The sequence below is a fragment of the Pseudomonas sp. MF5691 genome (assembly GCF_016405645.1).
GTDB classification, from domain to species: domain Bacteria; phylum Pseudomonadota; class Gammaproteobacteria; order Pseudomonadales; family Pseudomonadaceae; genus Aquipseudomonas; species Aquipseudomonas shahriarae.
On record NZ_JAEKDC010000003.1, the window covers coordinates 56,932 to 172,274 of the forward strand.

The 115,343-nt window shown below is 61.9% G+C and carries 99 protein-coding genes, 2 tRNA genes and 1 pseudogene (2 of these 102 only partly in view); 57 read left to right on the forward strand and 45 right to left on the reverse strand.

Translation table 11 applies throughout. The features are described 5' to 3' along the window. Positions 1–268, reverse strand: the 5' portion of a protein-coding gene (locus JFT44_RS05635) for a LysR substrate-binding domain-containing protein (protein WP_198830429.1). It extends 686 nt beyond the left edge of the window; the window shows 268 of its 954 coding nt (coding positions 1–268); its start codon is at positions 266–268; the stop codon falls past the left edge of the window. Beyond that, positions 268–1,116 carry an EamA family transporter gene (locus tag JFT44_RS05640; protein ID WP_198830430.1) on the reverse strand — a complete coding sequence of 283 codons (849 nt, stop codon included), beginning with the start codon at positions 1,114–1,116 and terminating at the stop codon, positions 268–270. Before JFT44_RS05640 ends, JFT44_RS05635 begins: the two co-directional genes overlap by 1 nt. 216 nt (positions 1,117–1,332) lie before the next feature. Between JFT44_RS05640 and JFT44_RS05645 the strand changes: the two genes are divergently transcribed. Continuing rightward, positions 1,333–2,676 (forward strand): MATE family efflux transporter, encoded by a 1,344-nt coding sequence (locus JFT44_RS05645; RefSeq protein ID WP_120731453.1) that lies wholly within the window; start codon positions 1,333–1,335, stop codon positions 2,674–2,676. A gap of 118 nt (positions 2,677–2,794) precedes the next feature. Next, positions 2,795–4,288, forward strand: coding sequence for a M91 family zinc metallopeptidase (locus tag JFT44_RS05650; RefSeq protein ID WP_198817306.1), 1,494 nt, complete (start codon positions 2,795–2,797; stop codon positions 4,286–4,288). A gap of 4 nt (positions 4,289–4,292) precedes the next feature. Here the strand turns inward: JFT44_RS05650 and speA are convergent, their stop codons facing one another. The 4 genes from speA to JFT44_RS05670 form a co-directional block, all read right to left on the reverse strand. After that, positions 4,293–6,206, reverse strand: coding sequence for an arginine decarboxylase (speA, locus tag JFT44_RS05655; RefSeq protein WP_029297633.1), 1,914 nt, complete (start codon positions 6,204–6,206; stop codon positions 4,293–4,295). Positions 6,207–6,402: 196 nt separating this feature from the next. Next, positions 6,403–6,774, reverse strand: coding sequence for a translation initiation factor Sui1 (locus JFT44_RS05660; RefSeq protein WP_057958215.1), 372 nt, complete (start codon positions 6,772–6,774; stop codon positions 6,403–6,405). 182 nt (positions 6,775–6,956) lie between these two features. Beyond that, entirely contained in the window at positions 6,957–7,493 is a 537-nt protein-coding gene (locus JFT44_RS05665; RefSeq protein ID WP_057437578.1) for an NUDIX hydrolase, read from the reverse strand. Between the two features lie 3 nt (positions 7,494–7,496). Continuing rightward, a complete protein-coding gene (locus tag JFT44_RS05670; protein ID WP_057958214.1) occupies positions 7,497–8,564 on the reverse strand; it encodes a DUF2333 family protein in 1,068 nt (355 codons plus the stop codon). Between the two features lie 274 nt (positions 8,565–8,838). On the opposite strand from JFT44_RS05670, the gene JFT44_RS05675 reads away from it, so the two are divergent. From JFT44_RS05675 to JFT44_RS05735, 13 genes and pseudogenes are all read left to right on the forward strand, one after another. Then, positions 8,839–10,509 (forward strand): PleD family two-component system response regulator, encoded by a 1,671-nt coding sequence (locus JFT44_RS05675; RefSeq protein ID WP_115127297.1) that lies wholly within the window; start codon positions 8,839–8,841, stop codon positions 10,507–10,509. A 1,506-nt stretch (positions 10,510–12,015) separates the two neighbouring features. Continuing rightward, positions 12,016–12,525 (forward strand): annotated as a pseudogene (locus tag JFT44_RS29040) (methyl-accepting chemotaxis protein); the annotation flags it as partial. 300 nt (positions 12,526–12,825) lie between these two features. Then, positions 12,826–13,281: a type II 3-dehydroquinate dehydratase gene (gene aroQ, locus JFT44_RS05685; protein ID WP_057437567.1), complete on the forward strand. Its 456-nt coding sequence runs from the start codon at positions 12,826–12,828 to the stop codon at positions 13,279–13,281. Positions 13,282–13,305: 24 nt separating this feature from the next. After that, positions 13,306–13,770 (forward strand): acetyl-CoA carboxylase biotin carboxyl carrier protein, encoded by a 465-nt coding sequence (gene accB, locus JFT44_RS05690; RefSeq protein WP_057437565.1) that lies wholly within the window; start codon positions 13,306–13,308, stop codon positions 13,768–13,770. Positions 13,771–13,787: 17 nt separating this feature from the next. Beyond that, entirely contained in the window at positions 13,788–15,149 is a 1,362-nt protein-coding gene (gene accC / locus JFT44_RS05695) for an acetyl-CoA carboxylase biotin carboxylase subunit (protein ID WP_003188188.1), read from the forward strand. A 273-nt stretch (positions 15,150–15,422) separates the two neighbouring features. Further along, positions 15,423–16,301, forward strand: coding sequence for a 50S ribosomal protein L11 methyltransferase (gene prmA, locus JFT44_RS05700; RefSeq protein ID WP_057958210.1), 879 nt, complete (start codon positions 15,423–15,425; stop codon positions 16,299–16,301). 30 nt (positions 16,302–16,331) lie between these two features. After that, a complete protein-coding gene (locus tag JFT44_RS05705) occupies positions 16,332–17,540 on the forward strand; it encodes a DUF3426 domain-containing protein (protein ID WP_057437561.1) in 1,209 nt (402 codons plus the stop codon). 186 nt (positions 17,541–17,726) lie between these two features. Further along, positions 17,727–18,740 (forward strand): tRNA dihydrouridine synthase DusB, encoded by a 1,014-nt coding sequence (gene dusB, locus JFT44_RS05710; RefSeq protein WP_198830431.1) that lies wholly within the window; start codon positions 17,727–17,729, stop codon positions 18,738–18,740. After that, on the forward strand, positions 18,737–19,057 hold the full coding sequence (fis, locus tag JFT44_RS05715) for a DNA-binding transcriptional regulator Fis (protein ID WP_003186237.1): 321 nt from the start codon (positions 18,737–18,739) through the stop codon (positions 19,055–19,057). Before dusB ends, fis begins: the two co-directional genes overlap by 4 nt. An 81-nt stretch (positions 19,058–19,138) precedes the next feature. Continuing rightward, the gene (purH, locus tag JFT44_RS05720; RefSeq protein ID WP_057958208.1) at positions 19,139–20,746 is read left to right on the forward strand and encodes a bifunctional phosphoribosylaminoimidazolecarboxamide formyltransferase/IMP cyclohydrolase; all 1,608 of its coding nucleotides are present in this window, start codon (positions 19,139–19,141) and stop codon (positions 20,744–20,746) included. Positions 20,747–20,850: 104 nt separating this feature from the next. Continuing rightward, positions 20,851–22,143 (forward strand): phosphoribosylamine--glycine ligase, encoded by a 1,293-nt coding sequence (purD, locus tag JFT44_RS05725; RefSeq protein ID WP_057437548.1) that lies wholly within the window; start codon positions 20,851–20,853, stop codon positions 22,141–22,143. A gap of 102 nt (positions 22,144–22,245) precedes the next feature. Further along, positions 22,246–25,023, forward strand: coding sequence for a hybrid sensor histidine kinase/response regulator (locus JFT44_RS05730; RefSeq protein WP_198830432.1), 2,778 nt, complete (start codon positions 22,246–22,248; stop codon positions 25,021–25,023). A 231-nt stretch (positions 25,024–25,254) separates the two neighbouring features. Next, positions 25,255–25,851, forward strand: a complete 597-nt coding sequence (locus tag JFT44_RS05735; protein WP_198830433.1) for a MarC family protein — start codon at positions 25,255–25,257, stop codon at positions 25,849–25,851. Positions 25,852–25,859: 8 nt separating this feature from the next. On the opposite strand, the gene JFT44_RS05740 is transcribed toward JFT44_RS05735, so the two are convergent. From JFT44_RS05740 to cobG, 5 genes are all read right to left on the reverse strand, one after another. Then, positions 25,860–26,642: a hypothetical protein gene (locus tag JFT44_RS05740; RefSeq protein ID WP_120731444.1), complete on the reverse strand. Its 783-nt coding sequence runs from the start codon at positions 26,640–26,642 to the stop codon at positions 25,860–25,862. Positions 26,643–26,940: 298 nt separating this feature from the next. Then, positions 26,941–28,578, reverse strand: a complete 1,638-nt coding sequence (gene cobJ, locus JFT44_RS05745; RefSeq protein ID WP_198830434.1) for a precorrin-3B C(17)-methyltransferase — start codon at positions 28,576–28,578, stop codon at positions 26,941–26,943. Next, on the reverse strand, positions 28,578–29,312 hold the full coding sequence (locus tag JFT44_RS05750) for a precorrin-2 C(20)-methyltransferase (protein WP_370694595.1): 735 nt from the start codon (positions 29,310–29,312) through the stop codon (positions 28,578–28,580). Before JFT44_RS05750 ends, cobJ begins: the two co-directional genes overlap by 1 nt. Continuing rightward, positions 29,309–29,935, reverse strand: a complete 627-nt coding sequence (locus JFT44_RS05755; protein ID WP_057437540.1) for a precorrin-8X methylmutase — start codon at positions 29,933–29,935, stop codon at positions 29,309–29,311. Before JFT44_RS05755 ends, JFT44_RS05750 begins: the two co-directional genes overlap by 4 nt. Beyond that, positions 29,928–31,226 carry a precorrin-3B synthase gene (gene cobG / locus JFT44_RS05760; protein WP_198830478.1) on the reverse strand — a complete coding sequence of 433 codons (1,299 nt, stop codon included), beginning with the start codon at positions 31,224–31,226 and terminating at the stop codon, positions 29,928–29,930. The genes JFT44_RS05755 and cobG overlap by 8 nt, the downstream gene beginning before the upstream one ends. A 111-nt stretch (positions 31,227–31,337) precedes the next feature. On the opposite strand from cobG, the gene cbiE reads away from it, so the two are divergent. The 13 genes from cbiE to JFT44_RS05825 all read left to right on the forward strand — a co-directional run bounded on the left by cbiE (position 31,338) and on the right by JFT44_RS05825 (position 44,136). Continuing rightward, positions 31,338–32,543: a precorrin-6y C5,15-methyltransferase (decarboxylating) subunit CbiE gene (gene cbiE / locus JFT44_RS05765; RefSeq protein WP_198830435.1), complete on the forward strand. Its 1,206-nt coding sequence runs from the start codon at positions 31,338–31,340 to the stop codon at positions 32,541–32,543. Further along, positions 32,540–33,265, forward strand: coding sequence for a cobalt-precorrin-6A reductase (locus tag JFT44_RS05770; protein WP_198830436.1), 726 nt, complete (start codon positions 32,540–32,542; stop codon positions 33,263–33,265). The genes cbiE and JFT44_RS05770 overlap by 4 nt, the downstream gene beginning before the upstream one ends. Positions 33,266–33,321: 56 nt before the next feature. Next, positions 33,322–33,654: a type II toxin-antitoxin system RelE/ParE family toxin gene (locus tag JFT44_RS05775; protein WP_057958201.1), complete on the forward strand. Its 333-nt coding sequence runs from the start codon at positions 33,322–33,324 to the stop codon at positions 33,652–33,654. 5 nt (positions 33,655–33,659) lie between these two features. Continuing rightward, entirely contained in the window at positions 33,660–33,983 is a 324-nt protein-coding gene (locus tag JFT44_RS05780) for a DNA-binding protein (protein WP_057958200.1), read from the forward strand. Positions 33,984–34,085: 102 nt separating this feature from the next. After that, positions 34,086–34,481, forward strand: a complete 396-nt coding sequence (locus JFT44_RS05785; RefSeq protein WP_057437532.1) for a DUF2946 domain-containing protein — start codon at positions 34,086–34,088, stop codon at positions 34,479–34,481. 45 nt (positions 34,482–34,526) lie between these two features. After that, on the forward strand, positions 34,527–35,009 hold the full coding sequence (locus JFT44_RS05790; RefSeq protein WP_057958199.1) for a copper chaperone PCu(A)C: 483 nt from the start codon (positions 34,527–34,529) through the stop codon (positions 35,007–35,009). A gap of 19 nt (positions 35,010–35,028) precedes the next feature. Next, complete coding sequence (locus JFT44_RS05795) at positions 35,029–35,451, forward strand: DUF2946 domain-containing protein (RefSeq protein ID WP_128593122.1); 423 nt, start codon at positions 35,029–35,031, stop codon at positions 35,449–35,451. A 93-nt stretch (positions 35,452–35,544) separates the two neighbouring features. Next, positions 35,545–37,620, forward strand: a complete 2,076-nt coding sequence (locus JFT44_RS05800) for a TonB-dependent copper receptor (RefSeq protein ID WP_198830437.1) — start codon at positions 35,545–35,547, stop codon at positions 37,618–37,620. Between the two features lie 94 nt (positions 37,621–37,714). After that, complete coding sequence (locus tag JFT44_RS05805) at positions 37,715–39,097, forward strand: PepSY domain-containing protein (RefSeq protein ID WP_198830438.1); 1,383 nt, start codon at positions 37,715–37,717, stop codon at positions 39,095–39,097. 153 nt (positions 39,098–39,250) lie between these two features. Further along, positions 39,251–41,359: a TonB-dependent siderophore receptor gene (locus JFT44_RS05810; protein WP_057958195.1), complete on the forward strand. Its 2,109-nt coding sequence runs from the start codon at positions 39,251–39,253 to the stop codon at positions 41,357–41,359. A 37-nt stretch (positions 41,360–41,396) separates the two neighbouring features. Next, a complete protein-coding gene (locus JFT44_RS05815; RefSeq protein ID WP_057437525.1) occupies positions 41,397–42,185 on the forward strand; it encodes an ABC transporter ATP-binding protein in 789 nt (262 codons plus the stop codon). Further along, entirely contained in the window at positions 42,182–43,129 is a 948-nt protein-coding gene (locus JFT44_RS05820) for an ABC transporter substrate-binding protein (RefSeq protein ID WP_170044487.1), read from the forward strand. Before JFT44_RS05815 ends, JFT44_RS05820 begins: the two co-directional genes overlap by 4 nt. Beyond that, complete coding sequence (locus tag JFT44_RS05825; protein WP_169959872.1) at positions 43,126–44,136, forward strand: iron ABC transporter permease; 1,011 nt, start codon at positions 43,126–43,128, stop codon at positions 44,134–44,136. The genes JFT44_RS05820 and JFT44_RS05825 overlap by 4 nt, the downstream gene beginning before the upstream one ends. Positions 44,137–44,188: 52 nt before the next feature. Here JFT44_RS05825 and JFT44_RS05830 read toward each other — a convergent pair whose 3' ends face one another. After that, positions 44,189–50,116: a DUF4329 domain-containing protein gene (locus JFT44_RS05830; RefSeq protein ID WP_198830439.1), complete on the reverse strand. Its 5,928-nt coding sequence runs from the start codon at positions 50,114–50,116 to the stop codon at positions 44,189–44,191. Positions 50,117–50,417: 301 nt separating this feature from the next. Here JFT44_RS05830 and urtA point away from each other — a divergent pair, with 301 nt between their 5' ends. The 12 genes from urtA to JFT44_RS05890 all read left to right on the forward strand — a co-directional run bounded on the left by urtA (position 50,418) and on the right by JFT44_RS05890 (position 61,663). After that, entirely contained in the window at positions 50,418–51,683 is a 1,266-nt protein-coding gene (urtA, locus tag JFT44_RS05835; RefSeq protein WP_057437515.1) for an urea ABC transporter substrate-binding protein, read from the forward strand. Positions 51,684–51,767: 84 nt separating this feature from the next. Then, complete coding sequence (gene urtB / locus JFT44_RS05840; protein WP_057958191.1) at positions 51,768–53,270, forward strand: urea ABC transporter permease subunit UrtB; 1,503 nt, start codon at positions 51,768–51,770, stop codon at positions 53,268–53,270. Continuing rightward, the gene (gene urtC / locus JFT44_RS05845; RefSeq protein ID WP_057437513.1) at positions 53,270–54,349 is read left to right on the forward strand and encodes an urea ABC transporter permease subunit UrtC; all 1,080 of its coding nucleotides are present in this window, start codon (positions 53,270–53,272) and stop codon (positions 54,347–54,349) included. The genes urtB and urtC overlap by 1 nt, the downstream gene beginning before the upstream one ends. Further along, entirely contained in the window at positions 54,346–55,206 is an 861-nt protein-coding gene (gene urtD, locus JFT44_RS05850; protein WP_057437511.1) for an urea ABC transporter ATP-binding protein UrtD, read from the forward strand. Before urtC ends, urtD begins: the two co-directional genes overlap by 4 nt. 47 nt (positions 55,207–55,253) lie before the next feature. Further along, positions 55,254–55,952, forward strand: a complete 699-nt coding sequence (urtE, locus tag JFT44_RS05855) for an urea ABC transporter ATP-binding subunit UrtE (RefSeq protein ID WP_198830440.1) — start codon at positions 55,254–55,256, stop codon at positions 55,950–55,952. Positions 55,953–55,983: 31 nt separating this feature from the next. Further along, positions 55,984–56,823: an urease accessory protein UreD gene (locus JFT44_RS05860; RefSeq protein WP_057444483.1), complete on the forward strand. Its 840-nt coding sequence runs from the start codon at positions 55,984–55,986 to the stop codon at positions 56,821–56,823. Positions 56,824–56,909: 86 nt separating this feature from the next. Beyond that, complete coding sequence (locus tag JFT44_RS05865; RefSeq protein ID WP_032862374.1) at positions 56,910–57,212, forward strand: urease subunit gamma; 303 nt, start codon at positions 56,910–56,912, stop codon at positions 57,210–57,212. Between the two features lie 9 nt (positions 57,213–57,221). After that, complete coding sequence (locus JFT44_RS05870; RefSeq protein ID WP_057437506.1) at positions 57,222–57,752, forward strand: GNAT family N-acetyltransferase; 531 nt, start codon at positions 57,222–57,224, stop codon at positions 57,750–57,752. A gap of 5 nt (positions 57,753–57,757) precedes the next feature. After that, on the forward strand, positions 57,758–58,291 hold the full coding sequence (locus tag JFT44_RS05875) for a GNAT family N-acetyltransferase (RefSeq protein WP_057437504.1): 534 nt from the start codon (positions 57,758–57,760) through the stop codon (positions 58,289–58,291). Then, positions 58,288–58,596 carry an urease subunit beta gene (locus tag JFT44_RS05880; protein WP_057958190.1) on the forward strand — a complete coding sequence of 103 codons (309 nt, stop codon included), beginning with the start codon at positions 58,288–58,290 and terminating at the stop codon, positions 58,594–58,596. Before JFT44_RS05875 ends, JFT44_RS05880 begins: the two co-directional genes overlap by 4 nt. A 141-nt stretch (positions 58,597–58,737) precedes the next feature. Continuing rightward, a complete protein-coding gene (gene ureC / locus JFT44_RS05885; protein WP_115127279.1) occupies positions 58,738–60,438 on the forward strand; it encodes an urease subunit alpha in 1,701 nt (566 codons plus the stop codon). 100 nt (positions 60,439–60,538) lie between these two features. Continuing rightward, positions 60,539–61,663 carry a sensor histidine kinase KdpD gene (locus JFT44_RS05890; protein WP_198791919.1) on the forward strand — a complete coding sequence of 375 codons (1,125 nt, stop codon included), beginning with the start codon at positions 60,539–60,541 and terminating at the stop codon, positions 61,661–61,663. Positions 61,664–62,440: 777 nt separating this feature from the next. Here the strand turns inward: JFT44_RS05890 and JFT44_RS05895 are convergent. Beyond that, the gene (locus JFT44_RS05895) at positions 62,441–63,385 is read right to left on the reverse strand and encodes a DnaJ C-terminal domain-containing protein (protein ID WP_057437496.1); all 945 of its coding nucleotides are present in this window, start codon (positions 63,383–63,385) and stop codon (positions 62,441–62,443) included. A 272-nt stretch (positions 63,386–63,657) separates the two neighbouring features. Here JFT44_RS05895 and JFT44_RS05900 point away from each other — a divergent pair, with 272 nt between their 5' ends. Further along, positions 63,658–64,926, forward strand: a complete 1,269-nt coding sequence (locus JFT44_RS05900) for an Hsp70 family protein (protein ID WP_128593130.1) — start codon at positions 63,658–63,660, stop codon at positions 64,924–64,926. 37 nt (positions 64,927–64,963) lie between these two features. Here JFT44_RS05900 and JFT44_RS05905 read toward each other — a convergent pair whose 3' ends face one another. From JFT44_RS05905 to JFT44_RS05920, 4 genes are all read right to left on the reverse strand, one after another. Then, complete coding sequence (locus JFT44_RS05905) at positions 64,964–65,305, reverse strand: co-chaperone YbbN (protein ID WP_186625841.1); 342 nt, start codon at positions 65,303–65,305, stop codon at positions 64,964–64,966. Positions 65,306–65,428: 123 nt separating this feature from the next. Further along, positions 65,429–66,442 carry an AI-2E family transporter gene (locus JFT44_RS05910; protein WP_186625842.1) on the reverse strand — a complete coding sequence of 338 codons (1,014 nt, stop codon included), beginning with the start codon at positions 66,440–66,442 and terminating at the stop codon, positions 65,429–65,431. A 197-nt stretch (positions 66,443–66,639) separates the two neighbouring features. Further along, complete coding sequence (locus tag JFT44_RS05915; RefSeq protein ID WP_057437488.1) at positions 66,640–66,939, reverse strand: PsiF family protein; 300 nt, start codon at positions 66,937–66,939, stop codon at positions 66,640–66,642. A 71-nt stretch (positions 66,940–67,010) separates the two neighbouring features. After that, a complete protein-coding gene (locus tag JFT44_RS05920; protein ID WP_057437714.1) occupies positions 67,011–67,799 on the reverse strand; it encodes a helix-turn-helix transcriptional regulator in 789 nt (262 codons plus the stop codon). A gap of 97 nt (positions 67,800–67,896) precedes the next feature. Between JFT44_RS05920 and JFT44_RS05925 the strand changes: the two genes are divergently transcribed. Beyond that, positions 67,897–68,769: a DMT family transporter gene (locus tag JFT44_RS05925; protein WP_057437486.1), complete on the forward strand. Its 873-nt coding sequence runs from the start codon at positions 67,897–67,899 to the stop codon at positions 68,767–68,769. Here the strand turns inward: JFT44_RS05925 and JFT44_RS05930 are convergent. After that, the gene (locus JFT44_RS05930; RefSeq protein ID WP_198830441.1) at positions 68,766–69,656 is read right to left on the reverse strand and encodes a triacylglycerol lipase; all 891 of its coding nucleotides are present in this window, start codon (positions 69,654–69,656) and stop codon (positions 68,766–68,768) included. The two genes, JFT44_RS05925 and JFT44_RS05930, sit on opposite strands and share 4 nt — an antisense overlap. A 175-nt stretch (positions 69,657–69,831) precedes the next feature. On the opposite strand from JFT44_RS05930, the gene JFT44_RS05935 reads away from it, so the two are divergent. Next, on the forward strand, positions 69,832–70,362 hold the full coding sequence (locus tag JFT44_RS05935) for a bacterioferritin (RefSeq protein WP_057958177.1): 531 nt from the start codon (positions 69,832–69,834) through the stop codon (positions 70,360–70,362). A gap of 133 nt (positions 70,363–70,495) precedes the next feature. On the opposite strand, the gene JFT44_RS05940 is transcribed toward JFT44_RS05935, so the two are convergent. Then, on the reverse strand, positions 70,496–72,565 hold the full coding sequence (locus JFT44_RS05940) for an AsmA family protein (protein WP_198830442.1): 2,070 nt from the start codon (positions 72,563–72,565) through the stop codon (positions 70,496–70,498). Positions 72,566–72,932: 367 nt separating this feature from the next. Here JFT44_RS05940 and JFT44_RS05945 point away from each other — a divergent pair, with 367 nt between their 5' ends. Together JFT44_RS05945 and JFT44_RS05950 are read left to right on the forward strand one after the other, a co-directional pair. Continuing rightward, on the forward strand, positions 72,933–73,352 hold the full coding sequence (locus JFT44_RS05945; protein ID WP_057437478.1) for a hypothetical protein: 420 nt from the start codon (positions 72,933–72,935) through the stop codon (positions 73,350–73,352). 152 nt (positions 73,353–73,504) lie between these two features. After that, the gene (locus JFT44_RS05950; RefSeq protein WP_057958175.1) at positions 73,505–74,137 is read left to right on the forward strand and encodes a TetR family transcriptional regulator; all 633 of its coding nucleotides are present in this window, start codon (positions 73,505–73,507) and stop codon (positions 74,135–74,137) included. Positions 74,138–74,142: 5 nt separating this feature from the next. On the opposite strand, the gene JFT44_RS05955 is transcribed toward JFT44_RS05950, so the two are convergent. After that, positions 74,143–74,661, reverse strand: a complete 519-nt coding sequence (locus JFT44_RS05955; protein ID WP_128593132.1) for a C40 family peptidase — start codon at positions 74,659–74,661, stop codon at positions 74,143–74,145. Positions 74,662–75,003: 342 nt separating this feature from the next. On the opposite strand from JFT44_RS05955, the gene ureE reads away from it, so the two are divergent. The 5 genes from ureE to JFT44_RS05980 all read left to right on the forward strand — a co-directional run bounded on the left by ureE (position 75,004) and on the right by JFT44_RS05980 (position 78,689). After that, positions 75,004–75,504 carry an urease accessory protein UreE gene (gene ureE / locus JFT44_RS05960; RefSeq protein ID WP_057437471.1) on the forward strand — a complete coding sequence of 167 codons (501 nt, stop codon included), beginning with the start codon at positions 75,004–75,006 and terminating at the stop codon, positions 75,502–75,504. Then, positions 75,501–76,175: an urease accessory protein UreF gene (locus tag JFT44_RS05965; protein WP_186625847.1), complete on the forward strand. Its 675-nt coding sequence runs from the start codon at positions 75,501–75,503 to the stop codon at positions 76,173–76,175. Before ureE ends, JFT44_RS05965 begins: the two co-directional genes overlap by 4 nt. Before the next feature lie 9 nt (positions 76,176–76,184). Further along, positions 76,185–76,799, forward strand: coding sequence for an urease accessory protein UreG (gene ureG, locus JFT44_RS05970; protein ID WP_003217431.1), 615 nt, complete (start codon positions 76,185–76,187; stop codon positions 76,797–76,799). 21 nt (positions 76,800–76,820) lie between these two features. Beyond that, the gene (locus JFT44_RS05975; RefSeq protein WP_057437463.1) at positions 76,821–77,393 is read left to right on the forward strand and encodes a HupE/UreJ family protein; all 573 of its coding nucleotides are present in this window, start codon (positions 76,821–76,823) and stop codon (positions 77,391–77,393) included. A gap of 174 nt (positions 77,394–77,567) precedes the next feature. Continuing rightward, positions 77,568–78,689 carry an AGE family epimerase/isomerase gene (locus JFT44_RS05980; protein WP_115127270.1) on the forward strand — a complete coding sequence of 374 codons (1,122 nt, stop codon included), beginning with the start codon at positions 77,568–77,570 and terminating at the stop codon, positions 78,687–78,689. A gap of 120 nt (positions 78,690–78,809) precedes the next feature. On the opposite strand, the gene JFT44_RS05985 is transcribed toward JFT44_RS05980, so the two are convergent. The 9 genes from JFT44_RS05985 to JFT44_RS06025 all read right to left on the reverse strand — a co-directional run bounded on the left by JFT44_RS05985 (position 78,810) and on the right by JFT44_RS06025 (position 89,923). Beyond that, the gene (locus JFT44_RS05985) at positions 78,810–79,715 is read right to left on the reverse strand and encodes a cation diffusion facilitator family transporter (protein ID WP_057437459.1); all 906 of its coding nucleotides are present in this window, start codon (positions 79,713–79,715) and stop codon (positions 78,810–78,812) included. A 196-nt stretch (positions 79,716–79,911) separates the two neighbouring features. Further along, complete coding sequence (locus tag JFT44_RS05990; protein ID WP_198830443.1) at positions 79,912–80,676, reverse strand: SDR family oxidoreductase; 765 nt, start codon at positions 80,674–80,676, stop codon at positions 79,912–79,914. An 800-nt stretch (positions 80,677–81,476) separates the two neighbouring features. Beyond that, positions 81,477–82,193: an ABC transporter ATP-binding protein gene (locus JFT44_RS05995; protein WP_057437450.1), complete on the reverse strand. Its 717-nt coding sequence runs from the start codon at positions 82,191–82,193 to the stop codon at positions 81,477–81,479. Next, positions 82,190–83,065: an ABC transporter ATP-binding protein gene (locus tag JFT44_RS06000; RefSeq protein WP_057958172.1), complete on the reverse strand. Its 876-nt coding sequence runs from the start codon at positions 83,063–83,065 to the stop codon at positions 82,190–82,192. The genes JFT44_RS05995 and JFT44_RS06000 overlap by 4 nt, the downstream gene beginning before the upstream one ends. Beyond that, entirely contained in the window at positions 83,062–84,339 is a 1,278-nt protein-coding gene (gene livM / locus JFT44_RS06005) for a high-affinity branched-chain amino acid ABC transporter permease LivM (RefSeq protein WP_057958171.1), read from the reverse strand. Before livM ends, JFT44_RS06000 begins: the two co-directional genes overlap by 4 nt. A gap of 2 nt (positions 84,340–84,341) precedes the next feature. Beyond that, a complete protein-coding gene (locus tag JFT44_RS06010; protein WP_057437447.1) occupies positions 84,342–85,256 on the reverse strand; it encodes a branched-chain amino acid ABC transporter permease in 915 nt (304 codons plus the stop codon). Positions 85,257–85,478: 222 nt separating this feature from the next. Beyond that, complete coding sequence (locus tag JFT44_RS06015) at positions 85,479–86,615, reverse strand: branched-chain amino acid ABC transporter substrate-binding protein (RefSeq protein WP_057437446.1); 1,137 nt, start codon at positions 86,613–86,615, stop codon at positions 85,479–85,481. Positions 86,616–87,004: 389 nt separating this feature from the next. Then, entirely contained in the window at positions 87,005–88,288 is a 1,284-nt protein-coding gene (locus tag JFT44_RS06020; protein ID WP_057958170.1) for an FAD-binding oxidoreductase, read from the reverse strand. Positions 88,289–88,432: 144 nt separating this feature from the next. After that, complete coding sequence (locus JFT44_RS06025; protein ID WP_057958169.1) at positions 88,433–89,923, reverse strand: aldehyde dehydrogenase family protein; 1,491 nt, start codon at positions 89,921–89,923, stop codon at positions 88,433–88,435. A gap of 154 nt (positions 89,924–90,077) precedes the next feature. Between JFT44_RS06025 and JFT44_RS06030 the strand changes: the two genes are divergently transcribed. From JFT44_RS06030 to nadE, 3 genes are all read left to right on the forward strand, one after another. Then, a complete protein-coding gene (locus tag JFT44_RS06030) occupies positions 90,078–90,968 on the forward strand; it encodes a LysR family transcriptional regulator (protein WP_057437442.1) in 891 nt (296 codons plus the stop codon). 169 nt (positions 90,969–91,137) lie between these two features. Then, the gene (pncB, locus tag JFT44_RS06035; protein WP_057958168.1) at positions 91,138–92,352 is read left to right on the forward strand and encodes a nicotinate phosphoribosyltransferase; all 1,215 of its coding nucleotides are present in this window, start codon (positions 91,138–91,140) and stop codon (positions 92,350–92,352) included. 3 nt (positions 92,353–92,355) lie between these two features. Next, positions 92,356–93,183, forward strand: coding sequence for an ammonia-dependent NAD(+) synthetase (gene nadE / locus JFT44_RS06040; RefSeq protein ID WP_057437440.1), 828 nt, complete (start codon positions 92,356–92,358; stop codon positions 93,181–93,183). A gap of 133 nt (positions 93,184–93,316) precedes the next feature. On the opposite strand, the gene azu is transcribed toward nadE, so the two are convergent. Beyond that, positions 93,317–93,763, reverse strand: coding sequence for an azurin (azu, locus tag JFT44_RS06045; RefSeq protein WP_057437438.1), 447 nt, complete (start codon positions 93,761–93,763; stop codon positions 93,317–93,319). Positions 93,764–94,145: 382 nt separating this feature from the next. Between azu and JFT44_RS06050 the strand changes: the two genes are divergently transcribed. Continuing rightward, positions 94,146–94,334 (forward strand): hypothetical protein, encoded by a 189-nt coding sequence (locus tag JFT44_RS06050; protein ID WP_057437435.1) that lies wholly within the window; start codon positions 94,146–94,148, stop codon positions 94,332–94,334. 193 nt (positions 94,335–94,527) lie between these two features. Here JFT44_RS06050 and JFT44_RS06055 read toward each other — a convergent pair whose 3' ends face one another. From JFT44_RS06055 to rnr, 15 genes are all read right to left on the reverse strand, one after another. Then, positions 94,528–95,418, reverse strand: a complete 891-nt coding sequence (locus tag JFT44_RS06055; RefSeq protein WP_057958166.1) for a transglutaminase family protein — start codon at positions 95,416–95,418, stop codon at positions 94,528–94,530. Further along, positions 95,418–97,904: a circularly permuted type 2 ATP-grasp protein gene (locus JFT44_RS06060; protein WP_057437433.1), complete on the reverse strand. Its 2,487-nt coding sequence runs from the start codon at positions 97,902–97,904 to the stop codon at positions 95,418–95,420. Before JFT44_RS06060 ends, JFT44_RS06055 begins: the two co-directional genes overlap by 1 nt. A 194-nt stretch (positions 97,905–98,098) precedes the next feature. Then, entirely contained in the window at positions 98,099–101,383 is a 3,285-nt protein-coding gene (locus JFT44_RS06065) for a DUF2126 domain-containing protein (RefSeq protein WP_120731413.1), read from the reverse strand. Between the two features lie 237 nt (positions 101,384–101,620). Then, positions 101,621–102,079, reverse strand: coding sequence for a hypothetical protein (locus JFT44_RS06070; protein WP_198830444.1), 459 nt, complete (start codon positions 102,077–102,079; stop codon positions 101,621–101,623). Next, positions 102,076–102,996, reverse strand: a complete 921-nt coding sequence (locus JFT44_RS06075; RefSeq protein ID WP_120731411.1) for an NAD synthetase — start codon at positions 102,994–102,996, stop codon at positions 102,076–102,078. Before JFT44_RS06075 ends, JFT44_RS06070 begins: the two co-directional genes overlap by 4 nt. A gap of 136 nt (positions 102,997–103,132) precedes the next feature. Continuing rightward, entirely contained in the window at positions 103,133–103,576 is a 444-nt protein-coding gene (locus JFT44_RS06080; protein WP_120731403.1) for a hypothetical protein, read from the reverse strand. Continuing rightward, positions 103,576–104,493, reverse strand: a complete 918-nt coding sequence (locus JFT44_RS06085) for a hypothetical protein (protein WP_057958159.1) — start codon at positions 104,491–104,493, stop codon at positions 103,576–103,578. Before JFT44_RS06085 ends, JFT44_RS06080 begins: the two co-directional genes overlap by 1 nt. Before the next feature lie 220 nt (positions 104,494–104,713). Then, complete coding sequence (locus JFT44_RS06090) at positions 104,714–107,017, reverse strand: YgiQ family radical SAM protein (RefSeq protein ID WP_057958158.1); 2,304 nt, start codon at positions 107,015–107,017, stop codon at positions 104,714–104,716. Positions 107,018–107,207: 190 nt separating this feature from the next. Next, positions 107,208–108,605, reverse strand: a complete 1,398-nt coding sequence (gene dnaB / locus JFT44_RS06095; RefSeq protein WP_017138451.1) for a replicative DNA helicase — start codon at positions 108,603–108,605, stop codon at positions 107,208–107,210. Positions 108,606–108,715: 110 nt separating this feature from the next. Further along, on the reverse strand, positions 108,716–109,162 hold the full coding sequence (gene rplI, locus JFT44_RS06100; RefSeq protein WP_003171376.1) for a 50S ribosomal protein L9: 447 nt from the start codon (positions 109,160–109,162) through the stop codon (positions 108,716–108,718). An 18-nt stretch (positions 109,163–109,180) separates the two neighbouring features. Next, on the reverse strand, positions 109,181–110,074 hold the full coding sequence (locus JFT44_RS06105; RefSeq protein WP_057437422.1) for a hypothetical protein: 894 nt from the start codon (positions 110,072–110,074) through the stop codon (positions 109,181–109,183). Positions 110,075–110,110: 36 nt separating this feature from the next. Continuing rightward, positions 110,111–110,341, reverse strand: coding sequence for a 30S ribosomal protein S18 (rpsR, locus tag JFT44_RS06110; RefSeq protein ID WP_003171373.1), 231 nt, complete (start codon positions 110,339–110,341; stop codon positions 110,111–110,113). A gap of 29 nt (positions 110,342–110,370) precedes the next feature. After that, a complete protein-coding gene (gene rpsF / locus JFT44_RS06115) occupies positions 110,371–110,793 on the reverse strand; it encodes a 30S ribosomal protein S6 (RefSeq protein ID WP_003217491.1) in 423 nt (140 codons plus the stop codon). Positions 110,794–111,099: 306 nt separating this feature from the next. Continuing rightward, positions 111,100–111,855, reverse strand: a complete 756-nt coding sequence (rlmB, locus tag JFT44_RS06120; RefSeq protein ID WP_057444490.1) for a 23S rRNA (guanosine(2251)-2'-O)-methyltransferase RlmB — start codon at positions 111,853–111,855, stop codon at positions 111,100–111,102. Beyond that, positions 111,852–114,485 (reverse strand): ribonuclease R, encoded by a 2,634-nt coding sequence (gene rnr, locus JFT44_RS06125; protein WP_057958157.1) that lies wholly within the window; start codon positions 114,483–114,485, stop codon positions 111,852–111,854. The genes rlmB and rnr overlap by 4 nt, the downstream gene beginning before the upstream one ends. Positions 114,486–114,709: 224 nt before the next feature. Here rnr and JFT44_RS06130 point away from each other — a divergent pair. From JFT44_RS06130 to JFT44_RS06140, 3 genes are all read left to right on the forward strand, one after another. Next, a tRNA-Leu gene (locus tag JFT44_RS06130) sits at positions 114,710–114,796 on the forward strand. A 179-nt stretch (positions 114,797–114,975) separates the two neighbouring features. Continuing rightward, positions 114,976–115,062, forward strand: a tRNA-Leu gene (locus tag JFT44_RS06135). A gap of 144 nt (positions 115,063–115,206) precedes the next feature. Continuing rightward, positions 115,207–115,343 carry the 5' end (the start) of an extracellular solute-binding protein gene (locus JFT44_RS06140; protein WP_057958156.1) on the forward strand. It continues 889 nt past the right edge of the window, so 137 of the gene's 1,026 nt are visible here — the first part of the coding sequence; it begins with the start codon at positions 115,207–115,209; its stop codon lies off the right edge, out of view.

The window sequence follows — 115,343 nt, forward strand, 5'->3', positions numbered from 1 at the left end:
GCGGGTTGAGAACCTGCAACGCCGCCTCCAGCCCTTTGAAAAACCCATCAGTGACCGGCAACAAGGCGTGCCCTGCCGACGTCAGCTTGACGCCACGTGAGTGCCGCTCAAACAACTGCACGCCCCACCACTCTTCCAGGCCCGCAATTTGATGGCTGATGGCACTGGCGGTGAGGTTAAGCTCAGATGCCGCACGCGCGAAACTGCCCGTTTGCGCGGCGCTGACAAAAGCCTGAAGCATCGCAGTGGGTGGAGGACGCTGAGCCATCAAGTGCTCACTTTGATCAGGATGATCCCGCAAACAATGACGCACGCCGAGAGCATCCGTCGCCAGCCGAACCGTTCATGAAAGAACAGCGCGGCAATAATGGCGCCGATAATAACACTGGTTTCCCGCAGCGCTGAGACCTTGGCCACCGCGTCCAGCGACAGCGCGAACAACACCAGGCCGTAGGATGCCAGGTAAAAAACACCCCCCAAGGCCCCCACTCGCCAATGACTGCCAATGGCCTGGACAAGTGCCGCACGCTCCTTGCAAAACGCCAGCAGCGGGATAGGAATGCTCTGGAACACCGTCAGGTAAATAATGTATTGCAGCACCGTTTCACTGGCTCTCACGCCCTTGGCGTCCACCACTGTGTAGGACGCAATAAACACTCCAGCGCCCACCGCCATCAGGATCGGCTTGAGCATGTGCGCGGTCATCCTGCGTACAAATGTCAGGCTGATGATCCCCAGGCAAATCAACAACACCCCGGCCATCGCATGGAACGACAGTTGCTCATGCAGCAGAAAGTAGGAAAACAACGCCACCAGCACTGGCGGCACACCGCGCATCACCGGGTAGACCTGACCGAAGTCGCCCGTCTCATAGGCCTTGATCAGAAACAGGCGATAGACCGTATTCAATATCACCGAGAGCAGTACATAACCCCAGACTTGCAGGCTCGGCACATTGACCAGCGGCAGCGCCGCCAGGCAGATCACCAGCGCCGTGCCATCGACGATGGCCAGGGTCATGAAGCGGCTGCTGCCGGCTCGGACAACAGCGTTCCAGGTGGCGTGCATGAAGGCGGAGATCAGGACCAGGGTGATCGCGATATCGGAGTTATCCATGGGGTTTGGCTGTTCTGAGGAGAAGGCGGGTATTTAACTCAGCCTCGCGTGCTGGCCAGAAGCGAAAGCTCATCAGCGCAGCCATGAGCCTTCATCATGCCGACATTGCCACCCACAACGCTGGGACCTGCTGTGGGAGCTGGCTTGCCTGCTCCCACATTGGGTCTGCGATGCTGCCCAGGCAGCGTTACAATGCCGCTCCCCCAAGGAGCCCGCATGTCCACCTTACTCACCGACTGGCGTCATCGCCCCACTCACCGCCGTGTCTGGGCCCTGGCCGCGCCGATGATTCTGTCGAATATTTCGGTACCGCTGGTGGCGCTGGTGGACAGCATGGTCATCGGCCACCTGCCCCACGCCCACCAATTGGGCGCCGTGGCCGTAGGGGCCAGCCTGTATACCTTCCTGGCCTGGGCCATGGGCTTTCTGCGCATGGGCACCACCGGGTTTGCCGCCCAGGCCGCCGGGCGCAATGATGGCGCGGCGCTGCGGCAAATCCTGCTGCAAGGTCTGCTGCTGGCACTGGGGTTGGCGATGGTGCTGGGCACGGTGGGCATTCCCCTGAGCCACCTGGCGCTGGAGTGGATGCAGCCCTCCGCCGAGTTGAATCAACTGACCCGCGAGTTCTTCCACACCCGCCTGTTCGGCCTGCCCGCCGCCCTGGCTACCTATGCCTTGGTGGGCTGGTTCCTGGGCACGCAAAACGCCCGGGCGCCGCTGGCGATTCTGTTGACCACTAACCTGGTGAATATCGCCCTGAACCTGTGGTTTGTGCTGGGCCTGGACTGGGGCGTGGTCGGCTCGGCGCGGGCCTCGGTGATTGCCGAATGGACCGGCGCCCTGCTCGGCCTGGCCCTCACGCAAAAAGCCCTGCGCGCCTACCCTGGGCATATCGCCTGGGCGGCGCTCAAGGTCTGGCAAAGCTGGCGCGCGCTGCTGGCGGTCAACCGCGACATCTTTATCCGCAGCCTGGCGCTGCAGTCGGTGTTTTTCATGATCACGGTGCAAGGTGCGCGGCTGGGCGATGCCACCGTCGCGGCCAATGCCCTGCTGCTCAACGGGCTGTTGCTGACCGCCCATGCCCTGGATGGTTTGGCCCACGCGGTAGAAGCGCTGTGCGGCCACGCCATCGGCGCCCATGACCGCCAGGCCCTGCGCCGCTCACTGGTGGTCGCTTGCGGTTGGTCACTGATCGCCAGTCTCGGCTTCGCCCTGCTGTTTACCTTCGGCGGCCACCTGTTTATCGCCATGCAGACCGATATCCCCAGCGTGCGCGCAACCGCCGATCTCTACCTGCCGTACCTTGCGGTACTGCCGTTGATTGCGGTGTGGAGTTACTTGTTGGACGGTTTGTTTATCGGCGCGACCCGTGCGCGGGAGATGCGCAATGGCATGCTGCTGACGGTGCTGATTATGCTGCCGCTTGCCTGGGCGCTGCAGGGTTTGGGTAACCACGGGCTGTGGATAACGTTCCTGCTGTTTATGGCGGTGCGCAGTCTGACGTTGTGGGCGATTGCGTGGCGACTGAACAAACAGGACCGCTGGCTCGGCCAACCCTGAGAACGCGGGCTATCTGTTGATTGTTACAAAACAGCTTGGCTGTTTTTCGGGGAGCAGACCACAGAGCATTTACACCTTCGAGGTCAAACATCACCTCTCATCCAAGGTAGGTCTGTGAATGAATATACTCCCGACACCAGCAACCGCAGCCCCCCTTTCACCACGCGTCACTCCACCGGCGGAACCGGCCGGCACCCCTCATATCAGCGTTTTAGCGGATGATGGAAACACCAAGATCCAGCAGATTTCAACCTATAAAACAGACCCTCAAGGCAAGCGTGTGCCCGATGTCAGCAGAGTGCTGATTACCACCTCCGACCGGGCTGACAACGTCAGTATTACCGTTGGCGCAAACCACCAGCTCAACGCGCGTATCAATGGCAAAGACTACAAACTCCCACTGACAGCAAACAACAACGCGCACTCACTGAGGATCAACACTGCTGGAGGCAATGACCGCATTACCGTCGACAAGTACGTCAACATCGAAATGCACATAAACAGCGGCGACGGTGATGACGATATTGTTTCAAATGGGCGAGTGGGGACCGTGATCGGTGGAAAAGGAAACGATCACATACGCCTGGGCACCGGCGATATGGCGGTAACTGGCGGTGATGGCGACGACACAATTACTGCCGGCACGGGCAACGCTGCGATATCGGGAGGAAAAGGAAACGATCACCTGTATGCAGGCTTTGGTCCTGCCAACAGAGTGTTATTCCTCAACGGCGACAGGGGAGATGACCATCTTTACGCTGGGCCTGGCAAGGTTGTACTAAACGGGGGAAGGGGCAATGACACACTGAGTGGTTATTACCGGACTACTTTTTATAGCGGCGAGGGCGCCGACACCATTAACTCTTATGATAAAAACGATAAGATCTATGCCAAGTCTACCGACACAATTAACAACCAAGGCAACTCTAAAATCATCCCTGTTACATATTCCGAGAGCGGTAGAAAAGGCTTGGTAATAAAAGGTACAGAACAATTCATAGAACAGACGGAAGATGTTATAGACCGACTAAGAGCCTCACCAGCGGGTCAAAAAGCACTCGAAGCCATGGATCAATTTGTTGAAGACGGGCATAGGCCTATCGTCCTTACCGAATCGCACACCCCCGGCTTTAGCGCCTACGGATTCAGGAATGAGTACACCTCAAACGCTGAGCTCAGGAAAGACCCTTTCCGCCCTGAGTTTGGTTATATAAAAGACAACAAACCGGGTTCAGTTTCGACCCAGCCCGAAATCGTTTTCGAACCCGCTGACTTTGACCAGACCTTTTCCATCTCCCCGGAGATTACGCTCCATCATGAACTCGCTCACGCGTTCAATGGAGCCACAGGGACGGGCATACCTGGCAAACAAATCCTGAAGGACGCTAATGGAGCCCCCCTCCTCAGAGGCGGAGTGCCGAGAACCGTAAACAACGAGGAATACCAAGTGGTTGGAATTCCCACGGATGCCACGCCTTTCGACTTTGACAATAACCCCAACACTCCAGCGACCAACGTCAACCCTTATCCCTTCACGGAAAACGCCCTCCGTGAGGAAATGGGCGTTCCGCTGCGCGACCGTTATGACGTGGATGAGGCGCCGCGCATCTGATAAGTCAGGAAGACAGGTACGAGGAGCGGGTCAGGCCCAGGCGCAAAGCATCCAGGAACTGCGTACGCTCCGCCGCCGTGATCTTCGCGCTGGCGCACTTGTCACGGTAGTGGGTCATCAACTCCTCCGGCGACAAGTGCACGTAGCGCAGCATGTCTTCGATGGTGTCGTGGGTCTCGATCCCGGCGCTGTAGACGGTGCCGTCGTCGCGCTGGTAGATGTTCACCGAGTCGGTGTCACCGAACAGGTTGTGCATGTCCCCGAGGATTTCCTGGTAGGCGCCCACCAGGAAGATGCCCAGCAGGTAATCTTCGCCTTCGTTCAAACCGTGCACCGGCAAGCTGGTCTCGATGCTCTGCTCGTCGACGTATTGCTTGATCTTGCCGTCGGAGTCACAGGTCAGGTCTTGCAGTACTGCACGGCGCAGCGGCTCTTCGTCGAGGCGATGCAGCGGCAGAATCGGCAGTACCTGGCCGATGGCCCAGGTGTCCGGCAGGCTCTGGAATACCGAGAAGTTGCAGATGTACTTGTCGGCCAGCTTGTCATTGAGTTCGTCCAGCACCTGGCGGTGCGAGCGCTGGCGGGCCTTGAGCGAGTTGTGCAGGCGGCGGCACACGGCGAAGTAGCACTGTTCGGCCAGGGCTTTTTCCGCGAGGGTCAGTTTGCCGTCGGCGTACTGGGCGGCCACGTCGCTCATGTAGTGGGTGGCGCGCCAGTAGGTTTCGGTGACCATTTCAATGTCGGTCGGGCCCAGCAGGTCAACCAGCCATTGCACGGTTTCCGGCAGGCTTTCCTTGTTCTCGATCACCGGCACGTCGTCGTTGTGTTTCTCGACGTCGGTGACTTGCACCACCAGCATGGCGTGGTGAGCGGTCAGGGAGCGGCCGCTTTCGGAGAAGATGTTGGGGTGCGGCAGGTTCTGCGCGTCGCAGAACTCCTTGAGCATGCCCACCACTACGCCGGCGTAGTCGTCCATGTCGTAGTTGATCGAACTGGCGTTGCGCGAGTGGGTACCGTCGTAGTCCACGCCCAGGCCGCCGCCGACGTCGATGTGGTCCACCGGCAGGCCAAGGTTGCGCAGTTCACCGTAGTAACGGATGGCTTCCTTGAACCCGTGCTGGTAGTCCGCCAGGTTGGCGATCTGCGAGCCCATATGGAAGTGCAACAGGCGGATGCCCTGGTCCAGGCCGGCGGCGCGGAAGCGCTCGACCACCGACAGCAACTGCGCCGCCGACAGGCCGAACTTGGACTTCTCACCACCGGTGTCTGCCCACTTGCTCGACGCCAGGGACGACAGGCGCACCCGCAGGCCGACCTGTGGCTTGACCTTGAGGTTGGCGGCTTCTTCGATCACCAGGCCCACTTCGGACTCTTTCTCGATCACGATAAACACGTTGTGGCCCAGCTTCTGGCCCATCAGCGCCAGGCGGATGAACTCACGGTCCTTGTAACCGTTGCAGACGATGGTGCCGCCTTTCGGTGCCAGGGCCAGCACCGCCAGAAGCTCAGGCTTGGAGCCGGCTTCCAGGCCGATGGACACGTCCTGGGTGGCGATGATGTTCTCGATCACCGCTTCCTGCTGGTTGACCTTGATCGGGTACAGCGCGGTGTATTTGCTCTGGTATTCCAGGCGCTCGATATTCGCGTCGAAGGCGCCGGTCAGCTGGCGCACGCGGTCTTGCAGGATATCCGGGAAGCGCACCAGCAACGGCAGGGACAGGCCGCTTTTGCGCAGCTCGTCCACTTGCTCGTACAAGTCGATGGGCGAGCTGTTCGGGCCGTTCGGACGGACTTCAACGCGACCGGCATCATTGATCGCGAAATATCCGGCCCCCCAATGGCGAATCCCGTAAACACTGCGGCTGTCCGCAACTGTCCATTGGCTGCCATCGTCTTTGCGTGTGCGTCGTACGGACATCGAAGTCCCCTATATAAAGTCGAAGAGCGCCACCCAAGTCAGAGGCTGGCGCAGTCTAAAGAGTGAAAATGACGATTTGCCTGTGAGAGAGGTAGACCCCGCTCGCAGGACAGAGTTTAGACACCGGTCAGGAACAGGCTCTGTGAAACCATGGAGACGACGAGCGCGCTCGTCGGTGCGGGTTTCACAGAGGCTGCTAGCCGCCGGATTTCTTCGCCTTGTAACCGAGCTTGATCAACTCGGCCAACAGCAACTCGACGTGATCGCCCTGGATTTCGATGATCCCGTCTTTCAGGGCGCCACCGGTGCCACAGCGCTTTTTCAGCACGGTGGCCAACTCCTTGAGTGGCTCGGCCGCCAGAGGCACGCCGGTGATGGTGGTCACCGTCTTGCCGCCACGGCCCTTGCTCTCGCGGCGTACGCGGGCAATACCGTCACCATCGGGAATCAGGGTCTGTTTGCAGGTACAGGCGTCCACGGGCTGGCGACAGTCCGGGCAATGCCGACCTGCGTCGGTGGAAAACACCAGGCCACCAAGGGCGGCGAAGGATGCGGCTTTTTTGGCCACCGGCAATCCTCTTGGGAGGATGAAGACTGATCAGTGCCCGTCAACCGGCCACCAACCGCGAAGCCCCACTCAGGCAGGGGCAGCGCTACCGAACCGCCAAGGCAGTTCGGCTTGAAAAGTCGCGCAGTGTAACGGCAAAAAGCCTACTTGCTAAGAGCCAAATGGCGCCAATTTATGCAACTTTAGCGACGCGCCGCCAGATAGCGTTTTAAGGCGGCCAGGGAGTCGGGGCAATAGGACTTTTGCTCGATATCGGCCAGGACTGCCTCAATGGACATAAAACGCGCTTCCAGCACCTCTTCGGGCTGCAGCTGCAGCGGCCCATCCCAGACCGCAGAAAACGCCGAGCACCAGAGCCGGTTACCCGTATCCTCGAAAAAGAAGTGGTCGTGGGCGGTCAGTTCTACACCGCTGACGCCCAATTCTTCTGCCAGCTCACGGGCGGCCGACTGCTCGTAGGTCTCGCCAGCCCCGACCATGCCGCCCGCCGCCACGTCCCAATAACCGGGATAGATGGCTTTGCTCAGGGTGCGCCGGTGCACGCACAGTTCACCCTTTGAGTTAAACAGCATGATGTAGGTGCCGCGCCCGATCAGCCCGCGCTCGCGCAGGTCAGCACGCACCAGGGCGCCGAGCAGGTTGTCCTGCTCGTCGACCCAGGCGATGTGTTCGGCATCCGAGGCCGCGCGGTGCGCGACCTCCTTGGCGCTATCGACCATGACTCAACCCTGGTTCAGCAGTTGACGCAAGTCGATCACCGCCGCGTTGGCGCGGGAGATGTAGTTGGCCATCACCAGCGAGTGGTTGGCCAATACGCCATAGCCGCTGCCATTGAGGATCATCGGGCTCCACAGGGTTTCCTGGGACGCCTCCAGCTCACGAATGATCTGGCGCACGCTGACGGTGGCGTTTTTCTTGGCCAGCACGTCGGCAAAGTCGACTTCGATGGCGCGCAACAGGTGGGACAGGGCCCAGGCCTGGCCGCGGGCCTCGTAGAACACGTTGTCGATCTGCATCCATGGGGTTTCCACCACTTCTTCATCGAGCTGCGGCACTTCGCCCGGCGCCAGCGTTTCGGTTTTCAGCGCGGTATTGAGCTTGACCCGGCCGACACTGGCCGACAGGCGCTGCGACAACGAACCGAGGCGGGTAGCAACATCGCCCAGCCAGTTGTTCAGGTTGTCGGCACGCGCGTAGAACAACGCGCCTTTCTGGTTGGGGTCGGAGAGACGCGCCTGATAGCGGTTCAGGGAGTTGATGCCTTCCTGGTACTCCGATTCGCTGGAGGGCAGCACCCAGCTCTTGTTGTCGAAGTTAAAGCGCGGCTCGGCCTTGGCCAGGTCGGCGTCTTCGGCCGATTGCGATTGCGAGCGGGCGAAGTCCTTGCGCAGGGCACGGGTCAGGTCACGCACCTGCACCAGCACGCCATATTCCCAGCTGGGCATATTGTCCATCCACAACCCAGGCGGGAAGCGGTCATTGGAAATATAACCGCCAGGCTTGTTCAGCAGGGTACCCACCACGGTCTTGACGGTTTCGACAGTGGTAAAGCCGAGCACCATTTGTTTGCCGTCTTTTTCGGCGGCAATTTGCGCATTTTGCTGGACCGGGAACAACGCTGGCTCCTGGCTCCAATACCAGCCCAGGCCACCGGTGACCAACAGGTAAATCACCACCAGGGTCATCAGGGCACGGCTCATCAACAGATTACGAAAATAGCTGCGGGAGGCCGACTTGGGCGCAGGGCTTGGGCCTGGGGCGCTGCCTGCACGGTTTTTCCAGTCCAGCATGGCGGATATCCTTTCAGTCACTTGAGTTCAATAGCTACGACCACAACCCTACCCCATCGTGCCCGTCGGTGCGGGGCTTTTAATCAAGGTGGCGTAAAGCTGGCACTCAACTATAAAGGATGGGCGCCGATGCGCCTACGCGACCCAAGGGTCAGCAAATGAATCCACAGGACGCTGCAGTTAATTGACGTATGACACTCGTGCGAATGAAAAGAGGTGCTAGCATAGAGCCACCAGTCGACCTCAGCATGCACCCTTACCTAGTAGTCAGGATATGACCGAGCCAGAAGACCCCAGTCGTGAGCGTCTCAAGCACCACTTTGCCCAGCGGGTAATTCATCAGGCGCGTCAAATTCTTGAGATCTGGCAGCGTTTACAGCGCAGCGAATGGTCGAACGCCGAATTGAATGAACTCAGCGAGGCCAATCTGCGCCTGCTGCGTTTTGCCGAACGCTTCGAACAACCCGAGCATGGCCAACTGGCCCGGCACATCATCGAGTCGCTTAAAGCCGTGGACGAAAACCGCGGCCGCCTGAGCAGTCACCTGATCACCGACCTCAACCGTTTGATGCAGCGCCTGTCGCGGACCGGTCTGCGTCAGGGCGACCAGCTGGATCAGACCTTCCTGCCGCCGATGCGCAAGCCGATCTACGTGATGCTCGCCGATCACGACCGCGCCGAGCGCCTGGCCAAGCAGCTGGAATTCTTTGGTTTGAGTGCGCAGTCTCTGGACAGCGTGGCCGCCTTCCGTTCGTCCATGGCCGAACGCCTGCCGGCGGCGATTGTGATGGACGTGGACTTCTGTGGCGCCGGCCTGGGCCTGAAATTGGCCGCCGAAGCCCAGGAAGGCCTGGAGCAGAAACTGCCGCTGCTGTTCTTCAGCCTGCACGAAACCGACACCCCCACCCGCCTGGCCGCCGTGCGCGCCGGTGGCCAGGAGTTCCTTACCGGGACCCTGGAGGCGTCGAGCCTGCTGGAAAAAATCGAGGTGCTGACCTGCGTCGCCCAGTACGAACCCTATAAAGTGTTGATCATCGACGACTCCCGCGCCCAGGCGATGCACACCGAGCGCCTGCTCAACAGCGCCGGGATCGTCACCCGCACCCTGATCGAGCCGATCCAGGCCATGGCCGAGCTGGCGGACTTCCAGCCCGACCTGATCATCCTCGACATGTATATGCCAGCCTGTACCGGCACCGAGTTGGCCAAGGTGATCCGCCACAATGACCGCTATGTCAGCGTGCCGATCATTTATCTGTCGGCCGAAGATGACCTGGATAAACAGCTGGACGCCATGAGCGAAGGCGGCGACGACTTTCTCACCAAGCCGATCAAGCCGCGCCACCTGATCACCACCGTGCGCAACCGCGCCGCCCGCGCCCGCCACCTCAAGGCGCGGATGGTGCGCGACAGCCTGACCGGCCTGTACAACCACACCCATATCCTGCAACTGCTGGAAGACTGCAGCTTCCGCTCGCGCCGCGAGAACAAGCCGTTGAGCTTTGCCATGCTCGACATTGACCACTTCAAGCGGGTCAACGACAGCCACGGCCACCCCATGGGCGACCGCGTGATCAAGAGCCTGGCGCTGTTTCTCAAGCAGCGCCTGCGCAAGACCGACTACATCGGCCGTTACGGCGGCGAAGAATTCGCCATCGTGATGCCCGACACCGACCTGGACGCCGCTTGCAAAGTGCTCGATGAAATCCGGGGGCGCTTTGCCGAAATCCACTACCCGGCCCAGCCCCAGGACTTGTGGTGCACCTTCAGCGCCGGAGTGGTCGAGCTGTGCGACGGCTCCGACAGCCTGATGATGGCCGCCCAGGCCGACGAAGCGCTGTACCGGGCCAAGGACGCCGGGCGTAATCGCGTACACGCCGCAGGCACATCAAGGCAAAGTGCCACCTTTTCATCGGATTCCACTCAGTCCGTCATAACGCTGTAACGAAAACGCAATAACTTCAGGCACTTATTCTTCCGCCGTTGGTTGAAACCACGCATGCGCCTGAAGCTGCTGACAAATCTCAATACCCTTCTGCTGGTCGCCGTTTGCCTGGCCCTGGGCGCTACGCTCTGGTGGTCGCAACGGGCGCTTGAACGCCCTTATGTGCTGATGGAGCGCTATCTGGGCCTGTCCCAAGCCTTCCAGAACCAGACCGCGCGCAATATCGACGACTATTTGGCCAGCGGCGATGCCTTGCGCCTGAGCGCTGCCGGCCAGAGCCTGGAAAGCCTGGCGCTGAACCTGGACGAACTGCCGCCTGAGCTGAGCGAAAAATTGCGCCCCGGCTTGCTGGACCTTGAGGGTTTCAGCAAGACCGACCTGCTGGCCGCCGGCAAGCTGGCCGGCGACCCACAAGCCTTGCTGCTGCAAGCCGAGCGGGAGCTGGGGGCCAATCTGGAGCAACTGAGCCAGTACGCCATCGGCGTCAGCTCACCGGACGCGGCGCGTTATCTACCACCGCTGCTCGCCGCTGCGCAGCATCTGGGCCGGCTATCCCTGGCGCGAGACAAACTGGTGAGCAGTGGGCGCAGCGAACTGGCGGCCGATGTGGAGCGTGAACTGGCCAACATCCGCAGCCAGGCGGACTTGATTGAGCAGCTACCGCTGTTGGGCGTGACCGCCAGCAGCGCCTCCAACAGCGATGATTTCTCGGCGCTGATGGGCCTGGAAAGCAGCGAAACCACGGTCGCCGAAGACACCGGCGTGGGCCTCAAGCGCGAGCTCAACAGCCTGCTCATGCGCTACCCTTCCGAACTGGCGCGGACCCGCGAGCAAATCCAGAAACGTACCGAACTGGCCGCCGCCACCCACCTGAAAATCAACACCGTGCAGCACGCCATTGCTGCGCTGGAGCCCGAAGTGCGCGCCCAGCACGCTCGAATCCAGGGCGAAGTGCGGGTGATCCAGGGCGTAATGATTGGCCTGATCCTGATGATCGCCCTGCTCATCGACACCCTGCAACGGCGCCTGGCGCGGGTGCTGACCAGCCTGGCGCCGGCCCTGTCGACCTGGGCCGAGGGCGACTTCAGCCAGGAGATCGCCCTGGGTGCAACCAACCGTGAACTGCATGATATTGAAGCCTCGCTCAATCGCCTGCGGACTTACCTGGTGAACCTGGTGGGCACTATTCGCGCAAATGCCGAGCAAGTGGCCGGCAGCAGCCGCGCCCTGGCCGAACTGAGCGGCGGCCTGCATGACGGCGCCGAACGCCAGGCCGGGGACACTGCGCAAATCCGTGATTCATTGGGCGAGTTGGAGGCCACTATCCAGCAGGTCGCGGGTGACGCCAGCCAGGCCGCCGGGGCCAGCCGCAGCGCCGGCGAGGCCGTGGAGCATGGGCAACGGGTGATCGGCTTGAGCCTGACCGGCCTGCACGCGCTGGTGGGCGAAGTGCAGGGCAATGCGCAAATGATCGAGAAACTCGCCGAAGAGTCCGCGACCATTGGCAACGTGCTCACGGTGATCCGCTCGATTGCCGAGCAGACCAATCTGCTGGCGCTCAACGCCGCCATCGAAGCCGCCCGCGCCGGCGAGGCCGGGCGTGGGTTTGCCGTGGTCGCCGACGAAGTACGCTCCCTGGCCCAGCGCACGGCGGGCGCCACCGCCGAGATCCAGACCTTGATCGCCGGCCTGCAAACCGCAGCACGGCAATCGGTGGAAGGCATGCGCGCCCAGGTCGAACACGCCGAAGCCACCGCCCAGCAAGCCGAAGCGGCCGACGGCGCACTGGACGAAATCGTCGGCGCGATCCAGACCATTTCCGACACAGCCATCCGGATTGCCGATGTAACGGCCCAGCAGAGCGGCGCGGTCAGTGAGATCCGCGATAATAGCGAGCGCATCCACCAGTTGGGTGAGGACAACCTGCTGCGCATTGGCCAAGGCCGCCGCCAGGGCGAGCATCTGTTGGTGCTCGGCGGGCAGCTCAACACGGCCGTGCAGGCATTTCGCGTCTGATTCCATCCTCCAAATCAGACGGACATCAAAAATGTGGGAGCGGGCTTGCTCGCGAATGCGGTGTATCAGTCAACCTATCCATCACTGACCCACCGCATTCGCAAGCAAGCCCGCTCCCACATTTGATCTCCTGTGTACTCGCAACCGTGTTACCAATGACCGGATCCAAGGCCCTAGTCACAAATTTTGCGCAATCCTCGCTAATCGTGCTGGCTATTGCAGAGAACTGGACAGTCACAAAGGCTTTGCGGCATAGTCGCCGGGTTCTGACGTACCCACATCAATAACAAGGAACAGCCGATGGCGACCTTACTGGTTCTGCACGGACCCAACCTGAACCTGCTCGGCACCCGCGAACCGGGTGTGTACGGTGCAGTCACCCTCGAACAGATCAACCTCGATCTGGAGCGACGGGCCCGTGAAGCCGGCCACCATCTGCTCTACCTGCAAAGCAATGCCGAGTATGAATTGATTGATCGCATTCACGCCGCGCGCAGCGAAGGCGTGGACTTTATCCTGATCAATCCCGCCGCTTTTACGCACACAAGTGTTGCTTTACGTGACGCGCTGCTGGCGGTGAGCATCCCATTCATCGAAGTGCATTTATCGAACGTGCATAAACGCGAAGCTTTCCGCCATCACTCTTACTTCTCCGACGTAGCGGTAGGAGTGATCTGCGGCCTTGGCGCCAGCGGTTACCGACTGGCCCTGGAGGCCGCCCTGGAACACATTGAAGAACAGGCTAAACGCCCCTGACCGACCCTTGGGAGTTGATGATTCATGGATATCCGTAAAGTTAAGAAACTGATCGAACTGCTGGAAGAATCCGGTATCGACGAGCTGGAAATCAAGGAAGGCGAAGAATCCGTACGGATCAGCCGTCACAGCAAGACCCCGGCCCAACAGTTCTACGCACCCCAGATGCAAGCGCCGGCGCCTGCCGCTGCTGCTCCAGCCGCCGCACCTGCTGCTAGCGCTGCACCTGCCGCACCTGCTGCCCCTGCGCTGAACGGTTTCGTGGTCAAGTCGCCAATGGTCGGTACTTTCTACCGCACCCCGGCACCGACCTCGCCAGCCTTCGTTGAAGTGGGCAAGACCGTGAAAGTGGGCGACACCATCTGCATCGTGGAAGCGATGAAGATGATGAACCACATCACGGCCGAAAAAGCCGGCGTCATCGAATCCATCCTGGTAGAAAACGGTCAGCCGGTTGAGTACGACCAGCCGCTGTTCACCATCGTTTGAACCGCGGAGCGCCTTCGATGTTGAAACCTGCGAAGAAACTGCAAAAAGTCCTGATCGCCAACCGCGGCGAGATCGCGCTGCGGATCCTGCGCGCCTGTAAGGAAGAGGGCATCAAGACCGTCGCTGTTTACTCGACGGCCGATACCGAATTGATGCACGTGAAACTGGCGGACGAAAGCATCTGCATTGGCCCGCCACTGGCCACGAACTCGTACCTGAAGGTCTCGAACATCATCGCCGCGGCTGAAGTGACCGGCGCTGACGGCATCCACCCTGGCTACGGCTTCCTCGCGGAAAACGCCGATTTCGCCGAACAGGTGGAAAAATCCGGCTTCGCCTTCATCGGCCCGAAAGCCGAGACCATTCGCCTGATGGGCGACAAGGTGTCGGCCAAGGACGCGATGATCGCAGCCGGCGTGCCAACCGTTCCAGGCTCCGACGGCCCACTGCCGGAAGACGAGGAAACCGCCCTGCGCATTGGTCGCGAAGTCGGTTACCCGGTGATCATCAAGGCCGCCGGCGGCGGTGGTGGTCGCGGCATGCGCGTGGTGCACAAGGAAGAAGACCTGATCGAAGCGGCCAAGCAGACTCGCTCCGAAGCGGGTGCCTGGTTCGGCAACCCGATGGTCTACCTGGAAAAGTACCTGACCAACCCACGTCACGTGGAAGTCCAGGTACTGTCCGACGGCCAGGGCCACGCCATCCACCTGGGCGACCGCGATTGCTCGCTGCAACGCCGTCACCAGAAAGTCCTGGAAGAAGCTCCGGCACCGGGCCTGGATGAAAAAGCACGTCAGGAAGTCCTGGCACGCTGCGTCAAGGCTTGCATCGATATCAACTACCGTGGCGCCGGGACTTTCGAGTTCCTCTACGAGAACGGCCGCTTCTACTTCATCGAGATGAACACTCGTGTGCAGGTAGAGCACCCGGTTTCGGAAATGGTCACCGGTATCGACATCGTCAAGGAGATGCTGAGCATCGCCGCTGGCAACGTGCTGTCCTTTACCCAGGACGACGTGAAGATGCACGGTCACTCCCTGGAGTGCCGGATCAACGCCGAAGACCCGAAAACCTTTATCCCGAGTCCAGGCCTGGTCAAGCATTTCCATGCACCAGGCGGCAACGGCGTTCGCGTCGATTCGCACCTGTACAGCGGCTACAAGGTTCCGTCCAACTACGACTCGCTGATCGGCAAGCTGATCACCTGGGGCGCCACTCGCGACGAGGCCATGGCCCGTATGCGCAATGCCCTGGACGAAATCGTGGTCGACGGCATCAAGACCAACATCCCTCTACATCGGGATCTGGTTCGTGATGAAGGCTTCTGCGAAGGTGGTGTGAACATTCACTACCTGGAACACAAGCTGGCCAACCAGTAAGTTTGTGCTCCACCCACAAAACCGCCTTCGGGCGGTTTTGTCGTTTATGCGCACACAAGAACACCACAAAACCCTGTAGGAGCTGGCTTGCCTGCGATAGCGGTAGGCCAGGCACTGATGAGCAAGCTGACACCCCGCCACCGCAGGCAAGCCAGCTCCCACATTTGGCTCCCGTGCTGTCAGTGGTGTCGTCTTCTGGCCTGCTCTCGCGTAAACTTGCGCCCTTTCGCAGCCCCACCCCGCTGCACACTCATTTTTTCAAAGGTGCCCGCCATGCCTTGGCTGCAAGTCCGTCTCGCCATCAGCCCAGAACAAGCCGAAACCTATGAAGACGCGTTCCTCGAAGTCGGCGCCGTGTCGGTGACCTTCATGGACGCCGAAGACCAGCCGATTTTCGAGCCTGAGCTGAACACCACGCCGTTGTGGTCCCACACCCACTTGCTGGCCCTGTTCGAAGACGGCACCGACGCCAGCAGCGTGTTTGCCCATATGGAACTGCTGACCGGCGGCCCGCTGCCCGAGCACCATAGCGAAGTGATCGAAGACCAGGACTGGGAGCGCAGCTGGATGGATAACTTCCAGCCCATGCGTTTCGGCCAGCGCCTGTGGATCGTACCAAGCTGGCACGCGGCCCCGGAGCCTGAGGCGGTCAACCTGCTGCTGGACCCGGGCCTGGCGTTCGGCACCGGCACCCATCCGACCACCGCCCTGTGCCTGGAATGGCTCGACGGCCAGGACCTGCAAGGCTGCAACGTGCTGGACTTCGGTTGCGGCTCGGGCATCCTGGCCATCGCCGCGCTGTTGCTGGGCGCCAAGGAAGCCGTCGGTACCGATATCGACGTGCAGGCCCTGGAGGCCTCCCGCGATAACGCCGGGCGCAACAACATTCCTGAAGGCAAATTCCCACTGTACCTGCCGGAGCAATTGCCTCAGGTGCAGGCCGATGTATTGGTCGCCAATATCCTCGCCGGGCCGCTGGTTTCGCTGGCTCCGCAACTGTCGAGCCTGGTCAGGCCCGGTGGGCGCCTGGCGCTGTCGGGGATCCTCGCCGAGCAGGGCGAAGAAGTCGCCGCCGCCTACGCCCAGGACTTCGACCTGGACCCCATCGCCAACCGCGATGGCTGGGTACGCATCAGCGGTCGTCGGCGCTAGAATGAGCGCCTGCATGAATCGGATGGCCGCATGACCGACAGTTTCGTCACCCAGTGCCCGCATTGCCAAACCCGCTTCCGCGCCAGCCATGCTCAATTGAGCGTGGCCCGTGGTGTGGTTCGTTGCGGCTCGTGCCTGCAAGTGTTCAATGCCGCCCGGCAACTGCTGGAGCAACGCGCCCACGCGCCTGAAGCGCCGGCTGCCGAAGCCCCGCCACGCGCCATCAGCCAGAAGCAATGGACCGCCGAAGAGCTGGACCTGGACCACCTGAACCTCGACGAAGAATTGGCCAAGCTTGAGCGCCGGGAGATCCAACACACCCAGCCCCAGGGCAGCGACCGCCGCCAGGCCGGCGCGGACCGTCGGCAAAAAGACGAGTCGATGATCGCCAGCCGCGATACGGTCAAGGCTGAAGAAGAACAGTGGGCCGCCAGCCTGTTCAGCGACCCGCCGGACGAACGGGCTGCGACAATCGCCCACACCGAGGAAACCGTCGAACCAGCCCCGGCCCCCACGGGCAAGCCCCAGCGTACCGAGCCCTCGATGTCCTTCGACATTCACGAGGTGGACGATGAGCCTGTGCTGCGTGCCGACGACGCTCTCGAGTCGCCCGAACCAACGCTCAGCAGCGAGCCGGACGAACCCGAGCCTGAACCACGCCGCAAGCGCACACGCGCCACGGGCAACGTCCATGACGAGATGCTGCAGGACCTGGAAGACGACCCGCTGCACCTCTACGCCGGCAAGCGCCCCGCCGGCTGGGGCCGCCGCCTGCTCTGGCTGACCCTGGTGCTGCTGGCCGCCGCCGCCCTCGCCGGCCAGTACATTGCCTACCAGTTCGACGACCTGGCCCGCCAGGACAAGTACCGCCCATGGTTCCAGGAACTGTGCCCGAAACTGGGCTGTACCGTGCCGTCGCGGGTGGATATTGCCCATATCAAGAGCAGCAACCTGGTGGTGCGCAGCCATCCGGAGTTTGCCGGCGCGCTGGTGGTGGATGCCATCATCTATAACCGTGCGACGTTCTCCCAGCCGTTCCCGCTGCTGGAGCTGCGCTTTGCCGACCTAAATGGCCGGATGATCGCCAGCCGGCGCTTCAAACCCGCCGAATACCTCAGCGGCGAGTTGGCCGGCCAGACCGAGATGCCGTCCCAGACCCCGATCCATATCGCCCTGGACATTCTCGACCCAGGCAACAAGGCCGTGAACTACAGTTTGAGTTTCCACTCCCCCGAGTGATTGGTTGCGCGCGTCAAGGTTCGGACGGCAGGTTATTGACTTGCTCGTCCACGACCAAACCGCTGGCGATAAGAAAATAACTGCTCAGATTTTATCCAATTCAGCCTTTAACCAGTCATCGAGAGCGGGTATCATGCCAACCCTTTTTCGAACTCTAATGATCCGGCCCCACAACAGGGAAGTCCTATGTCGGCGGTACGCATCGGCCCATATACATTGCCAAACGCTTTGATTCTCGCCCCGATGGCGGGCGTCACTGACCAGCCCTTTCGTCAGTTGTGCAAACGTTTGGGGGCAGGGCTTGTAGTCTCGGAAATGGTCACCAGCGACATGAGCTTGTGGAACACCCGCAAATCGCGGATGCGCATGATCCACGAAGGTGATCCCGAGCCCCGCTCGGTGCAGATCGCCGGCGGTGATGCGCAAATGCTGGCGGATGCAGCCCGAGCCAACGTAGAGCTGGGTGCACAAATTATTGATATCAACATGGGTTGCCCGGCAAAAAAGGTCTGCAACAAGGCCGCCGGTTCCGCCCTGTTGAAGGATGAGCAGTTGGTGGCCGAGATCCTGCACGCCGTGGTGGGTGCAGTGGATGTGCCGGTTACCCTGAAGATTCGCACCGGCTGGGACCGGGACAACAAGAACGGCCTGACGGTGGCGAAGATCGCCGAACAGGCAGGCATTGCAGCATTGGCGGTGCATGGCCGCACCCGCGCTGACCTTTATACCGGCGAGGCCGAATACGACACCATTGCCGCGATCAAGCAGGCAGTGTCGATTCCGGTCTTTGCCAACGGCGACATCGACTCGGCCGAGAAAGCCCGGCGCGTATTGCACGCAACCGGTGCCGATGGCCTGTTGATCGGCCGGGCCGCCCAGGGGCGGCCATGGATTTTTCGTGAGATCGAGCATTTCCTGCGTACCGGCAAAATCATGCCGGCACCGGGGCTGATCGAGGTGGAACGTATTCTGCTAGAGCATCTGGCCGCCCTGCACGTCTTCTATGGGGACGTGATGGGCGCGCGCATTGCTCGCAAGCATGTGGGTTGGTACCTCGCAACCCTGCCCGGCGCCAAAGAGTTTCGCACCGGGTTCAATCGTTTGGATGAAACGCAAGCACAGGTCACCGCCGTTCGTGAGTTCTTTGCCGAACGAGACAAGAGCCTGAGAGCAGGGGACGGAGAAGGGGTGGCCGCATGACGATGATGACCGAGACTTTAGTGAGTGGAACAACACCCGTGAGCGACAACGTCAATTTGAAACAGCACCTCAACACGCCGAGCGAAGAAGGCCAGACCCTTCGCGGGAGCGTCGAGAAAGCGCTGCACAATTATTTCGCCCACCTTGAGGGCGCGGCCGTCACGGATGTGTACAACCTGGTGCTCTCCGAAGTCGAGGCGCCCTTGCTCGAAAGCGTGATGAACTACGTCAAGGGCAACCAGACCAAAGCCAGTGAGCTGCTGGGCCTGAACCGTGGGACCCTGCGCAAGAAGCTCAAACAGTACGATTTGCTGTAAGCATTCAATCAAACCAGAAAGGCGCCCGCGTAAAACCGGTCGCCTTTTTTGCTGACTCCTTTGCTTTTGATGGAAATTGAGATGACCGACCAGACTACCCGCCTGCCGATCCGCCGCGCCTTGATCAGTGTTTCCGACAAGACCGGGATCCTCGAATTTGCCCGGGAGCTGGAAGCCCTGGGTGTGGAAATCCTCTCCACGGGCGGGACCTTCAAACTGCTGCAGGACAACGGCGTGGCCGCAGTAGAAGTCGCGGACTACACCGGTTTCGCAGAAATGATGGACGGTCGGGTCAAGACCCTGCACCCGAAAATCCACGGCGGCATCCTCGGCCGTCGCGGTATCGACGATGCCATCATGAACGAGCACGGCATCAAGCCGATCGACCTGGTGGCCGTCAACCTCTACCCGTTTGAAGCCACCATCAACAAGCCAGGCTGCGACCTGCCGACCGCTATCGAGAACATTGATATCGGCGGCCCGACCATGGTGCGCTCGGCAGCCAAGAACCACAAAGACGTGGCCATTGTGGTCAACGCCAGCGACTACGCCCAAGTATTGGAAAGCCTGAAAGCTGGCGGCCTGACCTACGCCCAGCGTTTCGACCTGATGCTCAAGGCCTTCGAACACACGGCGGCCTATGACGGCATGATCGCCAACTACATGGGCACCGTGAACCAGGCCGCCGAGACCCTCAGCACTGAAGGCCGCAGCCAGTTCCCGCGTACCTTCAACAGCCAGTTCATCAAGGCCCAGGAAATGCGCTACGGCGAGAACCCGCACCAGAGCGCGGCGTTCTACGTGGAAGCCAAGCCTGCCGAAGTGGGGATCGCCACCGCGACCCAACTGCAGGGCAAAGAGCTGTCCTACAACAACGTGGCTGATACCGACGCCGCGCTGGAATGTGTGAAGAGCTTCGTCAAGCCAGCCTGCGTGATCGTCAAGCACGCCAACCCGTGCGGCGTGGCCGTGAGCCCGGACGCTGAAGGCGGGATCCGCCAGGCCTACGAACTGGCCTACGCCACCGACACCGAATCGGCATTCGGCGGCATCATCGCCTTCAACCGCGAACTGGACGCCGAGACCGCCAAAGCCATCGTCGAACGTCAGTTCGTCGAAGTGATCATTGCCCCATCCGTCAGCGAAGAGGCCCGCGCCATCGTCGCCGCCAAGGCCAATGTGCGCCTGCTGGCCTGTGGCGAGTGGTCGGCTGAGCGTGCCGCTGCCTGGGACTACAAGCGCGTCAATGGCGGCTTGCTGGTGCAGAGCCGCGACATCGGCATGATCGGCAGCCAAGACCTGAAAGTGGTGACCAAGCGCGCACCGACCGAGCAAGAGATCAACGACCTGATCTTCGCCTGGAAAGTAGCCAAGTACGTTAAGTCCAACGCCATCGTCTACGCCAAGAACCGCCAGACCATCGGTGTCGGCGCTGGCCAGATGAGCCGCGTGAACTCGGCGCGTATTGCAGCGATCAAGGCCGAACACGCCGGCTTGCAGGTGGTCGGTTCGGTGATGGCCTCGGACGCGTTCTTTCCGTTCCGTGATGGCCTGGACAACGCTGCAAAAGCGGGCGTGACTGCGGTGATCCAACCGGGTGGCTCGATGCGTGATGCTGAAGTGATTGCCGCCGCTGATGAAGCCGGCATTGCCATGGTCTTTACTGGCATGCGCCACTTCCGTCACTGATTGATCGCGCCCACGCTCCGCGTCCCTCGGACGCAGGGCGTCCGTAGAGGCATTCCCACGCAGAGCGTGGGAACGATCAACTAAAAGAATTTGAGGTTTTTGAAATGAATGTTTTGATCATTGGCAGCGGTGGCCGTGAACACGCCCTGGCCTGGAAAGTCGCCCAGGACCCTCGCGTCCAGAAAGTCTTCGTCGCGCCCGGCAACGCCGGTACCGCCATTGAAGCCAAGTGCGAAAACGTCGCCATCGACGTCTTGGCCCTGGAGCAACTGGCCGACTTCGCCGAAAAGAACGTGTCCCTGACCATCGTCGGCCCTGAAGTACCGCTGGTGGCCGGCGTCGTGGACCTGTTCCGCAGCCGTGGCCTGGACTGCTTCGGCCCTACCGCTGGCGCCGCCCAGTTGGAAGGTTCGAAAGCCTTCACCAAGGATTTCCTGGCTCGCCACAAGATCCCGACTGCCGACTACCAGAACTTCACCGAGATCGAGCCCGCCCTGGCTTACCTGCGTGAGAAAGGCGCCCCTATCGTGATCAAGGCCGATGGCCTGGCCGCCGGTAAAGGCGTGATCGTGGCGATGACCCTGCAGGAAGCCGAAGACGCGGTGCGCGACATGCTCGCCGGCAATGCCTTCGGTGACGCCGGTTCGCGGGTGGTGATCGAAGAATTCCTCGATGGCGAAGAAGCCAGCTTCATCGTGATGGTCGACGGCAAGAACGTCTTGCCGATGGCCACCAGCCAGGACCACAAGCGCGTCGGCGACGGCGACACCGGCCCGAACACCGGCGGCATGGGTGCCTACTCCCCTGCCCCGGTGGTCACCGCCGACGTGCACCAGCGCGTCATGGACCTGGTGATCTGGCCGACCGTGCGCGGCATGGCCGATGAAGGCAATGTCTACACCGGCTTCCTGTACGCCGGGTTGATGATCGACAAGGCCGGCAACCCGAAAGTCATCGAGTTCAACTGCCGCTTCGGCGATCCGGAAACCCAACCGGTGATGCTGCGTCTGCAGTCGAGCCTGGTGCTGCTGGTGGAAGCCGCCCTGGCGCAAGCGCTGGACAAGGTTGAAGCCCAGTGGGATCCACGCCCAAGCGTCGGCATCGTGCTGGCCGCCGGCGGCTACCCTGCCGACTACGCCAAGGGTGACCTGATCCAGGGCCTGGACGCCGCGGCGACGCTGGAAGGCAAGGTGTTCCATGCCGGGACCGCGCTCAAGGATGGCCAGGTGGTTACCGCCGGTGGCCGCGTGCTGTGCGCCACCGCCATGGGCGCCAGTGTCGATGCCGCCCAGCAGCAAGCCTACAAGCTGGCTGCAAAAATCGACTGGCAGGGCTGTTTCTACCGCAAGGACATCGGCTATCGCGCCATTGCCCGTGAGCGGGGCGAGAGTCAGTAAACAGCTATCCGTTCGGCTAGGCAGGGGCCTTTGGCCCTTGCCGTCCCATTACGGTCCCGCGCATAGTTAACCCCGTGCATTAACCTACGAAGGGATTTCGCCGTGCGCTGGCTCAGGATCGCCATAATCTTCACGGTCAGTCTGCTGACCCTGCTCTGTCTGTTGCCGGCCCAGGCCGTTGCGCAAGGCAGCGGCTGGGCCGTATTGCTTGATGAACAGGCCGACCTGCAATTGAGCGATATTCGCTCGCCACGCTATATCAACCAATTCAGCCCTATTGAACTGGAACGGATCACCGCCGCCGAACCCAACGGTGCGCTATGGGTACGTTTCAAGCTGCAACCCGGCAAGCACGAGCAAGTGCTGCGGGTCTTCGCGCCGGACCTGGCGCATCTCAATCTGTATGTGCTGGACGGCGACACGCTGATCGAGCAGATCAACACCGGCACCCGCCAACCCCAGGCCGAACGCCCACTGCCCAGCAGCGAATTCATGCTGCCCATGCCCCAGAGCCAGAGGCCCCTGGATGTGTATGTGCGCCTGGTCTCGGAGCATGAGCTGCGGCCCTACCTGACCCTGGAACCGGCCGTGCAGGCCGCCGCCAACCAGACCCAGACCCTGGTCTACGGCCTGTTGTTCGGCTGCCTGCTGATGCTGATCCTGCACAACCTCACCCGCTACGCCTACCATCGCTCGCGCAGCAGCCTGTGGCTGGCGGCCTGCGAAGTGCTGCTGATGCTCAGCCTGTTGCTGTTGCTCAACCTGCTGGGCCCGTGGCTGCCGAACTGGCAGGCGGTGCAAACCCCGGGCGCCTACATGGCGTTGCTGCTGACCGCGCCATGCGGCCTGATGTTCGCCTACCGTTTCTTCGCGCCATTGGGCCCGCACCCGCTGAACAAGTTGCTGATGGCGGACATCCTGTTGATCGTGCTGTGCGGCCTGTTGCTGCTGTTCGTCAACACCCTGCCGCTGAATATCATCACCTACGCCCTGGTGGCGCTGGCCGGCCTGAGCATGCTGTTTGTCTCGGCCTACCACTGGCAAAAAGGCTACCGGCCGGCACGCCTGTTCCTGCTCGCCATGGTGGTGTTCAACACCGGCACGCTGATTATCCTCCCGGCCCTGCTGGGCCTGACCCTGGTGGCGCCGCAAGGCCTGATCATCACCTTGCTGGCGGTGATCTGCGTCAGCGGCCTGTTGATGAGCCAGGCCCTGGGCGAGCGCCAGCGCAGCATCGTCGAGGATCGCTTCAGCCTCAGCCGCGACCTGGCTGCCAGCAATGCCGAAATTGCGGCCAAGGCCGAGTTCCTGGCGAAGATCAGCCACGAAATCCGCACCCCCATGAACGGCGTGCTGGGCATGACCGAGTTGCTGCTGGGCACGCCGCTGTCGGTCAAGCAGCGCGACTACGTGCAGACCATCCACAGCGCCGGCAATGAACTGCTGACCCTGATCAACGAGATTCTCGACATCTCCAAGCTCGAGTCCGGGCAGATCGAACTGGACGATGTGCAGTTCGACCTCAATGCCCTGATCGAAGACTGCCTGAGTATTTTCCGCGCCAAGGCCGAGCAGCAGAACGTCGAGCTGATCAGCTTTATCCAGCCCCAGGTGCCACGGGTCATCAGTGGCGACCCGACACGCCTGCGCCAGGCCCTGTTGAGCCTGCTGGAAAACGCCCTGCAAAAGACCGACGAAGGCGAAGTGCTGATCGTGGTCGCCCTGGATGAGCGCAGCAGCAAACCGCGCCTGCGCATCGCCGTGCAAGACAGCGGCGTGCCGATGGAGGCCGCCGAGCGCGATGCCCTGCTGCACAGCGAACTGCACAGCAAGAACTTCCTCTCGGCCACGCGCCTGAGCGGCCACCTCGGCCTGGTGATCGCCCGCCAGCTGATCCTGTTGATGAATGGCGAGTTCGGCATCAAGGCGGGCAGCCAGCAAGGCAGCACCCTATGGCTGACCTTGCCCCTGGACCCGGAGCGCCTGGAACACCCGACCTCGGACCTCGACGGCCCGCTGCAAGGTGCGCGGGTGTTGGTGGTGGACGACAACGACACCTGCCGCAAGGTGCTGGTGCAGCAATGCACCGCCTGGGGCCTGAATGTCAGCGCCGTACCGTCGGGCAAGGAGGCCCTGGCCCTGCTGCGTACCAAGGCGCACCTGCGCGACTATTTCGATGTGGTGCTGCTGGACCAGAACATGCCCGGCATGACCGGCATGCAACTGGCGGCGAAGATCAAGGAAGACCCGAGCCTGAACCACGACATCCTGCTGATCATGCTCACCGGCATCAGCAATGCGCCGAGCAAGATCATCGCGCGCAACTGCGGGATCAAGCGCATCCTGGCCAAACCAGTGGCGGGCTACACCCTCAAGACCACCCTGGCCGACGAGTTGACCCAGCGCAGCAAGGGTGTGGTCCAGCCGCGCCATGCCGCGCCGAACGTCCCCGTGACCATCACCGTGCCCAGCGATTTCCGCATCCTGGTGGCCGAAGACAACAGCATCTCCACCAAAGTGATTCGCGGCATGCTCGGCAAGCTCAACCTGCAACCCGACACGGCCAGCAATGGCGAGGAAGCCTTGCAGGCGATGAAGGCCCAGCGCTATGACCTGGTGTTGATGGACTGCGAAATGCCGGTGCTCGATGGCTTCTCCGCGACCCAGCAGTTGCGGGTCTGGGAAGTCAGCAACCAGCGCACCCGCACGCCGGTGGTGGCGCTGACCGCGCACATCCTCTCGGAACACAAGGAACGCGCACGCCAGGCCGGGATGGATGGGCATATGGCCAAGCCGGTAGAACTGTCGCAACTGCGCGAGCTGGTGGAGTACTGGGTGACACAGCGCGAGCAGCCGCAGGAGCAGGCGCACACGTCCTGAATCACCACACATCCCTGTGGGGGCCAGAGCTGGTTTGGGGGAACTGGCTTGTGTGGGAGCTGGCTTGCCTGCGATGCAGGCACCCTGGTTTTCCAGTTGCACCGAGGTGATGCTATCGCAGGCAAGCCAGCTCCCACACAAGCCCACTCCCACATTGGTTCGCAGTCGCGCCTTCTGGCCCACAAGCCTGATAAACTCCCCCTCGCCCTTCCTTCGCTGTGAGCTCCCACCATGCTCCACGTGTTGTTCAGCGTTTATTTGAAGATGCTGGTGCTGTATAGCCCCTTCTTCGTCCTGTCCTGCTTTATCAGCCTGACCCGGGGCTATTCCAGCAAGGAGCGGCGACGCCTGGCCTGGAAGGTCGCCCTGGCGACGCTGGTGTCGAGCGTGTTGCTCTACCTGTTTGGCCGGGTGATTTTCAGTGTATTTGGCATCACCGTGGACGCCTTCCGCATCGGCGCCGGCAGTGTGCTGTTTATCTCCGCCCTGGGCATGGCCCAGGGCAAGTCGGCAGTGCAGACCGACAATGTGCAGCAGGACGTGACTATCGTCCCCCTGACCATCCCCTTGACCGTCGGCCCCGGCACCATCGGCGCACTGCTGGTAATGGGTGTCAGCCAGCCCCATTGGGATGACAAGCTCATGGCCATTCTCAGCATCGCCCTGGCCAGCCAGACAGTGGGCGTGGTGCTGTATCTGTCCAACCGCATCGAACGCATCCTCGGCGACCAAGGGCTGCAGATTGTCAGCCGCCTGATGGGCTTGTTCGTCTGTGCGCTGGCGGCGCAGATCATCTTTACCGGCGTACGCGGTTACCTGGTGCCCTGAGGCCCCGGTCAGATCCGGTATTGGGCGATGGCCAGCAAGACCTTGTCGCCCGCACTCTCACGCAACTGCTGGAGGGTTGCGTCGTTGACCACGGCAGGGTTGAGCATCAGGCAGGTCTGGCCGCTGTAGGCTTCGACCGTGGAGCTGTCCCATTCAAAAAACGGCACCCCCACTTTCTTGCTGACGCCCTGGGCGCTGTAGGTCACCAGCACCATCAACACCTCACCGTCGACCTCGGAACAGGACGCCAGGCCAAAGTCGCCGCCCTCATGGTTGACGATGTTGCGCTTGAACAGATCAAAGGGTGCCGACAGCTGTTTCAAGGCGTCGAAAGCATCCGCCGCCAATTTGGGCAGCACCATCGCCAGGGAGCCTGACAGAAACGTCGAGGCCACCGTGGAGGTGATGATATTCAGCGCCGCCACCTGCACGCTCAGCCCCTTCACGGAGGTGGTGACGCGCTCGAAACTGCTGCGTATCGGCAGCCACCCCAGGTTGCCCATGACCTTGATGAACTCGTCGTACCAGGCCTGCGTGCCGCGCCCCACTTTCAGCACATCACTCACGTAGCTACTGGCCAACAGGTAACTCTTGCGGGTGTATTCCTTGTTGAGGCGGCTCATGCCCGCGACAAACGAAAACACACTGTTATTGATCACCGCGCCATTCAGGTCGCCGTCAGCCTGCACCGGCGCCGGCGAACCCGCCGGCCGGCTGCTCAGCGGCAGTCGGTACGCTGCGATCAGCTTGTTCTTTTTAGCCAGATTGATTCGTTTATGTTTGCGCTCCATAACTGTTTCTCCACAAAAACCCACATGGGCTTACAAGAAACACTAGTCGCGTGATTGAACTTTTTTCAGGGGGTACGGAGAGCGTCATTTCACCGTAGGAAAAATCAGAGTTTGTTGCACCCCGCGTAAATACTGGGGATGGGGTGACGCCTGATAATCGCAGGCTTACTTTCTGCAACTGAAAGAGAGGAACCGTTAATGGCATTGCGAAATGACGCGGCAGAACACGGAGGTTTCTGTCATCAATGATTAGCCTTTTCTGACAGATTAGCGGCCCCATTGCGGGGCCGCTGCCGTTTCAGGAGGCCGGTTTCTCGCCATACCAGCGTGGCGTATACACCCACTCACCACCGCCCACCCGAGGGAACGCGCAGGTGGTGGACGAACCGATCAGCACCATGGTGCGCATGTCCACCTGGTCCGGGGTCAGTTGGCCCAGGGTGGTGGTGCGCAGCGTTTGCCCGGGGCGCCCGATATCGCGCCCCAGCACGACAGGCGTGGCGGCGAGGCGGTGCTGGGCGACGATTTCCAGGGCACGCCCCAATTGCCAGGGGCGCGAACGGGAGATGGGGTTGTAGAACGCCAAAGCCAGGTCGGCCTGGCAGGCCAGGTCCAGGCGTTTCTCGATGATGGACCAAGGCTTGAGGTTGTCCGACAGCGACATCACGCAGAAGTCATGGCCCAACGGCGCACCCGCCTGGGCCGCGGTGGCGAGGGACGCCGAGACCCCCGGCAAAATCTCCAGCTCGACCCGCTGCCAGGCCGGGTCGCTGGATTCGTGCAACGCCTCCAGCACCGCCGCAGCCATGGCGAACACCCCTGGGTCGCCGGAAGACACCACCACCACCGAACGCCCCTGGGCCGCCAGCTCGAAAGCATGCCGTGCCCGTTGCATCTCTTCGCGGTTGTCGGTGCAGTGCTGCACCTGGTCGGCGCGAAACGGCCCGGCCATGCGCACATAGGTTTCGTAACCCAGCACATCGGTACAGCGCGCCAGTTCTGCCTTGACTGCCGGCACCATCAACTCGGCTGCGCCGGGGCCCAGGCCGATCACGGCGAGACGGCCACGGGGGCGGCCCAGTTGCGCCAGGTCCACGGGCCCGGCGGCCGAGTGGATGACGATATCGGGGCCTGCCGCCAGCGCCGTAAAGCGCAGCGGCACGCCCAGTTCCAGCGCCGCCTCATGCAGTTCGCCACTGGCCATGTCGGCGTCATCGGCCAGCAGGCACGCCAGGGACTGCACGGCGATGCCGTCCTGCTGCAACGCCTGGCGCACCCGCGCGGCCAAGCCGACGCCGGGGCGGCAGGTGGCCCAAGTATTTTTCGGATAGATCAGCAGCTCATTGGCCGCCGGCACGCGCTCGGCACTGCCGACATGAATGCTCAGGCGCGCCTGCTGGTCCTGCGGCAGGTTGGCCTGCTCCAGCCATGGTGCGGCGCCTTCAATGCGCACCTGTTCGCCGGCCAGCAGGTCCGAGACAAAACGCTTGCCCAGCTCAAGGTCCGCCAACTGATAACCCTGGGGCGGGTTGAGCAGGCAGGTGCCAAAGCGCAGTTCACCACTGGTGGTAATCGCAGCCGCCACCCCCAGGGCCGCCGCGATTTCCCGCGCCATGATATTCACCCCGCCCAGGCCGCCGAGCAACGGTACCACCGCGCTGCCGTCTTCAGCGACGGCCAGCACCGCCGGTTCTTCGCCTTTCTCCAGCAACAGCGCCGCCAAGGTGCGGATCACAATCCCGGCCGCGCACAGGGCAATGATCGGCGTGCCCTGTTGATACAACTGGCGCACGGTCGCGCCAAATTCGCTGTAGGTCTGGTCGGCGCCCTCCACCCGGCCGGCCAGGCAGTGGATCAAGGCGCCGGGGTACACCTGCTGGATGCTGCGCGCGGTGGCGAGGCTGCCCTGGCCGAGAATGACGATCGCCGGCATCATCACCCTTGCCACCTTTCGCCCGGCACGATGATCAACGAGAAATATGGCGAAGACATGGGCTCCACCTGATCCAGCGCGACGATTTTCTGGTTGGCCATGGTGGCGCGCTCCACATACAGCGCACGCCCGGCCAGCCCCAGCTCCTCCAGCACCTGGCGCACCTTGGTGAAGTTGCGTCCCAGCTTCATGATCACCGCCGCATCGGCATCCGCCAGGCGGCGCTTGAGTTCGTCGTGGGGCAGCACCCCGGACAATACCGACAGGCTCTGGTTGCGATACACCAACGGCGCACCCAGCACCGAGGCACCGCCGAGCATCGAGCACACGCCGGGGATGACTTGGGCGTCATAGCGCTCGGCGAGGCGGTCATGCAGGTACATGTAGGAGCCGTAGAAGAACGGGTCGCCTTCGCAGATCACCGCCACATCGCGCCCGGCATCCAGATGCGCGGCCACATCAACACTGGCCGCGTCGTAGAAATCGCTGATCACCTGTTCATAGGACAGCGGCGCCGGCAAGGCTTCGGTGGTCACCGGGTACACCAGCGGCATCAGCGTCTGCTGGGGCACCAGGTGTTCTTCGATAATGCCGAACGCATTGCCCTTTTTGCCCTTGGCGACGAAGTACGCCACCACCGGCGATTCGCGCAGCAGGCGCAGGGCCTTGAGGGTAATCAGTTCCGGGTCGCCGGGGCCGACGCCCAGGCCGATCAATCGTCCACGTGCTTGCATCATTCGACCTCCGTGGCCAGGGCGTTGACCGCTGCGGCGGCCATCGCACTGCCGCCCAGGCGGCCTTGCATGATCACAAACGGCACGCCACGGCTGTCTGCGGCGAGCATCGCCTTGGACTCGGCGGCGCCGACAAAACCCACCGGGAAACCGAGGATCAGCGCCGGCTTGGGGGCGCCGGCGTCGAGCATTTCCAACAGATAGAACAAAGCAGTCGGCGCGTTGCCGATCACCACCACACTGCCTGCCAGGTGCGGGCGCCACAGTTCCAGGGCGGCAGCAGAACGGGTGTTACCCAGCTCCCGCGCCAGCTCCGGCACGCTATCGTCACGCAAGGTGCAGATCACTGGGTTATTGGCAGGCAGGCGCGCACGGGTCACGCCTTCGGAGACCATCCGCGCATCGCACAGGATCGGCGCACCGGCGGCCAGGGCCTCACGGCCGGCTTTGCCCGCGCCTTCAGAAAACTGCAAACCGTCGATAGCCTCGACCATGCCGCAGGCGTGAATCACCCGCACGGCGAGTTTTTCCAGGTCGGCCGGGATGCGATCCAGCTTGGCCTCTGCGCGAATGATCGCAAAGGAGTTGCGATAGATCTCCTGACCGTCGCGGATGTAATCAATCATCGGTGTTGCTCCGTGGACGGGCACGCAACACGGCGCCCGCCGCTTCAATAGAAAGGTTGTGCGCGTGCAGGCGGCCGAAACCCGGCTGGCCTGCATCGCGAAAATAGAGGTCGTAGTGCCCGGTGCCCACTGCCAGCAGGGTGACCGGGGCAATGTGTGCCGCAGCGCAGGTGCGTGGGCAGCCAGACAGGTGCACATCAAGGCCATGGTCCTGGAGCAGCGTGGCCAGGTGCAGGGCGTCGGCCTTGGTGTCGGCCTGGGCCTTGGCGCAGCCGCTGGAACCGGTGCAGGCAATCAGCCGCGCCAGGGCCTGGTCGGCGGAACAGAGGAAGCCCAATTGCGCCAGGCCCGCCGTCACGCGCACGGCGGCGTCCGGGGCCAGGTTGGGCAGCAGCAGGCCTTGCCACGGGGTGAAGCGCAATGTGCCGTCGCCCTGTTCGAGGGCCAGTTGCGCGGCGCCACGCAGCATGCTCGAGTCCAGGCGTCCTAATGGCGTGACCGCCGCCACATAGACCTGCTGCGGTTGGCGCTGTGGATAAGTGCCCAGGCGCAAACTGCTCGGGTTGGCGCGGCGACGATAGCCATCGGCGGGCAGTAACGGCAGGCGCAAGCGCCCGACGAAGTTATCCACAGACGTGTGTGTCAGCAGGTCGCGCATGCGGTTCTGGTCGGGTCGGGCCAGTTCAAGAAACAGTTCCAACACCGCCACGACCAGCTCATGGCCTTGCTCCAGGGGTACGGCGCCCAGCGGCCTGTCATGCCCCGGGCAACCGGCCAGGCCGAATGCCAACAAGGTCTGGCCCTGCGCTGGGTAAGCCGATAACCACAGGTCGTGATGATGTTCGAGCATCGCCAGGGCTTCGCCGCCATCCAGTTGCACGGCGAACTTGGCCGACAACTCATGGAACCGTGGATGGGTTTGCAGGGTGGCGAGAATCTGCTCCGCCAGGGGCCGGGTGTCCAGCAGCATGTCGCGGTCGATGCCCGCGCCGGGGCTGAGCATCACATTGCGCACATCATCGCCCGCAGCGGTGGTCGGGCCCAGGCCTGCGGCCAGCAGGTGCGCGATCAAACCCTCGTGCTCCAGGCCAATGCCGCGGATCTGCAGGTTGGCGCGGTTGGTCGCCTCGATCACCCCGCCGGCGTAGGTCTGCGCGGCGTGTGCCACGGCCAGCGCCTGCGCGGCGGTGATGACCCCACCGGCCAGTTTGATCCGGCAAATCCCGCCATCCAATGCCTGGACAATACGCAGCAACCCCGGACAACCCGAGGGACGTTTGCTGGCGGACAGAGGAAGTGGCTTCACGGGGGCTACCGGTTCACGGGTAAAGGCGCGGTATTATGCCTGCTTTGTCCGGCAGCATGAAAAGCCTGCCCGTCGGATGTCGTTCAAGGAATCAATATGTCGCCCTGGCTGACAGTAGTAGGCATTGGTGAAGATGGCTTCAAGGGCCTGGGCAGGAATGCCCGGCATGCTCTGTTGCGCGCCTCTCGTATCATTGGCGGCCAGCGCCAGCTGGATTTGCTGCCGGTGTGCATCCGCGGCGAACGCGAGCTGTGGCCCCGCCCGTTTTCCCTGGAGCCGTTGCTGGCACGGCGCTTTGAACCGGTGTGCGTACTGGCCAGTGGCGACCCGATGTTCTACGGCGTCGGCGCCAGCCTGGCGCGGCAAGTGGCGGCGGATGAGCTGTTGATCCTGCCGGCGCCTTCGTCGGTGTCACTGGCGGCGGCGCGCCTGGGCTGGCCGTTGCAGGACGTGGTGACACTGTCGGTGGTCGCCCGCCCGGTGGCCGCGCTCAATGCTCATCTGGCCAGCGGCGTGCGCTTGCTGGTGTTGAGCAACGACGGCCAGAGCCCGACGGCCATCGCCGCGTTGCTGCGCGCCAGCGGGTTTGGCCCGAGCCGCCTGAGTGTGTTTGAACACCTCGGTGGCGCGGCCGAACGGCGTATCGATGGCCACGCCGAAAGCTGGCAAGACCCAGCCATTGCCGCGCTGAACCTGGTCGCCATCGACTGCCTCGCCGACGCCAATACCCCACGCCTGTCGCGCCTGGCCGGCCTGCCGGACTCAGCGTTCAAGCATGACGGCCAACTGACCAAGCGCGATGTGCGGGCGATGACCCTCGCGCGCCTCGCCCCCACCCCTGGCGAATTGCTGTGGGACGTCGGCGCCGGCAGCGGCTCCATCGGCATCGAGTGGATGCGCGCCCATCCCAGCTGCCGCGCCCTGGCGATTGAAGCCGACGCCGGCCGCCAGCAACTGATCGAACATAACCGCGATGCCCTCGGCGTGCCTGGCCTGCAATTGATTCGCGGCAGCGCGCCCCAGGCCCTGGCAGGGCTGGAAGCGCCTGATGCGATTTTCATCGGTGGCGGCGTGACCCGCGACGGCGTGCTCGACACCTGCTGGCAACACCTGCGCCCCGGTGGGCGGCTGGTGGCCAATGCCGTGACCCTGCAAAGCGAAATGACCCTGATGGCCTGGCGCGCGCAACACGGCGGCGAGTTGACCCGCATCCACGTGGCCCAGGCCCAGCCCCTGGGCGACTTCGATACCTGGCGCCAGGCGCTGCCCATCACCTTGCTTGAAGTGCTCAAGCCGCTATGAAGCGCATCCTGCTGCTGGGCGGCGTGACGGAAGCCCTGGCCATCGCCCGCACCCTGGGGCCCCAGCATATCTACAGCCTGGCCGGGATTGGCCGGGTGCCCACTGACCTGAGGTGCCAGGTGCGCGTCGGTGGTTACGGCGGTGCCGAGGGCTTGGCGCAGTTTATTCGCGAACAGGGCATCGACCTGCTGCTGGACGCCACCCATCCCTACGCCGCACAAATCAGCGCCAACGCCGCCCAGGCCGCGCGCTTGTGCACGATCCCCTGCTGGGCCCTGCGCCGTCCCGCCTGGCAGCCACAACCGGGTGATGACTGGCGTGAAGTCAGTGACTGGAGCGAACTGATCGAGGCATTGAAACCCTTCCAGCGCCCACTGTTCACCCTCGGCCGCGAACCACTGCAACACCTCGATGAAATCCCCGCCGGGCAGTTCTGGACCTTGCGCGTACTGGACGTCTACCCCGGCAACGAACGCTGCGAAGTGATCGGCGCCCGTGGGCCGTTTTTGATCGAGGATGAACGGGCGTTGTTCGAACGACGGCGGATTGATGTGCTGATCAGCAAGAACAGCGGCAGCAGCGCCACCGAACCCAAGCTGGAGGTGGCCCGCGAGCGCGGCATACCGGTGGTGGTTTTGCAGCGGCCGGTGTTGGCGGGGGTGGATCGGGAGTTTTTGACGCCCCAAGAAACACTCACAGCGTTGGCAAGTTTCACTCAATAAGTCAGGATCGCCCGCTTGCTTGACAAGTAACCTATTTGTTACCTTCGAGGCGGGCGATGATTGAGATCGAAGAATATAAACGCAGCGGCCAAACCAGCCCATTCAAACAATGGTTTCTATCCCTGAGTGTCCAGGCACGCCTTAAAGTATCAACATCATTGCTTCGGCTGGAAATGGGCAACACCAGCAATATCAAGTGGTTCGATGGAATGGGCGAGTATCGGATCGACTGGGGCCCGGGGTATCGAATTTATTTGGTACGGGAGGGCCTGCGACTCATCATCCTGTTCGGCGGCGGTGACAAATCCAGTCAGAAAAAAGATATCAAAACTGCAAAGTCGCTGATCCGCGATTATCAACGCGACAAAAAACTGGAACAAAAGAGGTAGCCAGCATGGCACTTACCCGTAGTTATAAACTTACGATTGCCGAAGCCGCCCAGCGCGACCCAGAGTTTGCCCAGGCACTTCTCGACGAGGCTGCTACGCTATTTCTCAACGGCGAACCAGAATTATCCCGCATCATTCTGCGCGACCTGGTCAACGCCACTGTCGGTTTTGAGAGTTTGGCGAAGGAGACGGCCAAACCGAGCAAAAGCTTGCATCGTATGCTTTCGGCTCATGGCAACCCAAGCATGGATAACCTGGCTGCAATCTTTGCGGTACTCCGAAAGGGACTTGGGGTCGATATGCAGGTTCATGGCGTTCCCGTCGCATAACCTGACATCACTGCGACACCAAACCACACCAGCAACTTTTACTTATGCCCCCCGATCAGGCTAAATACCCACTTGATCGCTTAACCCTACGGATTGTCCGCCATGGCCCGTCAACGCTTTGCATTTGCCTGGATCGCCTGCCTTGCAGTGCTGTTCAATGCGTTTGCCATGCCATTGGCCGGGGCAATGCAACAGGGTAAAAGCCCTGCCGAGCAATTGCTGTGGGGCAGTTTCTGTTCGTCCAATGGCAGCAAGCTGGTGGCGATGTCCCTGGGCACGCTGGATATACCGGCGCCGCAGCAGGACGAACATTCCAGCATGCAGCATTGCTGGTGCTGTTCGGGCTCGGCGCCGTTGGTGGCGCTGCCGGGGCATGTGCCGCAGTTGTATCTCACACGAATCGACCCGGCGCCTGGCCTGCCATCGCCTGCCCTGCAAGCCCCGACTCCGCGCCAGCAATGGCCGAGCCTCAGCCCCCGCGCCTCTCCTACCGTTTGATCACTTCGCAATTGAACTGCGTTTGAATCGTTCTGGAGAACTGCCATGCTCAAATCTTCCCTGCTTCTGGCGGCCTTGCTGCTGCCTGTGTTCAGTGCTGCCAATGCCGATGACTACAAGGCCGGCGACCTGCTGGTGAGCGACCCCTGGTCACAGGAATTGCCGCCCAATGCGCCGACGGTAGCCGCCTACTTTGTGATCCATAACCAGGGTGAAGCCCCGGACCGCTTGCTCAGTGTCGACACCCCAGTGGCGGCCAAGGCCGAGCTGCACGAGCATGTGATGCACGGCGACCTGATGAAGATGCAGCAGGTGCCCAGCGTGGCCGTGCCGTCCAAGGGCGAGCTGACCTTTGCGCCGATGGCCTATCACGTGATGCTCCTGGATCTTAAAGATCGCAGCCAGTTGCGCGACGGCCAGCACTTCCCGCTGACCTTGAACTTCGAAAAGGCCGGGCCGGTAAAAGTGCAAGTCTCGGTGCAAAAAGTACCGCCGATGGCCGAGCACGGGCACAAGCACGCCCATTAACCAGCCCAGGCCGCTCCCCATGGGTGCTCGCGCCAACAGGTCGACCACGCGCCGCCGCCAGCCTTTGAGGTTGGCGGGCGGCAGTTGGATCAGCCTGTTCGCCATGCTGATGATCTTTATCGGACCGCTGATTTCCCAAGCGATGCCGATGGATCATCACGCCGGCATGTCCATGCAGATGTCCATGGACGACACCTGCCATGCCGCGCCCCAGCACCCGGCCGAGCACACCAAGGCCCCCGCCGCCGACCACGTGATGTGGGAGAAATGCGGCTATTGCAGCCTGTTGTTCAGTTGCCCGGCCCTGCCTGGCAGCGTGTCATTCGTGGCCCTCGGCAGCCCGCCGCCGGCCACTGGCCTGATCCCCGCACCGCGCCTGGGCCATGCCCGGCAGAGCATTTTCCCCGGCGCCCGCAGCCGCGCCCCGCCCAGCCAGTCGTAGACCGCCAATAACACACAACTTCGCACGGCCGCCTTCACACAGACAGCCGCAGGCTGCTGGCCGTGTTGTTTACGACTGCTTGATGGAATTTTTATGTCCAGGTTTCCTGCTGACACCCGTATGGGACGTACCCCTGTGCTCGCCGTTTTGTGCGGCGCACTGTTGGCGCCACAGGCGTATGCCGACGAACACGCCGAGCACCACAATGAGCTGAGCCCGACAGTGATTACCGGCGTCGCCCCCAGCTCCCCCCTGACCATCGTCACCAACCCCAAGAACCCGCGCCAGCCAGTGCCGGCCAGTGATGGCGGTGACTACCTCAAGACCATCCCCGGCTTTGCCCTGGTGCGCAATGGCGGCACCAATGGCGACCCGGTGCTGCGCGGCATGTTCGGCTCGCGCCTGAATATCCTCACCAACGGCAGCATGATGCTCGGCGCCTGCCCTGGCCGCATGGACGCACCCACCTCCTATATCTCGCCGGAAACCTACGACAAGCTGACCGTGATCAAAGGCCCGCAAACCGTGCTCTGGGGCCCGGGCGCCTCGGCCGGTACGGTGCTGTTCGACCGTGAGCCGGAGCAGTTCGGCGAGTTGGGCACCCGAGTCAATGCGAGCATCCTCGCCGGCTCCAACGGTCGCTTCGACAAAGTCGTGGATGCCGCCGCCGGCGGTTCACTGGGCTACATTCGCGTGATCGGCAACCAGGCTCACTCCGACGATTACAAGGACGGCAACAACGACACCGTCGCCTCGCGCTACGACAAATGGAACGGCGACGTCGCCCTCGGCTGGACCCCGGACGCCGACACCCTGCTGGAGCTCACCGCCGGCCGTGGCGATGGCGAAGCGCGTTACGCCGGGCGCGGCATGGACGGCTCGCAGTTCCTGCGCGAAAGCCTCGGCCTGCGTTTCGAGAAATCCAACATCGGCGAGGTGCTGGACAAGGTCGAAGCGCAGGTCTACTACAACTACGCCGACCACGTGATGGACAACTACAGCCTGCGCACGCCGTCGGGCACCGGGATGATGGCCGGACCCATGGCTTCCAACGTCGACCGCCGTACCCTCGGCGCGCGGATCAAGGCCACCTGGCACTGGGCCGATGTGCAACTGATCAGCGGTATCGACGCACAGACCAACGAACATCGCCAGCGCAGCAGCGCCGGGGTCGACACCTACAAGAACCTGCCGCGCAACAAGGACGCCGACTTCCATAACTACGGGGTGTTTGGCGAGTTGACCTGGTACGCCGCCGACAATGACCGGCTGATCACTGGCGCCCGCCTGGATCGCGCCTCGGCCAAGGATTACCGCCAGCGCACCGGCAGCGGCATGATGAGCCGCGCCAACCCGACCGCCGGCGATACCCGCGCCGACACTCTGCCGTCCGGTTTCGTACGTTATGAACATGACTTGGCCGACAGCCCGACGACCCTCTACGCCGGCCTCGGCCACGCCGAACGCTTCCCGGACTACTGGGAGCTGTTCTCCCCCGGCAAAGGCCCAGCGGGTTCGCTGAATGCCTTTGATGCAGTCAAACCAGAGAAAACCACCCAACTGGACTTCGGCCTGCAATACAAAACCGCTGACTTGGAAGCCTGGGCCTCCGGGTATGTCGGCCAGGTGCGCGACTACATCCTGTTCAACTACACCCCGGGGATGATGGGCATGACCTCCCAGGCGCAGAACATCGACGCGCGGATCATGGGCGGTGAATTGGGCGCAGCCTACAAGCTGACGGCCAATTGGAAAGCCGATGCCACCCTGGCCTACGCCTGGGGCAAAAACAGCAGTGACGGCAAGGCCCTGCCACAAATGCCGCCATTGGACGCGCGCTTCGGCCTGACCTACAGCGAAGACGACTGGAGCGCCGGCGCCTTGTGGCGCGTGGTGGCGGCACAAAACCGCATCGACCAGAACAAGGGCAACGTGGTCGGCAAGGACTTCGCCAAGAGCGGTGGCTTTGGCGTGTTCTCCCTCAATGCGGCGTACCGCATCAACAAGAACTTCAAGGTCAGCACCGGCGTCGACAACCTGTTTGGCAAGGCCTATGCCGAACACTTGAACCTGGCCGGCAACGCTGGCTTCGGCTACCCGGCCAACGACCCGCAAGCCATCAATGAACCAGGGCGCACGCTCTGGACCAAGGTGGATATGAGCTTCTAACAGGTGGCTTTGTGTAGGAGCGAGCTTGCTCGCTCCTACACAGGCCCGTACCTCCAGACCTACCTATAAATAAAAAACCTTGCGGAGCACCCTGATGAACCCGCCAAAGATTTCCTTCTACAACCTGGCCTGGCGCTGGCATTTCTACGCCGGGCTGTTTGTCGCGCCCTTCATGGTGTTGCTGGCAGTGACCGGCATCATCTACCTGTTCAAACCCCAGCTGGACCCGTTGATGTATGGCGACCTGCTCAAGGTCGAGCCCGCCGCGCATGTCCTCAGCGCCGACGAGCAATTGCAGCGCGCCAAGGCCGCCTACCCCCAAGCCGCCCTCAGCAAATACCTGCCACCTGTGGACGCCAGCAGCAGCGCGCAATTTGTCCTGCACAACGCCGGCCACGAACTGACAGTGTTCGTCGACCCCTATCGCGGCAACGTGCTCGGGGAGCAGGACGCGACCTACAACCTGCAAGCCATCGTGCGTGCCCTGCATGGCGAGTTGATGATCGGCACCACTGGCGACCGCCTGATCGAACTCGCGGCGGGCTGGGGTGTGATGCTGGTGGTGTCCGGCCTGTACCTGTGGTGGCCGCGCGGCCGATCGGCCGCCGGGATCCTGTGGCCACGCCTGGGCAGTCGCGGGCGCCTGTTCTGGCGCGACCTGCACGCGGTCACCGGGTTTTGGGGCGCGGCGTTCCTGCTGCTGATGATCCTCAGCGGCCTGACCTGGACCGGCTTCTGGGGCAAGCAATACGCCGACCTTTGGAACCGCTTCCCGGCCGCCATGTGGAACGACGTGCCGCAATCCGACCAGCAAGCCCGCAGCCTCAATACCGCCACGCAACAGACCGTGCCCTGGGCCATGGAAAACACCCCCATGCCGATGTCCGGCGAGCATGCCGAGCACATGCAGCACGGCGGCATGCACCACGGTCCTGCCGCCCCGACAATCAGCCTGCAGCAGCTGGTGGACCTGGCCACCGCACGCCAGGTCGAGCCGGGCTACAGCATCACGTTCCCCACCACAGCCACGGGAGTGTTCACCATCGCGGTGTTCGCCAACGACCCGCGCAATGATGCGACCCTGCATGTCGACCAATACACCGGCAAGGTCCTGGCCGATGTGCGCTGGGAGCACTACAACACCGTAGCGCGGGTCACCGAGTCCGGGGTGATGCTGCACGAGGGCAAGATGTTCGGCGTGGTCAACCAGATCATTGTGCTGCTGGTGTGCCTGATGATTCTGCTGAGTTCGGTCAGCGGCCTGGTGATCTGGTGGAAGCGCCGGCCACAGGGTGGCCTGGGGGTTCCGCCGTTGCGCCATGACTTGCCGAAGTGGAAAACCGCGATGGTGATCATGCTCGCCCTGGCGATTGTTTTCCCGCTGGTCGGCGCCTCGCTGATCGTGGTCTGGGTATTGGATCGGCTGGTCTTGTCACGCCTGTTCAAGCAACGTGAATCGGCCTCATCTTCTGCATGAGGTAGGCGAGATGCCCTACATAGAGGCGTTATGTAGTCTTACGCGGGCTTTCATCCTCCACGTAAGAAGTGTTAACTTATAACACTTATTGCACTGTCCCCACTCGCCGCGCCCAGCGGCGAGTACCGTCTCGAAGAAGCGATCTGCCGCCCGATGAACAAGTACCTTGCCAGCGGCCTGTGCCTGCTTGCCTTGCACAACAGTGCCCAGGCCCTGACCCTGCCCGTCAGCCCCGTGACCGCCCCGGCGGTGGACAGCGCACCGGTCGACCTCAACACCCCGACCACCGCCGGTTCGCGCCTGGGCCTCAGCGCCTTGCAAACCCCAGGCAGTGTCGAAAGCCAGACCGGCGAGCAGATCCGCGAACGCGCTGACGCCAGTGTGCAGGACGCCATCTCCCGCGCCACCGGCATCAGCCGCACCGGCACCCCGGGCGACGGCGGCACCTCCCTGCAGGCCCGGGGTTTTGCCGGCCAGGGCTCAGTGATGCAACTGTATGACGGCAACCGCCTGTACAACGGCATGGGCACCTCGACCTTCCCGGTCGACACCTGGGCCGTCGAGCGCGTGGACGTGCTGCGCGGCCCGGCATCGGTGCTGTATGGCGAAGGTGCCACCGGCGCGGTGGTCAATACCGTCGCGAAAAAGCCCTTTGAGGGCGAGATCGAAAACCACATCCGTCTCGGCTACGGTTCCTATGATCGCCAGCAACAGGCCCTGGACAGTGGCGGCTCGCTGACCGACACCCTGAGCTATCGCCTGAACCTCAATCGCCTGCGCAGCCATGGCTTTATCGACCGTGGCGACTCGGCCAGCGATTTTGCCAGCGGCGCCCTGCGCTGGCAGGCTGCCGACAACCTGAGCTTCACCCTGGCCCACGACTACGGCGACCAGCGCCCGCAGAACTACTTCGGCACACCACTGCTCAACGGCCACTTGCACAAGGGCCTGCGTGACAAGAACTACAACGTCAGCAACGACACCCAGCATTACAACGACCAGTGGACCCGCCTGAGCAGCGAGTGGCAGATCAACGACAGCGTCAGCGCGCGCAACGAGCTGTACTACCTCAAGGCCCAGCGCCGCTGGCAGAACGCCGAGAACTACAATTTCAGTGCCGGGCAACTGACCCGCAGCGGCTTCTACGGCATCAAGCACAACCAGGAACAGGTCGGCGACCGCCAGACCTTTACCTTCAAACACACCCTGTTTGGCCTCGACAGCCAGACCGTGACCGGCGTGGAATACAACCGCATCCGCTTCCGCCTGGCCAGCAACTATCCGTTTACGGATGCAGTGACCGACGGCCAGCCCATTGACCTGAAACACCCGGCCCAGGCACCGTTTGAAAGTGCCACCCCGTTCCTGCCGCTGTTCGCCACCACCACCAAGCAGTTCGCGGGCTTTGCGGAAAACCGCCTGCAACTGACTGACCGGCTCTCGCTGATCACCGGCATCCGTCGCGACTACGTGCACCTGGACCGCGATGAACTGCGCAGCGGTGAACGCAACGACAAGACCCTCACCGGCAACAACTGGAAGGCCGGCCTGGTGTTTACCCTCACCCCGGACACCTCGGTCTACGGCCAGTACGCCACCAGCACCGATGGGGTCGGCGGCCTGATCTCCCTGAGTTCAAGCCAACAGGCGTTCGACCTGTCCACCGCCAAACAGACGGAAATCGGCATCAAGCAAGCCTTCTGGGACCAGCGCGGCGAGTGGACCCTGGCGGCCTACCATATCGTCAAAAAGAAACTGCTGACCGATGTACCGGGCAACCCGCAGTTCAAACAGCAGGTGGGCCAGCAATCCTCCGACGGCCTGGAGGCCAGCCTCGACCTGCAACTGCCCCACGCCTGGCAACTGCAGGCCAATGCGGCCATCGTGCGGGCGCAGTACGACGACTTCCAGCAGGACGTCGGCGGCGTGCAGGTTTCGCGCGACGGCAATCGCCCGGTGGACGTGCCGCGCCGCACCGCCAACCTGTGGCTCAGCAAGGCCGTGACCGACGACATCCGTGCCGGGGCCGGCGTGCGTTATGTGGATGCGCGTTACGCCGACATGGCCAACCGCAATGAGCTGCCCAGCTACACCGTGGTCGACGCCACTGTTTCGTGGAAAGCCCTGCGCAACACGACATTGGGCCTGCAATTGAATAACCTGTTCGACCGCACCTATGCCGTAAGCCAATACAATGACGGCCAGCAATGGATTCTGGGGGAGCCGCGCTCGTTCTTCGTGACGGCGGACTACACCTTCTGACCCCCACCCCGGATCGCTGTTTGACTTGAGATATTTGATGCCCACACTCAACCTTCACCACCTCGCCTGGTCCCCCCTGGGGCATGGCCACTGCCATCACCAGTTCCATCTGCGTGATGCCAGCCTGCAGGTGGGTGCCGGGGAGTTTGTCGGGTTGATCGGGCCCAATGGCAGCGGCAAGACCAGCCTGTTGCGCTGCGCCTACCGCTTCAGCAAACCCGAGCAGGGCGAAGTGCACCTCGATCACCAGAACGTGTGGAAGCAATCCTCGCGCTGGTGCGCCCAGCGCATCGCCGTGGTGCTGCAGGAATTCCCCGATGCCTTCGGCCTGCGGGTCGATGAAGTGGTCGCCATGGGCCGCACTCCGCACAAAGGGCTGTTCGACAGCGATACCCTGCACGACCGCCAATTGATTCAACAGGCCCTCGAGTCCGTCGGCCTGCTGGGCTTTGAAGACCATGCCTTCGCCACCCTGTCCGGCGGTGAAAAGCAGCGCGTGATCCTCGCCCGCGCCCTGGCCCAGCAACCGCAACTGCTGATCCTCGACGAGCCGACCAACCACCTCGACCCGCGCTACCAACTGGAGCTGCTCAAGCTGGTCAAGCGCCTGCAGATCGGCACCCTGGCCAGCATCCACGACCTGAACCTGGCCGCGGCCTTCTGTGATCGCCTGTACGTGATCAACCATGGCCGCATCGTCGCCAGCGGCACGCCCCACCAAGTACTGACCGTCGAGCTGCTGCGTGAGGTGTTCGGGGTTGATGCCTTGATCGACACCCACCCTTTGTCCGGCTACCCACGAATCACCTGGATAACCCAACCATGATCCTGCGTTCCCTGCTGTGCCTTACCCTGCTGTGCGGTGCGACCCAGGCCTTTGCCGAAGCCACCCGCTACCCGTTGAAGATCCAGAGCTGCAACCGCGAGGTAACCTTCAATCAAGCCCCTGAACACGCGGTCAGCCACGACATCAACATGACCCAGATGATGCTCGCCCTGGGCCTCAAATCGCGCATGGTCGGCTACAGCGGCGTGACCGGCTGGAAGGCGGTGACCCCGCAAATGGCCACCCTTCTCGACGGCCTGCCGGAGCTGGCGGCCAAGTATCCGTCGGTGGAAACCCTGCTCAATGCCAACGTGGATTTCTTCTTCGCCGGCTGGGACTACGGCATGCGCGTCGGTGGCGATCTCACCCCGCAAACCCTGCAACCGTTGGGCATCAACGTGCTGGAATTGACCGAGTCGTGCGCATTCGTGATGAAGCGCCCGGCTGCGACCCTGGACGACACCTATAACGACCTGCGCAACCTGGGCCGGATCTTCGACGTGCAGGACCGCGCCAATGCCCTGATCGCCCGGATGCAGGCCCAGGTCGGCGCCGTGCAGAAAACCCTGCCCGCCGAACAGCCACGGGTATTTCTCTACGACAGCGGCGAAGACCGCGCCATGACCTCCGGCCGCCTGGGCATGCCCCAGGCGCTGATCGCGGCCGCCGGCGGGCGCAATATCCTCGACGATGTGGATGCCAGCTGGACCCGGGTCAACTGGGAGACCGTCGTCGAGCGTAACCCCCAGGTGATCGTGATCGTCGACTACAGCGAAATCACTGCCGAGCAGAAAATCCAGTTCCTGTTGGATAACCGGGCCCTGCAATCGGTGGATGCGATCAAGCAGCGACGCTTTATCGTGATCCCCTACGTGCAGGCCACGCCGGGCATCGACAATGTGCTGGCGGTGGAAACCCTGGCCAAGGGGTTCCACGGCCAATGATCGAGCGCCGCTATGCCCTGCTGCTCGCCGCCCTGGGTGCGGTGCTGCTGGTGTCCTGTGTGGTCTCGCTGGGCTTCGGCTCGGCGCGGGTGCCGGTGGACGTGGTGTGGCGGATTCTGTTGTACAAGGCCCTGGGGATCGGCGAAGTGGATTGGTCGGTGGGCCAGGAGCATATCGTCTGGCTGATCCGCGTGCCGCGCATGGTGCTTGGGGCACTGGTGGGCGCCGGGCTGGCGCTGATCGGCGCGGTCTTGCAGGCAGTCACCCGCAACCCGCTGGCCGACCCGCACCTGTTGGGCGTGACCTCGGGCGCAACTCTGGGCGCAGTGATTGTGGTGCTGCATGTCGGCCAGATCATCGGCCTGCTGACCCTGCCCATCGCCGCCTTTATCGGCGCCTTGCTGAGCATGCTGGTGGTGCTGGCGGTAGCCAGTCGCAACGGCCGGCTAGAAAGTGATCGCCTGTTGCTGTGCGGCGTGGCGGTGTCGTTTGTGATGATGGCGGCGGCCAATCTGCTGCTGTTCATGGGCGACCATCGCGCCGCGTCGGCGGTGATGTTCTGGATGCTCGGCGGCCTCGGCCTGGCACGCTGGGAACTGCTGGCGATTCCCAGCGCCACCGTGCTGTTGGGCCTGCTGTTGCTGCTGGGCATGGCCCGCCCACTGAACGCGCTGATGGCCGGCGAGCAGACCGCCGTGACCCTGGGCCTGAATGCCCGCACGGTACGGCTGCGGGTGTTTTTGATTGCCTCGCTGATGACCGGCGTACTGGTGTCGATCAGCGGCTCTATCGGCTTTGTCGGGCTGATGGTGCCGCATATCGCCCGGCGCCTGGTGGGCGCCGAGCACCGGCGCTTATTGCCGGTGTGCGTGCTGGTGGGCAGCCTGTTCCTGGTCTGGGTGGACGTCGCCGCGCGCACCCTGATCGCCCCCGAAGACCTGCCGATAGGCGTGGCCACGGCGGCGATTGGCGGGCTGTTTTTTATTGGCCTGATGCGCAGGCGCTAGGCCTCCTCAACACTCATCGACCGGCGGCGTATCGGCAGGTTGACCCTCGCCCTTACAACTCATCGCGGTCGCGTATCCTCAACGCTTCATCCATCTGGATTTCTTCGGTTTGCGTGTCGTCGCGGGTATCGACCTGAGCGTCTGACAGGCGTCCCTCGTACCGCCATAAGGCATCCCGCTCCAGTACAAAAAGCTCGCCGCTACTGGTCACGCGTTTCAAGAAGACACTGGGCTGAAGACCGGTGCCCAACACCATGACTTCCTCTTCCATCCTGGAAAAACTCGGGATGTATTTGAGGAGCGCCCCTTCGCGAACCGACAGATAAACGCTGGCTGGCCGTTGCGCATGGGCACGTACCACGCGCAGATAGAATCCGAGGAGGGTCGGGCCGACAAAGTTGTTGATCAGCCTCTGTTCCTTGGGATCACTGCTTTGAGTAGACGGCATGCTTTTATAGACAAGCTGGGCAGCGACCACTTCATAGCGCGATGGGAACACGGGTAACGGCACCGGGCGGCCCACCGGCTGTACCAGAGGCTGTACCGGCCCGTCGGGCCCCGTGTAGAAAAGTGCCAGTTGCTGCGCCGTATCGAGCCCGGCCGCCAATGGTTGCGTGCCGACAAACGAGGTGCGCGTGGGGTTACCCAATACGGCGGCCAGGTACTCCCGCCCCCGATACGGCGCGAGCCTGCGATGGATAGAGCGCGCTGCATCGTCGGCAAGGGAAAAGAGCGGGCCACAAGCCTGCCAGGTTGCAAAAAAGCCTTCCCCCGTACCGGGTCGCCAATCGGCGGCGACCCGCACAGTGCCGGACCAGACACGGCCCTCGATCAATATATCCAGATTGCCTCGGGCAATCAGGCTGCGCACGTAGTCGAGCATGCGGGCGCCCCCCTGCAGTAGCTGCAAACGCAGGGTCTGTAGCGTGCTCAGGGTGTCCAGTTGCTCATCAGTGCCAAGGTACTGATACCTGAGCAGCGCGCCGTCCAGGCACGACAGGTAAAACGTTAGTTTTTTGTCCTTGAGCCCGTGAATGGAGAAGCGTATCCCCGTATCAATATCCGAGGGCAGAAAGAACGCCTGATGCAACGGGTCATCCTCCGCTGTCAGAACCTCCCGGGTAGCACAGAGGTAGAAACCTTCGAGCGTATAGCCCTGGGGAAACAGGCCCTGGGGGAAAACCTGGTTGTAGTCGCGATAGCTCTGGCGCACCAGCGGCAGACTGACCATGTAATGCCCCGATCTGTGCGACTTGAAGATGTAGCCGAACTGCAGGCTTTCGCCGTGCCTGCAGTGCTCATGGGCATAGCGCACGGCATCCTGTTCCTGAGTGAAGACCGGGCTGAACGGCGGATCGGCCAGCGAGTTCCTGATCAATAACGGCTCAGGTCGGTCGAGGTTGGCAATGAACGGGGTGCTGATCCTGCGGGGCAGACCCCACACCTGGCTCCCCTCCACGACCCGCAATACACCGGCCTGGCCCAACCGGGAAACAAACTCGACCGGGGTCAGCGTGCCATCGCGCATCTGGCGCTCGACAAGGTTATCCAACAGTTCCGCCCGTTCGAGCTTCAACGGCAGCAAGGCCTTTTTCAGCTCATCCTCCAGGACTGTATGGCTTCGGGTGTAACTGAGCACACAGCCGTCACTGCCCAATAGATACTCACGGGTCAGGCGCGTGTCCGGGGACTGCAACGATGAACTGATCACCCGGGTGGAGAGCATGTTGCGATAGACGTTTTTTTGCGTGACCTCCAGAGCAAACGGCAACTCCCGCACCGGGCTGGTGCGGTAGCGCGCGACAATCGTGTGCCCCGCCGGAAAGCCCCCGGAGGCGACCACTTCATCCGGCAGGATCCACTTGGGATCGAAATCTTCCCGAGGCACCCTCAACGGTTCGGTCGCCACGAACAGGCCGTCAGGGCGTTTGAGGATCACCCCCCCCATCCCTCCGTTATCGTGATTGCTCAGCTGCGAGCGCACATGCCGCACCGCATCATCCTGCTCCTGGAAAGCCGGCCCCAGGCGACGACGGATAAAGTTCCTATAGGGCCGCCATAACACAGCGTTTTCGCTCACCGGGCCCCGTCGGTCCCAGCACTGGCTGCTGTACAACACCCGCAAGTCTCCGGCCTTGGCAATCAGCGAAATATAGCGGCGGGTATCCAGGGAGCCATTGCGCAGGCTCATGCCCTGGATCGTCACACCGTCCCCGCCACTACTCTGCTTGAGCAATGACGAAGCCTGGGGCTGATACCGCAACAAGGCCCCGTCCAACGTCGAAAAATACACCGGCAGCACGGGAGTGGTGGAAGACCGCGGTAAATTCCGGGCATCCTCTTCAGCACGCAACAACACCTCGGGCGTGACAAAAAAACTCGTCAGCCAGGCCTCTGTCGTGGATAGCCCCACGGGCAGCCATTGCTGTGAATACAGCAGGCCCACCAGGACAAACCCCTTGGCGAAATCGCCACCGGCCAGATACCCGGCGCCTCGGGTGGAATCACTCAACCAACGCCCGTCCGGCTTGACCGGCAACAGTTCACTGACCACGAATTCATCGCGTTGCGGGTGTTTGAGGATGTAGGCCGCCCCTCCCTGGGCATCCAGGTTCCTGCCGTACCAGCGAACGTGGGCGTTGAGTGCCGCCGCGTCCTGGCTGTTGAAAATCGCACCAAACGCCGGGGCTTGCAGATCCACTTCGGCGTACTCGAAGTTGGGCGTCCAGTCGTTGTAGACCTTGCCACGCGGCCCCCACAACTGGCTGCGAATCAGCACCTGCAGATTGCCCGCCTCCGCCAGGCGGCTGACAATGTCCACCGGCTTGAGCTTGCCGCTTTCCAACCGTTCGAAATACCCATGCTGGCCCGGCTCGCGGGTGGTGTTGTTGAGCACCAGCAATTCATTGGCCGAGCCACTGGGGGTGTAGCCGATCAGGTTGTTCGGCGACCCGCTCAGATAGGCCGGCTGCCGGGATTCGATCACCGAGCGGATCTCCCTGTCCGAGAACATCGTGATATTCACCTCCAGGTCGGCAAGGGTCCAGCCAAGACGCCGCTGGCGCCCCAGGTCACTCAAGGACAAAGCCGCATGGGAGGCGTAGCGGGCATGAATTTCATAACCCGCCGGGGGCACCAGCAAGCCACTGCCCTGTGTCGGCAGCAGCAGGTCGGAGGCAAAGCCGTCACCGTGGATGCTCACCGGATCAGTGAACACAAACCGCCCGTCGGTCTTCTTGAGGAGGTAGCCACCCAGGGCGGTCCCACGGCGAAAGCCGATCTTCTCGTGGGCATGGCGTGCGGCGTCATCGGCCGTCAGGAACGAGGCACTGAGCACCATGGCGCCCGAGCCCAACGGCAGTTGCTCAAGGTCATGCATCGGCCCCAGGACGTTCCACAACCCGCCCTGCTGAAGCACCACCAACTCGCCAGCACGGATAACCCGGCGCACGAACTCGCGCGGGGTCAGCGAGCCATCGCGCAAGGCGGCCTGGTTGCCGTTGTCGGTGACTGCCTGGCCCGCCACGCTGAACAGTTCGTTGGCGGTCTGCGCACTCGGCACCTGCCAATGCAGCAGCGCGTTGTCGGCGGTCTGCAGATACAGCTTGAACCCCAGTCCGGCGATTTGCAGGCCGAAGGTGGCGATGGCCTGAGTCATGGCGTCCACCCACAGCGCCGGGCTGGCAAAGCGCTTGTACAACCAGGCTTCGCTGGCCGGCAATTGCCCGGGCTCGAAGCACGGTGCGTTCCGGTAGACGCCGACCACCCGATAGTTAGAGAGCAATTTCGGCTGACCGTCAGCGCGGGTCGGGAACAGGCTTGCCAGGGTCGAGCCCGCCGCCACCGGTAACGTCGCGACATACGACGAGCGGGTCTGATGCTTGAGGACAAACCCCTGGTATGCAGCAGGCGGCAGCGAGTCGAGATTATTCAGGGCGATCAGCGCCGCCACATGCCCCATGCCGGCGACCGGCGTAAAGAACGGCTGTTCCTGCACACTGCCGGCGGGGGCGACCGGGTTGCCGAGACGCCAGCCTCTGGATATCCGACCGCGAGCACCGCCCCAGACACGATCGGGCAAAACCACCCGCAGGTCTCCAACATCCGCAAAGCCCCAGATGGCCCCTTCAAAGTCAGTGAATGGCTCGATCTCCAGCTCGCCGGTCAGTTGCTTGAGCAGCTTCTGCTCCGCTGCCGAGCCGCTGCTCATGTACTTGAGCAAAGAGCCCTCCGGCCCCGAGAGATAGTGGGCCGGGGCGAACTCGCGGTTACCGATGATAAACGCCTGGTCGGCCGACGAGAAAAAGCTGATAAACACCCTGACCTGGTCGGCGGAAAACTGTTCGTGCAGCTGTTGTTCCCCAGCGGAGCCTGCCGGATGCGAATGGTAGAAGGCGTGGCAGTCATAGGGCGACGGTGCAATGAAGTAGTCATGCTCGTCGGTGGCCATCATGGTGCGGAAATCAAACTGAATGGACGCACCGGCCACCGGCTCAGTGGCGAAATAACGCCCGCCCTGTTTCAGTACCGCGCCGCCATACTCCTTGTCACGCCGCTCGCCGATCCGATTGTGGGCCCAGCGGGCAGCATCGTCGGCCGTGGCAAAAGGCGGGCTCAAGACGGGCTTGGGAATCAACGAACAAGCACGCCAGTGCCCATCGACCGGGCCAACCTTGTCCCAGATCTTCCCTGCCCGGATCACCGCCAAATGCCCGGCCGCTGCCACGCGCAGCACAAAATCCCGCGGCCGCAACGTGCCGGCAAGCAGCGCCGAATCAATCTGGTTATCCACCACCCGCCCGCTGGGCTCGACGCGAAAAAGCTCCGTCTCAGCCGCCGAAAACCCACAGGTGTATCGCAACAACGCGCCATCGTTGAGGTTGCGATAGAACCACAGCTGGCGCCCCGGCCCCAGTAAATCCGTGGCCTGGTGCCCCTGATAAAGCTGGGTCGCCAGCTCAAGCGGAGTAAAGAAGTTACGGTACAGCCAGGGTTCCAGGGCGGCGAGCCGCACTGGCGTCGGGTTTTTTCCCAGATAGACCCCGACCCAATGAAAATGGTCGTGCACCACGCGCTTGCCATCCGGGGTGCGCGGGAAGAGCTGTTGAACCGACAGCGCCGGTGCGCCATCGGCCTGGGGTTCGCTCAGCACATAGTCTTCTTTGTCGACGTGCTTGAGGATAAACACCGGCCGTGTCCGCTGGGGGCTGCGCGCCTGCAGCACCGCCAACGCAGCCGTCAGTCCCGCCTGGACAGGCCCGCAGGCAGGCAGGTCGTAGGTGTGTGAGGCAAAGGGTGAATACGCCTGCCACTGCTTGGGAACGGTGCCCACCGAACCGCCCCACAAGGGACTGGACACCACAAAGGACAGTTGGCTGACACTGAGCACCTTCTTGATAAGGCTTTCCGGTTTGTTGTCGGGGATCCCGTCCTCATGATTGAAGTGCAGCTTTTGATCAAGCCAGACCCCGAAACGGCGCTCCTCTTCCGAGCCGCTGGTGACATGCTTGAGCAGCGCCCCGTCGGGAGCGGACAGATAGGACGCAGAGAAAAAACCGCGCTCCAGAATATTGATGGCCAGATCAATGTCCGAAAAAAAGCCGTTCAGCGCCCGGACCTGACGATCGGAAAACTGCGGATTATTGGCTTCGAACTCATCGAACAGATCGGGGTGAGAGTGGTAGTCGGCCACACACCGATAGCCTTCCGGGGCCAGGTACTGCCCATTGCTGTCGACTTTCAGTACCTTCCAGTGATCGAAACTATTGCGCTCCCCGGCGATGGGCTCGGTGGAATGAAAGTAACCATCCGCCAGGCTCTCCAGAATCACTCCGCCGTACTCCACATCCCGCCGCCGACCAATCTGCTGATGAGCATAACGAGCCGCATCATCCATGCTGGCAAAGGCCGGCCCCACTGGCGGCAGCACCGCATCTGACTGCAAACCGCCCCCGAACCAGCCGCGTTTAGGTCGCTCCATGACATCCCCTCCAATTGGATAATCGCTGTGGCCAGACGCTGGCCACACAACCAGCCAAATAATCACCGCTGCGGCCAGGCAGGGGGCGCTAGATAGTTATCTGCCGTCGCGCCCTGCCCTATTCGGGCGCGCGTCACGCACCAGCATGCAAAACAGGCCCTCACTTGGTGCAGCGTGCCTTGCCCACCCAGTCGATAGCCCCTGCAGCCGCGCGGTGCAGGCACTAGGCACAGCCTTTGCAAACGCTCCAGCAATGCCCCTATCTGCCCTCATGAAAATAATCAGTTCTGGAGATCGCACCATGAAGCGTCGCAGCTTGATCAAGGCTTTCACTCTGTCGGCATCCATTGCCGCCATGGGCCTGACCTGGACCGTCCAGGCCGCCGAGACCATCAAGGTCGGCATCCTGCATTCGCTGTCCGGGACCATGGCCATTTCCGAAACGTCCCTCAAGGACATGGCGCTGATGACCATCGACGAGATCAACGCCAAGGGCGGAGTGAACGGCAAGATGCTCGAAGCGGTGGTGGTCGACCCGGCCTCCAACTGGCCGCTGTTCGCCGAGAAGGGCCGACAGTTGCTGACGCAGGACAAGGTCGCGGTGGTGTTCGGCTGCTGGACCTCGGTGTCGCGTAAATCGGTGCTGCCGGTGTTCGAAGAACTCAACGGCCTGCTGTTCTACCCGGTGCAATACGAAGGCGAAGAGATGTCGCCCAACGTGTTCTACACCGGCGCCGCGCCGAACCAGCAGGCGATCCCGGCGGTGGAATACCTGATGAGCGAAGAAGGCGGCAGCGCCAAGCGTTTCTTCCTGCTGGGCACCGACTACGTGTACCCGCGCACCACCAACAAGATCCTGCGTGCGTTCCTGCACTCCAAAGGCGTGGCCGACAAGGACATCGAAGAGGTCTACACCCCGTTCGGCCATAGCGATTACCAGACCATCGTGGCCAACATCAAAAAGTTCTCGGCGGGCGGCAAGACCGCCGTGGTCTCCACGGTCAATGGCGACTCCAACGTGCCGTTCTACAAGGAGCTGGCCAACCAGGGCCTGAAGGCGACCGAGGTGCCGGTGGTGGCGTTCTCGGTGGGCGAAGAAGAACTGCGCGGCATCGACACCAAGCCGCTGGTGGGCAACCTGGCGGCGTGGAACTACTTCCAGTCGGTAGAAAACCCGGTCAACGCCAAGTTCGTCGCCGACTGGAAAGCCTACGCCAAGAAACACAACCTGCCGGGCGCCGATAAAGCGGTGACCAACGACCCGATGGAAGCCACCTACGTCGGCATCCATATGTGGGCGCAGGCCGCTGAGAAAGCCAAGTCCACCGACGTCGACAAGGTGCGCGAAGCCCTGGCCGGCCAGACTTTTGCGGCACCGTCGGGCTACACCCTGACCATGGACAAGACCAACCACCACCTGCATAAGCCGGTGATGATTGGCGAGATCCAGTCCGACGGCCAGTTCTCGGTGGTGTGGCAGACCGAAGGGCCGATCCGTGCCCAGCCGTGGAGCCCGTACATCCCTGGCAATGACAAGAAGCCGGATCACGCGGTGAAGAGCAACTAAACCGCACCACAGATCAAATGTGGGAGCAGGTCGAATCGCCGCTCCCACATAAACCTAGTCCGCGCATGACCAGGACATTTGTTTATGCCCACTGCCCTCCACCGCTTCCTCCTGGCCTGCCTGCTGTTGCTGCCCCTGGCCGCACACGCCGGTGATGCCGAAGACTTCCTCGCCGCCAACCCGAGCCAACAAGCCAAGCTGTTGCAGGACTGGGCCGCCCAGCCTGACCCGGCGCGCATCGAGTTGGTCAACGCCCTGCAACAAGGCCAACTCACGGTCAACGGCGAACCCAAGACCGTGCGCCTGAACAACCGCCTGCGCGGCCTGATCGACAATGTGCAGGCCAGCCAACAACTGCTCGCCGCCGATCCCACGGTGCGCCTGGCCGCTGCGCGGACCCTGCAAAAAAGCGCGCAGCCTGCGCAACTGAAATTCCTCGACCAGCAACTCGCCAGCGAAGCCGACGACGACGTCCACAGTGCCCTGAGCCTGGCCCTCGCCAACCTGCAACTGGTCGACCCCGATCCGGCCGTGCGCCTGGCTGCCGTGCGCCTGCTTGGCAGCACCGGCGACCCGCTCGCCCGCACGCGCCTGGAAGCCTTGCTGGCGCCCGGCGTGGAAACCGATGCCGGGGTGCACACCGCCGCCGAAACCAGCCTGGCCCAGGTCAAGCGCAAGTTGCTGGTGGGCGAGATCCTCGGGCAAGCCTTCAGCGGCATGTCCCTGGGTTCGATCCTGCTGCTGGCGGCCCTGGGCCTGGCGATCACCTTCGGCTTGCTCGGGGTGATCAACATGGCCCACGGCGAGATGTTGATGCTCGGTGCCTACTCCACCTACGTGGTGCAGTTGCTGATGCAGCGCTACGTGCCTCAGGCAATCGAGTTCTACCCGTTGATCGCGCTGCCGGTGGCGTTTTTTGTCACCGCCGGCATCGGCATGGCCCTGGAACGCACGGTGATCCGTCACCTCTACGGCCGCCCCCTGGAAACCTTGCTCGCCACTTGGGGCATCAGCCTGATGCTGATCCAACTGGTGCGCCTGCTGTTCGGTGCACAGAACGTCGAAGTGGCCAACCCGGCCTGGCTGTCGGGCGGGATCCAGGTGCTGCCCAACCTGGTGCTGCCGTACAACCGCATCGTGATCATCGGCTTTGCGTTGTGCGTGGTGGTGCTGACCTGGCTGCTGCTGAACAAGACCCGCCTGGGCCTCAACGTGCGTGCCGTGACCCAGAACCGCAACATGGCCGCCTGCTGCGGCGTGCCCACCGGGCGTGTGGACATGCTCGCCTTTGGCCTCGGCTCGGGTATCGCCGGCTTAGGTGGCGTGGCCCTGAGCCAGATCGGCAACGTCGGCCCAGACCTGGGCCAGAGCTACATCATCGACTCGTTCCTGGTGGTGGTGCTCGGCGGGGTCGGCCAGTTGGCCGGCAGCGTCATGGCCGCCTTTGGCCTGGGGATCGCCAACAAGATTCTCGAACCGCAGATCGGTGCCGTACTCGGCAAGATCCTGATCCTCGCGCTGATCATTCTGTTTATCCAGAAACGCCCGCAAGGACTCTTCGCACTGAAAGGACGGGTGATCGACTGATGAACCAGCCATTGATGCTTACAGCCGCGCAAAAGGCCGGCCCCAAGGTAACGATCGCGGTGGGTGTGGTGATCCTCGCCGTGCTGCTGGCGTTGCCGCTGCTGTCGCTGCTGCCTGCCGATAACGCATTGCATGTCTCGGCCTACACCCTGACGCTGGTGGGCAAGATCCTCTGCTACGCCATCGTCGCCCTGGCCCTGGACCTGGTGTGGGGCTACGCCGGTATGTTGTCCCTGGGGCACGGCCTGTTTTTTGCCCTAGGCGGTTATGCCATGGGCATGTACCTGATGCGCCAGGCCGCCGGCAGCGAGTTGCCGGCGTTCATGACCTTCCTGTCGTGGACCGAACTGCCGTGGTATTGGCTCGGCACCCAGCACTTCCTCTGGGCCTTGTGCCTGGTGGTGTTGGCCCCGGGTTTGCTGGCGCTGGTGTTCGGCTTTTTTGCCTTTCGCTCGCGGATCAAGGGCGTGTATTTCTCGATCATGACCCAGGCCCTGACCTTTGCCGGGATGCTGTTGTTTTTCCGCAACGAGACCGGCTTTGGCGGCAATAACGGCTTTACCAACTTCCGCAGCATCCTGGGCTTCGGTATCACCGAGCCCGGTACCCGCGCGGTGCTGTTCCTGGCCACGGTGCTGCTGTTGGTGGGCAGCCTGTTTATCGGCTGGCGCCTGGCCCGGAGCAAGTTCGGGCGGGTGCTGACGGCCCTGCGCGACGCGGAAAACCGTCTGATGTTCTGCGGCTATGACCCGCGTGGCTTCAAGCTGTTTGTGTGGGTGTTGAGCGCGGTGCTGTGCGGCCTCGCCGGGGCGCTGTACGTGCCGCAAGTGGGCATCATCAACCCCAGCGAAATGTCGCCGACCAACTCCATCGAAGCCGCCGTATGGGTGGCCCTGGGCGGGCGCGGCACACTGATCGGCCCACTGCTGGGTGCAGGCGTGGTCAACGGTATGAAGAGCTGGTTCACCGTGGCCTTCCCGGAGTACTGGCTGTTCTTCCTGGGGGCACTGTTCATTATCGTCACCCTGTACCTGCCCAAGGGCATCATCGGCCTGCTGAAGAAAAGGGGCGAACAATGAGAGTCACGGCAACCGACCAGTTCATGCTCGAACCGATCATCGAACCGAACCGCGACCAGGGCACCAGCCGCGACGCCATCGGCCTCGGCCAGGCCGCCGGCAAGGGCCTCAATACCCGCCATGGCACGATCCTGACCCTGGAAGATATCAGCGTCAGCTTCGATGGTTTCAAGGCCCTCAACGACTTGAACCTGTACATCGGCGTCGGCGAATTGCGCTGCATCATCGGCCCCAACGGCGCGGGGAAGACCACGCTGATGGACGTCATCACCGGCAAGACCCGCCCCAGCCACGGCAAGGCGTGGTTCGGTGAAACCCTGGACCTGACGCGCATGAGCGAAGTGCAGATCGCCCAGGCCGGTATCGGCCGCAAGTTCCAGAAGCCCACGGTGTTCGAGGCCCTGAGCGTGTTCGAGAACCTGGAGCTGGCACAGAAGACCGACAAATCGGTGTGGGCCAGCCTGCGCGCGCGTCTGAGCGGTGAACAGAAAGACCGCATTGAGGAGGTGCTCGACACTATTCGCCTGACCACGTCGGTACAGCGCCCGGCCGGTTTGCTGTCCCACGGCCAGAAGCAGTTCCTGGAGATCGGCATGCTGCTGATGCAAGACCCGCAACTGTTGCTGCTCGACGAGCCCGTGGCCGGCATGACCGACGCCGAGACCGAGTTCACCGCCGAACTGTTCAAGCGCCTGGCGGGCAAGCATTCGCTGATGGTGGTGGAGCACGACATGGGCTTTGTCGGCTCGATTGCCGACCATGTGACGGTGCTGCACCAGGGCAGCGTGCTGGCCGAAGGGTCGCTGGAGCAGGTGCAGGAAAACGAGCGGGTGATCGAGGTGTACCTCGGTCGCTAGGCCAGATGCAAGCCAGCTCCCACAGGGGATTTGAGGAGAGTTTGAACATGTTGCAAGTCGACAAACTGCACCAGTACTACGGCGGCAGCCACATCCTGCGCGGCCTTTCGTTCGACGTGAAAGTCGGTGAAGTCACCTGCCTGCTCGGCCGTAACGGTGTGGGCAAGACCACCCTGCTCAAATGCCTGATGGGCCTGCTGCCCGCCAAGGAAGGCGCGGTGAACTGGGAAGGCAAGGCCATCACCGGCTTCAAGCCGCACCAGCGGGTACACGCCGGCATCGCCTACGTGCCCCAGGGCCGCGAGATTTTCAGCCGGCTGACGGTGGAAGAAAACCTGCTGATGGGCCTCTCGCGTTTTCCCGGCAGCGAAGCCAGGGAAGTCCCGGCGTTTATCTACGAGCTGTTCCCGGTGCTGCTGCAAATGAAGCACCGGCGCGGTGGCGACCTGTCCGGTGGGCAACAGCAACAACTGGCCATCGGGCGCGCCCTGGCCAGCCGTCCGCGCCTGTTGATCCTCGATGAGCCCACCGAAGGTATCCAGCCGTCGGTGATCAAGGAGATCGGCGCGGTGATCAAGAAGCTCGCCGAGCGCGGCGACATGGCAATTTTGCTGGTGGAACAGTTCTACGATTTTGCCGCCGAACTGGCCGATCAATACCTGGTGATGTCCCGGGGTGAGATCGTCCAGCAGGGCCGTGGTGAAAATATGGAGGCCGACGGTGTACGCGGCCTGGTTACCATCTAATCTGTAGCGTCCCGTTGATTAAGCCCTGACCATGACCGTTCCTGCCCCCACCGCCCTGTTCACCCCCAGCTGGCACGCCGCGCTGGAGTTGGGCTATGCACGCTTCGGCGCCAGCACACGCCCGGTGATGCGCCGCCACCTGGGCCCGCTGCGGGTGCAAAAGCACCTGTACGCCGAAGGCCCCGAGGTGTGCCAGCACATCATCGTGCACCCGCCGGGCGGGATTGCCGGAGGGGATCGCCTGGAGATCACCGCCCACCTGGCTGAGGGCGCGTGGGCGCAATTGACCAGCCCCGGCGCCGCCAAGTGGTACCGCGCCAGCGGGCCGGCCTATCAGCAGGTGGCTTTGACGGTCGAGGCCGGCGCCACCCTGGAGTGGCTGCCCCAGGAAACCATCGTGTTCAGTGCGGCCCAGGCCGAACTCAGCACCCGCATCGACCTGCACGGCGACGCCCGGCTGTTGTACTGGGATGTGGTGGCGCTGGGGCGCCCGGCCAGTGGCGAGCGTTTCGAGCGCGGGCACTTCCAGTCGCACCTGGACATCCGCCGCGACGGCCAGTTGCTCTGGCATGAGCGCCAGCGCATCGTCGGCGACGACGGCCTACTCGACTCGCCGATCGGCCTGGATGGCCAGCCGGTGTTTGCCACCTTGCTGGTGACCGGTGAAATCGACAGTGAACTGCTGGAACAGTGTCGCGCCCTGCCCCATGCAGTACGCGGCGACCTGACCCAGTTGCCGGGCTTGCTGGTGGCGCGCTGCCTGGCCAGCGAGACCCTGCTGGCGCGGGCGTGGTTGATTGATTTATGGCGACTGTTGCGCCCGGCACTGCTGGGGCGTGAGGCTGTACCTCCAAGAATTTGGAACACATGAAGGTGGAACCGGGCTTGTGTGGGAGCGGGTTCCCACAATGAATCTTCGGTGTTTTTTAGAATGCTTTTTATGACGGACTGCTGACCATGGACCTGACCCCAAGGGAAAAAGACAAACTGCTGATCTTCACCGCAGGCCTGGTGGCCGAGCGCCGCCTGGCGCGCGGGGTGAAGCTCAATTACCCGGAAACCATCGCCTATATCTCCGCCGCCCTGCTTGAAGGCGCGCGCGACGGGCGCACCGTGGCTGACCTGATGCACTTTGGCACCACCCTGCTCAGTCGCGAGCAAGTGATGGAAGGCATCCCGGAGATGATCCCGGATATCCAGGTTGAAGCCACTTTCCCGGACGGCACCAAACTGGTGACCGTCCACCAACCCATCGCCTGAGGCCCGGCCATGTCCTTGCTGATTCGTGACGCGGTACACGGCGACCTGCCGGCCATCTGCGATATCTACAACGATGCCGTGCTCAACAGCACCGCCATCTGGAACGACCAACCCGTGGACCTGGGCAATCGCCAGGCCTGGTTCAGTGCGCGCCAGGCGCAGTGCTATCCGATCCTGGTGGCGGTGGAAGCCGAGAAAGTGGTCGGCTATGCCTCGTTCGGCGATTGGCGGCCCTTCGACGGTTTTCGCCACACCGTCGAACATTCGGTGTACGTGCGCAACGACCAACGCGGCAAAGGCCTTGGCCCCTTGCTGATGCAGGCACTGATCGAACGCGCCAGGGCCTGTGACAAACACGTGATGGTCGCCGCCATCGAAAGCGGCAACCAGGCCTCGATCCGCCTGCATGAGCGCCTGGGCTTCAGTGTCACCGGGCAGATGGCCCAGGTAGGCACCAAGTTTGGCCGCTGGCTGGACCTGACCTTTATGCAACTGCTGCTCAACCCTGGCGCCCAGCCGCCGGCGGTTCACAAGGAGTAATAGCGATGAACGCTGCCCAACTGCGTCGAGTGAATGCCGAAAGTTTTGCCCATTACCGCCAGGGCTTGATTGAGTTGTTGCTGGACGCCGTGCAGCACGGCGCATCGGTAGGCTTCATGGCCGACCTCGACGCGGCCCAGGCGCGCAGCTACTTCGATGGCGTACAAGCCGGCGTCGAGGACGCCAGCGTGTTGCTGTGGGTGGTGGTGCGTAATGAGCAAGTCCTGGCCAGTGTGCAACTGGCGCTGTGCCAGAAAGCCAATGGCCTCAACCGTGCCGAGGTGCAGAAACTATTGGTGCGCAATGACGCCCGGCGCCACGGCCTCGGCCAGCAATTGATGAGCGCCCTGGAGCTGTGCGCGCGCCAGCACAAGCGCGGCCTGCTGTACCTGGACACCGAAGCCGGCTCCCCCGCCGAAGCCTTCTACCAGGCCCTACGCTACACCAAAATCGGCGAGCTGCCGGACTACTGCCAAAGCCCGGACGGGCGCTACAGCCCGACCGCCATCTACTACAAGACCCTGGGGCAACCTGCATGATTCCTGGCCAATTCCAGATCCAGCCTGGCGACATCGAATTGAATGTGGGCCGGCGCACATTGAGCCTGAGCGTGGCCAACAGTGGCGACCGGCCGATCCAGGTCGGCTCCCATTACCATTTTTTCGAGACCAACGACGCGCTGACCTTTGACCGCGCCCTCAGCCGCGGCATGCGCCTGAACATCCCGGCGGGCACGGCGGTGCGCTTTGAACCGGGGCAGAGTCGCGAGGTGGAGTTGGTGGAGCTGGCAGGGTTGCGCCGGGTGTTTGGCTTTGCCGGACGGATCATGGGCGACCTCGACTGACTGATCGTTCCCACGCTCCGCGTGGGAACGCCGCCTGGGACGCTCCGCGTCCCGCTCTTAACGTCGTGACGCAGAGCGTCAGCGGATGCATTCCCACGCAGAGCGTGGGAACGATCAACACAAATTTTTCAGGACACCCCAATGAAAATCAGCCGCCAAGCCTACGCCGACATGTTCGGCCCCACCGTCGGCGACAAGGTCCGCCTGGCCGATACCGAGCTGTGGATCGAAGTCGAACAGGACTTCACCACCTACGGCGAAGAAGTGAAGTTCGGCGGCGGCAAGGTCATCCGGGACGGCCAGGGCCAGAGCCAACTGCTGGCCGCCGAGGTGGTCGACACAGTGATCACCAACGCGCTGATCATCGACCACTGGGGCATCGTCAAGGCCGACGTCGGCCTGAAAAATGGCCGCATCGCCGGGATCGGCAAGGCCGGCAACCCGGATATCCAGCCCGGCGTGACCCTGGCCATCGGCGCCAGCACCGAAGTGATTGCCGGCGAAGGCATGATCCTCACCGCCGGCGGCATCGACACCCATGTGCACTTCATTTGCCCGCAGCAGATCGAAGAGGCGCTGACCAGTGGCGTCACCACCATGATCGGCGGCGGCACGGGCCCGGCCACCGGTACCAACGCCACCACCTGCACCTCCGGCCCGTGGCACCTGGCGCGCATGCTGCAATCAGCCGACGCGTTTGCGATGAACTTGGGCTTTACCGGCAAGGGCAACGCCAGCCTGCCCGAGCCTTTGATCGAGCAGGTCAAGGCTGGGGCGATTGGCTTGAAGCTGCATGAAGACTGGGGCACCACCCCGGCCAGCATCGACAACTGCCTGAGCGTGGCCGACGAGTACGACGTGCAGGTGGCAATCCACAGCGACACGCTCAACGAGTCGGGCTTTGTCGAAACCACCCTCGCCGCCCTCAAGGGCCGCACCATCCACACCTATCACACCGAGGGTGCCGGCGGCGGGCATGCGCCGGATATCATCAAGGCCTGCGGCTTTCCTAACGTGCTGCCCAGCTCCACCAACCCGACCCGGCCGTTCACCCGCAATACCATCGACGAACACCTGGACATGCTGATGGTCTGCCATCACCTCGACCCAAGCATTGCCGAGGACGTGGCCTTCGCCGAAAGCCGCATCCGCCGCGAGACCATAGCCGCCGAAGACATCCTGCATGACCTCGGCGCCTTTTCGATGATCAGCTCCGACAGCCAAGCCATGGGCCGCGTAGGCGAAGTGATCATGCGCACCTGGCAAACCGCCGACAAGATGAAGAAACAGCGCGGGCCGCTGCCCGGCGACGGCGAGGGCAATGACAACTTCCGCGCCAAGCGCTATATCGCCAAGTACACCATCAACCCGGCGATCACCCACGGTATCAGCCATGAAGTGGGCTCCATCGAAGTCGGCAAATGGGCCGACCTGGTGTTGTGGCGCCCGGCGTTCTTCGGTATCAAGCCCACGTTGATCCTCAAGGGCGGAGCAATTGCGTCCAGCCTGATGGGCGATATCAACGGCTCGATCCCCACCCCGCAGCCGGTGCACTACCGCCCGATGTTCGCCAGCTTCGGCAGCTCGCTGCACGCCACCAGCCTGACGTTTATCAGCCAGGCGGCGCTGGCCGAGGGCCTGCCGCAGGCGTTGGGCCTGAAGAAGCAGATCGCCGTGGTCAAGGGGTGCCGCCAGGTGCAGAAGACCGACCTGATCCACAACGACTACCTGCCAGACATCGACGTAGACCCGCAGACCTACCAGGTCAAGGCCGATGGCGAACTGTTGTGGTGCGAGCCGGCGGACGTGCTGCCGATGGCCCAGCGTTACTTCCTGTTCTGACCGTTCATCGGCAGATACCCGCCGTGCCAGTGAAGCGAAGAGGTGTAAGGCGCTACGATGCGCCACGCTTCTTCACTGTCTTGCACTTGGGAACCTGGCTATGCGCCTATCCGAATTCATCGTGTTACATGCCGACCGGATCGTCGATGAATGGGAACAGTTTGCCGAAACCTTGACCCCGGCCGCCGAAACCCTGAACCGCACGCAACTGCGCGACCACGCGCACTCCATCCTGCTGGCCGCTGCGCGGGACATGAACACCCGCCAGAGCGCCAGCGAACAGGCGGCCAAGGCCAAGGGCGAAGGCCTGGAAAAAACCCCGAGCCTGGACGAAGCCGCCGCCAGCCATGGCGAGCTGCGCCATACCGTTGGCTTTGACCTGGTACAGATGACCTCCGAGTTCCGCCACCTGCGCGCTTGCGTGATCCGCCTGTGGGTCAATCACCTGGAATCGCCAGAGCTGACCTATTTCCAGGACATGATCCGCTTCAACGAAGCCATCGACGAAGCCCTGGCCGAATCCACGGCGGCCTACGCCGAGCAGGTCAATCGCTCGCGGGATATCTTCCTCGCCATCCTCGGCCACGACCTGCGCGCCCCCTTGCAGGCGGTGAAGATGTCCACCGAGATGTTGTTGCGCAAAGCCCCGCTGGACAGCAAAGGCCTGAGCCTGGTGGGCAATATCCAGAATGGCGCCCGGCATATGGGAGCGATGGTCAGCGATCTCTTGGAGTTTGTGCGCAGCCGGCTGGGCAGCAGCCTGCCGATCGAGCCCAAACCGATGAACCTGGCCGATGCAGCCAGGGAGGCCATCGCCGAAGCGTGCGCAGGCCGCCCGGATTGCCAGGTTCACTTGCATACCGACGGGGACACCCAAGGGCAGTGGGATCGCGGGCGCATTGATCAACTGCTGCAGAATCTGATCGGCAATGCGTTACAGCACGGGCTCAACGGCCAGGTGCCGACCCTGAGCCTCGACGGCACCGCCGACAGCGTGGAACTACGCATGCACAACTTTGGCCCGCCGATTCCCCAGGCGGCGCTGGGTACCGTATTCGACCCGCTGGTGCGCAGCGCCACTGAAGAACTGGGCAGCAACTCGACCAGCCTTGGGCTGGGGTTGTTTATCGTCAAGGAAGTGGTGCAGGCCCACCGAGGCGCGATTGAAGTGGCGTCCAGCGAGGCGGCGGGCACCACGTTTACCGTGGTCCTGCCACGCCGATAGGCCACGCAAATCCTTTGTGTGTCGAGCGATAGCGAGGCTGCGCATCAACGCTGGCAGTGCCGCCGCTATCGCAGCCTCGCCCAGGCTCGACAGCTCCCACATTGGACTGGTGTTCCTGACACAGATTGAGAGGCGCCGCCAATCCCTGTGGGAGCTGTCGAGCTTTAGCGAGGCTGCGATAGCGGTGGGTCAGCCAACATCAACGCTGGCAATGCCGCCGCCATCGCAGCCTCGCCGGGGCTCGACAGCTCCCACATTGGACTGGTGTTCCTGACACAGATTGAGAGGCGCCGCCGATCCCTGTGGGAGCTGTCGAGCTTTAGCGAGGCTGCGATAGCGGTGGGTCAGCCAACATCCACGCTGGCAATGCCGCCGCCATCGCAGCCTCGCCGGAGCTCGACAGCTCCCACATTGGGCTTGTGTTCCTGACACAGATTGAGAGGCGCCGCCGATCCCTGTGGGAGCTGTCGAGCTTTAGCGAGGCTGCGATAGCGGTGGCTCAGCCAACATCCACGCTGGCAATGCCGCCGCCATCGCAGCCTCGCCGGGGCTCGACAGCTCCCACATTGGGCTTGTGTTCCTGACACAGATTGAGAGGCGCCGCCGATCCCTGTGGGAGCTGTCGAGCTTTAGCGAGGCTGCGATAGCGGTGGGTCAGCCAACATCAATACTGGCAATGCCGCCGCCATCGCAGCCTCGCCGGGGCTCGACAGCTCCCACAGTAAACTCGCGTTCCTGACACAGATTGAGAGGCGCCGCCAATCCCTGTGGGAGCTGTCAGCGGCTCCAGGTTTCCCGTGGATCAAAGTTGGCCTTTTTCGCCAACTCCTGCCACAACGCCTTGACCTCTTCGTCGCTGCTTTTTGGCATCACCGCCTTGAGCTGCACAAACAGATACCCGCGCTGCCCGGCCTTGTTCAGCAAGCCATGGCCCTTGGCCCGCATGCGCTGGCCATTCTGGCTGCCGGCCGGGACTTTGAGGTTGATCTTGCCGGTCAGGGTCGGCACCGCGACTTCTGCACCCAGGGCCAATTCCCACGGTGCCAGCGGCAAATTAATCACCAGGTTTTCGCCTTCCACCTCAAACTTCGGATGCGGCGCAAAGCGGATGATCAGGTACAGGTCGCCATTCGCGCCGCCACCAATCCCCGGTGCGCCCTGGCCCTTGAGGCGGATGCGCTCGCCATCGGCCACGCCGGCCGGGATCTTCACGTTCAGGCTCTTGGTGGTGTTGCTGACGTGCTGGCCCGCCGCATTGTATTGCGGCACCTGGAAGCTGATCGCCTTGGACTCGGTAGACAGCGTCTCTTCCAGGAACACCGGCAGTTCCATCTCCACATCCTGGCCGCGACGGCCGGGGCTGCGCCCTTGAGCGCCGCCGAAGCCGTTGCCACGCGAACCAAAGATCGAGCTGAAGAAGTCCGAAAACTCGCCCGTGTCCTGGCCACCGCCGAACCCGCCACGGCTCTGCCAGCCTGGCGGCCCCTGGAAAGGTTGACCGTGCTGGCCATAGCGGCGCAATTCGTCATATTCGGCGCGCTTGTCGGCACTTTTCAGCGCTTCATAGGCTTCCGAGGCGTCCTTGAACTTCTCTTCCGCGTCCTTTTCCTTGCTGACGTCGGGATGATACTTACGGGCCAGCTTGCGATAAGCGGCCTTGATCTGCTTGTCATCGGCCGTCGGCTCGACACCAAGAATCTTGTAATAGTCTTTGAAATCCATGGGGGCATCACCATCCGTTATCGAGATCGCACAGTCGGGCCCTGCCTGCCGGGGCATTGCGGGGCGATTCGAGGTGCGTCAGAAAAATATCGGCGGCTTGCAGGACAAACTTGATCCTTTCGACAGCCACCAACCGTATGCACAGGAGTTGGGGGCAAGGAGCCGACCTTTCAAGGTAACAAGTCTGCTGTATTTAGCGGATAGTCGGCCTACGCATCTGCACGCGAGTGACATACACTGCGCGGCCGTTTTTTAACCGGAACCTGTTAGACATGAACAACACCTCCCCAGCCCGTGCCTGCGGCATCGACTTCGGCACGTCCAACTCCACTGTCGGCTGGATCCGTCCCGGCATGGAAACGCTTATTGCGCTGGAGGACGACAAGATCACCCTGCCGTCAGTGGTGTTCTTCAACTTCGAAGAACGCCGCCCGGTGTACGGCCGTCTGGCGCTGCACGAGTACCTGGAAGGCTACGAAGGCCGCCTGATGCGCTCGCTCAAAAGCCTGCTGGGCTCCAAGCTGATCAAGCACGACACCAGCGTGCTGGGCACGGCCATGCCGTTCAAGGACCTGTTGGGCCTGTTTATCGGCCAACTCAAGAATCGCGCCGAAGCCACCGCCGGCCGTGAGTTTGAAGAAGTGGTGCTGGGCCGCCCGGTATTTTTCGTCGACGACGACCCAATGGCCGACAAAGAGGCCGAAGACACCCTGGTGGACGTGGCCCGCAAGCTCGGTTTCAAGGAGGTCTCGTTCCAGTACGAGCCGATTGCCGCGGCCTTCGACTACGAGTCCACCATTGAAAAAGAAGAGTTGGTACTGATTGTCGACATCGGCGGCGGTACCTCCGACTTCTCCCTGGTGCGCCTGTCGCCCGAGCGACGCAAGCATGACAACCGCCACGACGACATCCTCGCCACCGGCGGCGTGCATATCGGCGGTACCGACTTCGACAAACAGCTCTCGCTGGCCGGCATGATGCCGCTGTTCGGCTATGGCAGCCGCATGAAAAGCGGCGCCTACATGCCCACCAGCCACCATATGAACCTGGCCACCTGGCACACCATCAACTCGGTGTACTCGCAAAAATCCCAGCTGGCCCTGGGCAGCATGCGCTACGACATCGAAGACACCGGCGGCATCGACCGCCTGTTCAAGCTGATCGAACAGCGCGCCGGCCACTGGCTGGCCATGGAAGTCGAAGAGACCAAGATCCACCTCACCCACGACGACAGCCGCCATGTGCCGCTGGACCGGGTAGAACCGGGCCTGAGCGTGGAGCTGAGCCGAGCCCTGTTCGAGTCCTCCATCGACAACCTGCTGGAGCGGGTGCGCAACAGCGTGACCCAACTGCTCGACGACGCCTCGGTGGATGTGGCCCAGGTCGACACGGTGTTCTTCACCGGCGGCTCCAGCGGCATCCCGGCCCTGCGCCAGAGCATCTCGGCGATGCTACCCAATGCCCGGCACGTGGAAGGCAACATCTTCGGCAGTATCGGCAGCGGGCTGGCGATTGAGGCCAGTAAGCGTTACGGCTACTGAGTGAAGAAATCGCCTCGTGATGGCACGGGGCGATTCATCACAACTTGCCTGTGGCCAACTGATCGACCCATGCCTTGAAGGTATCGGCATAGTCATAAAAACCGACGACCGTACGGACTAATTTTCCGTCCCGGAAAAACAGCGTGGTTGGCGCGGACTGCACGTCATAAGCAGGCGTTTTCTCGATCGGGCCATTGACCTCCAGCGTCTTGTCGAGGAACTCAATAGCCGTGCCCTGATCCCGGGCTGCAGCCTCCAGTGTCGCGACCATTCTGTTTGAAGATTGCTTGCTGGCATTACTGAACAGCACAATCACTGGGGTCGTGGCCTTGAGCACACGACTTTCAAAGCTGCTGGCATCTACCGTAGGCAAAGACATGATTTAGCTCCTGTCGAAACGAAAAATGATATTCCGCACTCAGGAGCAGACCAGCAAACCCGTGGTGGGTCTACTGTCAGAAATAACAGGTGTGAACCAAAGGCAGCCTCTTACCGCAGCTCTCTACACCATCCCGCCCAGCTTCAACTCACTCTTCAAATACGCATAGTAGATCGGCCCCGCCACCACTCCCGGCAGGCCAAAGGCGGCCTCGAACACCAGCATGGCCAACAGCAACTCCCACGACTTGGCGCTGATCTGCCCGCCGACGATGCGCGCATTGAGGAAGTACTCGACCTTGTGGATCACGATCAGGTAGCCCAGCGCCGCCACCGCCACCCACATCGACACCGACAACGCGACGATGGTGATCAGGGTGTTGGACATCAGGTTGCCGATCACCGGCAGCAGGCCCAGCAGGAAGGTGAGGACGATCAGGGTCTTGGTCAGCGGCAGGTGGATCCCTGCCAGTGGCAGCACCACCGCGAGGAATATCCCGGTGAAGATGGTGTTGAGGGCGGCAATTTTGATTTGCGCGAAGACAATGTTGCGAAAGGCCTGGACCAGCAGGTGCAGGCGATCGAACAGCGCGGCGGCCAGGGGTTTGCGCTTGGTCAGGTCGGGCACCCGCTGGAGGGCGATGATCGCCCCCAGGACCATACCGATCAGCAAGGTCACGAACATATGGGCGGCGTCTTTGCCCACCAGTTGCAGTTCGCTCAGGTGCTTGCTCAGCCATTCGCCGATGGCCACGCGAAACTCGGCGGCGCTGGCTGGCAGGTAGGCGTCGAGGAACGGCGGCAACTGGCCGCGCGCGCGGTCGACCACGCCCATGAATTTATCGAGGGAGGCCCCGGGGTTTTCCGCTTCGTGCAGCAGGAAACTGATGGCGCCAGCGAAGATCAGGGTCAGCGCGCTGACAATCACAGTGCCAAGCAACGCCACCGCCAGCCAGCGCGCACGCCGGCCTTCGATCAGGCGTTGCAGCTGTGGGGTGAGCATGTTGACCAGTTCGAAAACCAACAGGCCGGCCAACAGGCTGGGCAGCAGCTTTAACGGTAGGACCAGCAACAAGCCGCCGAAAATGATGATGTAGCTGGCCAGCAACAACACATGACGCTGAGAAAACGTTGGCATACAGCCTCTAAACGAACGGCGTTAAAGGATGGGCAGTCTGCCAGCCTTGGGACAATCAAGCGAGAAGTCTGATGGCTGTAAACGCCATCGACTGTGGGAGCGGGCTTGCCCGCGATGGCGCTGGCTCAGTCGATATCTCGCCGGCTGACACACCGCAATCGCGGGTAAGCCCACTCCCACAGGGGTATTTAAGCGGGTCAGCCTTTGAGGCAGGTGCTCATAAAGGTTTTACGCGCATCGCCGGTCAGCGCCTTGGTTTTTGCCGACGCGTTGCAGTCCTTCATTTTTTGCTGCTGCGGGGTCAGGGTCTTGGCGTCGTTGGCGGCCGGGGCCGAGAGGCAGGTTTTCATGAAGGCCTTGCGCTCGTCGCCCTTCAAGGTCTTGGTCGAGGCTTCGGCATTGCAGGTGGTCATTTTGTTTTGCTGGGCAGTGGCCGCAAACCCTTGGGAACAGAGCAGCAGACCGATCATCAACAACGGAATACGCAACATCTTCATGGAGTTTTCTCCCTGTTACCACGCCGAGGGGCGCGGCCTCCCCTGCAGTGTAGACAAAGCCTGTTACACCTTCACCTGCTACGTAAGTTCGTTCGTCGATACTGCTCCGGCGTACAACCGGCCTGGCGCTGGAACATCGCAATAAACGCCGAGGCGGTGCTGTAACCCAGGTCAAACGCCACTTCCTGCACGCTGCGCGTGCTTTCCAGGGCCTCGATGGCCGCCAGAAAGCGCAGGCGCTGACGCCACTCGCCAAAGCTCATGCCCAGTTCGCGCACAAACTGCCGAGCCAGGGTGCGCTCGCTGACATGCACCTGCTGCGCCCACAGCGCCAGCGCACGGTTGTCCCCAGGATCGGCCTGCATGCCTTCAAGCACGCTGAGCAGGCCGGGGCTGCTGGCATACGGCAGGAAACAGTCATGCACCGGCGCCTGCTGGAGTTGGTCCACCAGCACCTGGGCCAGGCGCACGTCGGCTTCGTTGGCCGGGATATTCACGTCGCGCTCGGCGAAATCACTGAGGATCGCCTTGAGGATGTTGCTGATGGTCAGGGTGCAGGGCTGCTTGGGCAACAGCTCGCACAACGACGGCGCCAGGTACACCGAGCGGTAGACAATCGCCTGGGCGTTGTAGGAACTGTGCTGGGTGTTGGGCGGGATCCACACCGCGTATTGCGGCGGCGACATAAACCGGTTGCCGCCCACTTCAAAGCGCATCACGCCACGGGCCGAGTAGTCCAGGGAGCCCCAGGCATGCTGATGGCGGGAGGCGCGGCTGTCGGCGGCAAATTCCGAGTAGCGGAAGTACACCGGGGCCGGTAGCACGTCGAAATCGGGCAGGTTGATGTAGGTCTTGGACATATTGTCTGGATACAAAGGCGGCTTGTCTGGATCAAAGTATAGGCTTCGATCCAGACAAAGGATAATCAACCCTCACTAACGTTCCTGGTTCCTTGCAATGCAATACGCTTATCCGCTGCTGGCCATCTTTATCTGGGCTGGCAATACCGTGGTCAACAAACTCGCCGTGGGCTCGATTTTCCCGGCCGAGATCGGTTTTTATCGCTGGCTGCTGGCGGCCATCCTGTTCACCCCGTTCATGCTCAAGCCGGTCATTGCCAACTGGGCATTGATCCGCCCCAACCTAGGCAAGATCGCTGTGCTCGGCGTGCTCGGCATGGCGGTTTACCAGAGCCTGGCGTACTACGCCGCGAGCCTGACCAGCGCCACCAATATGGGGATCATCCTCTCGCTGATGCCATTGATGGCCCTGACTGCGGCGATTATCAGCCTCGGCCAGCGCCTGACCTTCGGCGCCCTGACCGGGGCGGTACTGTCGTTTGCCGGGGTGGCGGTGGTGGTGTCGGCCGGCAGCCTCGGCGCGCTGCTGCAACACGGGGTGAACCTGGGCGACGCGATGATGTTGGTGGCCACCCTGGCCTACGCGATCTACAGCACCCTGTTGAAAAAATGGCAGCTGCGCCTGCCGCCCCTGGTGCTCCTGTATTTGCAGGTGCTGGTGGCTGTAGTGGTGCTGTTTCCACTGTTCCTGGCCTCGGACAAGGTCGGCCTCGGCCCGTCGAATATTGGCCTGGTGGTGTACGCCTGCCTGCTGGCCTCGATGATTGCGCCGCTGGCGTGGATGCATTCGGTCAAGCAGTTGGGGCCGAGCCGGACCACGCTGTTTTTTAACCTGCTGCCGTTGATCACCGCGCTGATTGCCGCAGTGGTGCTCAAGGAACAGCTGGCGCTGTATCACCTGGTCGGCGGCGTACTGACGCTGGGCGGGGTGATTTTGTCGGAGCGCTGGACGACGCCCGTAAGACGTTAAAGCCCGGCCGCCTTCAACCGCTGTGCATGCTCGACAAACAGGCGGATCGGCTCGGCCCCCTTGCCCACCAGGCCCAGCGACTGGTTGACGATATCGAAATGGTCCAGCGCATAGTCGTCACCGATCACCGTGCCCAAGTGTGAGCTGTAGCGCCCGACCATGCCGTCGCACTGGCCTTTCTCCTTGACGAAGGTCCGCGCAAACAGCCGGCAACTGCGGTTGGTGCCGTCCAGCAGGTTGCGCCCGCGATCGGTCTTGCCCGGCTGCAGGGTGCCGGACCAGGAGTAATAGCGCACACCGCCCACTTCCTCGGCGCCCTGCCCGCCCCAGGTGTCTGGCAGGCCCTGAGGGTACTGGCGATTGAACAGCGCCACACCCGCGCTGGTCAGCGACTGATGGGAGGCGTGGATATCCGCCGCAAAACGCGGGCCGCGATAGCCGGTTTCCAGAAGCCCCATCACCGCGCCCACCAGGCGCAACAGCGCACTCATGATCCGGCCCTTGGCGCTGTCGGCCGGGTAGTGGGTGTGCAGGTAGTCTGCCAACTCCGAGCCGTGATTAGGTCCCGCCACCGACGTCACCGAAGCCACCCATTCCGGGCGTTTGGCCGCTGCGTAACGGGCGGTGAGCGAGCCCTGGCTATGGCCGATCAGGTTGACCTTGTCGGCGCCGGTCTGGCGGCGTATCTGCTCGATCTGCGCCAGCAACTGCTCGCCGCGCACCTCGCTGGAGTTGAGCGGCGCCACTTGCACCGCAAACACCTGCGCCCCGCCGGCACGCAAGGCCGGGATGATGCCGTACCAGTACGGGTACAGCACCAGCCGTACAAACCCGAGCATGCCCGGCACCAAAACCAGGGGATAACGTGTAGCCAATGTCTGCGTCATAGGGGCAAACGTCCTTGAAAGAGGCGATTAGGCTGATCCTAGACCAGCCCTGCCGCCACCGATATGACACCCGGCAACATCCGATAAAACTTTTTGCGCCGCGCAGCACTCACAACTTGGAGCGATCACACCCCGAGAGTGTGGCGCAAAACCGGATTAGCCTCAGGAGATTGAAATGACTGACATGCATTTGTCTGACGTAAGCACCCTTCGCGAACGGGCACGCAAGAATGTGGAAAACGGCGCGGTGACCGAAGGCTACAGCGCCGACCGCGAAGAGATCCTGCGTCTGCTCAATGAGTCGCTGGCCACCGAACTGGTCTGCGTGTTGCGCTACAAGCGCCACTACTTCATGGCCAGCGGCCTGAAAGCCAGCGTCGCCGCCGATGAGTTCCTGGAGCACGCCAACCAGGAACTGGAACATGCCGACAAACTGGCCGAGCGCATCGTGCAACTGGGCGGCGAACCCGAGTTCAACCCGGACCTGCTGTCCAAGAACTCCCACGCGCAGTACGTAGCCGGCACGACCTTGAAGGAAATGGTCTACGAAGACCTGGTGGCCGAGCGCATCGCGGTGGACAGCTATCGCGAGATCATCCAGTACATCGGCGAGAAAGACCCGACCACCCGCCGCATCTTTGAAGACATCCTGGCCCAGGAAGAAGAGCACGCTGACGATATGGCGGACATTCTCAAAGACCTGTAAGGCTGCCAGCACAGCTAACAACGGTGGGAGCGGGCTTGCTCGCGAGAGCGGTGTATCAGTCAGCATTTTTAGCGACTGAGCCACCGCTATCGCGGGCAAGCCCGCTCCCACATTGAGCTATCGGTTTCTTCGGTTAGCCTTTCACCGTTTTCGGTGCCTTGCCTTCCCGCATCTGCTGCAACAGCGGCACGCACTGGTTCGGCTCATCCCCACTCGGCGCCACCAGCGCCAGCAAGCCCGCCGCAGGGGCGACGATCACACCCAGCGCCACCATGCCTGCGCCACGCAACAACAGTGGCACCGTCTTGACCCCGGCATTGGGCTTGATAAACGGCCCGTTGACGTACAACGGCGAGCGCAGCGAGAACAGGCGAAAGCCCTTGGACTCTGGGCTGATCGTCAGGTCCAGCTGTTCGCTGGCCATGTTCGCGGTGCCGTCGATGTAGATGATCGCGTTCTCGGTATCGAATACAAACAGGCGGGTGGTAGCCAGGCCGGTCTTGATGCCGAAATCTGCCGCCGCGCAGTTGATCTTCACTTCCTTGTCGCCAAACAGTTTGCCAATCACATAGTTGCCCACGTTCAGCCCGGCGATTTCCATCAAGCCACGGCTGATGGCTCCGTCGTTGATGAGCATTTTCAGATCGCCATTGGCACTGCCCAGCAACGCTGCCACCGAGTTGCCGCGCCCGGCGATATCGGCATCGCCATTGAGCTCGCCGAAGCTGGTCTTCATCGGTTCAAAGGTGGGGAACAGTTGCTTGAGCTTGAAGTTGCGCGCCGTCAGTTTCGCCCGGCCTTCCAGCGGGGTGATGCGGCCATTGAGGCGAATCTGCGCATCGAGCTTGCCGCCCGCCACACCGAAACGCAGGGGTTCGAGGCTCAGTTGGCCGTCGTTGAGCACCAGGTGCGTGTAGAGGTCGGTAAAGGGCAATTCGGCACTGTGGACGATGCGTTTGCCGGTGAACTCGACATCCGCGTCCATATCGCGCCAGCGCTCGGTGCGGAACTCCTCCACCGGCAACACCTTGGTCGCCGGTTGCTTGCTTTCACCGCCACGAGCTTTTTGCTTGGCATTGGAGTCGGCACCGATCAGCGGCGCGAGGTCGGCCAGCAGCAGTTGATTGGACACCAACGCGCCGCTGAGCTTGGGCCGTGGCTGACTGGCGACATAGGCCAGGTCGCCGTGGATGTCGCTGTTGCCGATCTTGCCGTTGAAGTTCTCATAGCGGAACGACGCACCGCCGGCCTCCTGCAACTTGGCGATCAGGCGCCCATCGGTGGAATAGGCCGGCGAGTCCGGCAGGGTCACGCCAGTCAGTGGGTAAAGGTTGCCCAGGCTGGTACCGGACAGTTTCAGGCGCAGGTCCAGGGCGCCGAGGTTCAGTGGGTCGGTCAGGGTGCCGGCCAAGGCAATACTGGTATCACCGATTTTCGCCTGGGCTTGCAGGGGGAATGGCTTGGCAGCGTCCTGCAGGGCCAGCAGCCCGCCGATCTTGCCGCTGCCCGCGAGTTTCTGGCCGTGGTACTGGCCGCTGACCTTGAGGCCGAAGGCATAGTCCTGGGGTGTCGCGCCCTGCTCCAGGGCCTTTTTGGCATCGCGCTCGCCGACGATTTCGCTGAATGCGATGGGTTTGCCCAGGAGGTCGATCAGCACATCGAGACGGGTCTTGAGGGTCTGGTCGTCGAGGGTCACGTGGCCCTTGTCGAAACCGATGGCACCGATATCCACCACCCAGTTGGACGGTTCGGCATTCGGATCCTTGGGATCAAAGGTGAAGGTCCAGTTGGCGCGGCCATCGGCCAGGCGCTGCAGCTCGGCGCTCGGTTCGGTCAGGTCGATGCGCGGGATCACCACGCGCTGGGCCAGCAAGGCCAAGGGCGAGATGCGCAGTTCAACGCGCTTGAGGGTGACCATTTGCGGTTTTTTCGACCACTCGGGGTTGCCCAGGCTCAGGTCTTCGGCCACCACATGGGGCCACGGCACCCAGGCGCGCCAACCGCCCTCGTCCGGCTCGCGCTGCCAGACCACCGCCAGGTTGCCATTGATGGCAAAGGCGCGATGCAGCTCTTCGGAGACTTTGGCATTGAGTTGCGGCTTGATCCGGTTCCAATCGAAGAACACCAGGATCAGTACCACTGCGGCGATCAGCAGGGCGAAGCAAGCACTGCTCCAGGCGAGAATTTTACGAGTGCGCGTCATTGCACAGGGCTCCTGATTACGACTGCGCGTGCCACGGGCCACGCGCGCAAGGGCTAAAGCTTATATGGCTACGACTGGCAAATGGCCTGGGGGTTTAACCGCAGAGGGCAATTAGCAGTGAAAAGCGTTTTTTCTGACTAATCCGACAGCTTCTTTCATCAATGACGCACCATTGTTACCCACGCCCGTGTCGAAAATACCCACCTCGGTGCAAAAGCGCGTGCTTGAGAGCCGCGATTTAGAGCCTCGGCGCAGAACAATCAATTCTGTTGATTATTACCATTGCGTTTATGAACTTTTATATCGAGATATCGAGAGTAGCATTGGCTCCGTACCCACTTTATCGCCCTCCCAAGGAGCCACTCTCATGAAACGCCAATTACTGCTCAGTGTTGCACTCTCCGTCCTGGCCACCAGCGCTTTTGCCCTGCCAGCCGCAGAACAAGCCATCCCACAAGCCAAGGCTGACGCCGCGCACATCAGCCAGACCGTTGCCGAAGGTGGCCGCGATCGCCTGGAACAGAAAGGTCTGGTTGAAGGCGGTTCCGACCGTCTGCAAGAGCGCAACGCCGTCGCCGAAGGCGGTCGCGATCGCCTGGAACAGAAAGGCCTGGTTGAAGGCGGTTCTGAGCGTCTGCAGAAACGTGAATTCGTAGCCGAAGGCGGCCGTGATCGCCTGGAACAGAAAGGTCTGGTTGAAGGTGGCTCGGACCGCCTGCAACAGCGCGAATTCGTTGCCGAGGGCGGCTCCGACCGTCTGGATGACATGCATAAAGCTACGAGCTAAGCCCGTGCCGGCCCTGAAAAAAGCCCGATCCCCAGTGATCGGGCTTTGACTTTGTGGGACCTGCCCCCCTTTTGCCCTGTTTCAAGTTCGACGCCGGTAAAGTTGTTTTGCTAGAGTGCGTCGCTGTCCTTGTCTACAAAGCCCAGCTGCCAATGCTCCCCCGCGCCGAACAGAAGCAACAGACCCGCCTTGCCTTGATGGACGCAGCCCGCCATCTGATGGAGGGTGGCCGTGGGTTTGGTAGCCTGAGCCTGCGTGAAGTGGCAAAGAGCGCCGGCATCGTGCCCACCGGTTTTTACCGTCACTTTGCCGATATGGACCAACTGGGCCTGGTGCTCGTCAGTGAGGTCGGCCAGACCTTCCGCGCCACCATCCGCCTGGTACGCCACAACGAATTCGTCATGGGCGGCATCATTGATGCCTCGGTGCGGATCTTTCTCGATGTGGTGGCGGCCAACCGTTCGCAATTCCTGTTCCTGGCCCGCGAGCAATACGGCGGTTGCCTGGCCGTGCGCCAAGCCATCGGCGCGCTGCGCGAGGACATCACCTCGGACCTGGCAGCCGACCTGACGCTGATGCCCAAGCTCCAGCACCTGGATGCCGACGGTTTGCATGTGATGGCCGACCTGATCGTCAAGAGCGTGTTCGCCACCCTGCCCGACATCATCGACCCGCCCGCCGCCGCCCTGCCTCCGCATCTCACGCCCCAGGCCAAGATCACCCAGCAACTGCGCTTTATCTTTATCGGCCTCAAGCACTGGCAAGGCCTGGGCAGCACCGAGTAGCGCGGTCAACGCACCGTGTGAAAACGCTTGGCGGTGGTGTAGTTCTTCTTCCAGTAGTTGTTGGCCAGGGAGTCGATGCGGATGCTCTTGCCCTTGCGCGGCGAATGAATGAACTTGCCCTCACCCACATAAAGGCCGACATGGCCGACCTGGCTGCTGCCATTGGCCTTGAAAAACACCGCATCGCCGGGCTGCAGCGCATCACGCTTGATCGTCGCCGCCGTTGACCGGTGCATCGCCGCCGTGGTGCGCGGGATGACAATATTGGCCTCGGTCTTGAACAGATAGACCAGCAACCCGCTGCAATCGAACCCCTGCTCCTGGGAGCTGCCGCCCCACTTGTACGCGGTGCCCAGCAACTCATGGGCGCGGTCGACCACACTCTCGATGGTGGGTTGCGGCACGGCCTGCAACGATGAACTGAAAGGGGCCAGGGAAGTGGTGCGCTTATTGAAGTTGGCCGAAGCCGATGAGGTGATGCCAAACAGACCGACCATGACTACACATAAAAATGACTTAAACATGAGGAACGTCGCAATGGATTAAACACGGGGGCGAAATCCTAGTGAAACGACGCGTAGAAATATGAGCGAGGAATCCCCTATGCGCGTAGGAGCAATCCCAAATCAACCCTGGGACAAGTAGCTGAAGGAAACGCCCTGCAAAACAGCTGGCGGGGCCCGCCAAAACCGCCCAATTCGGGTGCTTGCGCAGCCCATGACGCACCACAATGAATCACTCCCTCACCACCCCCTCGCCCCGTTTAGTGGCGCAACGCCCCAGACCTACGGCGTTTTCCTACGTCCAGCAGGGTTGGCAAGCCCCTTGCTCTAGCCTGTTTATCGCTCATAGCTGGAAGCTTCCTGATGCTGGTGATCCACCGCCGAATCGCCCCCCAACCCACCTGGGCCGCAGAGTTGCTGCTGAACTTCGAAGCCCGCAGCAAAAGCCGCCTGCGCTGTTTCAGTGCCGAGGGAGAAGACGTCGGCCTGTTTCTGGAGCGCGGTCAGCCGCCGCTGCACGATGGGGAATTCCTACAGGCTGAAGACGGACGTGTCGTACGTGTCTGCGCGCGCCCTGAACAACTGCTGCACGTAACCTGCAGCAGCGCCTTCGAGCTGACCCGCGCGGCCTATCACTTGGGCAACCGCCATGTGGCCCTGCAAGTGGGTGACGGCTGGCTGCGCCTGCTTGATGACTACGTGCTCAAGGCCATGCTCGAGCAATTGGGGGCCCATGCCGAAACCCTCGAAGCACCGTTCCAGCCCGAGCACGGCGCCTACGGTGGCGGTCATCATCACTCACGCCACGGTGACGAAGACTTCAACTACCCGCCCAAACTGCATCAGTTCGGCGTGCGCCTGTGAACCCGGCCTGGGCGCTGTTGCGTCTGGCCAGTCCGCAATTGCCGATTGGCGGCTACAGCTATTCCCAGGGCCTGGAAATGGCCGTGGACAATGCCCGTGTCAGCGATGCCGACAGCGCCCGACGCTGGATCAGCGACCAACTGCTACTCAACCTCGCACGCTTCGAAGCGCCGCTGTTGCTTGCCCAGTGCCAGGCCGCCGCCGACCAGGACTGGGCGCGCCTGCGCCAGCTCTGCGAAGAGCATCGTGCCAGCCGCGAAACCCGCGAGCTGTTCCAGGAGAGCCGGCAAATGGGCTACTCCCTGCAACAACTGCTCAACGGTCTGCCGGAACTGGATGACGCAGCGCGCCGCTTTCTCGACGCCACCCCCGAACCCCACCTGGCCCTGGGCTGGGCACTTGCCGCGCGCGCCTGGGCGATCAGCCCCGAGGATGCCCTGGCCGCCTGGCTGTGGAGCTGGCTGGAAAACCAGTTGGCGGTGCTGATGAAGACCCTGCCCCTGGGCCAGCAGGCCGCCCAACGCCTGACCAGCGAGCTGCTGCCGTTGCTGCAACAAGCCCAGCAGGACGCCCGCCAGTGCGATCCCCATCACGTTGGCAGCGCCGCGTTCGGCCTGTCCCTGGCATGCATGGCCCACGAGCGCCAGTACAGCCGCCTGTTCCGTTCCTAGGAGAAACCCATGAACACACAACCTCTGCGCGTCGGTATCGGCGGCCCCGTTGGCTCCGGCAAGACCGCCCTGACCCTGGCGCTGTGCCTGGCCCTGCGTGATCGCTACAACCTGGCGGTGGTCACCAACGACATCTATACCCGCGAAGACGCCGACTTCCTGGTGCGCAACCAGGCCCTGGCACCCGAGCGCATCATCGGCGTAGAAACCGGCGGCTGCCCGCACACGGCGATTCGCGAAGACGCGTCGATCAACCTCGAAGCCGTGGATCAACTGAACCGGCGCTTCCCAGGCCTGGACCTGATCCTGGTGGAGTCGGGCGGCGACAACCTGTCGGCCACCTTCAGCCCCGAGCTGTCGGACCTGACCATCTATGTGATCGATGTGTCGGCCGGCGACAAGCTGCCACGCAAGGGCGGGCCGGGGATCTGCAAGTCGGACCTGTTGGTGATCAACAAGATCGACCTGGCGCCGCTGGTCGGCGCCTCGCTGGAACTGATGAACAGCGACACCCAGCGCATGCGCGGCGGCAAGCCGTTTGTGTTCAGCAACCAGAAAACCGGCGTCGGCCTGGAAGAAATCGTCGCCTTTATCGAACGCCAGGGCCTGCTGACCGCAGCCTGATCCCTTACCAAGGAGCTGTTTATGAGCCTCAACAAACTGTTTGCCGCCGCCACCCTGCTACTGGTCCCAGCCCTGGCCTTTGCCCATCCGGGCCACGGCGACAATGGCCTGGTGGCCGGCATCAGCCATCCCCTCGGCGGGCTGGACCATTTGCTGGCGATGCTGGCCGTCGGCCTATGGGCAGCGCAGCAACAAGGGGCGGCGCGTTGGGCGCTACCGTGTACGTTTGTCGGCACCATGCTGCTCGGCGGCGTGCTGGGGTTTGAAGGGTTGGCCTTGCCGGCCCTGGAAAGCGGGATTGCCGCGTCGGTACTGGCCCTGGGCCTGGCGGTGGCCTTGGCGATTCGCCCGCCGGTGGCGCTGGCCGTGGCCGCAACAGCGGTGTTTGCCCTGTTCCATGGCGTGGCCCATGGCCTGGAGCTGCCGGACATGACCAGCCCTTGGGCGTATGCAGCCGGGTTTGTCGGGGCGACGGCGGTGCTGCACGCGGCCGGGTATGCGCTGGTGCGCTTCTTGCCGGCTGCGGCGGCGCCGCTGGTGCGGCTGGCGGGCGCGGCTTCGGCGGCGACCGGGGTCTGGTTGCTGGCGGGCTGAGCCTTGCGGTGCCTGTAAGGGATCCATCGCAGGCAAGCCAGCTCCCACATTTGAAGGGGTTCACAACTCAAAAATGGGGAGCGGGCTTGCCCGCGATAGCGCTCGCACAGACACCACTGTTCTCAAGCCTGCTACCATGCGCGGCAAACACCCCTGCCGTGACGACGCCAGCCGATGCCCATCGCTCCAAGCTCCGCCCACAAGCCTCAATTGAACGCCGTGCTCACGCACTTCAACGACCTGATCGTGCCGCTCTGGCAGGGTCCGGGCTGGAATGCCGAGCTGGCGTTGCCCTATGAGGCGCTGGACGCCGACCATCGCCCCTTGCCCCCGCAACGCTACCGCGCCATGGCCTGTGCCCGGCAGTTGTATGTGTTTGCCAGCCTGATCGGCGAGCCAGGCAAAGAGTTTGCGCAAGAGCGCGCTGCGGCGTTGTTTCGCTCGCTGCAACGGCACTTCCATGACGCCGAGCACGGCGGCTGGTTCTACAGCATCGACCCCCACGGCAATCCGCTGGACCAGCGCAAAGACCTCTACACCCACGCGTTTATCATCTTCGCCTGCGCCCATTACTGGGCCAAGGTCCGCGAGCCGTTGGTGGAGTCGGTGCTCAATGCCGCCCTGGAAGTAGTCGCCGAGCGCTTTGCCACGGGCGACGGCCTGTATGAGGCGGTCCTGGAGCGTAACTGGTCGTCCCTCAAGTCCGGCCCGCTACAGAACCCGCTGATGCACCTGGCTGAAGGCTTCCTCGCCACCCTCGCGGTGCGTGAAGACGCGGCAGTGCAACAGGCCCTGCTGGCACTGGCGACGGCCATGCAGCAGCGCTTTATCGAGCGCCAGCATGGCGTGATGATGGAGAAACCCCTGGGCGCTGTGGATAACTGGTTCGAGCCGGGGCATCAGTTTGAATGGTTCTTCCTGCTGGAGTCCTCGCCCCTGCTGCGCGGCACTGCGCTGCATGCCTCGCTGAGCCGGGCATTTGCCTATGCCGAGCAAACCGGTGTGGATAACCTCACTGGCGCCGTCAGCGGCATGTTGGCGCTGGACGGCAGCGTGCGTGACGCCACCCAGCGCATCTGGGCCCAGGCCGAGTACCTGCGGGCACTGACCTTGCGCCCGGGCAGCGCGGCGGTGCTGGAGCGCCAGTTGCTGGCGTTGCAGCAGCATTTCCTGCATGCCAGGGGCTGGAATGAGTGCCTGGATGCCAAGGGTGAGGTGAGCCGGCGGGATATGCCGTCGACTACGCCTTACCATTTGGCTACCTGCTATCAGGGGTTGAGCGAGTTTCTCGGCTGATTTTCCCGGCCCCATCGCAGGCAAGCCAGCTCCCACACTTGAACGGTTTCCATCGTTGGAACGCAGTCGAATGTGGGAGCTGGCTTGCCTGCCAGAGCCTCACCTCGGTCTAACGGCCGATCACGCAATCCACTTGCGATCCCCAGTAAAACTGATCGTCAGCCACCGCGCCTTGTCCGGCGCGCCCAGCCCTGTGGATATCTCTTCACGTAGCCCGTCGAGCGTCGCAACCTTATCCACCGGGTAATCGGCCGGCAACACCACATGGATCTCGATAAACCGCGCCCGCCCGTGTTTCTGCACGTAGGACACGTAATCCTCGAAACCATGCCGGGCCTGGGCCGCATCCATCACTTCGCGCACCTTGTCGTCCAACTGGTCCGGGGCAATCCCCAGCACGTCGCGCAAGGCCGGGCGCAGGATCTTCAAGGCCGGCGCCAGCATGCTCAGGGCCAGCAGGATCAGGATCAAGGGGTCGACATACACCGCCCACTCGCCGTAGCCCTGGGACTTGAGCAACAACGCGGCCAGGAAGCTCACCAGCAGGCCCACGGAGAGCATCGCGTCCACCAGCCAACTGATATTGTCGAACTGGATCAGCGACGACTGCAGCTTGCGGTTGCGGTGGCGCACATAGAAGAAGTAGGCGAACTCGACCACGGTAAACACCGCGGCGTAGATGATCACCAGCCCCAACTCGATCTCGCGCCCGCCATTGATAATGCCGAACACCCCGTTGAGAAACGCGTAGATGGCGATCAACAGCAGGAAACTGCCCTCGATCAGCAGCACCATGGGTTCCAGGTGCCAGTAGCCGAACTGGAAGCGGTCATTGCTTTTCTTGGCGATCAGCTTGGCCGTGATCAGCATCAGCACCTTGATAAAGGTCGCGATCAGCGAGAAAAAGCCATCGAATAAAATGGATTGGGCGCCTGATATCACACCCGTGACAATCCCGGCGATCGCCACGGCGAACATCAGGATGGTCGATTGTTTGAGCAGTGCCTGCTCACCTCGGTTACTCACATATCCTCCTGTCAAAACCTTTAAACCGCTGGTTGCGGTGGGGTTTTCAGGAGTGGAGTGTACCTTATGTCGCCTTTTGGCCGATTTGCCGCCTTCGCCGGCAACCCCGGCTCCCCCATTTGATTGCATTTCAGAAGAGGGAGCCGCGCTGCGACGATTCGACTTGCCCGCGCTGCAGGCGGCGCGGTGCTAAGCCTTATTTAGCCCCACGCTCAATCGCAAACCCAGCCCAGGTCTGGCTGACCGGCATCAGCTCCAGGCGGTTGATGTTCACATGCGCCGGGGTGTTCATCACCCAGAAGATGGTGTCGGCAATATCTTGCGGCTGGATCGGCTCGGCGCCCGCATAGGTGGCGTCGTAACGCGCCTGGTCACCGCCGAAGCGCACCAGGGAGAACTCGCTCTCGCACAGGCCCGGCTCGATGTTGGTCACGCGTACGCCGGTGCCTTGCAGGTCGCAGCGCAGGTTCAGGGAGAACTGTTTGACGAACGCCTTGGAGCCGCCATACACGTGGCTGCCCGGGTACGGGTAGTTACCGGCGATGGAGCCCAGGTTGATGATCCCGGCGCCACGACCATGGGCGATCAGGCGCGGCAGCAGCAGGCTGGTAGTGGTCAGCAGGCCCTTGATGTTGGTGTCGACCATGGTTTCCCAATCGTCGAGGCTGCACTTGGGCGCCGGGTCGGTGCCCACGGCCAGGCCGGCATTGTTGATCAGCCCACGCAGTTTGCTGAACGATGGCGGCAGGTTGGCAATTGCCTCCTCCATGCCCTTGCGATCACGCACGTCCACCACCAGGCCATGCACCTCGGTCTGCTTGGAAAGCTCTTCGACCAGGACATTCAAGCGCTCGGCGCGCCGACCGGTGAGCACCAGTTTCCAGCCAGCCTCGGCAAAGCGACGGGCACAGGCTTCGCCGAAACCTGAAGTTGCGCCAGTAATAAACAGCGTGTTGGACATGGTGTTCTCCTTGCGGGCATCGGGAAAAAATCAGCCAGCAGAATGCCCTTACGCCGCCGTTGCGGCAACCGCTATGCACATAACTTCATGCACACCTGATCACTTTTTAACCACCCCAGGTAAAGCCTTGTAAACCGTGGCCTGCAGCCATATGCGCGCAGGTTATCCACAGCTGCGCCCACAGTCTTTGGGGGCAAGTACAAAACCCTCCAGGCCCCTATGTACAAGGCTTTCAGGGCGATTCAAAAAGTTTTTTGCTTGACCTTGGGCGGGCCATATGTAGGCCCCTGCGGGAGGATGAGTCGGGATGCATGGCTCCAGGCCAGTAAATCCGGCCTCTACACCAGTCTTTCCAGAGTTTAACCACAGACTTATCCACAGGCTTGAAGGTCATGTTTCGGTCATATACCTGTGTCTATGAACAGGTTGACAAAACCTGCGACACTCCACAAAAAAGCCCCTGATCAAAAAACAACCATAGCGCTACAGGCCTCGTAGATAAAGGCTTGCAGCCAGCTACTCCCATGTTACCCACAGCCGGTTCCACAGTGGATGGGGACAAGTCATTTGTGTGACAAAACAGGGATTTGCGGCGGCTATATGTCGCGCTTGAGGAGGTGTGTGGATTTGTTTTCCACAATTTGCCGGAGGGCCTGTGGACGACCGAAAAATGCAGGCGCCCGCTGATCATTCCCACGCTTCGCGTGGGAATGCCGCCAAGGACGCTCTGCGTCCCAAAGCGTGACGCGGAGCGTCACAGGATGCGCTCCCACGCAGAGCGTGGGAGCGATCAGGCCGGGTTAGTGCCCGCCGAGGTAGGCGTTGCGCACTTCCTCGTTCACCAGCAACTCCTTGCCGGTGCCGGTCAAACGGATTTCGCCGTTGACCATCACATACGCCCGGTCAGACAGGCGCAACGCATGGTTGGCGTTCTGCTCCACCAGGAAGATGGTCATCCCGGTGGCGGCCAGCTCGCGCAAGGTGGCGAAGATCTGCTTCACCACAATCGGCGCCAGCCCCAGGCTCGGCTCATCGAGCAGCAACAGCTTGGGTCGGCTCATCAATGCCCGGGCAATGGCGAGCATTTGCTGTTCGCCACCGGACATGGTCATCGCCCGCTGGTTACGCCGCTCCTTGAGCCGTGGAAACAGCTCGAACATGCGCTGCATATCTTCGCTGGCGTGCTTGTCGCCAATGGGGATGGTGCCCATCAGCAGGTTTTCCTCGACGGTCATGTCCGGGAACACCCGCCGCCCTTCCGGGGACTGGGCGATGCCGTTGGAGGCGATGTAGTGGGACGACTTGTGGGTGATGTCCACGCCCTGGTAGAGGATCTGCCCGGACTCGGCGCGCGGCTGGCCGAAGATCGACATCAGCAGCGTGGACTTGCCCGCGCCGTTGGAGCCGATCAGGCTCACCGTCTCACCTTCGTCGATGTGCAGCGAGACTTTTTTCAGGGCCTGGATCGGGCCGTAAAACACGTCCAGGTCCTTCATTTCGAGGATAGGCGTACTCATACCAACTCCTCTTCATCGGCGCCCAGGTAGGCCGCAATCACTTTCGGGTCGTTACGGATCGCTTCCGGCCCGCCCTCGGCGATGACGTTGCCGTGGTCCAGCACCACGATGTGGTCGGAAATACTCATCACCATGCCCATGTCGTGTTCAATCAGCACCACTGTGAGGTCGTGTTCGTCGCGCAGCAGGCGAATCATCGCGCTGAGGGCTTCGGTTTCCTGGGGGTTGAGGCCCGCTGCCGGTTCGTCCAGGCAGATGATCTGCGGCCGGGTGCACATGGCACGGGCGATTTCCAGGCGGCGCTGCTGACCGTAGGAAAGCTCGCCGGCCAGGCGGTTGGCACAGTCCACCAGGTCCACCACTTCCAGCCAGTAGAAGGCGTGGTCCAGTGCATCGCTTTCTGCCTTGCGGTAGCCCTTGGTGTTGAGAATGCCCGCCAGCATGTTGCGGTTGACCCACATGTGCTGGGCCACCAGCAGGTTTTCCACCACCGACATTTCCTTGAACAGGCGAATGTTCTGGAACGTACGCGCCAGGCCGGCACGGTTCACCAGGTGGGTGCCGCCGAACATCTTGTAGTACACCCGGCTGAAAAAACTCTTGGGCGACACGAAGTCGGTGGGCTTGAAGCGTTCGCCGAGCAACTGGATCACGTTGGTCTGTTTGCCACGGATATTGAGTTCGATCTTGCCGCCGCTGGCTGTATAGAAGCCGGTCAGGCAGTTGAACACCGTGGTCTTGCCAGCGCCGTTGGGGCCGATCAGGGAGAAGATCGAGTTGCGTTCGACCTTGAGGCTCACATCGCTCAAGGCCTTGATGCCACCGAAGTGCATCATCAGGTGTTCCACGTTGAGGACCACTTCCTTGCTCATGGCGCTACCCCCTTGCGTGGTGTCACGCCGCTACGGCTGATCCGGATCAGGCCACGCGGTCGCCAGATCATCATCACCACCATCAACACGCCAAACAGCAGCACACGGTACTCGGAGAAGCTACGCAGCAGTTCAGGCGCCACGGTCAGCACGAACGCGGCAATCACCACGCCCACCGTCGAGCCCATGCCGCCCAGTACCACGATGGCGAGGATCAATGCCGACTCGAAGAAGGTGAACGAAGACGGGTTGACGAAGCCCTGGTAGCTGGCAAAGAACACCCCGGCCAGACCGGCCGTGGAGGCGCCGATGGTGAAGGCCGAGAGTTTGACCAGCACATGGTTCAGGCCCATGGAGCGGCAAGCGATCTCATCTTCACGCAGGGCTTCCCAGGCGCGACCCACTGGCATGCGGGTCAGGCGGTGCTTGATGTACAGCACGGCCAGCACCACCAGGAACAGCACGATGTAAATGAACAGAAATTTCACGTTGGGGTTGTAGGCGATGCCGAAGAACTCATGGAACGGCACCCCGCCTTCTTTGGCGCGGCGGCCGAACTCCAGGCCGAGGAAGGTCGGCGATGGCACCGGCATACCGTTCGGCCCGCCGGTAAACGACAGCCAGTTGTTGAGCACCAGGCGGATGATTTCACCGAAACCCAGGGTCACGATGGCCAGGTAGTCACCGTGCATTCGTAACACCGGGAAGCCGAGTATGCACCCCGCCAACGCGGCCGCAATGGCCGCCAGCGGCAACACCGTCCAGAACCCCAGCCCGAGGTATTGGTACCCCAGGGCCAGGCCATAGGCGCCGATGGCGTAGAAAGCCACGTAACCCAGGTCGAGCAACCCGGCCAGGCCCACCACGATGTTCAGGCCCAGGCCCAGCAACACGTAGATCAGCCCGAGGATCACCACGGTCAGCAGGTATTTGTTGGCAAAAAACGGAAAGACAATGGCGATCACGATCAGCGCCGGGATGATCCAGCGCAGCCGCGACTTGTAGTCCGGCGCCAGCACATGCACCCCGGAGCCCGAGCTTTCAAAACCCTGGAGGATCTTCAAGCCCTTGGGCGTTTGCAGGAACAGGCTCATGACCAGCCGCCCGGCCATGACGATGGCGACCAGCAAGCCCACGCGGGCCGGCTCCAGGTTGAAGCTGTAGCCGTCCAGGACCACGCCGACGATAGGGCCGAACACGATCAGGGAAATCAGCCCGGCGAGGACCGCATCGACCACACTTTTCTTGATATCAATAGATTTGGCAGCAGACATGTTTACACCTTCGCCACGAGAGGGCGACCAAGCAGGCCCTGGGGACGGAAAATCAGAATCACCACCAGCAGGGAGAAACTGAACACGTCTTTGTAGTCAGAGTTGATCAACCCCGAGAACAGCGACTCGGAAATCCCCAGGATGATCCCGCCCAGCATCGCCCCAGGCAGGGAGCCGATGCCGCCGAGTACCGCTGCGGTAAATGCCTTGATGCCGATGATAAAGCCGGCATAGAAGTCGAACGTGCCGTAGTTCAGGGTAATCAGCACACCGGCCAGGGCCGCCATGGCGGCACCGATGACAAACACGTAGGAAATCACGCGGTCGGTGTTGATCCCCAGGATCGAGGCCATCTTGCGGTCTTGCTGGGTCGCACGGCACATGCGGCCGAGCTTGGTGTACTTGATGATGTAGGTCAGCAGCGCCATACCGGCAAAGGCTGCGACCAGGATAAACACCTTGGTGTAGGTCAACTGGACGAACCCGGTGCCGATATCGACGCGCCAGGCGCCGGCCAGCAGGGTGGGAATGCCTTGTTGCTTGGCGCCCTGGGCGATCTGCGCGTAGTTCTGCAGGATCAGCGAAATCCCGATGGCGCTGATCAGCGGGGCCAGGCGCGTGGAGTTACGCAACGGTTTGTAGGCGACACGCTCGATGACCCAACCGTAGACGCCCGTGACGACAACGGTGAACACCAGGGTGCCAAGAATGAGCAGCGGGAAGGATTCGAGGCCGAAGTAAGCCAGCAGTGCCAGACTGATCGCCGCGAGGTAAGCGGAAATCATATAAACCTCGCCGTGGGCGAAGTTGATCATGCCAATGATGCCATAGACCATTGTGTAGCCGATGGCGATCAGGCCATAGACCGACCCGAGGGTCAGACCGTTGACCAGTTGCTGCAGGAAAATACCATCCATAACGCAATCTCACGCGGTGAGAACCTGCACACCGTGGGGTGTGCGGTCCTTCTGGAGGAAAAGACAGATCTGGTGCCGGACGCAATGACCCGGGCAACCGCGATCCAGTGTGGGAGCTGGCTTGCCGGCGATAGCGGTCTCACATTCAACACAGGTGCTGGCTGTCAGTCCGTCATCGCGGGCAAGCCCGATTCCCACAAGGGGTCGGTGGTGGCTGGTTGATTACTTCTGCTTTTCCAACTGGTGGTATTTGCCGTCCTTATCCCACTGGTACACCACGTAGTCGGAGACTTTCAGGTCACCCTTGGTATCCCATTCTTTCTTGCCCATCACGGTTTGCACCGGGTTGGCCTTGAGCCACTTGGCTGCATCTTCGCCCTTGTTGGACTTGGCGCCGTTGAAGCCGGCGGCCAGGGCCTGGATCGAGGCGTAGGCGTACAGGGTGTAGCCTTCAGGCTCGGTGCCATTTTTGCGGAACTCTTCCACCACGGCCTTGCTGTCTGGCAGCAGGCGCGGGTCGGCGCCGAAGGTCATGTAGACGCCATTGACGTACTGCGCACCACCGGCGGTCGCCACCAGTTCGTCGGTCACGACACCGTCGTCGGACATGAACTTGACGTCGTTGAGGCCGGCTTCACGGATCTGGCGTACCAGTGGACCGGCTTCCGGGTGCAGGCCGCCGAAGTACACAACGTCGGCACCCAGCGAGCGGATCTTGGTGACCAGGGCGCTGAAGTCTTTTTCGCCACGGGTCAGGCCTTCTTCCAGCACCGGCTTGACGCCGCGCTTGGTCAACTGGGCGGCGGTGGCATCGGCCAGGCCTTTGCCGTAGGTGTCCTTGTCGTTGATGACCGCGACTTTCTTGCCCTTGAGCACGTCGACGATGTAGTCGCCGGCCACGATGCCTTGCTGGTCGTCACGCCCGCACATACGGAACATGGCCGCCAGGCCACGCTCGGTCACTTGTGGGTTGGTGGAGCCTGGAGTGATAGCGATGATGCCCGCTTCGTCGTACACCTCGGAGGCTGGAATGGTGTTGGACGAGCAGAAGTGGCCGACCACGCCGATCACTTTGTCCTGGTCGGCCAGGCGGTTGGCCACGGCCACGGCCTGCTTGGGTTCGCACGCATCGTCACCGGCCACCAGCTTGATCTGTTCGCCGTTGATCCCGCCCGCCTTGTTGATCACATCGGCTGCCGCCTGGGCACCTTTCATGTACTGCTCACCGAAGGCTGCGTTGGCGCCCGTCATCGGCCCCGCCACGCCAATCTTCACATCAGCTTGAACAAACGTAGAAACACCCAGCGCGGCAGCTACCGCGAGGGCCAGGAAACCTTTCTTGTAAAACGTCTGGGACATGAGTGGTGCTCCGAGTTTTTTGTTGAATGGGCACTGCAATTTCACTTCAAACTTTCACTTGAAACCTTCACCGGAAAGCTGAGAGCAAGCGGCGTGCCATTGCGTTTTTATATTTCAAAAAGACACGGTGTCATTGTTATTACAGGCGTTTCGGTGCCTTTTTGCCGGGACGTGCAACCCTCTGGAACGCAGAGGTGCAACCAAAGGCCCGAAAGAGTGAAACCCGCCGATTGGACTGATGTCAGCCAGCCATCAAGCGCCCCTTCGGACATCTGTAACCACGCGCGTAACGGAAGTGCACATTTACAGTGCGTCACTGCTACGACTCGCACCAATACAGATTAGTAGCCGGCTAAGAAAACGCCGGCTTTTGGGCGGTATTTCGCTGATCAGATGACAATTCGCAGGCATTGGCCGGCGTGATACAACGAAAACCCGGCTTCATACAGGCAACTGCGCAGGCCCACCCCGGCCAGAGGCTGCATCGGTGCAAACGGAATCGGCAGAGCCTGGGGATCCTGGTGACACAGGTAGTCGGCAAATGCCTTACCCACCACCGTCCCGGTGGTCACGCCACGCCCGTTGTAGCCAGTGACGGCCACCAACCCGGGCGCGGGCTCGAACAGCCGCATCAGATGGTCCGGGGTAAAGGCGATACAGCCGGTCCAGGTGTATTCCCAGTCCACCGCCTTGAGGTACGGGAAATAGTGCTGCTGCACACGGTCGGCCCAGGCCTTGAGGAACCAGGCGGGCTTCTGGTTACCGTTGCCCAGGCTGCCCAGCAACAGACGCCCGTCGGCATCACGCCGGATACTGCTCAGCACCTGACGGGTATCCCAGGAACCCTGGCCACCCGGCAGGATTTGTTGCGCGGCGGCATCGGTCAACGGCGCGGAGGCTACCTGATAGTAATAACCGGGGAAAAAGTTGCGCCGCAGCTCGGTCCATTCACCTTCGGTGTAGGCGTTGGAGGCGATCACCACTTGTGCAGCCTGCACCGCGCCCTGGGCAGTTTGCACAGACCAGTGCTGCCCCTGGCGCTCCAGTTGGGTCACCGAGGAATGATCGAACAATTGCCCACCCAGGCCCACGGCTGTATGGGCCAGGCCGCTGGTGTAGGCCATCGGGTTCAAGGTACCGGCACGCCGGTCGAGCAAGGCGGCGGCGATCTTTCGGGTGCCGGTGGCCTCCTCGCACGCGGCCCCCGTCAACAGTTCGACCGGTGCACCACGGCGCTTCCACTGCTCCTCGCGGCTACGCAGGTCCGCTTCGCCACGGGCGTTGTGCGCCATGTGCAACGTGCCCTCGCGGCGCAGCTGGCAATCAATGTTGTATTTGTCGATCAGGCTGAACACCAGGGACGGTGCCGCACCGAGCATGCGGTTGAGCTGGCTGCCCACCGCCGTGCCGAAACCGGCCTCGATCTCGTCCGGAGGAATCCACATCCCGGCGTTGACCAGCCCCACGTTGCGCCCCGAACCGCCATGGCCGGTGCGATGGGCCTCCAGCACGCAGACACTTTTGCCTTGCTCCAGCAGGTGAATGGCCGCCGACAAACCGGTGATACCGGCGCCGATCACGCACACATCCACCTTGACCTCACCCTTGAGGGCGGCGCGATCCGGCCGGCCAGGGGTCAGTTGTTCCCACAAACACGCTTCGCGTAATGGCATTGCCAGACTCCGGGATCTAACCAACAACGCTTATTCTGAATTGCGAACCCAATCGGCTGTGGGAGCTGGCTTGCCGGCGATGACGATGGTGAATCCAATACCGCTATCGCCGGCAAACCAGCTCCCACATTGACCGCACCTGATTCAGTCGAAGGTAATGCCCTGGGCCAACGGCAGTTCCAGCGAATAGTTCACGGTGTTGGTCTGCCGGCGCATATACCCGCGCCACGCGTCCGAACCCGACTCACGCCCGCCACCGGTCTCTTTCTCGCCGCCAAACGCGCCGCCGATCTCCGCGCCACTCGGGCCGATATTGACGTTGGCGATCCCACAATCACTGCCCACTGCCGACATGAACTGCTCGGCCTCGCGCACATCGGTGGTGAAGATGCACGACGACAAGCCCTGCGGCACCGCGTTATTCAGGCGCAATGCCTCGCTGAAGTCCTTGTAGCCGACCACATACAGAATCGGCGCGAAGGTTTCACTGCACACCACATCGCTCTGCTCGGGCATTTCGACGATGGCCGGCGACACGTAGTAAGCGTTGGGGAACTGGTCCTGCAACTGACGCTTGCCGCCAAACACCTTGCCGCCTTCGCTCAAGGCCTGCTCCAGGGCGTCCTGCATGTTTTCAAAGCTGTGTTTGTCGATCAGCGGGCCGACCAGGTTGCCTTGCAGCGGGTGACCGATGCGCACCTTGGAATAGGCGGCCTTGAGGCGCGTGACGATTTCGTCCTTCACCGACTCGTGGGCGATCAGCCGGCGCAGGCTGGTGCAGCGCTGGCCTGCGGTACCGACCGCACTGAACAGGATGGCACGCACGGCCATGTCCAGGTCGGCGCTGGGACCGAGGATCATCGCGTTGTTGCCGCCCAGTTCCAGAATGCTGCGAGCAAACCGTGCGGCGACTTTCGGCGCCACTTCGCGGCCCATGCGCGTGCTGCCGGTGGCGCTGATCAGCGCCACACGCGGGTCGTCCACCAGGGCGGCGCCGGCATCGCGCCCGCCGATGACCACCTGGCAGAGATACGGCGGCGCGTCGCTGAAGTTTTTCGCGACACGTTCAAACAGTGCCTGACAGGCCAGGGCGGTGAGTGGGGTCTTTTCCGAGGGTTTCCAGATCACCGCGTTGCCGCACACCAGCGCCAGCGCCGTGTTCCACGCCCACACCGCCACCGGGAAGTTGAAGGCGCTGATCACACCCACCACGCCCAACGGGTGCCAGGTTTCACGCATATGGTGGCCAGGGCGCTCGGAGGCGATGGTCAAGCCGTACAGCTGACGCGACAGGCCCACGGCGAAGTCGCAGATGTCGATCATTTCCTGCACTTCACCCAGGCCTTCCTGGGTGATCTTGCCGGCTTCCCAGGACACCAGTTCGCCCAGGTCGGCCTTGTACTCACGCAGCAGGTCGCCGAACTGGCGCACCAGCTCACCGCGACGAGGCGCCGGCACCTTGCGCCAGGCGTCGAATGCATGCTCGGCGCGACTGACCTGCTGCTCGACCTCGGCCGCCCCTTCCCAGTGCACACTGGCGATGCGGCTGCCATCTATAGGTGAATGCACAGGCTGCTTCCCCGCCTGGTACAACGCCGGGTCTACACCGAGACGATCAAGCAATGCGGCAACCATGGGTCACTCCTTCAATCCACCAACAGAAAAATTGCGCCGTGGCCCGCACGACGATCCAGGCCTTATTTGTAGCTGGCCCAGGACTTGCCAACAAACGACGATTAGGCGAGATATCATTCCGTTTATTCATGCAAAACAAAAAAAGAGGCGTGCCGTGCTCAATAAAAGACATTTGCCCTCGATCACCGCCCTGCAGTGCTTCGAGGCCGTGACCCGCCACCTGAGCTTCACCCGCGCCGCCGAGGAACTGAACCTCACCCAGAGCGCCGTCAGCAAGCAGGTCGCACAATTGGAGGAGTTGCTGCAGCACCTGCTGTTTCGCCGGGTCCGCCGGCGCTTGCAGATGACCCCGGCGGGCGACCTGTACCTGGTGGAAGTACGCAAGATCTTGAGCCAGGTGGAGATGTCGACCCACTACCTGCGCTCCTACGGCGGCGAAACCGAAGTGCTGCGCGTATCGACGCCCTACACCTTTGGCGCGCGCTGGCTGGTGCCACGGCTCAAGGGCTGGCGCCTGCGCCACCCGCAGATCCACCTGGACCTGTGCAACGAGCAGACGCCGGACGAGTTGCTGCAAGGCAAGGCCGACCTGGCCTTCTACTTCGGCACAGGCGCAAGGCCAGGCACCGAAAGCCTCAAGCTGTTCAGCGAGGAACTGGTGCCGGTGTGCGCCCCCGACAGCCTGCCGGCCCAGCCCTTTAGCGACCCCACGCAACTGAGCGAGTTGGTGCTGCTGCAAAATGCCTCGCGCCCCCAGGGCTGGCATGACTGGTTCGCCAGCCTCGGCTACCAGACCGAGCACAGCTACCACGGGCCGCGCTTTGACACCTTCTATATGTGCATCCGCGCCGCGCAGGTAGGTTGTGGCGTGGCGCTTCTACCGCGTTTTTTGGTGGAAGAAGAGTTGGCAGACGGCAAGTTGGTGATCCCCTGGCAGCACGCAATGCCCAGCCAGGATGCGTACTACCTGGCGTATCCGGAGCATTCGGCAGAGGTGCCTAAGGTGCGGGATTTTGTGAAGTGGATGATGGAGCAGGTTGTTTAGCCCCTGGAATACCGCCATCGCAGGCAAGCCAGCGCCCACATTTGGAATGCATTCTCCTGTGGGAGCTGGCTTGCCTGCGATGACGCCAGAGGCCACGACAAAAAAACCTCTGGCAAAACAACACAGGTCTATGCGCCACTAGCGCCATTCTTGTCTGGAGATTCCCGTTATGAGCGAGAGTGTGTTTGCCGATCGCATCGTGCAGAACCTGCTCGACACCGACTTCTACAAGCTGACCATGATGCAGGCGGTGCTGCACAACTACCCCAACGTGGAAGTTGAATGGGAATTCCGTTGCCGTAACAGCGAGGACCTGCGCCCCTATCTGGCAGAAATCCGCTACCAGATCGAGCGCCTCGCCGAGTTGAGCCTGAGCCCGGACCAGTTGGGTTTCCTGGAACGCATCAGCTTTATGAAGCCGGACTTCCTGCGCTTCCTGGGTTTGTTCCGCTTCAACCTGCGCTATGTGCAGACCGGCATCGAGAATGGCGAGCTGTTTATCCGCCTGCGCGGCCCCTGGCTGCATGTGATCCTGTTTGAAGTGCCGCTACTGGCGATTGTCAGCGAAGTGCGCAACCGCTATCGCTACCCGACCATCATCCTGGAGCAGGCCCGCGAGCAGCTGTATCGCAAGTTCGACTGGTTGACCGCCAATGCCAGCAGCGACGAGCTGGCCGAGTTGCAGGTCGCGGACTTCGGTACCCGCCGGCGCTTCTCCTACCGCGTGCAGGAGGAAGTGGTGAATGTGCTCAAGCACGACTTCCCCGGCCGTTTCGTCGGCACCAGTAACGTGCACCTGGCCCGCGAACTGGACATGAAGCCCCTGGGCACCATGGCCCACGAATGGATCATGGCCCACCAGCAACTGGGCCCGCGCCTGATCGACAGCCAGATCGCCGCCCTCGATTGCTGGGTCCGCGAGTACCGTGGCCTGCTGGGGATCGCCCTGACCGATTGCATCACCACCGATGCCTTCCTCAGCGATTTCGATCTGTACTTCGCCAAGCTGTTCGACGGCCTGCGCCATGACTCCGGCGACCCGGTGCAGTGGGCCGAAAAAGCCATCGCCCATTACCACAAGCTGGGCATCGAGCCGATGAGCAAGACCCTGGTGTTCTCCGACAGCCTGACGCTGCCCAAGGCCCTGGAGATTTTCCGCGCGCTGCGCGGTCGGATCAATGTCAGCTTTGGCATCGGTACCAACCTGACCTGTGACATTCCAGGTGTGGAACCGATGAGCATCGTGCTTAAAATGACCGCCTGCAATGGCCAGCCCGTGGCGAAGATCTCCGATGAAGCGGGCAAGACCCACTGCACGGATCCGAACTTCGTCGCCTACTTGCGCCACGTTTTCAAAGTACCTGCCATCTCTAGCGAGGAGTGAATCATGCAAGCCGTACAGCGTGAGATTGCTGAACAGCTCAAGGTCCAACCACCGTTCCAGGACCACGCCGCCCTCGAAGCGGAAGTGGCCCGGCGGATTACCTTTATCCAGGACTGCCTGCTCAATTCGGGGCTCAAGACCCTGGTGCTGGGCATCAGCGGCGGCGTCGACTCCCTGACCGCCGGCCTGCTGGCCCAGCGGGCGATGAAAGAGCTGCGCGCGCTCAAAGGCGATGACGCTTACCGCTTTATCGCGGTGCGTCTGCCTTACGAGACCCAGTTCGACGAACACGATGCCCAGGCCAGCGTTGACTTCATCAACCCCGACGAACGCCACACGGTCAACATCGGCCCGGCGGTCAAGGCCCTGGCCAATGAAGTGGCGGCCTTCGAGGGCAAGGCGGCGGTGTCCCGCGATTTTGTACTGGGCAATACCAAGGCGCGGATGCGCATGGTCGCGCAATACACTATCGCCGGCGCGGCAAGTGGCCTGGTGATCGGCACCGACCATGCGGCGGAAGCGGTGATGGGTTTTTTTACCAAGTTTGGTGATGGCGCCTGCGACCTGGCGCCGTTGAGCGGGCTGGTGAAAAACCAGGTACGGGCGATTGCCCGGTACTTTGGTGCGCCCGAGTCGCTGGTGGAGAAGATCCCGACAGCCGACCTGGAAGACCTCTCACCGGGCAAGCCGGATGAAGCGTCCCATGGCGTGACCTATACCGAAATCGATGCGTTCCTGCACGGCCAGCCGGTGCGTGAGGAAGCGTTCAGGATTATCTGCGAGACCTATCGCAAGACTGAGCACAAGCGGGTGATGCCGTTTGCGCCTTGAGGTGAGGCGGGTGGTTGTGTATTGATTGTCAGGCCGCTATCGCGGGCAAGCCCGCTCCCACAGTTGAATGTATTCATACATCAAAATGTGGGGGCGGGCTTGCCGGTGATGAACGATAACGCGGTCTGTGGCCTTACTTCAGGGTCACAGTGCCTTTCATCATCGCGATGTGGCCTGGGAACGAGCAGAAGAACATGTACTTGCCGTCAGCCTTGAGCTTGGACACATCGAAGGTCACCGAGTCGGTCTCGCCAGCGCCGATGATCTTGGTATGGGCGATGATGCGGGTGTCGTCTTTTTTCAGGTAGTTGTTGTCGATACCGGCGGCCATGCCCTCGGTTGCAACCGGCTGCATATCAGCCTCAGTGGTCAGCACCCAGTTATGGCCCATGACGTTCTTCGGCAGGTTGCCCGAGTGCTTCAGCTCAACGGTGAACGTCTTGCAGCTCTTGTCGATTTCAATGGCCTTGGTATCGAAGGACATTTGGTCGGTGGAGTCGACAGTGACCTTGCACTCTGCAGCGAGCAACTGACCGCTGGCCAGAGTCAGCAGGGAAACAGCAACGATTTTGGCGAACATGTGAATCTCCAAGGCAGGGTTTAAAAAACGCATATGCGACAAGGGTGCCTGAGGCAGGCAGATGTTCCAATGATCTGAATCAACAGATTGTATACAACTTTAGGCTATCAGACTGATCGACAGAATCAACCAGCCAAAGTGCCGCACGCTGCCTATGATCGGCTCATCTTTCCTTCCTGGAGTCCGAGCCATGCACCTCAATAGCCTGTTATGCAGCCTGCTTGCCGCTTACGCCTGTGGCGCCAGCGGTACTTACGAAACGGTTAATGTCGACTAACGTTTAGTCAGCAGAGACGATTCTGAAACCCGATTACCCCTTGGAGCCCGTTTAAAGGCAGAATACCCGCCGCTCAACCTCACCTTCGACCCCAGAGGATCGCCCATGGCAAAACCTAATTACTCCTTCGCCAAACGTCAGAGAGACTTGGCCAAGGAACAGAAGAAAGAGGAAAAGCTGCAACGTAAGAAAGCTGCGGCCGACGAAGAAGCAGGCGCACTGAACCCGGATGCTGAAGGGGAAGTGATTGCTGACGAAACTGAAACCCCGAAAGACCCGGCACCCGAGGCCTGAACCCCCGCCTCAATGAATGCCTGACCTGTGGCGAGCAGGCTTTATGTGGCGAGCGGGCTTGCCCGCGTTGGGGCGCGAAGTGGTCCCAGAACTGGGACGGCTACGCAGTCCAGCGGGAGCAAGCGCCCTCGCCACAGCACACGCTCGCCACAGCGGCCTGCTCTCCACGGGAGCATTGGCCACACCGCATCGGTTATTCCAGCGGCATCACCGTCACCCGTACTTCCGGGTCATGGCTGCCCCCTCCCAGAATCACCCCGCGCAACGGCGAGACATCGGAAAAATCCCGGCCCCAGGCCAGGGTGATGTGCTCCAGTGCCGGCTGCACATTGTTCGTCGGATCAAAATCCACCCAGCCCGACAACGGGCAAAACACCGACACCCACGCGTGCGACGCATCAGCGCCGATCAGCCGTGGCTGGCCGGGCGGGGGCTGGGTCAGCAGGTAGCCACTGACGTAACGCGCCGCCAGGCCCCGTGAGCGCAGGCAGGCGAGCATCAGGTGGGCAAAGTCCTGGCACACCCCCCGTCGACGCTCCAGCACCTCCACCAGCGGCGTGGCGACCTGGGTGGCTTCGGCATCGAAGGTGAACTCGCTGAAAATTTTCTCCATCAACGCCTGCACGCCCAGCAACAGCGGCCGGCCAGCCGGAAAGCAGCTCTCGGAAAAATCGACGAAGTTTTTCTTCAAATGCACATAGGGCGATTCGAAACGATAGCGGCACGCCTCGATCGCCTCTGCCGACAACGGCTGGCCACTGTAGGTCAGGCGGTTGCGGGTCTGGTCCCAGGGCGGTGACTGGTTGAAATCCAGCACAGGCCGGGCCAACACTTCGACGGTCAGTCCGGCGTTGACCAGCAATTCGTCATGGGGCCGCTCGAACGCCAGCCGGGTGATCGGATTGCCAAACACATCCAGCTCATCACGGCGCGCCGTCGGCTCGGGGCTGATCTCCAGTTGCCGCGAAGTGCAGCGCTGCCACGCACACGGGCGCGGCCATAAGTGCGCCAGTTGCTGGGCCAGGGACACCGGGCTGTCGTAGTGATAATGGGTATCGTGGAAAATCTGATAGCGCGCGCTCATTACACAGACACCGTTTGCTGGCTGACATCATCCACATGGGCAAAATGGCGCAGGGCCAGGCGATCAGAGACTTGCCCGCTTTCATCGGCGACCGCCTGCAACAGGTCCGCCAGGCCGTCGAGGGCCGCGCGCACGCTGGCGTCACCAAACAACGGGTTCTCCAGGCAACCCAGGTCAAAGCGCGACAGGCGCTCCACCAGCGGCGCCAGCCCAGTCTCCCGAGGCACGCCGAAGTCATCGTTGAGGCGACGCAGGGTGCGACTCACCAGCTTGAGCTGGAACACCACCGCGTGGGGGTTCTGTTCATCCAGCAGCAACAGGTCCAGCACCGGAATCAATTGCGGCACTGCCAGGTAACGCGAGCGGTAGGTGATGCTGCTGTTGCCCAACTCCAGCAACCACTCCAGCCCGGCCTGGTCGAACACCGCCACGCCACGCAGGAAGGCCGCGAGGCTGCTGCTGAGAAACTGCAGGCGCTCGATGCGCCGGCCCATCATCAAAAAGCGCCAGCCTTCGTCGCGGGTCATGTCGTCGAGGGCAAAGCCGGACAAGGCCGCCAGCGACATCACCAGGCGATTGAGAAAATCCAACAGCTCGCCAAAATCCGGCGTCTCGCGCTCCAGCTCCAGGGCTTCGCGCTGCAACTCCACCAGAGCCTGCCAGTTCTCCCGGGACAGCTTGCCGCGCACCTGGGATGCCGCCCACTGCAAGCGCTGCAAGTTGGCGCGCAGGCTCGACGGCCAGTCATCACCGAGCAGGGCCTGCAGCAGGCGCTCGGGCAACTCGCCCTCCTCCGGCAGCAGGCGCAGGCTCTCACCGAGTTCTACGGCGGCCTGCAGGGCCAGCGGGTCGTCACCATCGACATAGCGCGCGAGCACCACACGCAGCCAGCGCGCACTGTTATCGCAGCGCTCGCAGTAACGGCCGAACCAGAACAGGTTTTCCACCACCCGCGAAGGCAGGTAGGGGTCGCGACGCACCAGGTCATGGGTGCCAATCACCCGCTGCGCACGCCATTGCTCGCCACCGGGGGCCCGCTCGCCCAGCACCCAGGTGTCCTTGCTCGCCCCGCCGCGTTGCATCGACACCACTTCGGCGTCCGCGTGGGCTGCCACGCGGGTCAGGCCGCCCGGCAGCACCCGGTAGCCATCCTCACCGGCCACCGCGTACACGCGCATGCCGATGGCGCGATGTTGCAGATGATCATCCACGGTGTGCCAGACCGGCGCCTGGGACAGCTGCGCCAGCTCCTGGGCCACGTAGGCGTATGGGCGCGCCTGCATGCGTTCGGCCAGGGCCTGGCGTTGTTCGTTGTTCAAGTCGCGGCCAAACACCGGGGCAAAACTTTGCGAAGGGAACGCCGGTTTGATCAGTAACTCCGGCAGTTTTTCCAGGGCTTCGGCCAGTACCGGGGCCTCGCCGCACCACCAGGTGGCGATGGACGGCAGGATCAGTTCTTCGCCAAACAGAAATTGATTGATCTTCGGCAGGAAACCCAACAGTCCAGGGGACTCCAGCACGCCGGCGCCCAGGGCATTGGCCACCAGCACATTGCCCTGGCGTACCGCATCCAGCAGGCCGGGCACGCCCAGGGCCGAGTCGGTGCGCAGTTCCAGGGGGTCGCAGAAATCATCGTCCAGACGGCGCATGATCGCGTGCACGCGGCGCAGGCCGCTGAGGGTCTTGAGGTACACCGTGCTGTCGCGCACGGTCAGGTCGCCGCCTTCTACCAAGGGGTAGCCAAGCTGGCGGGCCAGGTACAGGTGTTCGAAATAGCTTTCATTGAAGCGCCCCGGGGTCAGCAGCACGATCAGCGGCGGCTGGTCATCACCGGGCGCCTGGCGGGCCAGGGTTTCCTGCAGGGTGCGGAAGAACCCGGTGAGGTGCTGCACCTGCAAGTCGCGATACAAATCCGGGAATGCACGGGAGACGATTGTGCGGTTTTCCAGGGCATAACCGGCGCCGGAGGGCGCCTGGGTGCGGTCTGCCGTGACCCACCAGCGGCCATCCGGGGTGCGCGCCAGGTCCACCGCGTACAGGTGCAGGAACACTCCATCGGGCGGCTGGATGCCCTGGCACGGCCAGAGGAAGTTGTTATGCCCAAACACCAGTTCTGCCGGCAGCAAGCCTTCGGCAATCAGGCGTTGCGGGCCATACAGGTCGGCCAGCACCGCATTGAGCAAGCGCGCACGCTGGGCAATGCCTGCCGACAAGTGCGCCCACTCATCCGCCGCCAATACGTGGGGCAGCAGGTCCAGCTCCCATGGGCGGTCGGCGCCCTTGGGGTCGGCATAGACGTTGTAGGTCACGCCGTTTTCCTGGATCTGCCGCGTCAGCAACGCCTGGCGCTGGGCCAGTTGCGCCGGGGTGCTGCGCTGCAGGTGGTCGAGCAGGCGCTGCCAATGGGCGCGCACCGCGCCGCTGCCATCCAGCAGTTCGTGATAGGTGCCCGCAGTCAGCGGGTAACGGTCGAGCAAGTCGGACATGGAACGCTCGGCAGGGGCAAGGGAAGCCAGATTAACCTAACAAACACTGCAAATCCTCTGTGGAAACTGGCCGTGTGAGGAAGCGGGCTTGCTCGCGATAGCAGTGCGTCAGCCAATGCATGTCCTGGCTGATACTCGGTCATCGCGGGCAAGCCCGCTCCCACATAAGCCCGCGCCTACAGGTGGGGTTGTGTTTAGTCATTTTTATTGGGGAACCGCCGCAGATCCAGGGTCATTGGCAGTTCATCGTTGATCACCATCGCCGGCACCGGCAATTTGCCCGGGCTGTGACCCAGGCGGAAAAACCGCGCCATGCGCCGGCTTTCCGCTTCGTTGGCATTCACCGGCAAGCTGTCGTAATTGCGCCCACCCGGATGGGCCACGTGGTATTGGCAGCCGCCCAGGGAGCGTTGCATCCAGGTATCCAGCAAATCGAACACCAGCGGTGCATGCACCGCGATGGTCGGCTGCAGGCAATTGGCCGGTTGCCAGGCGCGATAACGCACGCCCGCGACGAACTCCCCCACCCGGCCGGTGGCGTGCAGTGGCACCGCCACCCCGTTGCAGGTCAGCACATAGCGCTGCGGCGCCAGGCCGCTGAGTTTTACCTGCAAGCGCTCCAGGGATGAATCCACGTAGCGCACCGTACCGCCCGCCGCGCCCTCTTCGCCCAGCACATGCCAGGGCTCCAGGGCCTGGCGCAGTTCCAACTCGATACCGCTGACGGCATAGTCGCCGACTTTGGGAAAACGGAATTCCAGGTGTGCCGCGAACCACTCAGCGCGCAGTGGATAACCGGCGGCGTTGAGCTCGACGATCACGTCGGCAAAGTCCTGCTCGATAAAGTGCGGCAGCAGGAAGCGGTCGTGCAGCTCCGTGCCCCAGCGCGCCAGCTTCGGCGGCGCGTAGGGCTCACGCCAGAAGCGCGCCACCAGGGCGCGCAGCAGCAACTGTTGGGTCAGGCTCATGCGTGCATGGGGCGGCATCTCAAAGGCGCGCAGCTCCAGCAGGCCCAGGCGCCCGGTAGCACCGTCCGGCGAGTAGAGCTTGTCGATGCAGAATTCGGCGCGGTGGGTATTGCCGGTGACGTCGATCAGCAAGTTGCGCAGCAAGCGGTCCACCCGCCACGGCGGGCATTCCTCGCCTGGCGCGGGCATCTGCGCAAAGGCGATTTCCAGTTCGTACAACGCGTCATTGCGCGCCTCATCCACCCGTGGCGCCTGGGAGGTCGGGCCGATAAACAGCCCGGAAAACAGGTACGACAACGACGGATGGTTATGCCAGTAACTGATCAGGCTGCGCAGCAGGTCCGGGCGGCGCAGGAACGGCGAATCCTTGGGCGTGGCCCCACCCAGCACAAAGTGGTTGCCACCGCCGGTGCCGGTGTGGCGCCCGTCGATCATGAATTTTTCGGTGGTCAGGCGGGTTTGCCGGGCCTCTTCATAGAGGAACTCGGTGCGCTCCACCAGTTCGTCCCAGGTGGCGGACGGCTGCACGTTGACCTCGATCACGCCTGGGTCTGGCGTCACGCGGAAGTTGCTCAGGCGCGGGTCGCTCGGCGGCTCGTAGCCTTCCAGCAATACCGGGCAATGCAGTTCCTGGGCGGTGGCCTCGATGGCGGTCACCAACTCCAGGTAATCCTCGACCCGCTCCAGGGGCGGCATAAACAGGTAGAGCCGCCCTCCCCGCGCTTCGGCGCACAAGGCGGTGCGGGTCAGCCAGTCGGCAGACTCGTCGACCTTGGGTACACGCTCGTCGCTGGGGGCCGGCTCGCCCGGGGCTGACGCGCTGATGGCCAGCGCCGGCAGATCTTGATTGGGATCGGTGGGGTGCACAAAGGGGTAATCTGCCGCCGTCACCCAGGGCTGCGAGGCCAGGGGCAAGCGATAGCCCAGCGGCGAATCCCCCGGCACCAGCCGGCAATGGGTGTCACGCAGGTACCAGCGGCCGCTCTGCCAGCGATCATTGGCTGCGGTGCGCGCCAGGGGCAGCACATGACCGATGACTTTATCCAGGCCCTGGCTGAACACCTTGCGCAGGCGTTCGCGCTCCAGCTCATCCTCCAGGCGTGAATCCTGGGCGCTGACGTTCTGTGGCAAGGCACCTTCGCGCCACAGGTAGTAAAAATTGTCCTCGAAGGCCGGGAATACAAAGCGCGCAGGGAGCTTCAGGCGCTCGGCAATGCTCGCCAGGAAGCGCCCGGCCATGACCTCATCCGCGCCGTAGTCTTGCTGCTCGTCGGCGATCAGCGCGTCGTTGTGCCAAACCGGCACACCGTCCCGACGCCAATGACAATTGAGCGACCAACGCGGCAATTGCTCGCCGGGGTACCACTTGCCCTGGCCGAAGTGCACCAGGCCCTTGGGCGCGTAGTGCTTGCGCATGCGCTGGAACAGCTCGGCGGACAGTCGGCGCTTGTCCGGGCCCAGGGCAGCGGTGTTCCACTCGGCACCGTCGGGGTCGTCGATGGACACAAAGGTCGGTTCGCCGCCCATGGTCAGGCGCACATCGTCCTTGAGCAGGTCGCTATCAATCTGCCGGCCCAGGGCCTGGATCGCCAGCCATTGTTCTTCGGTGTAGGGCTTGGTCACCCGAGGGGCTTCCCAAATGCGTTCCACCGACATTTCGTGGGTGAACTCACACTCGCACGGCTCCACCAGCCCACTGATCGGGGCGGCAGACGATGGATCGGGACTACAGGCCAATGGGATATGCCCTTCACCGGCGAATAGACCGGAGGTGGCATCCAGGCCGATCCAGCCGGCGCCGGGCAAATACACCTCGCACCAGGCGTGCAAGTCGGTGAAGTCCACCTCGGTGCCGGAGGGCCCGTCGAGGGCTTTGACGTCGGCGGTCAACTGGATCAGGTAACCGGAGACAAACCGCGCCGCCAAACCCAGGTTGCGCAGCAGCTGCACCAGCAGCCAGGCCGAGTCGCGGCACGAGCCGGAGGCGTTTTCGAGGGTGAATTCCGGGGTTTGCACGCCCGGCTCCATGCGGATCAGGTAGCCGATATCCGCCGCCAGGCGCTGGTTGAGGCCGACTAGGAAATCCACGGCCGGCAGCGGCGTGCGGTCAATACCGGCCAGGTACGCAGCAAACTTCGGCGTCAGCGGCAGAGTTTCCAGATACGGCGCCAGCTCGCGCTGCTCGTCGGCGGCGTAGCTGAAGGGGATTTTTTCGGCGTAGGGCTCAAGGAAAAAGTCGAACGGATTGAACACCGCCATCTCGGCGACCAAGTCGACCTCGATACGCAGCTCATCGGTCTTTTCCGGAAACACCAGGCGCGCCAGGTAATTGCCCTGGGGGTCTTGCTGCCAATTAATGAAATGCTGCTCGGGCAGCACCTTCAGCGCGTAGGACAGGATCCGCGTGCGGCTATGGGCCGCCGGTCGCAGACGCACAATCTGTGGGCCAAGCTCCACAGCGCGGTCGTAACGGTAATGCGTAACATGGTGCAACGCGACATGAATCGACACGGCGGCCTCCTGCGAGCCAGAGCATGAACACAAAGCGCGCAAGACTTATGCCAGAGCGGCGGTCATTGCGCTTTATCGAGGGAGCCGGTGCAGTACAGCACCAAAACGGCGCGAGAGCGGCCGTCGTGGTGCGAGGGTTGCACATATTTGTGGCGCAAGTGCGGGGCGCAGTGGGGAATCTACCCAATCAACACTTTTTGCGCGTTGGGTTGAAACCGGTTATCGAAGGCAACACCTTCACATGCGACTACTCGATCTAGCGGTTGATTTGACAGACTGCCGAATGCGACGGATTCCAACGAGTTTTGTACGCATCTCTCGTTGAACCTTGCTGTTAAGTGTCAACAATCCAAGGAATGGGAATAACAGCGCCAACCCATAGAGAACTTTATGAGGCTGGTACTGAACCATTGGAACTACAAACACTAGACAGGCGAGGTAGATACCGACCATCACCCACACCCAGGAGGGTCGGCCCCGCAAAATCATAAAGTTGCTATGGACCGTCAACAGAATGAGCAGCGCCCCGACCAACATGATCTTGAGCCCCACTTGAGCCAGCGGCACATCACGAAAATAAGTGACGAGCGCCAGCGCAACAGCCAATGCCAACGAAAAATACGCAGCGAATACACCACCCAGAAACGTCAGAAAGTATTGCCTGAAAAAGTCGCGTAGCGTCATTAACTCGTTCATTCGTTTATTTCCTCGTACAACCCTATCGCGATGGTATTGACGTTTCCGGAGTACGCACTCCCGCCAAACCCTATGCTTGCGCCCAGGACGTCTTTGATCTGGGTAGTGGTGCTGTGCTTTAGCTGCGTAGGGGTGAAACGCTTGGTGAGTTCACCCGACGCCTGCTTCAATTTGAGCATCTTCGCAGTCAAGCTGGGATGGTTGATGCTGAGTAGCTCTTTCGTGAGCTTGGCTCTTTCCTGGCGATTCAACCCGCGAAGCACGTCACGCAGACTCTTACCCGTCGATGCTTTGGCGACCCTGACCAGCTTGACCGTCGTCAGGGCCGAAGCGCTCACGCCTACCAGTGATACTGCGTCCAGCACAATGGAAGCATTCTGGTACCAGCCCTCACTGTCGAGCCAATCCTTTACCTCAGGCTTGGCGACCTCCAGCGCTGTTCGAGCAATGCCGTTGAAACACTGAAGCGAACTTGCACCGGCAGCCGCATATCCCACCACAACGATGACGGAACTGGCACCGCCACTGAAAGGCACCAGAATTGTTCCACTGGCGATTGCAGCCCAACTGATGACAGCGCCCAAGCAGGAGACCCCGGTATTTACGGCTTCGCCAATCAGTCGGGACTCTCGAGGATTGCTCACGACATGTTGGGCAAACTGCGTCGGCGCAATGTACTTCTGCGCCTCACGCAAAATGATGCGCTTGGGCTTAATGCTACAGAGGGGCTTGAACTCGCGCAGGGTAATTACATTGAAGTCAGCGTCGATATACACCACCCCTGCGCCGACGATGCCGGGGTCGGCGTCGATGGCCGCGAACAGCCGTGGCAGGTTGATCTGGCTTTCGATGCGCTGGCGCGCCATGAACTGGGAGCGGTTGGAGTCCATGCCGATGTTGAGTAGAGGGTTGCTCACGGGTGTTCTTCCTTGAAGGGTTCGAGTGACCGAACAGACGTCATTTCTGTAGGTGCGAGCTTGATCGCGAAAAACTCACAAGCGTCGCGTTTGCCCAGGCAGCGAGCGTTGAAGCAGCGCTAGTGAATCTGCACAATCACCGTTTTTTGTACTTTGCAGTCGCAGCCTGGCGCAGATGGCGCAGCTCGACGAGTTTCTGTCGCATTTCCCGATGACGCTGACTATTGAGCAACAGCAACCCCGCCAACGGAAACAGCAGCCCTGTTACATACGCTGCCATATGTGGCCGATAGCTATAGGTTGGCAACACGACCAGCAAACATACAACGTAGAAGGCTGCGATAGCCCAAGCCCCCCATTTTCGCCCTCTGATCATGACGAAATGGCTGAACGCCAAGAGCAAGCCCAAGAAAACTGCCGCCAGAAAAGAGTAACGCGCCCGCTCTGGGTCACTGCGAAAAAATGTACTTGATGCCAATGAAATAGCGGCAGAGAGAGAGAAGCAGGCAAGGAAGAACGCGCATATAAACGCTGGAAAATATTGCGCCAAAAAAGCTCTTAATGAACCAGGACGATCCATCACTCAACCTCCTCATAGAGGCCAACTGCAATCGTTCGAATGTTGCCTGATATAGCGCTCCCGGTAAGACCAACGGCAGCCCCGAGGGAGTCTCTGATCTGCGTCACAGTAGCGTGATTGATCTCGCTAGCTGAATAGCGCTTGGCCAGCAGACCGGAGCGCTGGCGCAGTTTCAAGAGTTTATTGCTCAGTCTTGGATCTTTCAGGCTCAGCAACTCTTTGGTGAGCGCCTTGCGTTGCTGGCGGGTCAACCCCTTGGACAACTCGTACCAACTTCTGCCAGTGGTCACCTTTCGAGCCTGCAGCAGCCGAAGAGTGGTCAGAGTAGAGGCGCCGGCACCCAGCAGTGAAGCGGCGTCCAATACCGGCATTGCATAGCGATACCAGTCCTCGCTATCCATATCGTCGTTGGCTGCCGGGTCATTGAGTTCGTTGATAGTTCTCACCCCCCCGACGACACATTGCGCAGTACTGGCCGCTGCAGCCGTCGCACCGATGCCCGCCACCACCAGGCTCGCGCCACCCGTGAAAGGCACGGCGACTGTACCGCTGAACACAACAATCCAACCGAGGATTGCGCCCGCACAAGACAGGGTCGTATTGACTGCTTCGCCCACCAACCGGGACTCACGCGGGTTGTTAGCCACCTGATTGGCAAACTGCGCCGGCGAAATGTACCTCTGCGCCTCACGCAAAATGATGCGCTTGGGCTTGATGCTGCAGATCGGCTTGAACTCGCGCAGGGTAATGACATTGAAGTCAGCGTCGATATACACCACCCCTGCGCCGACGATGCCGGGGTCGGCGTCGATGGCCGCGAACAGCCGTGGCAGGTTGATCTGGCTTTCGATGCGCTGGCGCGCCATGAACTGGGAGCGGTTGGAGTCCATGCCGATGTTGAGCAAGGGGTTGCTCATGGGGTGTTCTTCCTTGAAATAGGTGGTGTCTGAACTGGCGCCTTCGCGAGCAAGCCCGCTCCCACAGTTGACCGAGTTCCAGCATGAGAATGCGGTCGAATGTGGGAGCGGGCTTGCTCGCGAAGGCGATTCAATGGGCGCCACCTTAACAAACAGGTTTCCCACCCGCTAGAAAGCAAAACGCCAGCACGAGGCTGGCGTTTTGCATTTCAGGCTGCGATCAACGCGGTACGACCGGCTTACGCGCAGGCTTCTTGCCTTTGCCCTTGGCCGCGTCGGTGCGCTCTTTAGCCGCCTGCTTGTTGCGGGCCATGGCCGCGGCCTTGGCTTGTTCGCGCTTGTCCCACGGGTTGCTGCCGTCGCTGCCACGAGGCGGCAGGCCGGTGTGCTGGGTGAGGATCCTGGTGGTGGTTTCCTTGGCGACCTTATGGCTGCCCACCGGCGTCGAGTTCTTGCGACGGGCGCTCTGGTAGCTGTCGGTGGACGGCTGATGCAGCGGAATCAACTGATCCTTGCCCGGCCCGATCAGGTCGGCGCGGCCCATGCGGGTCAGCGCTTCACGCAGCATCGGCCAGCCTTTGGGGTCGTGGTAGCGCAGGAACGCCTTGTGCAGACGGCGCTGTTCTTCGCTCTTGACGATGGTCACCGCGTCGCTCTTGTAGGTGACCTTGCGCAGTGGGTTCTTGCCCGAGTGGTACATCGCGGTGGCGGTGGCCATTGGCGACGGGTAGAACGCCTGCACCTGGTCGGCGCGGAAGCCATTGCCCTTGAGCCACAGGGCCAGGTTCATCATGTCTTCATCGGTGGTGCCGGGGTGGGCGGCGATGAAGTACGGGATCAGGTACTGCTCCTTGCCCGCTTCCTTGGTGTACTTCTCGAACATGCGCTTGAACTTGTCATAGCTGCCAATGCCCGGTTTCATCATCTGGTTGAGCGGACCTTCCTCGGTGTGTTCCGGGGCGATCTTCAGGTAGCCACCGACGTGGTGGGTCACCAGCTCTTTGACATATTCCGGCGACTCCACGGCCAGGTCGTAACGCAGGCCGGAAGCGATCAAAATCTTCTTCACACCCGGCAAGGCACGGGCGCTGCGGTACAGCTGGATCAGCGACGAGTGGTCAGTGTTCAGGTTCGGGCAGATGCCCGGGAACACGCAGGACGGCTTGCGGCACGCGGATTCGATTTCCGGGCTCTTGCAGGCGATGCGGTACATGTTCGCGGTCGGCCCGCCAAGGTCGGAAATCACCCCGGTGAAGCCTGGGACCTTGTCGCGGATCTCTTCGATCTCGCGGATGATCGACTCTTCGGAACGGTTCTGGATGATCCGGCCTTCGTGCTCGGTGATCGAGCAGAAGGTGCAGCCGCCGAAGCAGCCACGCATGATGTTCACCGAGAAGCGGATCATGTCGTAGGCCGGGATTTTTTCCTTGCCGTACACAGGATGCGGGACACGGGCGTAAGGCATGCCAAACACGTAGTCCATTTCTTCGGTGGTCATGGGAATGGGCGGTGGGTTGAACCACACGTCCACTTCGCCGTGCTTCTGCACCAGGGCGCGGGCGTTGCCTGGGTTGGTTTCCAGGTGCAACACGCGGTTGGCGTGGGCATACAGCACTGCGTCGCCACGGACCTTTTCCACCGATGGCAGGCGGATCACGGTCTTGTCGCGGGTCATGCGCGGGCTGGCGAGGATCTGTACGACCTTGGCTTCTTCCGGGTCTTCAACCGGGCCCTTTTCCTGCTCGATGGCGCAGGCCTGGGTGTCCTGGGTATTCACGTACGGGTTGATGATCTTGTCGACCTTGCCCGGGCGGTCGATCCGGGTGGAGTCCACTTCGTACCAGCCCGCTGGCGTGTCACGGCGAATGAAAGCGGTGCCACGCACGTCGGTGATGTCTTCGATCTTGTGGCCCCACGACAGGCGCTGGGCAACTTCGACAATCGCCCGCTCGGCGTTGCCATACAACAGGATGTCGGCGGTGGCGTCGATCAGGATCGAGTTGCGCACCCGGTCCTGCCAGTAGTCGTAGTGGGCGATGCGGCGCAGGGAAGCTTCGATGCCACCGAGCACGATCGGCACGTTCTTGTAGGCTTCCTTGCAACGCTGGCTGTACACCAGGCTCGCACGGTCCGGGCGTTTGCCGGCCATGCCGCCAGGGGTGTAGGCGTCGTCGGAGCGGATTTTCTTGTCGGCGGTGTAGCGGTTGATCATCGAGTCCATGTTGCCGGCCGCGACGCCGAAGAACAGGTTCGGCTCGCCGAGCTTCATGAAGTCGTCTTTGGACTGCCAGTTGGGCTGGGCAATGATCCCGACGCGGAAGCCCTGGGACTCCAGCAGCCGGCCAATGATCGCCATGCCGAACGAAGGATGGTCCACGTAGGCATCACCGGTGACGATGATGATGTCGCATGAATCCCAGCCAAGCTGATCCATCTCCTCCCTGCTCATGGGCAGGAATGGCGCTGGACCGAAACATTCGGCCCAGTACTTGGGATAGTCAAATAACGGCTTGGCTGTTTGCATGACGGTGACCGGTGTTGAGATGAAAAATCGCGGGCGCGGAATATAGCACAAAATTTGACCAATTCCGACGGTAATGGTCGGAATTGTGCTGACCCCATCGCGGGCTAGCCCGCCCCCACACTTGAATGGTGAATGCTTTCAAATGTGCGGGCGGACTGGCCTGCGATAGGGCCCTTATAGACGCTGGAAACTATTCGTCGTCGTCGAAGTTATAACTGCCCGGCGCCAGGTTCTCGAAGCGCGTGTACTTACCGATGAACGCCAGGCGGATAAAGCCGATCGGTCCGTTCCGCTGCTTGCCGATAATGATTTCGGCAATGCCCTTGTGCTCGGTTTCCGGGTGATACACCTCGTCGCGGTACACGAACATGATCACGTCGGCGTCCTGCTCGATCGCTCCGGATTCACGCAAGTCAGAGTTCACCGGGCGCTTGTTGGGACGCTGCTCCAGGGAACGGTTGAGCTGGGACAGCGCCACCACCGGGCAGTTGAATTCCTTGGCCAGGGCTTTGAGGGACCGGGAGATTTCGGAAATCTCGTTGGTACGGTTGTCGCCGCTGGAGCCGGGGATCTGCATCAACTGCAGGTAGTCGATCATGATCAGGGCGATATCGCCGTGCTCACGCACCAGGCGCCGGGTACGCGCACGCATCTCGGACGGGCTGATACCGGCGGTGTCGTCGATAAACAGCTTGCGGTCGTTGAGCAGGTTGACCGCCGAGGTCAGGCGCGGCCAGTCGTCGTCTTCCAGACGACCGGCACGCACTTTGGTCTGGTCGATCCGGCCCAGGGACGAGAGCATACGCATGATCAGCGATTCGCCTGGCATCTCCAGGGAGTACACCAGCACGGCCTTGTCGCTGCGCAACACGGCGTTTTCCACCAGGTTCATCGCAAAGGTCGTCTTACCCATGGATGGACGGCCGGCGACGATGATCAGATCGGACGGCTGCAGGCCGCTGGTCTTCTCGTCGAGGTCGGTGTAGCCGGTGGAAATACCGGTGATGGCGTTGTCAGTGTTGAACAAGGTGTCGATACGGTCGATGGCCTTGGTCAACAGGTCGTTGACGCTGACCGGGCCGCCAGTTTTCGGGCGGGCCTCAGCGATCTGGAAGATCTGCCGTTCGGCTTCGTCGAGGATCTCGGCGGCGGTGCGACCTTCAGGGTTAAAGGCACTGTCGGCGATTTCGGTGCTGATGCCGATCAACTGGCGCAGGGTCGCCCGCTCGCGCACGATCTGGGCATAGGCCTTGATGTTGGCGACGGACGGGGTGTTTTTTGCCAGCTCACCGAGGTAGCCGAGGCCACCGACTTGCGAGGTCTGGCCTTCCTTGTCCAGTTGCTCGGCCAGGGTCACCACGTCAATCGGTGAGTTCTGGTCGGCCAGCTTGGCAATGGCGCGGAAGATCAGGCGGTGGTCATGCCGATAGAAATCACCGTCCGAGACTTGATCGAGCACACGTTCCCAGGCGTTGTTATCCAGCATCAAGCCACCGAGCACGGCCTGTTCGGCCTCGATGGAATGCGGCGGCACCTTCAGGGCAGCGGTTTGCAGATCGTATTGCTCAGGAGCTGAAATATCGTTCATGGCCACTTGGAATTAGGGGGTGTGAAAAAAACAAAAGGCACGACCTGTAAACAGGATCGTGCCCGATGTTAACCGCCTGGCACGCGAGGTGCCAGTCAGTTAGGTGCTACTTAAGCTGCTACCACGACAACGCGTACGGTGGCTTCAACTTCAGCGTGCAGGTGCACGGCTACGTCGAATTCGCCTACGTTGCGGATGGTGCCGTTCGGCAGACGAACTTCGCTCTTCTGCACTTCAACGCCGGAGGCGGTCAGTGCATCAGCGATGTCGTGGGTGCCGATCGAACCGAACAGCTTGCCTTCGTCACCGGCGGTGGCAGTGATAGTCACTTCCAGCTCGGCCAGTTGGGCAGCACGGGTTTCAGCCGAAGCTTTCTTGTCTGCTGCGGCTTTTTCCAGCTCAGCGCGACGCTCTTCAAACGCGGCCAGGTTGGCAGCGGTTGCAGCGGTGGCTTTGCCGTATGGCAGCAGGTAGTTACGACCGTAGCCGGCCTTAACGTTTACTTTGTCGCCCAGGTTGCCCAGGTTGGCGACTTTTTCCAGAAGGATCAGTTGCATGTGAAAATCCTCTAACTTTTAACCTTCACCGTTCGCGTTATCGGCGTCTTTCGGCGCCAGACGACCGCGAAAATCAATCAGGCCGTCGACAATGGCCAAGACCACGAGTAACGGATAGATCAGTTGCATAAACAGCAACAGCGTCACGTACAACCCCACCAGCCAGAACTTGGCCAGGCGCTTTTGCGCCACCAGCCCGTGCATCAGGGCCAGCCCGGCAATCACCAGCGGTACGCTGCACAACGGCGTCAACATGGCCATTTGCGGACCAAAGTTCGGCCCTACAAGCATGCACGCCAGCAGCAACATCGCTGGTCCTGCGGGGATTCTGATACTGCGAAACTCGCGACCAAAACCACCCGGGTTATACAACAACGCCTGCCAGTAGCGCCCAAGAATCAGGCTCAGCACACTGACGATCTGCAACAGTGCCGCTATCAGGCCGGTAAGGACCGGAGCAATCAGTGTGGCCATGCGCGCTCGCTCATCTACCGACAATTGCTGGTAGAGATCCCCGAGGGCCAGTGGCAGGATTTTTACCAACTCCTGCGACAGCGCCTCGATTTGCGGGCGGAAAGCCGCGCCAAGCACCACTGAATACACCACTCCCAATGCCACGCTGACCAGCAGCGTACGGACCCAGGACTCACTTGCGCGTAAAACCAACGCAAGGCTCGAAGACCCCAGCAGTACCAGAAGTACCCGTGGATCGTCGAATTGCAGCCACCAGATCAAGGCCGGCAGCAACCCCAGGGCAAGAACGCCCAGGGCGTCCTTCAAACCGCGCCGCAGCAGCACAAGGCTTCCTGCGGCAGCACCCAACCAATACAACAACGGCAATGCAGCACATCCAGCCACTACCAGAGTGGCCTGCACACGACCGCGCATGATGAACTCAGCTAAGGCGCGCATGCATTCAATCCCCTACTACTTGTCGACTGCCCGGTCTCAGCGGCCGTGGCTGTCGGTGTAGGCCAGCAGGGCCAGGAAGCGGGCGCGCTTGATAGCGGTGGCCAGCTGACGCTGATAACGAGCTTTGGTACCGGTGATACGGCTTGGAACAATTTTGCCGGTCTCGGATACGTAGGCTTTCAGAGTGTTGAGATCTTTGTAGTCGATCTCCTTCACTTCTTCAGCGGTGAAGCGGCAAAACTTACGACGACGGAAGAAACGTGCCATTTGATAGGCTCCTTAATAAGGTCCGTGGATTACTCGTCAGCGTTATCGCTGTTGTCGCTGTCATCACTATCAGCGCTTTCAGCGCCTTCGTGCTCAGGACGGTCGCGACGCTCACGGCGCTCACTGCGGTTTTCTTCAGCCTTGAGCATCTCGGATTGGCCGGTAACGGCTTCTTCGCGACGGATGACCAGGTTACGGATCACTGCATCGTTGTAGCGGAAGTTGTCTTCCAGCTCGGCCAGGGCCTTGCCAGTGCACTCAACGTTCAGCATCACGTAGTGAGCCTTGTGAACATTGTTGATTGCGTAGGCCAGTTGACGACGGCCCCAATCTTCCAGACGGTGGATTTTGCCGCCGTCTTCTTCGATCAGCTTGGTGTAACGCTCTACCATGCCGCCGACTTGCTCGCTTTGATCCGGGTGGACCAAAAAGATGATTTCGTAATGACGCATGAATGCTCCTTACGGGTTGTAGCCTGCCGCTCAAAAACGGTCAGACAAGGAGTGAATGACACTTAGGAATCTTGCCGCTGGGAGGCACATGCGTGCCCGCCGGGAAGGCAAGGGGCGCAATTGTAGAGAAGGGGGAGAAAGGGCGCAAGGCAATTGGTGATTATTTGTACAACCTTCCAAACCCTGCAAACCAGTGTGGGAGCGGGCTTGCTCGCGAATACGTTAGGCCAGCCAACATCTATGGCGACTGACACTGCGCATTCGCGAGCAAGCCCGCTCCCACATTTGGACCTGCGCCAGACCTGATTACTTCTTGGACTTGGCCTTGGCGCCACGCTGACGCTGGGCTTCGAACAGGCAGACGCCCGTCGCGACTGAAACGTTGAGGCTGCTGACGCTACCGGCCATCGGCAAGTGCACCAGGTAGTCGCAATGCTCTCGGGTCAGGCGCCGCATGCCCTTGCCTTCAGCACCCATGATCAGGATGGTCGGGCCGGTGAGGTCCTGGTCATAGATGCTGACCTCGGCCTCACCCGCCGTACCCACGACCCACAAGCCGCGCTGCTGGAGTTTTTCCAGGGTGCGCGCCAGGTTGGTCACGGCCACCAACGGAATCACTTCCGCTGCGCCGCAGGCGACTTTACGCACGACCGGGGTCAAGGTAGCCGACTTGTCTTTCGGCACGATCACCGCCAGCGCGCCGGCAGCGTCCGCCGAACGCAGGCAGGCGCCGAGGTTGTGCGGGTCGGTCACGCCGTCCAGCACCAGCAACAGCGGCGCACCTTCGGTGCGGTCGAGCAGCTCGTCGAGCATGGCCTCGCCCCAGACCTGGCTCGGACTCACGTCCGCCACCACGCCCTGGTGTACGCCTTCGACCCAGACGTCCATTTCGCGCCGCTCGGCCTGACCGATGGCAACTTTATTCTGGTTGGCCAGCTCGACCAACGCTTGAACGCGCGGCTCGCTACGACCCTCGGCCAACCACACTTGCTTGACGCGCTTGGGGTGGTGACGCAGCAACGCTTCTACGGCGTGTACGCCGTAGATTTTTTCCAGACTCATGACTTGGCCTTAGGTTTGCGCGACCCGCCGCTCTTGGCAGGGGCCGAACCCGCTTTTGGCGGGCCTTTACGGTGTTTACTCGGTTTGCTCGACGGCTTGTCGGCGGCCTGGGACTTTCCCCCAGACGCCGCTTTACCACCGCTTTTGGCTTCGTTGAGCAACTGCTGCTTCAACTCGCGACTCTTGCGCAACTCGGCGTTTTTCGCCGCCGCATCACTGGGGCGGTACGCGTCGCTGACCTTTTCCTTGGCCGAGGAGCGGCGCGCAGGCTTGGCCGGCGCAGGCTCGGCAGCCGCTGCAGCTTTCGCAGGAGCGCCTTTTTTCGCCGGCGCTGTGGTTTCGGCACCCCGTTTTTTGCGGCCAATCGGCGCTTCGAGGGTTTTTTCAGCCATCTCGAAGTCGATCTTGCGTTCGTCGAGATCGACGCGCATGACCCGTACTTCTACGGTATCGCCCAAACGGAAGCTGCGACCGGTGCGCTCGCCCGCCAGGCGGTGATGCACAGGATCGAAGTGGTAGTAGTCACCCGGCAAGGCGGTGACGTGCACCAGACCTTCGACGTAGATGTCGGTCAGCTCGACGAACAGACCAAAACCGGTCACGGCGGTGATCACGCCTGGGAACGACTCACCTACGCGATCCTTCATGAACTCGCACTTGAGCCAGTTCACTACGTCACGGGTGGCTTCGTCGGCACGGCGCTCGCTCATGGAGCACTGCTCGCCCAACTGTTCCAGGGCCGCTTCGTCGTACGGATAGATCCGTGCCTTCGGAATAGTCATGGCACCGGCGCGCTTGACGTGCGGGGTGTTCTGCTTGGAATGGATCACGCTGCGGATGGCGCGGTGCGTGAGCAAGTCCGGGTAACGGCGGATCGGCGAGGTGAAGTGGGTATACGCCTCGTAATTCAGGCCGAAGTGGCCCTGGTTGTCGGCGCTGTACACCGCCTGGCTGAGGGAGCGCAGCATCACGGTCTGGATCAGGTGGAAGTCCGGACGGTCCTTGATGCTGGCCAACAGAGCCTGGTAATCCTTCGGCGACGGGCCATCCTTGCCTTTGTGCAGGGACAGGCCAAGCTCGCCCAGGAAGGCGCGCAGTTTTTCCAGGCGCTCCGGTGGCGGACCATCGTGCACCCGGTACAGCGCAGGAATCTCGTGCTTCTTCAGGAATTCGGCGGTGGCCACGTTGGCCGCCAGCATGCATTCCTCGATCAGCTTGTGCGCGTCATTGCGGGTGGTCGGCGTGATTTCCGCGATTTTGCGCTCGGAACCGAAGATGATCCGGGTTTCCTGGGTTTCAAAATCTATCGCGCCACGGACATGACGTGCGCCCAGCAACACCTTGTACAGCGAGTAGAGCTGCTTGAGGTGTGGAACTACGTCAGAGTACTGGCTGCGCAAAGCCTTGGCTTCGCTGGTTTTCGGCGTTTCCAGGATGGTGCTGACCTTGTTGTAGGTCAGGCGGGCCTGGGAGTGGATCACCGCTTCGTAGAACTGGTAGTCGGTCATTTCGCCGGTTTTCGAGATGGTCATCTCGCACACCATGGCCAAACGGTCGACTTTCGGGTTCAGGGAGCACAGGCCGTTGGACAGCTGCTCAGGCAGCATCGGGATCACGCGCTCAGGGAAGTACACGGAGTTGCCGCGCACCTGGGCTTCGTTATCCAGGGCCGAACCGATCTTCACGTAGCTGGATACGTCGGCAATCGCGACGAACAACTTCCAGCCGCCGGAGAACAGGCGCAGCTTGCCGGGCTTGGCTTCGCAGTAGACCGCATCGTCGAAGTCGCGGGCATCTTCGCCGTCAATGGTGACGAACGGCAGATGACGCAGGTCGATGCGTTTCTCTTTGTCTTTTTCTTCGACTTCCGGCTTGAGCTTGGCGGCTTCTTTGAGCACAGCCTCCGGCCAGACGTGAGGAATATCGTAGGTGCGCAGCGCAACATCGATTTCCATGCCCGGCGCCATGTAGTTGCCGACCACTTCGACGATATCGCCCTGTGGCTGGAAGCGCGGGGTTGGCCAGTGGGTGATTTTCACCTCGACGAACTGACCGACCTTGGCGGCGCCATTGCGGCCCGGGGTCACCAGCACTTCCTGCTGGACCTTCGGGTTGTCCGGAATCACGAAGCCGATGCCGCCTTCTTCGAAGTAGCGACCGACGATGGATTCGTGGGCACGGGACACCACTTCGACGATCACGCCTTCGCGTCGACCGCGACGGTCCAGGCCGGACACGCGCGCCAGGGCACGGTCGCCATCGAACACCAGGCGCATTTGCGCCGGGCTCATGAACAGGTCGTCACTGCCGTCATCAGGGATCAGGAAGCCGAAGCCGTCACGGTGACCGGCAATGCGGCCAAGGATCAGGTCGAGCTTGTCCACCGGCGCGTAAGTGCCGCGACGGGTGTAGATCAACTGTGCATCGCGCTCCATGGCGCGCAGGCGGCGGCGCAGTGCTTCGAGTTGGTCTTCGGTGGTCAGACCGAATTCTTCAACCAGCTGCTCGCGGCTAGCAGGCGAACCCCGATCGGCGAGATGCGCCAGGATCAGTTCGCGGCTAGGAATAGGGTTTTCATATTTTTCCGCTTCACGAGCGGCCTCGGGATCGAGGGACTGCCAATCGGCCATTAGAGAGTTTTCACCTTGTCTATATGTGGGTTAGTTTGGCATACGCGTATTGAAACGGGAAATTTCAAGCAATAACTAGCCCGCAAATGCGTTTTATAGCCGCGCAAAACCACCTTGCGTGACCGCCTGCGAAATTTTCCAGGCTTTTTTGATAACGGGGGTTTACAGCTTAAAAGCCACTCCGTATAGTGCGCGCCATCGACGACGGCAACGTTGAAGATACTGCCCAGATGGTGAAATTGGTAGACACGCCAGCTTCAGGTGCTGGTGACCGCAAGGTCGTGGAAGTTCGAGTCTTCTTCTGGGCACCAATTCAAAACTTGAGGTTTGCGCCTTGAGTCTCACAAAAACCCGCGGAAGCGGGTTTTTGCGTTATAGCCCTTTGATTTTTAACCCAAAAGTTGATTTATAAAATCAAATCAGGGGTTTACAGATCAAAAAGCCCGCCGTATAGTTCGCCCCATCAACAGCGGCAACGTTGCTTGATAATGCCCAGGTGGTGAAATTGGTAGACACGCCAGCTTCAGGTGCTGGTGATCGCAAGGTCGTGGAAGTTCGAGTCTTCTCCTGGGCACCAAATTCAGATCAAACCCGCGAAAGCGGGTTTTTTCGTTTCCGGGGTTTAAAAACTCCACCCGCAATTCCCGCTGCGCCCGCACTTGAGAAGTTTTATCGTTTATCCTTGCAATGATTTGTTGCACTCAAGTGAGGAACACCCCGGATGATGATCCGCGATATCCGTCTCAAGACATCCCTTCTGCGTGGCCTGACCATCACTCTGCTCGGCCTGACCCTGCTCTCTCCCACCGCCTACTCGGCCGACAAGGTTGAACTGACCCTGTACAACGGCCAGCACAA

Bases quoted from the DNA above. Each gene is read 5' to 3' on its own strand.
- rlmB (WP_057444490.1), bottom strand. From the start codon at position 111,855: ATGAGTCTGGAAAAAATCTACGGCGTACACGCCGTAGAAGCGTTGCTG.
- JFT44_RS05920 (WP_057437714.1), bottom strand. From the start codon at position 67,799: ATGTCCAAGACCTACATCAACCTGCCCGATTTCGACGTGCTACCGGCC.
- JFT44_RS05705 (WP_057437561.1), top strand. From the start codon at position 16,332: ATGACCGACAGTTTCGTCACCCAGTGCCCGCATTGCCAAACCCGCTTC.
- ureE (WP_057437471.1), top strand. From the start codon at position 75,004: ATGCTGGTGATCCACCGCCGAATCGCCCCCCAACCCACCTGGGCCGCA.
- JFT44_RS05925 (WP_057437486.1), top strand. From the start codon at position 67,897: ATGCAATACGCTTATCCGCTGCTGGCCATCTTTATCTGGGCTGGCAAT.
- ureG (WP_003217431.1), top strand. From the start codon at position 76,185: ATGAACACACAACCTCTGCGCGTCGGTATCGGCGGCCCCGTTGGCTCC.
- JFT44_RS05900 (WP_128593130.1), top strand. From the start codon at position 63,658: ATGAACAACACCTCCCCAGCCCGTGCCTGCGGCATCGACTTCGGCACG.
- JFT44_RS05940 (WP_198830442.1), bottom strand. From the start codon at position 72,565: ATGACGCGCACTCGTAAAATTCTCGCCTGGAGCAGTGCTTGCTTCGCC.
- JFT44_RS05645 (WP_120731453.1), top strand. From the start codon at position 1,333: ATGTCCACCTTACTCACCGACTGGCGTCATCGCCCCACTCACCGCCGT.
- JFT44_RS05830 (WP_198830439.1), bottom strand. From the start codon at position 50,116: ATGGAGCGACCTAAACGCGGCTGGTTCGGGGGCGGTTTGCAGTCAGAT.
- JFT44_RS06000 (WP_057958172.1), bottom strand. From the start codon at position 83,065: ATGAGCAAGGAAGTGGTCCTCAACGTGGAACACCTGATGATGCACTTC.
- ureC (WP_115127279.1), top strand. From the start codon at position 58,738: ATGAAAATCAGCCGCCAAGCCTACGCCGACATGTTCGGCCCCACCGTC.
- JFT44_RS06105 (WP_057437422.1), bottom strand. From the start codon at position 110,074: ATGCGCGCCTTAGCTGAGTTCATCATGCGCGGTCGTGTGCAGGCCACT.
- JFT44_RS05675 (WP_115127297.1), top strand. From the start codon at position 8,839: ATGACCGAGCCAGAAGACCCCAGTCGTGAGCGTCTCAAGCACCACTTT.
- JFT44_RS05640 (WP_198830430.1), bottom strand. From the start codon at position 1,116: ATGGATAACTCCGATATCGCGATCACCCTGGTCCTGATCTCCGCCTTC.
- JFT44_RS05975 (WP_057437463.1), top strand. From the start codon at position 76,821: ATGAGCCTCAACAAACTGTTTGCCGCCGCCACCCTGCTACTGGTCCCA.
- JFT44_RS05860 (WP_057444483.1), top strand. From the start codon at position 55,984: ATGACCGTTCCTGCCCCCACCGCCCTGTTCACCCCCAGCTGGCACGCC.
- cobJ (WP_198830434.1), bottom strand. From the start codon at position 28,578: ATGATGCCGGCGATCGTCATTCTCGGCCAGGGCAGCCTCGCCACCGCG.
- JFT44_RS05875 (WP_057437504.1), top strand. From the start codon at position 57,758: ATGAACGCTGCCCAACTGCGTCGAGTGAATGCCGAAAGTTTTGCCCAT.
- JFT44_RS05815 (WP_057437525.1), top strand. From the start codon at position 41,397: ATGCCCACACTCAACCTTCACCACCTCGCCTGGTCCCCCCTGGGGCAT.
- JFT44_RS05945 (WP_057437478.1), top strand. From the start codon at position 72,933: ATGAAACGCCAATTACTGCTCAGTGTTGCACTCTCCGTCCTGGCCACC.
- JFT44_RS05955 (WP_128593132.1), bottom strand. From the start codon at position 74,661: ATGTTTAAGTCATTTTTATGTGTAGTCATGGTCGGTCTGTTTGGCATC.
- JFT44_RS05740 (WP_120731444.1), bottom strand. From the start codon at position 26,642: ATGGAGCGCAAACATAAACGAATCAATCTGGCTAAAAAGAACAAGCTG.
- JFT44_RS05980 (WP_115127270.1), top strand. From the start codon at position 77,568: ATGCCCATCGCTCCAAGCTCCGCCCACAAGCCTCAATTGAACGCCGTG.
- dusB (WP_198830431.1), top strand. From the start codon at position 17,727: ATGTCGGCGGTACGCATCGGCCCATATACATTGCCAAACGCTTTGATT.
- cbiE (WP_198830435.1), top strand. From the start codon at position 31,338: ATGTCGCCCTGGCTGACAGTAGTAGGCATTGGTGAAGATGGCTTCAAG.
- JFT44_RS05990 (WP_198830443.1), bottom strand. From the start codon at position 80,676: ATGTCCAACACGCTGTTTATTACTGGCGCAACTTCAGGTTTCGGCGAA.
- JFT44_RS05670 (WP_057958214.1), bottom strand. From the start codon at position 8,564: ATGCTGGACTGGAAAAACCGTGCAGGCAGCGCCCCAGGCCCAAGCCCT.
- JFT44_RS05785 (WP_057437532.1), top strand. From the start codon at position 34,086: ATGGCCCGTCAACGCTTTGCATTTGCCTGGATCGCCTGCCTTGCAGTG.
- JFT44_RS05735 (WP_198830433.1), top strand. From the start codon at position 25,255: ATGCTCCACGTGTTGTTCAGCGTTTATTTGAAGATGCTGGTGCTGTAT.
- JFT44_RS05880 (WP_057958190.1), top strand. From the start codon at position 58,288: ATGATTCCTGGCCAATTCCAGATCCAGCCTGGCGACATCGAATTGAAT.
- JFT44_RS05750 (WP_370694595.1), bottom strand. From the start codon at position 29,312: ATGATGCAAGCACGTGGACGATTGATCGGCCTGGGCGTCGGCCCCGGC.
- JFT44_RS05930 (WP_198830441.1), bottom strand. From the start codon at position 69,656: ATGACGCAGACATTGGCTACACGTTATCCCCTGGTTTTGGTGCCGGGC.
- JFT44_RS05935 (WP_057958177.1), top strand. From the start codon at position 69,832: ATGACTGACATGCATTTGTCTGACGTAAGCACCCTTCGCGAACGGGCA.
- fis (WP_003186237.1), top strand. From the start codon at position 18,737: ATGACGATGATGACCGAGACTTTAGTGAGTGGAACAACACCCGTGAGC.
- purD (WP_057437548.1), top strand. From the start codon at position 20,851: ATGAATGTTTTGATCATTGGCAGCGGTGGCCGTGAACACGCCCTGGCC.
- JFT44_RS06020 (WP_057958170.1), bottom strand. From the start codon at position 88,288: ATGCCATTACGCGAAGCGTGTTTGTGGGAACAACTGACCCCTGGCCGG.
- JFT44_RS05915 (WP_057437488.1), bottom strand. From the start codon at position 66,939: ATGAAGATGTTGCGTATTCCGTTGTTGATGATCGGTCTGCTGCTCTGT.
- JFT44_RS05775 (WP_057958201.1), top strand. From the start codon at position 33,322: ATGATTGAGATCGAAGAATATAAACGCAGCGGCCAAACCAGCCCATTC.
- pncB (WP_057958168.1), top strand. From the start codon at position 91,138: ATGAGCGAGAGTGTGTTTGCCGATCGCATCGTGCAGAACCTGCTCGAC.
- JFT44_RS05950 (WP_057958175.1), top strand. From the start codon at position 73,505: ATGCTCCCCCGCGCCGAACAGAAGCAACAGACCCGCCTTGCCTTGATG.
- urtC (WP_057437513.1), top strand. From the start codon at position 53,270: ATGAACCAGCCATTGATGCTTACAGCCGCGCAAAAGGCCGGCCCCAAG.
- nadE (WP_057437440.1), top strand. From the start codon at position 92,356: ATGCAAGCCGTACAGCGTGAGATTGCTGAACAGCTCAAGGTCCAACCA.
- JFT44_RS05795 (WP_128593122.1), top strand. From the start codon at position 35,029: ATGGGTGCTCGCGCCAACAGGTCGACCACGCGCCGCCGCCAGCCTTTG.
- speA (WP_029297633.1), bottom strand. From the start codon at position 6,206: ATGTCCGTACGACGCACACGCAAAGACGATGGCAGCCAATGGACAGTT.
- JFT44_RS05895 (WP_057437496.1), bottom strand. From the start codon at position 63,385: ATGGATTTCAAAGACTATTACAAGATTCTTGGTGTCGAGCCGACGGCC.
- rplI (WP_003171376.1), bottom strand. From the start codon at position 109,162: ATGCAACTGATCCTTCTGGAAAAAGTCGCCAACCTGGGCAACCTGGGC.
- JFT44_RS05890 (WP_198791919.1), top strand. From the start codon at position 60,539: ATGCGCCTATCCGAATTCATCGTGTTACATGCCGACCGGATCGTCGAT.
- JFT44_RS05995 (WP_057437450.1), bottom strand. From the start codon at position 82,193: ATGAGTACGCCTATCCTCGAAATGAAGGACCTGGACGTGTTTTACGGC.
- accB (WP_057437565.1), top strand. From the start codon at position 13,306: ATGGATATCCGTAAAGTTAAGAAACTGATCGAACTGCTGGAAGAATCC.
- JFT44_RS06055 (WP_057958166.1), bottom strand. From the start codon at position 95,418: ATGAGCGCGCGCTATCAGATTTTCCACGATACCCATTATCACTACGAC.
- JFT44_RS05865 (WP_032862374.1), top strand. From the start codon at position 56,910: ATGGACCTGACCCCAAGGGAAAAAGACAAACTGCTGATCTTCACCGCA.
- JFT44_RS06050 (WP_057437435.1), top strand. From the start codon at position 94,146: ATGGCAAAACCTAATTACTCCTTCGCCAAACGTCAGAGAGACTTGGCC.
- JFT44_RS06090 (WP_057958158.1), bottom strand. From the start codon at position 107,017: ATGCAAACAGCCAAGCCGTTATTTGACTATCCCAAGTACTGGGCCGAA.
- JFT44_RS05650 (WP_198817306.1), top strand. From the start codon at position 2,795: ATGAATATACTCCCGACACCAGCAACCGCAGCCCCCCTTTCACCACGC.
- rnr (WP_057958157.1), bottom strand. From the start codon at position 114,485: ATGGCCGATTGGCAGTCCCTCGATCCCGAGGCCGCTCGTGAAGCGGAA.
- urtA (WP_057437515.1), top strand. From the start codon at position 50,418: ATGAAGCGTCGCAGCTTGATCAAGGCTTTCACTCTGTCGGCATCCATT.
- JFT44_RS05820 (WP_170044487.1), top strand. From the start codon at position 42,182: ATGATCCTGCGTTCCCTGCTGTGCCTTACCCTGCTGTGCGGTGCGACC.
- urtD (WP_057437511.1), top strand. From the start codon at position 54,346: ATGAGAGTCACGGCAACCGACCAGTTCATGCTCGAACCGATCATCGAA.
- azu (WP_057437438.1), bottom strand. From the start codon at position 93,763: ATGTTCGCCAAAATCGTTGCTGTTTCCCTGCTGACTCTGGCCAGCGGT.
- JFT44_RS06010 (WP_057437447.1), bottom strand. From the start codon at position 85,256: ATGGATGGTATTTTCCTGCAGCAACTGGTCAACGGTCTGACCCTCGGG.
- JFT44_RS05770 (WP_198830436.1), top strand. From the start codon at position 32,540: ATGAAGCGCATCCTGCTGCTGGGCGGCGTGACGGAAGCCCTGGCCATC.
- urtB (WP_057958191.1), top strand. From the start codon at position 51,768: ATGCCCACTGCCCTCCACCGCTTCCTCCTGGCCTGCCTGCTGTTGCTG.
- JFT44_RS05805 (WP_198830438.1), top strand. From the start codon at position 37,715: ATGAACCCGCCAAAGATTTCCTTCTACAACCTGGCCTGGCGCTGGCAT.
- JFT44_RS06015 (WP_057437446.1), bottom strand. From the start codon at position 86,615: ATGTCCCAGACGTTTTACAAGAAAGGTTTCCTGGCCCTCGCGGTAGCT.
- livM (WP_057958171.1), bottom strand. From the start codon at position 84,339: ATGTCTGCTGCCAAATCTATTGATATCAAGAAAAGTGTGGTCGATGCG.
- JFT44_RS06070 (WP_198830444.1), bottom strand. From the start codon at position 102,079: ATGAACGAGTTAATGACGCTACGCGACTTTTTCAGGCAATACTTTCTG.
- purH (WP_057958208.1), top strand. From the start codon at position 19,139: ATGACCGACCAGACTACCCGCCTGCCGATCCGCCGCGCCTTGATCAGT.
- JFT44_RS05790 (WP_057958199.1), top strand. From the start codon at position 34,527: ATGCTCAAATCTTCCCTGCTTCTGGCGGCCTTGCTGCTGCCTGTGTTC.
- urtE (WP_198830440.1), top strand. From the start codon at position 55,254: ATGTTGCAAGTCGACAAACTGCACCAGTACTACGGCGGCAGCCACATC.
- aroQ (WP_057437567.1), top strand. From the start codon at position 12,826: ATGGCGACCTTACTGGTTCTGCACGGACCCAACCTGAACCTGCTCGGC.
- prmA (WP_057958210.1), top strand. From the start codon at position 15,423: ATGCCTTGGCTGCAAGTCCGTCTCGCCATCAGCCCAGAACAAGCCGAA.
- JFT44_RS05755 (WP_057437540.1), bottom strand. From the start codon at position 29,935: ATGATTGATTACATCCGCGACGGTCAGGAGATCTATCGCAACTCCTTT.
- JFT44_RS05810 (WP_057958195.1), top strand. From the start codon at position 39,251: ATGAACAAGTACCTTGCCAGCGGCCTGTGCCTGCTTGCCTTGCACAAC.
- accC (WP_003188188.1), top strand. From the start codon at position 13,788: ATGTTGAAACCTGCGAAGAAACTGCAAAAAGTCCTGATCGCCAACCGC.
- JFT44_RS06025 (WP_057958169.1), bottom strand. From the start codon at position 89,923: ATGGTTGCCGCATTGCTTGATCGTCTCGGTGTAGACCCGGCGTTGTAC.
- JFT44_RS06085 (WP_057958159.1), bottom strand. From the start codon at position 104,493: ATGAGCAACCCCTTGCTCAACATCGGCATGGACTCCAACCGCTCCCAG.
- dnaB (WP_017138451.1), bottom strand. From the start codon at position 108,605: ATGAACGATATTTCAGCTCCTGAGCAATACGATCTGCAAACCGCTGCC.
- JFT44_RS05910 (WP_186625842.1), bottom strand. From the start codon at position 66,442: ATGCCAACGTTTTCTCAGCGTCATGTGTTGTTGCTGGCCAGCTACATC.
- JFT44_RS05825 (WP_169959872.1), top strand. From the start codon at position 43,126: ATGATCGAGCGCCGCTATGCCCTGCTGCTCGCCGCCCTGGGTGCGGTG.
- JFT44_RS06060 (WP_057437433.1), bottom strand. From the start codon at position 97,904: ATGTCCGACTTGCTCGACCGTTACCCGCTGACTGCGGGCACCTATCAC.
- rpsF (WP_003217491.1), bottom strand. From the start codon at position 110,793: ATGCGTCATTACGAAATCATCTTTTTGGTCCACCCGGATCAAAGCGAG.
- JFT44_RS06080 (WP_120731403.1), bottom strand. From the start codon at position 103,576: ATGGATCGTCCTGGTTCATTAAGAGCTTTTTTGGCGCAATATTTTCCA.
- JFT44_RS05800 (WP_198830437.1), top strand. From the start codon at position 35,545: ATGTCCAGGTTTCCTGCTGACACCCGTATGGGACGTACCCCTGTGCTC.
- JFT44_RS05905 (WP_186625841.1), bottom strand. From the start codon at position 65,305: ATGTCTTTGCCTACGGTAGATGCCAGCAGCTTTGAAAGTCGTGTGCTC.
- JFT44_RS05870 (WP_057437506.1), top strand. From the start codon at position 57,222: ATGTCCTTGCTGATTCGTGACGCGGTACACGGCGACCTGCCGGCCATC.
- rpsR (WP_003171373.1), bottom strand. From the start codon at position 110,341: ATGGCACGTTTCTTCCGTCGTCGTAAGTTTTGCCGCTTCACCGCTGAA.
- JFT44_RS05665 (WP_057437578.1), bottom strand. From the start codon at position 7,493: ATGGTCGATAGCGCCAAGGAGGTCGCGCACCGCGCGGCCTCGGATGCC.
- JFT44_RS05780 (WP_057958200.1), top strand. From the start codon at position 33,660: ATGGCACTTACCCGTAGTTATAAACTTACGATTGCCGAAGCCGCCCAG.